Annotated in this window: 111 protein-coding genes and 4 pseudogenes (1 of these 115 cut by a window edge); 63 read left to right on the forward strand and 52 right to left on the reverse strand. The window is 69.4% G+C overall.

Annotation, left to right across the window (positions count from 1 at the left end):
* Window positions 1-5 precede the first annotated feature (5 nt).
* On the reverse strand, window positions 6-791 hold the full coding sequence (locus HC028_RS15210; RefSeq protein ID WP_168077838.1) for a putative protein N(5)-glutamine methyltransferase: 786 nt from the start codon (window positions 789-791) through the stop codon (window positions 6-8).
* 267 nt (window positions 792-1,058) lie between these two features.
* Here HC028_RS15210 and HC028_RS15215 point away from each other — a divergent pair, with 267 nt between their 5' ends.
* Window positions 1,059-2,249: a helix-turn-helix domain-containing protein gene (locus HC028_RS15215; protein ID WP_168077841.1), complete on the forward strand. Its 1,191-nt coding sequence runs from the start codon at window positions 1,059-1,061 to the stop codon at window positions 2,247-2,249.
* Between the two features lie 267 nt (window positions 2,250-2,516).
* Window positions 2,517-2,747, forward strand: a complete 231-nt coding sequence (locus tag HC028_RS15220) for a hypothetical protein (protein WP_168077843.1) — start codon at window positions 2,517-2,519, stop codon at window positions 2,745-2,747.
* A 153-nt stretch (window positions 2,748-2,900) separates the two neighbouring features.
* Here HC028_RS15220 and HC028_RS15225 read toward each other — a convergent pair whose 3' ends face one another.
* Together HC028_RS15225 and HC028_RS27610 are read right to left on the reverse strand one after the other, a co-directional pair.
* Window positions 2,901-3,251: a hypothetical protein gene (locus HC028_RS15225; RefSeq protein WP_168077845.1), complete on the reverse strand. Its 351-nt coding sequence runs from the start codon at window positions 3,249-3,251 to the stop codon at window positions 2,901-2,903.
* A gap of 10 nt (window positions 3,252-3,261) precedes the next feature.
* Window positions 3,262-4,419: a WXG100 family type VII secretion target gene (locus tag HC028_RS27610; protein WP_239075689.1), complete on the reverse strand. Its 1,158-nt coding sequence runs from the start codon at window positions 4,417-4,419 to the stop codon at window positions 3,262-3,264.
* A 190-nt stretch (window positions 4,420-4,609) separates the two neighbouring features.
* Between HC028_RS27610 and HC028_RS15235 the strand changes: the two genes are divergently transcribed.
* Window positions 4,610-5,302, forward strand: a complete 693-nt coding sequence (locus HC028_RS15235; protein ID WP_168077847.1) for a TetR/AcrR family transcriptional regulator — start codon at window positions 4,610-4,612, stop codon at window positions 5,300-5,302.
* Here the strand turns inward: HC028_RS15235 and HC028_RS15240 are convergent.
* Window positions 5,255-6,055 (reverse strand): alpha/beta hydrolase, encoded by an 801-nt coding sequence (locus HC028_RS15240; RefSeq protein ID WP_168077849.1) that lies wholly within the window; start codon window positions 6,053-6,055, stop codon window positions 5,255-5,257. The genes HC028_RS15235 and HC028_RS15240 overlap by 48 nt on opposite strands.
* A 61-nt stretch (window positions 6,056-6,116) precedes the next feature.
* Here HC028_RS15240 and HC028_RS15245 point away from each other — a divergent pair, with 61 nt between their 5' ends.
* The 10 genes from HC028_RS15245 (at window position 6,117) to HC028_RS15290 (ending at window position 17,647) form a co-directional block, all read left to right on the forward strand.
* On the forward strand, window positions 6,117-7,496 hold the full coding sequence (locus tag HC028_RS15245; RefSeq protein ID WP_239075688.1) for a flavin-containing monooxygenase: 1,380 nt from the start codon (window positions 6,117-6,119) through the stop codon (window positions 7,494-7,496).
* A 102-nt stretch (window positions 7,497-7,598) separates the two neighbouring features.
* On the forward strand, window positions 7,599-7,994 hold the full coding sequence (locus HC028_RS15250; RefSeq protein WP_168077853.1) for a tRNA-dihydrouridine synthase: 396 nt from the start codon (window positions 7,599-7,601) through the stop codon (window positions 7,992-7,994).
* Window positions 7,994-9,205: a glutathionylspermidine synthase family protein gene (locus HC028_RS15255; RefSeq protein WP_168077855.1), complete on the forward strand. Its 1,212-nt coding sequence runs from the start codon at window positions 7,994-7,996 to the stop codon at window positions 9,203-9,205. The genes HC028_RS15250 and HC028_RS15255 overlap by 1 nt, the downstream gene beginning before the upstream one ends.
* A gap of 189 nt (window positions 9,206-9,394) precedes the next feature.
* On the forward strand, window positions 9,395-9,814 hold the full coding sequence (locus tag HC028_RS15260) for a DUF350 domain-containing protein (RefSeq protein WP_168077857.1): 420 nt from the start codon (window positions 9,395-9,397) through the stop codon (window positions 9,812-9,814).
* Between the two features lie 509 nt (window positions 9,815-10,323).
* A complete protein-coding gene (locus HC028_RS15265; protein ID WP_168077859.1) occupies window positions 10,324-11,457 on the forward strand; it encodes an FAD-dependent oxidoreductase in 1,134 nt (377 codons plus the stop codon).
* 48 nt (window positions 11,458-11,505) lie between these two features.
* Entirely contained in the window at window positions 11,506-12,648 is a 1,143-nt protein-coding gene (torT, locus tag HC028_RS15270; protein WP_168077861.1) for a TMAO reductase system periplasmic protein TorT, read from the forward strand.
* Window positions 12,649-12,685: 37 nt separating this feature from the next.
* Complete coding sequence (locus HC028_RS15275; protein WP_168077863.1) at window positions 12,686-14,335, forward strand: amidohydrolase; 1,650 nt, start codon at window positions 12,686-12,688, stop codon at window positions 14,333-14,335.
* The gene (locus tag HC028_RS15280; RefSeq protein ID WP_168077866.1) at window positions 14,332-15,846 is read left to right on the forward strand and encodes a sugar ABC transporter ATP-binding protein; all 1,515 of its coding nucleotides are present in this window, start codon (window positions 14,332-14,334) and stop codon (window positions 15,844-15,846) included. Before HC028_RS15275 ends, HC028_RS15280 begins: the two co-directional genes overlap by 4 nt.
* Window positions 15,843-16,844, forward strand: a complete 1,002-nt coding sequence (locus HC028_RS15285; protein ID WP_168077869.1) for an ABC transporter permease — start codon at window positions 15,843-15,845, stop codon at window positions 16,842-16,844. Before HC028_RS15280 ends, HC028_RS15285 begins: the two co-directional genes overlap by 4 nt.
* Window positions 16,845-17,086: 242 nt before the next feature.
* Window positions 17,087-17,647, forward strand: a complete 561-nt coding sequence (locus tag HC028_RS15290) for a helix-turn-helix domain-containing protein (RefSeq protein ID WP_168077871.1) — start codon at window positions 17,087-17,089, stop codon at window positions 17,645-17,647.
* On the opposite strand, the gene HC028_RS28715 is transcribed toward HC028_RS15290, so the two are convergent.
* The 3 genes from HC028_RS28715 to HC028_RS15305 all read right to left on the reverse strand — a co-directional run bounded on the left by HC028_RS28715 (window position 17,595) and on the right by HC028_RS15305 (window position 19,539).
* Window positions 17,595-17,999 carry a CPBP family intramembrane glutamic endopeptidase gene (locus HC028_RS28715; protein ID WP_205861434.1) on the reverse strand — a complete coding sequence of 135 codons (405 nt, stop codon included), beginning with the start codon at window positions 17,997-17,999 and terminating at the stop codon, window positions 17,595-17,597. The genes HC028_RS15290 and HC028_RS28715 overlap by 53 nt on opposite strands.
* Before the next feature lie 86 nt (window positions 18,000-18,085).
* Window positions 18,086-18,220 carry a VOC family protein gene (locus HC028_RS28160; protein WP_275408278.1) on the reverse strand — a complete coding sequence of 45 codons (135 nt, stop codon included), beginning with the start codon at window positions 18,218-18,220 and terminating at the stop codon, window positions 18,086-18,088.
* A gap of 89 nt (window positions 18,221-18,309) precedes the next feature.
* Window positions 18,310-19,539 (reverse strand): DUF7933 domain-containing protein, encoded by a 1,230-nt coding sequence (locus tag HC028_RS15305; RefSeq protein ID WP_168077874.1) that lies wholly within the window; start codon window positions 19,537-19,539, stop codon window positions 18,310-18,312.
* A gap of 450 nt (window positions 19,540-19,989) precedes the next feature.
* Here HC028_RS15305 and HC028_RS15310 point away from each other — a divergent pair, with 450 nt between their 5' ends.
* From HC028_RS15310 to HC028_RS15340, 7 genes are all read left to right on the forward strand, one after another.
* Window positions 19,990-20,262 (forward strand): hypothetical protein, encoded by a 273-nt coding sequence (locus tag HC028_RS15310; RefSeq protein ID WP_168077877.1) that lies wholly within the window; start codon window positions 19,990-19,992, stop codon window positions 20,260-20,262.
* Window positions 20,263-20,332: 70 nt separating this feature from the next.
* A complete protein-coding gene (locus HC028_RS15315) occupies window positions 20,333-21,856 on the forward strand; it encodes an AMP-binding protein (protein WP_203981550.1) in 1,524 nt (507 codons plus the stop codon).
* Window positions 21,857-21,917: 61 nt separating this feature from the next.
* Complete coding sequence (locus HC028_RS15320) at window positions 21,918-22,862, forward strand: LysR family transcriptional regulator (RefSeq protein WP_239075690.1); 945 nt, start codon at window positions 21,918-21,920, stop codon at window positions 22,860-22,862.
* A 103-nt stretch (window positions 22,863-22,965) separates the two neighbouring features.
* Window positions 22,966-23,460: a formate dehydrogenase subunit gamma gene (locus HC028_RS15325; protein ID WP_168077881.1), complete on the forward strand. Its 495-nt coding sequence runs from the start codon at window positions 22,966-22,968 to the stop codon at window positions 23,458-23,460.
* Window positions 23,457-25,001, forward strand: coding sequence for a formate dehydrogenase beta subunit (locus HC028_RS15330; protein ID WP_168077883.1), 1,545 nt, complete (start codon window positions 23,457-23,459; stop codon window positions 24,999-25,001). The genes HC028_RS15325 and HC028_RS15330 overlap by 4 nt, the downstream gene beginning before the upstream one ends.
* Entirely contained in the window at window positions 24,998-27,802 is a 2,805-nt protein-coding gene (gene fdhF / locus HC028_RS15335) for a formate dehydrogenase subunit alpha (RefSeq protein WP_168077885.1), read from the forward strand. Before HC028_RS15330 ends, fdhF begins: the two co-directional genes overlap by 4 nt.
* Entirely contained in the window at window positions 27,802-28,023 is a 222-nt protein-coding gene (locus tag HC028_RS15340; protein ID WP_168077887.1) for a formate dehydrogenase subunit delta, read from the forward strand. The genes fdhF and HC028_RS15340 overlap by 1 nt, the downstream gene beginning before the upstream one ends.
* Here the strand turns inward: HC028_RS15340 and HC028_RS15345 are convergent.
* A complete protein-coding gene (locus HC028_RS15345; RefSeq protein WP_168077889.1) occupies window positions 28,001-28,633 on the reverse strand; it encodes a hypothetical protein in 633 nt (210 codons plus the stop codon). The two genes, HC028_RS15340 and HC028_RS15345, sit on opposite strands and share 23 nt — an antisense overlap.
* A 131-nt stretch (window positions 28,634-28,764) precedes the next feature.
* Complete coding sequence (locus tag HC028_RS15350; RefSeq protein ID WP_168077891.1) at window positions 28,765-29,217, reverse strand: hypothetical protein; 453 nt, start codon at window positions 29,215-29,217, stop codon at window positions 28,765-28,767.
* 332 nt (window positions 29,218-29,549) lie between these two features.
* Here HC028_RS15350 and HC028_RS15355 point away from each other — a divergent pair, with 332 nt between their 5' ends.
* The 3 genes from HC028_RS15355 to HC028_RS15365 all read left to right on the forward strand — a co-directional run bounded on the left by HC028_RS15355 (window position 29,550) and on the right by HC028_RS15365 (window position 31,681).
* Complete coding sequence (locus HC028_RS15355; RefSeq protein WP_168077893.1) at window positions 29,550-29,918, forward strand: response regulator transcription factor; 369 nt, start codon at window positions 29,550-29,552, stop codon at window positions 29,916-29,918.
* Between the two features lie 39 nt (window positions 29,919-29,957).
* Window positions 29,958-31,127 (forward strand): saccharopine dehydrogenase family protein, encoded by a 1,170-nt coding sequence (locus HC028_RS15360; protein ID WP_373314014.1) that lies wholly within the window; start codon window positions 29,958-29,960, stop codon window positions 31,125-31,127.
* 65 nt (window positions 31,128-31,192) lie between these two features.
* Window positions 31,193-31,681, forward strand: a complete 489-nt coding sequence (locus HC028_RS15365; protein WP_205861435.1) for a DoxX family protein — start codon at window positions 31,193-31,195, stop codon at window positions 31,679-31,681.
* Window positions 31,682-31,691: 10 nt separating this feature from the next.
* On the opposite strand, the gene HC028_RS15370 is transcribed toward HC028_RS15365, so the two are convergent.
* Window positions 31,692-32,453 (reverse strand): carbonic anhydrase, encoded by a 762-nt coding sequence (locus HC028_RS15370; RefSeq protein ID WP_168077897.1) that lies wholly within the window; start codon window positions 32,451-32,453, stop codon window positions 31,692-31,694.
* Between the two features lie 235 nt (window positions 32,454-32,688).
* Here HC028_RS15370 and HC028_RS15375 point away from each other — a divergent pair, with 235 nt between their 5' ends.
* Complete coding sequence (locus HC028_RS15375) at window positions 32,689-35,850, forward strand: M36 family metallopeptidase (protein WP_168077899.1); 3,162 nt, start codon at window positions 32,689-32,691, stop codon at window positions 35,848-35,850.
* 230 nt (window positions 35,851-36,080) lie between these two features.
* Window positions 36,081-36,872, forward strand: a complete 792-nt coding sequence (locus HC028_RS15380) for an IclR family transcriptional regulator (RefSeq protein ID WP_168077901.1) — start codon at window positions 36,081-36,083, stop codon at window positions 36,870-36,872.
* Here HC028_RS15380 and HC028_RS15385 read toward each other — a convergent pair.
* From HC028_RS15385 to HC028_RS15410, 6 genes are all read right to left on the reverse strand, one after another.
* Entirely contained in the window at window positions 36,853-37,542 is a 690-nt protein-coding gene (locus tag HC028_RS15385) for a class III extradiol ring-cleavage dioxygenase family protein (protein ID WP_168077903.1), read from the reverse strand. The two genes, HC028_RS15380 and HC028_RS15385, sit on opposite strands and share 20 nt — an antisense overlap.
* Before the next feature lie 23 nt (window positions 37,543-37,565).
* Window positions 37,566-38,378 (reverse strand): dihydropteroate synthase, encoded by an 813-nt coding sequence (folP, locus tag HC028_RS15390; protein ID WP_168078143.1) that lies wholly within the window; start codon window positions 38,376-38,378, stop codon window positions 37,566-37,568.
* A 71-nt stretch (window positions 38,379-38,449) separates the two neighbouring features.
* Window positions 38,450-39,391, reverse strand: a complete 942-nt coding sequence (locus tag HC028_RS15395; RefSeq protein WP_168077905.1) for a glucosyl-3-phosphoglycerate synthase — start codon at window positions 39,389-39,391, stop codon at window positions 38,450-38,452.
* A gap of 233 nt (window positions 39,392-39,624) precedes the next feature.
* Window positions 39,625-41,112 (reverse strand): NCS2 family permease, encoded by a 1,488-nt coding sequence (locus tag HC028_RS15400; protein WP_203981549.1) that lies wholly within the window; start codon window positions 41,110-41,112, stop codon window positions 39,625-39,627.
* Window positions 41,113-41,430: 318 nt separating this feature from the next.
* The gene (locus HC028_RS15405) at window positions 41,431-42,279 is read right to left on the reverse strand and encodes a M15 family metallopeptidase (protein ID WP_168077907.1); all 849 of its coding nucleotides are present in this window, start codon (window positions 42,277-42,279) and stop codon (window positions 41,431-41,433) included.
* A 179-nt stretch (window positions 42,280-42,458) separates the two neighbouring features.
* On the reverse strand, window positions 42,459-45,656 hold the full coding sequence (locus HC028_RS15410; RefSeq protein WP_168077909.1) for a PAS domain S-box protein: 3,198 nt from the start codon (window positions 45,654-45,656) through the stop codon (window positions 42,459-42,461).
* Between the two features lie 537 nt (window positions 45,657-46,193).
* Between HC028_RS15410 and HC028_RS15415 the strand changes: the two genes are divergently transcribed.
* The 6 genes from HC028_RS15415 (at window position 46,194) to HC028_RS15440 (ending at window position 55,307) form a co-directional block, all read left to right on the forward strand.
* Window positions 46,194-46,997: a WecB/TagA/CpsF family glycosyltransferase gene (locus HC028_RS15415; RefSeq protein ID WP_168078145.1), complete on the forward strand. Its 804-nt coding sequence runs from the start codon at window positions 46,194-46,196 to the stop codon at window positions 46,995-46,997.
* A gap of 52 nt (window positions 46,998-47,049) precedes the next feature.
* Window positions 47,050-48,936 carry an asparagine synthase (glutamine-hydrolyzing) gene (gene asnB, locus HC028_RS15420; protein WP_168077911.1) on the forward strand — a complete coding sequence of 629 codons (1,887 nt, stop codon included), beginning with the start codon at window positions 47,050-47,052 and terminating at the stop codon, window positions 48,934-48,936.
* A gap of 98 nt (window positions 48,937-49,034) precedes the next feature.
* Entirely contained in the window at window positions 49,035-50,177 is a 1,143-nt protein-coding gene (locus tag HC028_RS15425; RefSeq protein WP_168077913.1) for a sugar transferase, read from the forward strand.
* A 17-nt stretch (window positions 50,178-50,194) separates the two neighbouring features.
* Complete coding sequence (locus HC028_RS15430; protein WP_168077915.1) at window positions 50,195-50,503, forward strand: GNAT family N-acetyltransferase; 309 nt, start codon at window positions 50,195-50,197, stop codon at window positions 50,501-50,503.
* A 197-nt stretch (window positions 50,504-50,700) separates the two neighbouring features.
* Window positions 50,701-52,758 (forward strand): DNA gyrase/topoisomerase IV subunit B, encoded by a 2,058-nt coding sequence (locus HC028_RS15435; protein WP_168077917.1) that lies wholly within the window; start codon window positions 50,701-50,703, stop codon window positions 52,756-52,758.
* A 56-nt stretch (window positions 52,759-52,814) separates the two neighbouring features.
* Window positions 52,815-55,307, forward strand: coding sequence for a DNA gyrase/topoisomerase IV subunit A (locus HC028_RS15440; RefSeq protein ID WP_168077919.1), 2,493 nt, complete (start codon window positions 52,815-52,817; stop codon window positions 55,305-55,307).
* 107 nt (window positions 55,308-55,414) lie between these two features.
* Here HC028_RS15440 and fmdA read toward each other — a convergent pair whose 3' ends face one another.
* Together fmdA and HC028_RS15450 are read right to left on the reverse strand one after the other, a co-directional pair.
* A complete protein-coding gene (gene fmdA, locus HC028_RS15445; protein ID WP_168077921.1) occupies window positions 55,415-56,668 on the reverse strand; it encodes a formamidase in 1,254 nt (417 codons plus the stop codon).
* 22 nt (window positions 56,669-56,690) lie between these two features.
* Window positions 56,691-57,002 carry an FmdB family zinc ribbon protein gene (locus HC028_RS15450; protein WP_205861436.1) on the reverse strand — a complete coding sequence of 104 codons (312 nt, stop codon included), beginning with the start codon at window positions 57,000-57,002 and terminating at the stop codon, window positions 56,691-56,693.
* A 132-nt stretch (window positions 57,003-57,134) separates the two neighbouring features.
* Here HC028_RS15450 and HC028_RS15455 point away from each other — a divergent pair, with 132 nt between their 5' ends.
* The 5 genes from HC028_RS15455 to HC028_RS15475 all read left to right on the forward strand — a co-directional run bounded on the left by HC028_RS15455 (window position 57,135) and on the right by HC028_RS15475 (window position 61,183).
* Entirely contained in the window at window positions 57,135-57,545 is a 411-nt protein-coding gene (locus HC028_RS15455) for a hypothetical protein (protein ID WP_168077923.1), read from the forward strand.
* Window positions 57,546-57,600: 55 nt separating this feature from the next.
* Complete coding sequence (locus HC028_RS15460) at window positions 57,601-58,512, forward strand: TIGR03620 family F420-dependent LLM class oxidoreductase (RefSeq protein WP_168077925.1); 912 nt, start codon at window positions 57,601-57,603, stop codon at window positions 58,510-58,512.
* A gap of 419 nt (window positions 58,513-58,931) precedes the next feature.
* A complete protein-coding gene (locus HC028_RS15465; RefSeq protein ID WP_168077927.1) occupies window positions 58,932-59,444 on the forward strand; it encodes an STAS domain-containing protein in 513 nt (170 codons plus the stop codon).
* A gap of 133 nt (window positions 59,445-59,577) precedes the next feature.
* Window positions 59,578-60,300: a 4'-phosphopantetheinyl transferase family protein gene (locus HC028_RS15470; protein ID WP_168077929.1), complete on the forward strand. Its 723-nt coding sequence runs from the start codon at window positions 59,578-59,580 to the stop codon at window positions 60,298-60,300.
* A 130-nt stretch (window positions 60,301-60,430) separates the two neighbouring features.
* Entirely contained in the window at window positions 60,431-61,183 is a 753-nt protein-coding gene (locus HC028_RS15475; protein ID WP_168077931.1) for a hypothetical protein, read from the forward strand.
* Window positions 61,184-61,247: 64 nt separating this feature from the next.
* On the opposite strand, the gene HC028_RS15480 is transcribed toward HC028_RS15475, so the two are convergent.
* The 3 genes from HC028_RS15480 to HC028_RS15490 form a co-directional block, all read right to left on the reverse strand.
* On the reverse strand, window positions 61,248-61,517 hold the full coding sequence (locus HC028_RS15480) for a hypothetical protein (protein WP_168077933.1): 270 nt from the start codon (window positions 61,515-61,517) through the stop codon (window positions 61,248-61,250).
* A complete protein-coding gene (locus HC028_RS15485) occupies window positions 61,514-61,888 on the reverse strand; it encodes a phage holin family protein (protein ID WP_239075640.1) in 375 nt (124 codons plus the stop codon). The genes HC028_RS15480 and HC028_RS15485 overlap by 4 nt, the downstream gene beginning before the upstream one ends.
* 111 nt (window positions 61,889-61,999) lie before the next feature.
* On the reverse strand, window positions 62,000-62,470 hold the full coding sequence (locus HC028_RS15490; protein ID WP_168077935.1) for an STAS domain-containing protein: 471 nt from the start codon (window positions 62,468-62,470) through the stop codon (window positions 62,000-62,002).
* A 166-nt stretch (window positions 62,471-62,636) separates the two neighbouring features.
* Here HC028_RS15490 and HC028_RS15495 point away from each other — a divergent pair, with 166 nt between their 5' ends.
* Both HC028_RS15495 and HC028_RS15500 read left to right on the forward strand, forming a co-directional pair.
* Window positions 62,637-63,020 (forward strand): STAS domain-containing protein, encoded by a 384-nt coding sequence (locus HC028_RS15495; RefSeq protein ID WP_168077936.1) that lies wholly within the window; start codon window positions 62,637-62,639, stop codon window positions 63,018-63,020.
* Window positions 63,021-63,202: 182 nt separating this feature from the next.
* Window positions 63,203-63,532 (forward strand): anti-sigma factor antagonist, encoded by a 330-nt coding sequence (locus tag HC028_RS15500; protein WP_168077938.1) that lies wholly within the window; start codon window positions 63,203-63,205, stop codon window positions 63,530-63,532.
* A gap of 45 nt (window positions 63,533-63,577) precedes the next feature.
* On the opposite strand, the gene HC028_RS15505 is transcribed toward HC028_RS15500, so the two are convergent.
* Window positions 63,578-63,979, reverse strand: coding sequence for a DUF2267 domain-containing protein (locus HC028_RS15505; RefSeq protein WP_240940141.1), 402 nt, complete (start codon window positions 63,977-63,979; stop codon window positions 63,578-63,580).
* 341 nt (window positions 63,980-64,320) lie between these two features.
* On the opposite strand from HC028_RS15505, the gene HC028_RS15510 reads away from it, so the two are divergent.
* Window positions 64,321-64,458 carry a hypothetical protein gene (locus HC028_RS15510; protein WP_168077940.1) on the forward strand — a complete coding sequence of 46 codons (138 nt, stop codon included), beginning with the start codon at window positions 64,321-64,323 and terminating at the stop codon, window positions 64,456-64,458.
* A 92-nt stretch (window positions 64,459-64,550) separates the two neighbouring features.
* Window positions 64,551-65,417 (forward strand): AEC family transporter, encoded by an 867-nt coding sequence (locus tag HC028_RS15515; protein ID WP_168077942.1) that lies wholly within the window; start codon window positions 64,551-64,553, stop codon window positions 65,415-65,417.
* Here HC028_RS15515 and HC028_RS15520 read toward each other — a convergent pair whose 3' ends face one another.
* Window positions 65,418-66,194, reverse strand: a complete 777-nt coding sequence (locus HC028_RS15520; RefSeq protein WP_168077944.1) for a sulfite exporter TauE/SafE family protein — start codon at window positions 66,192-66,194, stop codon at window positions 65,418-65,420.
* 116 nt (window positions 66,195-66,310) lie between these two features.
* The gene (locus HC028_RS15525; protein WP_168078149.1) at window positions 66,311-67,834 is read right to left on the reverse strand and encodes an MFS transporter; all 1,524 of its coding nucleotides are present in this window, start codon (window positions 67,832-67,834) and stop codon (window positions 66,311-66,313) included.
* Window positions 67,835-68,328: 494 nt separating this feature from the next.
* On the opposite strand from HC028_RS15525, the gene HC028_RS15530 reads away from it, so the two are divergent.
* A complete protein-coding gene (locus HC028_RS15530; protein ID WP_168077946.1) occupies window positions 68,329-68,697 on the forward strand; it encodes a hypothetical protein in 369 nt (122 codons plus the stop codon).
* A gap of 70 nt (window positions 68,698-68,767) precedes the next feature.
* Here HC028_RS15530 and HC028_RS15535 read toward each other — a convergent pair whose 3' ends face one another.
* Complete coding sequence (locus tag HC028_RS15535; protein ID WP_168077948.1) at window positions 68,768-69,994, reverse strand: LCP family protein; 1,227 nt, start codon at window positions 69,992-69,994, stop codon at window positions 68,768-68,770.
* A gap of 285 nt (window positions 69,995-70,279) precedes the next feature.
* Window positions 70,280-70,786 (reverse strand): inorganic diphosphatase, encoded by a 507-nt coding sequence (locus HC028_RS15540; RefSeq protein ID WP_168078150.1) that lies wholly within the window; start codon window positions 70,784-70,786, stop codon window positions 70,280-70,282.
* Window positions 70,787-70,967: 181 nt separating this feature from the next.
* On the opposite strand from HC028_RS15540, the gene HC028_RS15545 reads away from it, so the two are divergent.
* The 3 genes from HC028_RS15545 (at window position 70,968) to HC028_RS15555 (ending at window position 72,850) form a co-directional block, all read left to right on the forward strand.
* Window positions 70,968-71,168 carry a hypothetical protein gene (locus HC028_RS15545; RefSeq protein WP_168077950.1) on the forward strand — a complete coding sequence of 67 codons (201 nt, stop codon included), beginning with the start codon at window positions 70,968-70,970 and terminating at the stop codon, window positions 71,166-71,168.
* A 122-nt stretch (window positions 71,169-71,290) separates the two neighbouring features.
* The gene (locus HC028_RS15550) at window positions 71,291-71,491 is read left to right on the forward strand and encodes a hypothetical protein (protein WP_168077952.1); all 201 of its coding nucleotides are present in this window, start codon (window positions 71,291-71,293) and stop codon (window positions 71,489-71,491) included.
* A 402-nt stretch (window positions 71,492-71,893) separates the two neighbouring features.
* Window positions 71,894-72,850 (forward strand): diacylglycerol/lipid kinase family protein, encoded by a 957-nt coding sequence (locus HC028_RS15555; protein ID WP_308442084.1) that lies wholly within the window; start codon window positions 71,894-71,896, stop codon window positions 72,848-72,850.
* Window positions 72,851-72,855: 5 nt separating this feature from the next.
* Here HC028_RS15555 and HC028_RS28490 read toward each other — a convergent pair whose 3' ends face one another.
* A complete protein-coding gene (locus tag HC028_RS28490) occupies window positions 72,856-73,704 on the reverse strand; it encodes a universal stress protein (protein WP_168077954.1) in 849 nt (282 codons plus the stop codon).
* A gap of 59 nt (window positions 73,705-73,763) precedes the next feature.
* Window positions 73,764-74,381: pseudogene (locus HC028_RS15565) on the reverse strand (phosphoribosyltransferase); the annotation flags it as partial.
* Between the two features lie 150 nt (window positions 74,382-74,531).
* On the opposite strand from HC028_RS15565, the gene HC028_RS15570 reads away from it, so the two are divergent.
* Window positions 74,532-75,053: a GNAT family N-acetyltransferase gene (locus HC028_RS15570; RefSeq protein WP_168077957.1), complete on the forward strand. Its 522-nt coding sequence runs from the start codon at window positions 74,532-74,534 to the stop codon at window positions 75,051-75,053.
* A gap of 28 nt (window positions 75,054-75,081) precedes the next feature.
* Here HC028_RS15570 and HC028_RS15575 read toward each other — a convergent pair whose 3' ends face one another.
* Together HC028_RS15575 and HC028_RS28495 are read right to left on the reverse strand one after the other, a co-directional pair.
* Window positions 75,082-76,128: a serine/threonine-protein kinase gene (locus HC028_RS15575; protein WP_168077959.1), complete on the reverse strand. Its 1,047-nt coding sequence runs from the start codon at window positions 76,126-76,128 to the stop codon at window positions 75,082-75,084.
* A 147-nt stretch (window positions 76,129-76,275) separates the two neighbouring features.
* Window positions 76,276-77,607 (reverse strand): cytochrome P450, encoded by a 1,332-nt coding sequence (locus HC028_RS28495; protein WP_168077961.1) that lies wholly within the window; start codon window positions 77,605-77,607, stop codon window positions 76,276-76,278.
* Window positions 77,608-77,719: 112 nt separating this feature from the next.
* On the opposite strand from HC028_RS28495, the gene hmpA reads away from it, so the two are divergent.
* A complete protein-coding gene (hmpA, locus tag HC028_RS15585) occupies window positions 77,720-78,943 on the forward strand; it encodes an NO-inducible flavohemoprotein (protein ID WP_203981493.1) in 1,224 nt (407 codons plus the stop codon).
* A gap of 82 nt (window positions 78,944-79,025) precedes the next feature.
* Here the strand turns inward: hmpA and HC028_RS15590 are convergent, their stop codons facing one another.
* Entirely contained in the window at window positions 79,026-79,175 is a 150-nt protein-coding gene (locus tag HC028_RS15590; protein WP_168077965.1) for a hypothetical protein, read from the reverse strand.
* A 154-nt stretch (window positions 79,176-79,329) separates the two neighbouring features.
* On the opposite strand from HC028_RS15590, the gene HC028_RS15595 reads away from it, so the two are divergent.
* Window positions 79,330-79,728: a ChaB family protein gene (locus HC028_RS15595; RefSeq protein WP_168077967.1), complete on the forward strand. Its 399-nt coding sequence runs from the start codon at window positions 79,330-79,332 to the stop codon at window positions 79,726-79,728.
* Window positions 79,729-79,944: 216 nt separating this feature from the next.
* Entirely contained in the window at window positions 79,945-81,321 is a 1,377-nt protein-coding gene (locus HC028_RS15600) for a M14 family zinc carboxypeptidase (RefSeq protein WP_168077969.1), read from the forward strand.
* Between the two features lie 72 nt (window positions 81,322-81,393).
* Here the strand turns inward: HC028_RS15600 and HC028_RS27085 are convergent, their stop codons facing one another.
* From HC028_RS27085 to HC028_RS15645, 9 genes are all read right to left on the reverse strand, one after another.
* Window positions 81,394-81,762, reverse strand: a complete 369-nt coding sequence (locus HC028_RS27085) for a hypothetical protein (RefSeq protein WP_203981494.1) — start codon at window positions 81,760-81,762, stop codon at window positions 81,394-81,396.
* Window positions 81,763-81,804: 42 nt separating this feature from the next.
* Entirely contained in the window at window positions 81,805-82,845 is a 1,041-nt protein-coding gene (locus HC028_RS15610; RefSeq protein WP_168078152.1) for an SDR family oxidoreductase, read from the reverse strand.
* A 90-nt stretch (window positions 82,846-82,935) separates the two neighbouring features.
* Window positions 82,936-84,171, reverse strand: coding sequence for a styrene monooxygenase/indole monooxygenase family protein (locus HC028_RS15615; protein ID WP_168077971.1), 1,236 nt, complete (start codon window positions 84,169-84,171; stop codon window positions 82,936-82,938).
* 25 nt (window positions 84,172-84,196) lie between these two features.
* Window positions 84,197-84,820 carry a GTP-binding protein gene (locus tag HC028_RS15620; RefSeq protein WP_203981497.1) on the reverse strand — a complete coding sequence of 208 codons (624 nt, stop codon included), beginning with the start codon at window positions 84,818-84,820 and terminating at the stop codon, window positions 84,197-84,199.
* Window positions 84,821-84,842: 22 nt separating this feature from the next.
* Entirely contained in the window at window positions 84,843-85,187 is a 345-nt protein-coding gene (locus HC028_RS15625; RefSeq protein WP_168077973.1) for a DUF742 domain-containing protein, read from the reverse strand.
* A gap of 27 nt (window positions 85,188-85,214) precedes the next feature.
* Entirely contained in the window at window positions 85,215-85,688 is a 474-nt protein-coding gene (locus tag HC028_RS15630) for a roadblock/LC7 domain-containing protein (protein WP_239075642.1), read from the reverse strand.
* Complete coding sequence (locus HC028_RS15635) at window positions 85,685-86,998, reverse strand: sensor histidine kinase (RefSeq protein WP_168077975.1); 1,314 nt, start codon at window positions 86,996-86,998, stop codon at window positions 85,685-85,687. Before HC028_RS15635 ends, HC028_RS15630 begins: the two co-directional genes overlap by 4 nt.
* A gap of 363 nt (window positions 86,999-87,361) precedes the next feature.
* Window positions 87,362-88,171, reverse strand: coding sequence for a methyltransferase domain-containing protein (locus HC028_RS15640; RefSeq protein ID WP_168077977.1), 810 nt, complete (start codon window positions 88,169-88,171; stop codon window positions 87,362-87,364).
* 138 nt (window positions 88,172-88,309) lie between these two features.
* The gene (locus HC028_RS15645; RefSeq protein ID WP_168077979.1) at window positions 88,310-88,969 is read right to left on the reverse strand and encodes a TetR/AcrR family transcriptional regulator; all 660 of its coding nucleotides are present in this window, start codon (window positions 88,967-88,969) and stop codon (window positions 88,310-88,312) included.
* A gap of 231 nt (window positions 88,970-89,200) precedes the next feature.
* Between HC028_RS15645 and HC028_RS15650 the strand changes: the two genes are divergently transcribed.
* Complete coding sequence (locus tag HC028_RS15650; protein WP_168077981.1) at window positions 89,201-90,514, forward strand: MFS transporter; 1,314 nt, start codon at window positions 89,201-89,203, stop codon at window positions 90,512-90,514.
* A gap of 281 nt (window positions 90,515-90,795) precedes the next feature.
* A pseudogene (locus HC028_RS28720) lies at window positions 90,796-90,963 on the forward strand (DUF6444 domain-containing protein); the annotation flags it as partial.
* Window positions 90,964-91,106: 143 nt separating this feature from the next.
* Here the strand turns inward: HC028_RS28720 and HC028_RS15655 are convergent.
* Window positions 91,107-91,292, reverse strand: coding sequence for a hypothetical protein (locus tag HC028_RS15655; RefSeq protein ID WP_168077983.1), 186 nt, complete (start codon window positions 91,290-91,292; stop codon window positions 91,107-91,109).
* A 131-nt stretch (window positions 91,293-91,423) separates the two neighbouring features.
* Between HC028_RS15655 and HC028_RS15660 the strand changes: the two are divergent.
* Window positions 91,424-92,072, forward strand: a pseudogene (locus HC028_RS15660) (IS66 family transposase); the annotation flags it as partial.
* 151 nt (window positions 92,073-92,223) lie between these two features.
* Here the strand turns inward: HC028_RS15660 and HC028_RS15665 are convergent.
* Together HC028_RS15665 and HC028_RS15670 are read right to left on the reverse strand one after the other, a co-directional pair.
* Entirely contained in the window at window positions 92,224-92,478 is a 255-nt protein-coding gene (locus HC028_RS15665) for a hypothetical protein (protein WP_168077987.1), read from the reverse strand.
* On the reverse strand, window positions 92,478-92,690 hold the full coding sequence (locus HC028_RS15670) for a TNT domain-containing protein (protein WP_239075643.1): 213 nt from the start codon (window positions 92,688-92,690) through the stop codon (window positions 92,478-92,480). The genes HC028_RS15665 and HC028_RS15670 overlap by 1 nt, the downstream gene beginning before the upstream one ends.
* Window positions 92,691-92,825: 135 nt before the next feature.
* Between HC028_RS15670 and HC028_RS27625 the strand changes: the two genes are divergently transcribed.
* Both HC028_RS27625 and HC028_RS27630 read left to right on the forward strand, forming a co-directional pair.
* Window positions 92,826-93,587, forward strand: a complete 762-nt coding sequence (locus HC028_RS27625) for a glycoside hydrolase family 3 protein (protein ID WP_168077991.1) — start codon at window positions 92,826-92,828, stop codon at window positions 93,585-93,587.
* Window positions 93,530-94,393: a glycoside hydrolase family 3 C-terminal domain-containing protein gene (locus HC028_RS27630; protein WP_168077836.1), complete on the forward strand. Its 864-nt coding sequence runs from the start codon at window positions 93,530-93,532 to the stop codon at window positions 94,391-94,393. Before HC028_RS27625 ends, HC028_RS27630 begins: the two co-directional genes overlap by 58 nt.
* Window positions 94,394-94,435: 42 nt before the next feature.
* Here HC028_RS27630 and HC028_RS15685 read toward each other — a convergent pair whose 3' ends face one another.
* The 4 genes from HC028_RS15685 to HC028_RS15700 form a co-directional block, all read right to left on the reverse strand.
* Window positions 94,436-95,557, reverse strand: coding sequence for a S8 family serine peptidase (locus HC028_RS15685; protein WP_168077993.1), 1,122 nt, complete (start codon window positions 95,555-95,557; stop codon window positions 94,436-94,438).
* Window positions 95,554-96,846, reverse strand: a complete 1,293-nt coding sequence (locus tag HC028_RS15690; protein ID WP_168077995.1) for a hypothetical protein — start codon at window positions 96,844-96,846, stop codon at window positions 95,554-95,556. The genes HC028_RS15685 and HC028_RS15690 overlap by 4 nt, the downstream gene beginning before the upstream one ends.
* A complete protein-coding gene (locus HC028_RS15695; protein ID WP_168077997.1) occupies window positions 96,843-97,283 on the reverse strand; it encodes a hypothetical protein in 441 nt (146 codons plus the stop codon). Before HC028_RS15695 ends, HC028_RS15690 begins: the two co-directional genes overlap by 4 nt.
* Window positions 97,284-97,438: 155 nt before the next feature.
* Window positions 97,439-98,746 carry a hypothetical protein gene (locus HC028_RS15700; protein WP_168077999.1) on the reverse strand — a complete coding sequence of 436 codons (1,308 nt, stop codon included), beginning with the start codon at window positions 98,744-98,746 and terminating at the stop codon, window positions 97,439-97,441.
* A 302-nt stretch (window positions 98,747-99,048) separates the two neighbouring features.
* Here HC028_RS15700 and HC028_RS27635 point away from each other — a divergent pair, with 302 nt between their 5' ends.
* Both HC028_RS27635 and HC028_RS15710 read left to right on the forward strand, forming a co-directional pair.
* Window positions 99,049-99,450: a GNAT family N-acetyltransferase gene (locus tag HC028_RS27635; RefSeq protein WP_239075644.1), complete on the forward strand. Its 402-nt coding sequence runs from the start codon at window positions 99,049-99,051 to the stop codon at window positions 99,448-99,450.
* A gap of 67 nt (window positions 99,451-99,517) precedes the next feature.
* Window positions 99,518-100,822 (forward strand): NAD(P)/FAD-dependent oxidoreductase, encoded by a 1,305-nt coding sequence (locus HC028_RS15710; RefSeq protein ID WP_168078003.1) that lies wholly within the window; start codon window positions 99,518-99,520, stop codon window positions 100,820-100,822.
* 12 nt (window positions 100,823-100,834) lie between these two features.
* Here HC028_RS15710 and HC028_RS15715 read toward each other — a convergent pair whose 3' ends face one another.
* A complete protein-coding gene (locus HC028_RS15715; protein ID WP_168078005.1) occupies window positions 100,835-101,461 on the reverse strand; it encodes a DnaJ C-terminal domain-containing protein in 627 nt (208 codons plus the stop codon).
* Window positions 101,462-101,703: 242 nt separating this feature from the next.
* Between HC028_RS15715 and HC028_RS15725 the strand changes: the two genes are divergently transcribed.
* From HC028_RS15725 to HC028_RS15750, 6 genes and pseudogenes are all read left to right on the forward strand, one after another.
* Entirely contained in the window at window positions 101,704-102,114 is a 411-nt protein-coding gene (locus HC028_RS15725) for a DUF6401 family natural product biosynthesis protein (protein ID WP_168078007.1), read from the forward strand.
* Between the two features lie 183 nt (window positions 102,115-102,297).
* Window positions 102,298-102,552 (forward strand): hypothetical protein, encoded by a 255-nt coding sequence (locus tag HC028_RS15730; protein ID WP_168078009.1) that lies wholly within the window; start codon window positions 102,298-102,300, stop codon window positions 102,550-102,552.
* A gap of 88 nt (window positions 102,553-102,640) precedes the next feature.
* Window positions 102,641-103,063, forward strand: coding sequence for a hypothetical protein (locus HC028_RS15735; RefSeq protein ID WP_168078011.1), 423 nt, complete (start codon window positions 102,641-102,643; stop codon window positions 103,061-103,063).
* Between the two features lie 254 nt (window positions 103,064-103,317).
* Window positions 103,318-105,411 carry a right-handed parallel beta-helix repeat-containing protein gene (locus HC028_RS15740; RefSeq protein ID WP_168078013.1) on the forward strand — a complete coding sequence of 698 codons (2,094 nt, stop codon included), beginning with the start codon at window positions 103,318-103,320 and terminating at the stop codon, window positions 105,409-105,411.
* 375 nt (window positions 105,412-105,786) lie between these two features.
* Window positions 105,787-106,905, forward strand: a pseudogene (locus tag HC028_RS15745) (polysaccharide pyruvyl transferase family protein); the annotation flags it as partial.
* Between the two features lie 316 nt (window positions 106,906-107,221).
* Window positions 107,222-108,079 (forward strand): sigma-70 family RNA polymerase sigma factor, encoded by an 858-nt coding sequence (locus HC028_RS15750; protein WP_168078017.1) that lies wholly within the window; start codon window positions 107,222-107,224, stop codon window positions 108,077-108,079.
* A gap of 67 nt (window positions 108,080-108,146) precedes the next feature.
* Here HC028_RS15750 and HC028_RS15755 read toward each other — a convergent pair whose 3' ends face one another.
* The 3 genes from HC028_RS15755 to HC028_RS15765 are packed head-to-tail and all read right to left on the reverse strand — an operon-like array spanning window position 108,147 to window position 111,906.
* Window positions 108,147-109,292 (reverse strand): glycerophosphodiester phosphodiesterase, encoded by a 1,146-nt coding sequence (locus HC028_RS15755; protein ID WP_308442056.1) that lies wholly within the window; start codon window positions 109,290-109,292, stop codon window positions 108,147-108,149.
* Window positions 109,204-109,884: a dienelactone hydrolase family protein gene (locus HC028_RS15760; protein WP_168078019.1), complete on the reverse strand. Its 681-nt coding sequence runs from the start codon at window positions 109,882-109,884 to the stop codon at window positions 109,204-109,206. The genes HC028_RS15755 and HC028_RS15760 overlap by 89 nt, the downstream gene beginning before the upstream one ends.
* A 15-nt stretch (window positions 109,885-109,899) precedes the next feature.
* Complete coding sequence (locus HC028_RS15765) at window positions 109,900-111,906, reverse strand: erythromycin esterase family protein (RefSeq protein WP_168078021.1); 2,007 nt, start codon at window positions 111,904-111,906, stop codon at window positions 109,900-109,902.
* A gap of 180 nt (window positions 111,907-112,086) precedes the next feature.
* Here HC028_RS15765 and HC028_RS15770 point away from each other — a divergent pair, with 180 nt between their 5' ends.
* Both HC028_RS15770 and HC028_RS15775 read left to right on the forward strand, forming a co-directional pair.
* Window positions 112,087-112,554: an SPW repeat protein gene (locus HC028_RS15770; protein ID WP_168078023.1), complete on the forward strand. Its 468-nt coding sequence runs from the start codon at window positions 112,087-112,089 to the stop codon at window positions 112,552-112,554.
* Window positions 112,555-112,757: 203 nt separating this feature from the next.
* Window positions 112,758-112,964: an RNA-binding S4 domain-containing protein gene (locus HC028_RS15775; protein ID WP_168078025.1), complete on the forward strand. Its 207-nt coding sequence runs from the start codon at window positions 112,758-112,760 to the stop codon at window positions 112,962-112,964.
* Between the two features lie 70 nt (window positions 112,965-113,034).
* On the opposite strand, the gene glnA is transcribed toward HC028_RS15775, so the two are convergent.
* Window positions 113,035-113,473 carry the end of a type I glutamate--ammonia ligase gene (gene glnA, locus HC028_RS15780; protein ID WP_168078027.1) on the reverse strand. The gene runs 986 nt beyond the window's last position, so only the last 439 of its 1,425 coding nucleotides appear in the window; the start codon falls outside the window, past its right edge; its stop codon occupies window positions 113,035-113,037.

Consider the following 113,473-nt stretch of genomic DNA (forward strand, 5'->3'; position numbering starts at 1 on the left):
GGCGATCAGCGGCGGCCGATGACGACCGTCGCGTCCAGGTCATCATCGCTGGCCACGGCCGGGCTCAGCCCGGCCGTGGCCAGCGCGTCGGCCGCGGCGTCCGCCTGGTCCGCGCCGATCTCCAGTAGCAGATGCCTGCCGGGGGCGAGCCAGTCGCGGGCGGCAGCGGCGACCCGGCGCAGGACGTCGAGTCCGTCGGGTCCACCGTCCAGCGCCACCAGCGGCTCGTGGATCCGCGCCTCCGGCGGTAGAAGATCAACAGCTTTCGTGGGCACGTACGGGACGTTGGCCACCAGCACGTCGACGCCGCCGCGCAGCCGGATCGGGAGCGGGGCGTACAGGTCGCCGGCGTAGACGCGGCCGCCGAACGTAGCGAGATTGCGCCGCGCACACCGTACGGCGGCCGGCTCGATGTCCACGGCGTACAGCGCGACGTCGTCGACGAGCGCCGCCACCGCCACACCGACGGCGCCCGAGCCGCAGCCCAGGTCCACAATGGTCGAACCCGGCCCGGCGAGCGCGGCGGCCCGGCGTACGAGCAGTTCGGTCCGGCGGCGCGGTACGAAAACCCCCGGTTCGACGATGACCCGCAGCCCGCAGAAGTCGGCCCAGCCTAGGACGTGCTCCAGTGGCAGCCCGGCCACGCGCCGCTCGACCATGGCCAGCAGCGCGGCCGGTGTCTTCGCGGAATCGATCAGCAGGTGCGCCTCGTCCTCGGCGAACACGCACCCGGCGGCGCGGAGTCTGCGGACGATCGCGGTCCGGCTCAACGCCGGCGTGGATGTCGACATGGATAACCCTTCGGGACGCCTCTGGGCGCTCCCGCGGTTACCGTGGCTCGACTCAGATCGAAGAAGTCGGCCGGCCGCACGGTGGGAGCACCGCGCCGTTCACGACGAGAATCGGTCCCACCTCCTTGGTAGCAGCGGCTGAGGGCAGCGACGTTACCCTACCGTCCCCATTGCTCAGCCGCAGTGCAGACAGGACGGCGTTTTCGCGGAGTACCGTCGATGTGACAGCAGATCGCCGTGCGGCCTCCCTGGGGGTGGTAGCGCCCGATGAATGACCAGACGGTGTCGATCGGTGACCGGCTGCGGAACCTGCGCACCGAGCGTGCCTTGACGCAGGAGGGCCTCGCGGAGCGGTCCAGTGTGAGTGTCGATCTGATCAAGAAGCTTGAACAGGGAAAGCGGGAATCGGCCCGGCTGACCACGCTCGCCGCGCTCGCCAACGCCCTTGACGTGCCGCTGTCGCACTTGATGGATAAGCGTCCGCGCCTTGACGACGGTGGTGACCGTCTGGTGCTCGGTCTGCGTGACGCTCTGCTGTCACCGACCCTGTTGCCCGGCATTGACCAGGACGACAGCGGGGATCCGACGCCGCTGAGGGACTTGGAAGCGGCAGTGCGACACGCGTGGGGTGCCTACTGGGCGGGCGAATTCAACGACCTCGCCCGTACGCTTCCACGTCTTGTCGCCGAAGCGAGGGTCACCGAGCGGAGCCTCGGCTCCCAGGCGGCTGGGCTACTTGCCCAGGCGTACCAGCTCACGGCGTGCCTGCTGGTGCACCTTGGTCGGGATGATCTGGCAGCGGTCGGAGCCGAGCGCGCGCTGGCGGTAGCGGGTCGTGGCGACGATGAATTGCAGTGGGCCACGCTCTACGGCACTTATGGCTGGGTGTTGCTTAGTCAGGCCCGCTACGAAGAAGCCGAGCGGCTCGCGATCCGCATCGCCGAGCGGATTGAGCCGCGATTCTCCAGCGCGTCGGAGAAGCACCTCACCGTCTGGGGTGGACTGGTGCTGTGGGCGATGGCGGCAGCGGTAGAGGGCGCGCGTGGAGACGCCGCGCTCGACTACATCTCGCTGGCGCGAATGGGCGCGGCTCGCATGGATCGCGACAGGCACGACTATGAGGTGAACTTCGGCCCGACCCAGGTGGCGATGCAGACAACCTACGCGTACTCGGTGCTCGGTGAACCGGATCGGGCGCTGACCGCAGCGCGGGACGTGCACCGTGAAGACCTCTACACCATTTCGTACGGCCGTCACCTGCTTGACGTCGCACAGGCGCACACGAACTCCAGACATGATGCACTGGCTGTCGATGTTCTGCACGAGGCCCAGGCTCTGGCGCCAGTGTGGTTTCGCCATCAGGTTCTGGCGCGCACGCTGGTAGCGGAGCTGCGGCAGCGACGCGCTCGCCTGTCCGCAGGGCTGCGCGACCTGGTCCAGTCGCTCGGTGCGGTGTAGGCAGGGGGACATCCTGTCCTCTTTCTGCTCCGTAGCGCGGTTTTCCAGGGACGCCGTGTCCCTGGTTGCCCGGTAACCGCCGCCCTACGTTCGGCCGAGTGGGTGCGGCGGTTGGATGTTCCTATGGCCTGGCCGCCGCGCCCCTCCCGAGTCGAACAGGGAGGCCAAGCGTTGGACCTGGCGGAAGTCGCACGTCCCGTGTCCGATGCTGTTCGACCTGGACGCTCGAGTCCGTACCCCACGTCACCGCAGCGCCGGGAGGTACTGATGTCGGTACACCAGCCGATGGCCCGGACCTGGATGTGCGCCGGCTGTTCGTCACCTTGGCCGTGCCCGACTCGCCGGCGACAGATGCTTGCCCAGTACGCCGACGCTCCGGTGTCGCTCGCGTTGCTGCTTGGTTCGGCGTTGGTGGAAGCGACGGCGGATCTGCGGGCCGTGCAGGCGGGGGACCTGTACGACCAGTTCGTCGGCTGGCTGCCAAGCATGTCTCAGTGACCGACGGCAGGCCCTGTACACGTCAGGCGCTCGCGTTGAAGTGCCAACCAGATCTTGATTAGGCACCAAATTTGGTGCCTAATCCTCCAAGACTTAAAAGGGTTGGCAGACCGCGTCGCCGGTTACCGCATCGACGTTGCCGCAAGGCAGCGCCTACTCGCCCAGCGGTGCATCATCCTCGTCCTCGATCCAGGGGTCGGGTGCGAGTAGATGTACATCGGGGACGGCCGCGTCGTGTTCCTCGTCTGTCGAGTCGAAGGTGAGCATGTCGACCCCTTCGGGAATCCCCACTCGGGAGAGATGGATGCCCCGCAAACAAGCGTCGCACCAAAGGATTGCGTAGCCGATCCTGCTTTGCGGGTCGCCGGTGTAGGAGATCTTCACCTTGCCATCGCCGCAGCTGGGGCAGTCGACGCTGACTTCGTCGGGAGCGGCATTCTGGATGCATCCAAACGCATCCATCCACGCCTTCCATACGCCTTGCTGCTCCGTCATGCGCGACATCGCCGACTCCTTACGGCTCCATGAGGTGCCTGTGCGCTTCCCACCACTGGTTTTCGTGCGCGTAAGCCCGCTTTTCCCAGTCGCGAAGCTCTTTCCTTGTGGTGGGAACGCGCAGTCCCTTACGGATGTCCTCAAGGTGGAAACGTTCGTGGGCGAGTGTACGCGCAAGTTGTTCTTCGTCCGCAAATGCGTCCCGCGTCAGAATTACCTTCCCGTCTGGGGTGGTGATGCCGTAAAACTCCTTACCCGGTCCTCCTCCGTAACGGGCTTTGTCAATAAGGATTTTCACTCCGTCGATGTTGATCCCGTACTTGACGGCCATGGCCCGCACGTTGTCCATGTTCATGAGGATCTTTTTGCCGTTGCGGACGATCCCGTCGCCTTCGCGAAGAAGTTGGAACTCCCTGCCACCGAGGAGCCGGCCGAGGATCTCCTTCAGCTTCTCGATCAGCTCACCGAGCCGGCGGACCTCCGGCATCAGCCGCCGCAGGCTCGCCAGCAACCCTTTGAGCCAGCGGGCGATCTTCGCGGCCCAGGAGGCGACCAGGGTGGCGACCTGCTCGACCACCAGCGGGGTGGCCAGGCCGAGGGAGAGGGCCTCCTCGGCGGCGTACACGATCAACCGCGACACACAGGTGGCGATCGCATCGCGTACGAGGATGCGCACGGCGGCGATCAGCGCCCCGGCGCCTTCGGTGATCGCCGCCATGGTCTCGGACGCCTTGGCCAGCCCGGTGACCGCGTCGCGCTGCTGCGCGGACCAGGCCCGGTAGGCCGCGCCAGCCCCGCCACCCCAGTCGGTGACATCCCACCGGACGGCCCGGTCGAGGTCGGCGGCGCGCTCATGCAGAGAGGCGGCGACGTTGCGCCAGGTCTGGGCGTGCCCGGCGATCTGCGCCGGGTCGCCGGCCAGCCAGTCAAGGGCCGCACTCAAAGGCTTGACGTGCTCGATGATCCAGGCGACGCCGTACTGCAGCAGCACCCCAACCGGGTCGGATACGAACGCGAGGGCGTCGAGGCCGGCGCCGACCACACCGAGGCTGCCGTCGATCCAGCTGCCGCTGCGCACACTCTGGGCGATCAGCTCGATGTCCTCGGCGATCCACACCCCGGACCAGGCGTGGGTCGGCCCGTCCAGGCGGCCGGCGACCAGCGGATTGACGGTCACAACGGGTTCCGGACGCGGCAGAAGGTGTCATCGACACGGTCCACGCGGCGAATGTACCGGCATCGATCAATCCGGTAAGTCTGGTTGCCGACAGTCAGCGTTTCTGCGGCAGATGTCCAGAGTCCACGGCGAGGTGCCGAGTGTCAGTGCCATGATTATGACCAGTGGTCACTGTCATGGAGGGGATGAGGTGCCGACAGCCACGTGGGAGCGGCTGCCTGAAGCGCGCCGTTCTGCCATCGTCCGTGCCGCGGAGGAGGAGTTCGCCGCGCACGGGTTCTCCGGCGGCAGCCTCAACGTCATCGCCCGTAGCGCCAACGTAGCCAAGGGCAGCCTGTTCCAGTACTTCCGCGACAAGGCGGACCTGTACGCCTACCTGTCGGAGCGAGCCAGCCTCCGCATCCGGGAGGACATGGAGGTGCGGATCCGGGACCTGGACTGGGCGCAGGGTTTCTTCCCCACCATGCGGGAGTTGATGGTCGTCTGGGAGGAGTACTTCCACACCCATCCGTTGGAACGCGCGATGACCGCGGCGGTGAACCTTGAGCCGGACGGCTCCGCGCGGCACGCGGTACGGCGCGTCGCGAACGAGCACTACCTGGCGGTGCTGCGCCCGATGCTGCTCGCCGCCAAGGAGCGGGGCGACCTTCGTCCGGACGCGGACGTCGAGGCGTTCCTGGCCATGCTGCTGCTGTTGCTGCCCCACCTCGCGCTCGCCGCGCACAACCCAGGGCTCGACCCGGTGCTCGGCCTGGACAGTGCCAGCCCGCAGGACCGGGTGAAGGCGATCGACCGGCTCATGGCGGTCTTCCAGTCCGCCTTCGGCGCGACGGCCCTAACCTCTAGCCGCGGGGAGCCAGTCGAGCGTGGTCTCCAGCGGTGAGAGCCAGTCGCGGTCCAGCATCAGGTCGTGCCCCATGCCGGGGAATTCGCGCAGGGTAGCGCCGTAGCGCTGGGCCGTCCGGCGTACGTCCGAGATCGGGACCAGCCGGTCGTTGGGGGTGGCGAGCACCAGGACGGGTGCGCGGCCACGCGGCGGGGCGGGTGGCCGGTGCAGCAGCAGTTGGTACTGCGCGAACGGTGACTCGGGGCCGCATCGGTGCGCCTGCTGCTGCGCCTCGCTCGGATCCAGGCCGGCGAACAGATACCTCGGCCGCAGCGGCAGCGAGCCGCCGAGAGTCATCCGTACGGCGTCGAGGGGGTGCTGCCGCGCTATGGAGGCCAGTGAACCGACGGCCGGATGGGCCGGCACCGGGGCGACCAGTACGCCGGCGTGCGCGGCGTACCGCGCCAGCGCCTGCTGCACCACCAGGCCGCCCATGGAGTGTCCGACCAGAACCGGCCGGCGTGGCAGGGAAGCGGCGGTGTGAATGACGTCCTTGACGTAGTGGGACAGCCGGGCGGTGCGCAGTGTCCCCGCGCTCCCGCCGTGACCGCGCAGCGACACGGCATAGCCCGCATATCCGCGCGTGGCGGACTCGCGCAGCCAGTGCTCCCAGCACCAGGCGCCGTGGCCGAGCCCGTGTACGAACAGCAGTGGCGGTTTGGTTGAGTCCGCCACCGCGGGCATCGCCGACAGCAGCTCCAGGCCGCGCGGACCGGTACACCTTTCGATGGGGGAAGGGTTGCTGCTCATGGTCGCGGACTCTACAGTGACCAGTGGTCATATGACCAGTGGTCACATTGGGGAGATGCCCGTGTCAAGCTCCGTCGCCGCCACCCACCGCCTGCCCTACGCCAAGCCGAACTCCGCGGTCTGCGTCATCGGAGCCGGCTCGTCCGGGATCGCAGCCGTCAAGGTCCTGCACGAGCGGGGCTTCGACGTAGACTGCTTCGAAGCGTCGGACCGGGTCGGCGGCAACTGGGTGTGGGGCAACCGCAACGGAATGTCCTCGTCCTACAAGTCGCTGCACATCAACACCTCGCGCAGCCGCATGGAGTTCAGCGACTTTCCCATGCCCGAGCACCTGCCGAACTTCGCGCGGCACGACCAGATCGCCGCGTACTTCAACGCCTACGTCGACCACTTCGGCTTCCGGGACCGGATCGCCTTCAACACGGGCGTCGAGCACGTCGCGCCGCGGGAGGGCGGCGGGTTCGATGTCCGCCTGAGTACGGGCGAGACCCGGCAGTACGACGCGGTGCTGGTCGCCAACGGCCACCACTGGGACCCGCGTATGCCCGAGCCGGGATTCCCGGGCGCGGACACGTTCACCGGCCAGCAGATGCACTCCCACGACTACAAGGAGGAGTCGCAACTGGTCGGTAAGAAGGTCGTCGTGCTCGGCATGGGCAACTCCGCCATGGACATCGCCGTCGACGCCAGCTATCACGCCGCTGAGACGTACCTGGCCCACCGCCGGGGCGTGCACATCATCCCCAAGTACGTCTTCGGCAGGCCATACGACGCGATCGCCGGTCACGAGCGGATCCCCGCCTGGCTTCGCTGGCGGCTGGCCCGGCCGCTGATGCGCGCCGCCACCGGGCCCATGTCCCGCTACGGGCTCCAGAACCCCGACCACAAGTTCGCCCAGGCGCACCCCACCATGTCCAGCCGCATCCTGGACCGCCTCGCGCACGGCGCGATCACGCCGAAGCCCAATATCGACCACTTCGACGGACCCGACGTGGTGTTCACCGACGGCACCCGGGTCGCCGCCGACCTGGTCGTGTACTGCACGGGGTACAAGATCTCGTTCCCGTTCTTCGACGCCGACTTCCTCGACCCGGGCCGGGACAACGAGGTACACCTCTACAAGCGCATGTTCCACCCAGGCGTCCCGGGTCTGTACTTCATCGGCCTCATCCAACCGCTGGGGGCGATCATGCCGATCGCGGAGCGGCAGTCCGAGCTCGCCGCCGACCACCTCGAAGGGCGTTACGCGCTCCCCAGCGACGTGGAGATGATCGCGGAGATCAATCGTCACCGCGCTGCGATCGCCAAGCGGTACGTCGCCAGCAAGCGCCACACCATCCAGGTGGACTTCGACGACTACATGCTCGCGCTCCGGAAAGAGGGTGCCGCGGGAGCCAGGCGCGCACGCGCCCACCGCTCGGGTACCAGGGTCGCGGGCTGACGGGAGTCTCCGACGGTCCGGCCGACACGGAGGCAGATCGGCGTTTGCGAGGTCAACTTATGATCCACATGCCGATAGCCCCTGTCAGGATGAAGGACCGAGATGCCACCGACCCGCCGGAAATCCGCTTCTGTCACGCTCGGCGTGACCTCGTTGCTCGCGGTTGCCCTGACGGGTGCGTGCGGCTCGCAACGTGCCGGCGGAGACGAGTATGGCGCGGTGTGCGTCGACCCGCAGACACAGCAGCGGATCGACGACGACTACTGCGACGACGACACCCACTACCACTCGGGCGGTGGCTGGTACTTCATCCGGTCCGGACGGTCCTACCCGGCGAAGGGGCAGAAGGTGTCGGGCGGCTCGTTCAGCCGGCCCGGCGGCGGGTCCACGGTGAAGTACGGTGGCGTGGCCGCGCAGGGTGGCCCGGTCGTCAAAGCTGACAGTGGCTCTGTGTCGCGCGGCGGCTTCGGTGGCAAGTCCGGCGGGAGCGGCTCCTGATGCGCCGGCACCCGTCCACCCCGCGGCCGGGCTGGCGGCAGACCGTCGAGTCCCAGGGGCTGGTCTTCCCGGTCACCGTCTGCGACGACGGTAGCGAGATCCCGTACTGGTACGAATCAGCGTATTACGAGTTGACGATGTCGCAGGTCGAGGAGCTTGAAGAGGTCACCGAGACCCTGCACGGCATGGCCGTCGAGGCGGCCCGGTTCCTCGCCACCGGCGCGATGGGCAATCTGGGCCTGCCGGCGCTCGCCCTCGACCTGGCGCGCGACTCGCTCGCCAAGAACCCGCCGTCGCTGTACGGCCGGTTCGACCTACGCTATGACGGCACCGGCCCGGCGAAGATGCTGGAGTACAACGCCGACACCCCGACCGGGCTGCTCGAGTCCGCCGTCGCCCAGTACTTCTGGGCCGACGACGTCTTCCCCGACCGGGACCAGTGGAACAGCCTGCACGACCGGCTCGTGATGGCCTGGCGTACCCAGTCGCTGAGGTTCCGGTCGAACACCGTCCACTTCGCGCACAGTGTCGCCGACGAGTCCGGCGAAGAGTGGATGACGGTCGCGTACCTGCGCGACACCGCCGACCAGGCCGGGCTGGACACCGTCGGGTTGACGGTGGAAGACATCGGCTACGACAAAGCCACCGGCCGCTTCGTCGACCTCGCCGAGACGCCGATCGACACGTGCTTCAAGCTGTACCCGTGGGAGGACATGCTGGCTGAGGAGTTCGGCGTCTACGTGATGACCGACCCGGACAGCGTCACCTGGCTCGAACCGCTATGGAAGGTGCTGCTGAGCAACAAGGCGCTGCTCGCGGCGATGTGGCACCTCTACCCTGACCACCCGAACCTGCTCCCGGCGTACCTGGTCGGCCCCGGCCCACTGACCGAGTGGGTGGCCAAGCCGTTGCACGGCCGGGAGGGCGCCAACATCAGGATCCATGCCGACGGAGTCAGGACGACCCAGCCGGGCGGGTACGGCGACGAGGGCTGGTGCTACCAGCAGTGGTGCCCGCTGCCTGACTTCGACGGCAACAAGGCCGTGCTCGGCTCGTGGATCGTGGACGGCAAGGCGGCGGGCGTGGGCATCAGGGAGTCCGACTCCTGGGTCACCGACTTCTACGCCCGGTTCGTGCCGCACGTCATCGACGCCCCACGCCCCGATGAGGCCACGATCCAGCGGTGGCTCGCTGAATCACGTCCCGGCTGATCGTCGACCACGACGAATTCGCCCACGCCGAACAGGTCCGGATGGAGAACAAAATGGACCAAATCCTGGCGAACCAGGCCCGCATTATCGCCGCCCTCGGCATCGACCCAGCCGACCCGTCCGACGCGGCCGACACCGGCCGTTGACCCGCTCGCTCGTCCGCCTCCCTGTAGAAAGGCCCCCGCTGCCATGCTCGCCAGCCTTGGGTACGCACTCGCCTACACCGTCGTCGGCATCGCCCTGCTCGCCGGCGGATTCTTCGCTCTGGATCTGCTGACCCCCGGCCGGCTCGGCAAGCACATCTACGAGAATCGCAGCGTCAACGCCGCAATCGTGCTCGCCTCCGGCTTCCTCGGCCTCGGCGCTGTCACGTTCACCGCAATCTGGACCAACGCCACCAGCGGCTTCGGTAGCGCCCTGGCCTGGACCGTCGTGTTCGGCGTGTTCGGCATCGCCCTGCAGGCTCTCGCGTTCGTCGTGCTGGACCTCATCACGCCGGGCAAGTTGGGCGAGATCGTCGTGCAGGTGCCGTTCCACCCGGCCAGCCTGGTCACCGCGGCATCCCAGCTCGCGGTCTCGGCGATCATCGTCGCCTCGATCACTCCCTGATCACCTGGCCGCGGTTCACCGGGTGTACGCGGATGGGCAGGGCATCCGTATTGGTCGGCGGAGCCGGTCGGGATCGCGGACGGCCACGGATGAGCGCGAGGCCAATGAATCCGGTACCGCCGGTCACACGTGCGCTCTGCTCACCATTACTGCCTGGCCCGGAGCTGTCGATGGCGGGCTGGTGGCGTTCTTGAACGTCTCACGTGACGAGAAGAAATAGCCAGCGATCGCTACTTTGTGCGCTGTGGGAATGCGCCCGGTGGGTGCGCTGATCGATTGTTGGATCGGCGGGGATCCGCGCGCTACCAATGCCGCGTCACTAAAGAAATCCTCTGAGTAGCCTCTTGTCCTACCTCACGTCCTGAAGTACGGTCCAAGCCACCTGAAGTTCTACTTCAGTTGGTCTTGCCAGAACGTGTTGATGATCACGATGCGCCCCGCGAGCGGGTAGCGCAAGAGGTTTCGCTCGGCGGGCATGCAGCGCGCCGGGACCCAGACGGGAGAGTGGTGTGGCCAAGCAACGACACGCCGAGATCGCCGGCGCCGGACTCGCCGGCCTGACCACGGCAACGGTACTGGCGCAGAACGGTTGGTCGGTCCGGGTGCATGAGAAGGGTGCCGAGCTCCGCGAGATCGGCGCGGGCATCTTCCTGTGGGAGAACGCTCTGCGTGCGCTCGAAGCGATCGGCGCCTATGACGCGGTGACCTCGCGGGCCGAGCGGGTCCAGAGCCCCGAGTTGCGGGACCACCGCAACCGGTTGCTTCAGCGGGAATGGCTTCGTCACGGAAGGCTCTTCACCGTCGCTCGCCGGCACCTGCACAAGTCCCTCGTGGACGCCGCGCTCGCCGCGGGAGTGGAGATCCGGACCAACTCACCGGTGGTGGGGGCGCACCCGGCCGGCAGCCTCGAGACCGCTGACGGCCAGACGTACACGGCGGACCTGGTCATCGGCGCCGACGGCGTGTACTCCAAGGTGCGGGACTCGCTGGGGCTCGCCAAGCGGGTCCGCGACCTCGGCGACGGCTGCGGCCGGCACCTCATCCCGCGTAACTCCGACGACCCGGTCGGCACGACGTACGAGGCGTGGCACGGTGGTCGACGGATCGGTGTGGTCCCGTGCTCGCCGGACGAGACGTACATCTTCCTCTGCTGCCCCGAGTCCGACGTGGACGGCACAGACCAGCAGCCGTTCAACCGGCAGACCTGGTTGGAGACGTTCCCCGACTTCCGCTCACAGCTGGAGCGAATTCCGGACAACGGCGAGGGCCGCTGGGCCTCGTTCTACGACGTCGAGAGCTGGGCCTGGCACAAAGGCAAGGTCGCGATCATCGGCGACGCCGCGCACGCCATGTCGCCGAACCTCGGCCAGGCGGCGTGTGTCGCGATGACCAACGCGGTCGCGCTGGGGCAGGCGCTGCGCGCCTACGACGTGGACAAGGCCCTGGACGTCTGGCAGGCGAGCGAGAGCCCGATGGTCGCGCGCGTGCAGCGCTACTCCCGGTTCTACGGCCGGGTCGGCACACGCTGGCCGCAGAACCTGCTGGACGTCCGCTCCGGGTTCATCTGGGCCCTGGGCAAGGCGGCACCCGTCCAGAAGCGCATCAATTTCGCTGCGGAGTACTTCCCGCAGATCTCCCGCTAAGAGCGCACCGAAGACCTCAGAAAGGCCGGAGAAGATATGGCAAGACGCATGAAGTTGGCGGGCGCCACCGGCGCTCTGTTATCCCTCGCCCTGCTGGGTGGCTGTGGCAGCAAGTCGCCCGCGGAGCCGAAGGCGGACGAGACCGCAGACTGGTCGATCCCCGCGACGTTCATCGACTGCGACGCCGCGGGCGTCGAGCGCGGCTGCATCGGCAAGGGTGAGGAGGGTACCTACAAGCCGCTCGCGGCCAGTGACATCACCAAGCCGTGGAAGATCTGCGCGACGGTCCCGCACCTGAAGGACGAGGTGTGGGTGGCCGTGAACTACGGCATGACCGCAGAAACCCGCCGCCTGGGTGTGGAGATGCAGTTCAACGATGCCGGTGGGTACACCGAGGTGACCAACCAGGTCAGCCAGATCGAGAACTGCGTCTCCAACGGCGCGAACGCCATCGTCATCGGCGCGGTCAGCCAGGACTCGCTCAATCCCGCGATCGAGGCCGCCGTCGCCAAGGGCGTCGTCGTGGTCGACGCCGGCAACGGCGTGACGTCGCCGAAGGTTCAGGGCCGGGCGGTCGTTGACTACTACGAGATGGGCAAGGCCGTCGGCGAGAACCTGGTAAAGCAGAACAAGGCGCTGCGGGTGGCGCTGCTGCCCGGCCCGGCCGGCGCAGGCTGGTCGGAGCGGTCGGCCAAGGGCTTCAAGGAGGCCGTCGCCGGTAGCCAGGTCCAACTGGTCGACACCAAGTACGGCGAGACCGGCAAGGAGGTCCAGCTCCGGCTCGTCGAGGACACCCTGGCCAGCCACAAGGACCTCGACGCGATCGTCGGCACCGCGGTGACCGTGGACGTGGCCCAGGCGGTCCTGAACGAGCGCAGCCTGACCGACAAGATCGGCCTGTACGGCACGTACCTCAACCCGACGACGCTGGACCTGATCAAGGCCGGCCGGGCGGTGTGCGCGCCCACCGAGCAGCCGGTGATGACGTTCCGGATCGCCGTGGACACCGCCGTCCGGCTGCTGGAGAAGAAGCCGCTCAAGGAGGGCTTCGAGCGCAACGCGCCGCGGCCGCTGATGGCGTGCGGGGAGAAGGCCGGTTCGGCCAACAACATCAAGAGCTTCGACGCGTCGACGAGCTTCGCGCCCAAGGGCTGGAAGCCGGTCACGACCGTCAAGGCCAAGAGCAACTGACGTAGTTCACGGCGTTCAAGGCGGAGGAAGAACCTGCATGGACACGATTGCGCTGGTCGGTCGGGTCATCACGGTGAGCGGATCGGCCGATGCGGCCGCGGTGCTCGTGCGGGACGGCAGGATCGAGGCCGTGGGCGGCGACGACGTCGTCGCCCACGCCCGGTCCGCCGGGATCCCGGTGCGGGACGTCGGGGACCGGGTGATCCTGCCCGGTTTCGTCGACCCCCATGTCCACTTCGAGCACTACGCGGTGGGTCGGGGCCGCGGCGTGGACTGCCGGGTCCCCGGCTGCCTGACCATCTCCGACGTGCTGGACAACCTGCGTGACGGACTGGGCAAGGCCGCCGACACCGGCTGGCTGATCGGGTACGGAAACCTGTTCTTCGACCAGAAGTTGGCCGAGCGGCGCTTGCCGACCCGGTACGAGCTGGACAAGGTCAGTGACCGGATCCCGATCGTCCTCCACTGTGGGGGACATACGTCGGTGCTCAACACCCGCGCGCTGGAACTGGCGGGGGTGGAGCGGTTCCTGGGCGGCGGCGCCGAGGGGCTGTGGGGAAGCCCGGTCGTCGCCGTGGACGCCAACGGCGCGCCGACCGGCGTCGTCAGCGAGATCGACGGCCATTTGCCGATCCCGCCGCTGTCCCCGGACGAGGTGCGCGCGCACATGGAGTCGGCGTACCGGGACCTGTTCACCCGGTACGGGGTGACCACCTTCGGTGAGATGGTCGGCTCGCTGGCCAGTGTGGACATTCTCGACGAGCTGATTTCATCGGGCCGTATCCCGGCCCGTGCCGTCCTGTACGGCATGGTGCCTTCGATCCTGCCGCTGGAGCAGGCCTGCGAATGGGCCGCCTCCTACCGCAGCGCCGCAGGACCGGATCGGCTGTCCGCCGCGGGCGTCAAGCTGTTCGCCGACGGCGGCTATTCGGCCCGCAACGCGGCCAGCCGCACGCCGTACGTCCGGGAGCACGCGCCGCGGGCCGGCTACGCCGGGCAGCTCAACATGACCCAGGCCGCCATCCTCGACGCGCTGCACGCCAGCCGCCGGCACGACGTCCAGCTCGCGGTGCACGCGAACGGCACCCGGGCCCAGGACGAGATCGTCGCCGCGCTGCTGTCGGTGGCCGACCCGCACGCGCACCGGAGCGTGCGCATCGAACACGCCGGAAACATCCTCGGGTCGCGGGCAGACCTCGTGCAGTGGCGCCGGGCCAACGTCACCCCGATCGTCCAGCCCGGCTTCCTGTACAACTTCGTGGGCGATTTCGTCCCGATGCTGCTCGGCGACGCCGGCACCAAGGGCCGCCTGCCGCTGCGCACCATGCTCGAGGACGGGATCGTGCCCGTCGCCAGCACGGATGTCGGGCTCGGGGCGGAGGAGGAGCAGTCCAACCCGCTGTTCTCCATCTGGGAATGCGCGGCGCGGCGCAGCTACTGGGGCCGCGTCATCGAGGAGGAGGAGAGCATCGGGTTCGCCCAGGCGCTCCGCCTGCACACCATCGAGGCCGCCCGCTCGCTCGGCATCGATGACAAGGTCGGCTCGATCGAACCCGGCAAGTACGCCGACCTCGTCGTGCTCGACCGCGACCCGCGGCGGGTGCCCCTGGACGAACTGCGGCAGATCGAGGTCGACTCGGTGTACCTGGCCGGCCGGGAGGTCCATCACCGGGACGGTTCGCGGTGACGGCGCTGTTGCGGGTCGAGTCGCTCACCAAGCAGTTCCCCGGCGTACTCGCCCTCGACAACGTGTCGCTCGACGTCGACGCCGGCGAAGTGCACGTCCTGCTGGGGGAGAACGGCGCCGGGAAGTCGACTCTGATCAAGATGCTGGCCGGGCTGTACCTCCCCTCCAGCGGACGGATCCTGCTGGGCGGCGAGGAGATGTCCTTCGCCGCGCCGCGGGACGCCCGAGCGGCCGGTATCAGTACAGTCTTTCAGGAGCTCAGCCTCGTCCCGACGCTCACCGTCGCCGAGAACCTGTTCCTCGGCCGGCTGCCGTCCGCGCGCGGCATCGTGGCCCGGCGGAGGTTGCGCGACATGGCGCGTGCGGCGCTCGACCGGATCGGCGCGGACATCCCGCTCGGTGCGAAGGTGTCGTCCCTGCCGCGGTCAGCGCAGCAACTCGTGGAGATCGCCAAGGGACTCCTCGGCGAGGCCCGGCTGCTGATCCTGGACGAGCCCACTGCGTCACTCGGCGACCGGGAGAGCGAGCGCCTGTTGGAGCTGGTGCGGACACTGTCCGGTCAGGGCCTCGGCATCATCTACATCACCCACCGGATGCGGGAGATTTCCCAGATCGGCCACCGGGTCACCGTGCTGCGCGACGGCCGCCTCATCGACACGGTTCCCGCGGACACGGGCGAGGACCGGCTGGTGGAGCTGATGACCGGGCGGGCGCTGGAGGACCTGTACCCGAGCCTGCCGCGTACGCCCGGTGCGGAGCTGCTGACCCTGCACGACGTGACGGGGCCGGAGCTGCACGGCATCTCGTTGAGCGTGCGTGCCGGAGAGATCGTCGGCGTCGCGGGGTTGCTGGGATCCGGCAAGTCGTCGGTGGGCCGGACCTGTTTCGGGCTGGACCCGCTGCACTCCGGCCGAATCGAGGTCCAGGGCAAGCCCCTGAAGCAGCTCGCTCCGGCAGCGGCGATCACGCGCGGGATCGTGTACTACCCGTCCGACCGTCGTCACCAGGGCCTGGCGCTGTGCCGGCCGTTGTTCGCCAACATCACCCTTGGCAGCCTTCGGCACGCCAAGGCCAGTACGTTCGGGCTGGTCAACCGGCGCAGGGAAAGGTCGGTGGCGACGTCGTACGTGGAGCGGCTGTCCATCCGGCCCGGCGACATCGGCCGCCGCACCGAGCTGTTCTCGGGTGGCAACCAGCAGAAGGCCGTACTGGCACGCGGGCTCATCCATGGCACCCAGGTGCACATCTTCGACGAACCCACGGTGGGGATCGACGTCAGTGCCAAGGCCGACGTGTACCGGGTCATGTCCGAGCTCGCGGCCGCAGGGAAGGCTGTCCTGCTGATCTCGTCCGACCTCCCTGAGGTACTCGGGATGTCCGACCGGGTCTACGTACTGCACGAAGGGCATGTCGTGTCCCACCTGACCGGAGACGAGATCACCGAGAGCGCCGTCCTGTCCACGTTTTTCGGCGAGGCAAGCACCACTACTCCAGGAGGTCCGTCCGCATGACGACCCTGACGAACAACGCTTCCGCGTCCACGCCAGCGCTGCCGGCCACCCCGCTGAGCCGCCGTATCACCGCAAAGGTGATCGAGCTCGGCCTGCTTCCGATTCTCCTGGTCGCGATGCTGGTCGTCTTCGCCACGGTGGAGCCGCGCTTCCTCTCCGCCCAGAACCTCACCAACGTCGGGCGGCAGTCGGTGTACCTGCTGCTCGTCACGCTCGGGCAGATGATCGTCCTGCTGTGCGCGCAGCTCGACCTCTCCGTGGGGTCGACGATCGCGCTGACGAGCGTGATCACCGCGCTGGCGCTCTCCGCCGAGGTGCCCCCGGTCCTCGCCGTCCTCGCCGGCCTCGGTGTCGGGCTCGTCGTCGGTCTGGTGAACGGCCTCGTGGTGGCGTTCTGGCACGTCCCGTCGTTCATGGTGACGCTCGGGACGACCTCGCTCGCCACGGGCGCCGCCCTGCTGCTCTCCAACGGCGCGCCGGTCACCGGGGTACCGCTGTCCTTCTCGGCCTTCCTCGGAACCGGCAGCCTGGGCGGCATCCCGGTTCCGGTGATCATCGCAGTGCTCGTGGCCCTCGCCGTCTACGGAATCCTGTACTGGACGAACTTCGGCCGGAACATCTTCGCGATCGGCGGCAACGAGCTGGCCGCGACGGTGGCCGGTATCCGGGTCAAGGCGGTGCTCGTGGCCGCGTTCGTGGTCTGCTCCGTGCTCACGTCGCTGGCGGGCGTCCTGCTGACCGCACGTGTGGCGTCCGGGGAAGCGACCCTCGGCGGGTCCTTCGTCCTGTTGTCAATCGCCGCGGCTGTTCTGGGTGGAACATCGCTTTTTGGCGGTGAAGGACGAATCGGCCTCGTCGTGCTCGGAGTGATCTTCATCGGGGTTCTCAACAACGGGATGAACCTGCTGCAGATCTCCAGCTACATTCAGCAGCTCGTGCTTGGCGCTGTCCTGATCTCCGCGGTGGCGCTCGATCGGCTGCGGGCCCGGATGGGATAACCATGAGGGGCCGTCCCTGGCCCACCGGGATCTGCCGAGCGATTGAATGCTGCGAGCGGCTGCCGGGCTAGGATCGCGATTGCCGGTAACCCGTGCCGCACCGCTCTACGGACCGCCCACCGCAGTGCGTGTCCACAAGGAGAACGCTCAACAAGATGGATCAGCCACAGCCGCCAAGACGTGGACGGAAACGGTCCGGCGATGCCAGGGCGGTTTCGGAAGACCGGGACGCGACCGGCGCCGTGAAGGATGAGGCAGACCGGGAGCTTGGAAACCGTATCCGCGAGATGCGGCGGGACAAGGGAATAACCCTGTCCGAGGCGGCGAAGGCCGCTGACGTCTCGGAAAGCTTCCTGTCGCAGGTGGAGCGCGGAATCGCCAACCCGTCGGTCGCCTCGCTGCGCCGGATCGCCGACGCGCTCAACGAGCCGGTGGCTTCGCTCTTCGTCGGCAAGGAGAGCGAGGGCATGCTGATCCGCGCGGGCGAACGGCGCCGGATGGCGCACCCGCGGGGCGCGTACGAGGACTTTTTACTGACCCCGCCCACCGCCCGCAAGCTGCAGATCATCCAGACGGTGATCGGCCCCGGTAGGGGATCGGGCGACGAACCATACGCTCACAATGCCGACGAGGAGTGCGTGATCGTGCTCAACGGTCGGCTCGACGTGACCGTCGGGGGTACGTCGCATCGCCTCGAGAGCGGCGACTCTCTGCTGATCGATCCGCGGCAGGAGCACAGTTTCCACAACTTCACGGAGGAGCCCACCGTCGTTCTGTGGGCCATGAGCCCATCCGTGTACTGATGGTTGAGGAGGGCGCCAGGAACGCTGTCAGAAAGCCCCCTGCGTTGACGGCCCAGTGCAGGGCGGCCGGCGCCAGCAGGCTGCCGCTGTGGCGCCGGACCCCACACAGGACCACGCCGGCCACCGCGGTTGCGACAACTGCCGCGGGCACGACTATCGCTCTCCGTGAGTCCGCCGCTGGATTCAGCCTGGGCAGTTCTCGGGACGGCAGCACGTGCCAGAGGCCGAACAGCGAGGAGGAAAGCGTGGTGGCGCAGAACCGGCCGTATCGGTTGCGCAGAAGTCCATAGAGGACGCTGCGAAAAGCGACCTCCTCGAGCAGCACCGTGCCAGCCGGAATGCGTACCAGCACATCGCGACGGACGCCGCCAGCGTGGGCGGCGGGGCGAACCCCACGGGCAGCCGCTGTCGCCGATGGCAGCGTCAAGGGCCGACCTCTCAGCCGCCGCTGCGGTACGGGCGCGTGATGATCTCCACGTTGTGCCCGTTCGGGTCCTCGAAGTACACGCCACGACCCCCGTCGTGATGGTTGATCCGCCCGGCGGACTGGTGGCCGGGGTCGAGCCTGTCCATCGACCGTGCCGATCAGCTTCCCCGGCCGGGCTGGCCCGGTCCGGTGGGTCCGGGTCCCGCCACGGGGGTAGGGGCATCGGCCGAGCCCGTCAGGCGACGAACTGGATTCGCCGCCTCCTTACCCACAGCAGTACCGCCCCCAGGACCAGCAGCGCGGTCCCGGTCGCGACTAGCGATGTCAGCGCGACACCGGTCACCGCCAGACCGGCGAACGTCACCGCCGAACAGCCGGGCGGGTCGAGCCCGATCAGGTTGGTGGCGTTGCCCGCGCACACCTGGTAGGTACCCGGAGTGGCGGCCACCTTGACCGTGACCGTGCAGGACGCCTGGCCGGCTGAGAGGTTGCCGTTGACCGTGATTGAGGTGCTGCCCGGCTGGGCGGTCAGCGTGCCGCCTGGGCAGGTGGTGGCTGCGTCGCTGGCGTCGGCCACCCGTAGTCCGGCGGGCAGGTGCTCGGCGAACGACCAGCCGGCCTTCGCGGCGAGGTCGGTGGTGTTGGTGACGGTCAGCGTCAGGGTGGCGGGCAGGTCATTCCCCTCGGCCGCCGGACTCAACGTCTGGTCGAGGCGCGGGGTGACGTCGAGGATGCGGACGTTGTCGAAGGCGCCGTCGTTGCCGAACCCGGACCCCTGCTCGTTGATCATCCTGATGCCGATTGAGGATCCGGTGAACAGGGTCGGGTTGTCGGCGGTGTACGTGCCGACACTCGTGACGCCGATGACGGTGCCGGGGTTGTCGCACGGGTCGATCGGCGAGGCCGACGTGGAGATGGCCGTCGCGCCATCGAGCAGGAAGAACCGCAGCAGCGGATGGAAGACGTGGCAGTTGACTGCCGCTGCATCGACGGAGAAGGTGATGAACCGGTTGGTCACCGCGAGCGGCACCGGCGACACAGACTCGAACTCGACCTTCCCAGCACCGGGATCATTCCACGTGTACGCACTGACCACGTGGTTGCTCGCGCCGTCTCCGCCGGCCCACTGACCCAGCGCGCCGGCTATCATGCGGACGTCGTTCCAGGACCCGACATCGCCGCAGCCACTGAACGGCGGATTCACGGGCGGCTGGAGCGGCGAGGCGATTACCCCGTTGCAGTAGCCCAGCCAGGCCGGGTCGGCGGTGTACCGCAGGTGCCCGGGCGCCGCCCCGGTGTACCCGTCCAGCATGACGGCCGCGCTGCCCTGGCCGTTTTCGAAGTCTTCCACGTAGAGCGGACGAGGCGTTCGCGGGGTGCCGGGGCTGTTGGGTGTGCCGGCTTGGGCGGGTACCGGACCTTGGGCGGCCAGCATGACAAGGCCGGCGGCCAGCGATGAGAGCACTCTGTGCACGATTTGTTAACGGCTGCCCGCGTACCGGGATACGAATTGTTCCCGAATTCCTTTTTCCTGGATGGCACTGCCGAGCCGCCCGGTACGTGAGGTCGACCTGCCGCTCTTCTGGCCGGTCGACTCCGCCGCAGCCTGGCCGCCACGATCACCCGATGGTGGTCCCTTGCGGGCGGGGCATAAGCCTTGGGTCGCGGTGGTGATCCGGTAAAGCGGCCAGCAGGTCAGGCGCCCCCGCTCCAGAACTACCGCCGCCGGTCGTCGCGCAGGTTCAGCGCGAGGCAGTCCAGCCAGGTCAGGTAGGTGCCCCTGCGGCTGCCGGTACCCGATGGCCTCCGCGGTCGGCACCGTCACCGTCGAGACCGGGATCGGCGCGGTCAGCGGCTACGGCGCCGCCGCCTATTACTCCTGGCAGGCCCCCATCCGAACCGGGCAGGGTGGCCCGTGACCGCGTGGACCCGATGGCGTATCGCCGTCCCGCTCGTCGCGCTGTCGGCGCTCTCGTTGGCTGCGGCGCTGGCCGGCGCCGTCGCGTGGTGGTCCATCAGCGGTGCTGCAAGTCGCGCCGTCACGGTCGCCATCTCCCTGATCCTCGCCGCGAACCTCGCCGTCAGCGTCTCCATCGGGATCGTGCGGATCCGCGAGACGCCCTGGTTGCGGATCGGGATCGTCGTCCTGGGTTTTCTGGTTTCCTGCGGCCTGTGTGCGCTCCGCTGACGGAATCGGGCATACGGACGGTGGCGGCGATCGTTGACCTCGGTCCGGAGCCGGTGACAGGCTACGTGGCGTGACGCAGCAGGTACCAGAGCAGCCGGCACCGCACTGGTCGATCCATCTACCAGCCGGCGTTGACCAGGCGAGTGTCGACCTGGGCGCCGGCGGCACGCTGCCGGGCGCCTGGGTCGCGCGCTGGGCCGCCGACCCGGGCCGGACCGTGCTGTCCACACCGGACGGTCCGGCGCTGTCCGCCGCCGAACTGGCCGACCGGACTGCCACCGCCGCGGCCCGGTACGCCGCCGCCGGCCTGGCGCCGGGGGACCGGGTGCTGATGTCGGCAGGCCCGAGCCTCGACCTGATCGTCGCGTACGTGGGGGCGCTCCGGTACGGGCTGACCGTGGTACCTGCCAACACCGCGTACACCGCCCGCGAACTGGCGGCCCTCGCCGCCGAGGCTACGCCGGCCCTCGCGGTGGTCGACGACGCCGCCCGCGCGCTCGGGCTTCCCCAGGTGACAGGCGCGGACCTCAAAGGCCTGCCGGCACCCGCCGCGGGGATAGCTCTCGACGGGGTGGCCCCGGACGACGTCGCGCTCATCGTGTACACGTCTGGCACCACCGGGGCGCCCAAGGGCGCGCCGCTGACCCACGCCAACCTGCTCGCCAGCGCCCACGCCGTGCGGCTGGCATGGCGCTGGGAGCCCGACGATCGGCTGGCCCTGTGCCTGCCGCTGTTCCACGTGCACGGCCTCGGCGTCGGCCTGCACGGCACGCTGACGGCCGGCGCGTCGGCGTTCGTCATGCCCGGCTTCGACCCGGCCGGCGTCGGTGCGGCGGTCCGGGATCACGGGGCGACGATGTTCTTTGGCGTCCCGACCATGTACCACCGGCTCGCCGCCTCGGAGCATCTGCGAGACCTGAGCAGCCTGCGGCTCGCGGTCAGCGGCTCCGCCCCGCTCCCGGCCGACCTGCACGAGTCGGTGGCGCAGGGGAGCGGCCAACGGGTCCTCGAACGGTACGGCATGACCGAGACCATCATGCTCGTCTCCAACCCGTACGACGGGGAGCGGAGGCCCGGGACCGTGGGCTTCCCGCTTCCGGGAGTCGACGTACGACTCGCACCGCGCGCGGGCGGGGCCGCCGAGATCGAGGTGACCGGCCCGAACGTCATCGCCGGGTACCGCAACCGGCCCGACGCCGACGCGCAGGCGTTCGCGCCCGATGGCTGGTTCCGCACCGGCGATCTCGGCACCCTGGACGACGACGGGTACCTGCGCATCAGCGGGCGGGCCAAGGAACTCATCATCACCGGTGGTTACAACGTGTACCCGCGGGAGGTCGAGGAGGTCCTACGGGCGCACCCGGGCGTCGGGGACGCGGCCGTCGTGGGGGCGCCGTCCGCCGAGTGGGGCGAGACGGTGGCCGCGTTCGTGGTGCCGGCCGACGCGGTCGACACGGGCGTCCTGGAGCGCGAACTGGCGCAGTGGTGCGCCGACCGGCTGGCCCCGTACAAGCGGCCCCGGCTGTGGCGCTGGATCGACACCGTGCCCCGCAACGCGCTGGGCAAGATAGTGCGCCACGAGCTCGTGCCATAAGGTCTCAGCCGCGTCGATCGGCTGCCGATCGTAGGGGTATGGCAAGGAGTCCACTGTGCTGATGCGTCAACTGGAGTACCTGGCGGCGCTGGCGCAGGAGCGCCACTTCGCCCGGGCAGCCGAGGCCTGCCAGGTGGCCCAGCCGTCGCTGTCAGCCGGAATCCGGAAGCTGGAGCGCGAGCTCAAGGTCACGATCGTGCGGCGGGGCCGCCGGTTCGAGGGCTTCACGCCGGAGGGCGAGCGGGTGGTGATGTGGGCCCGCCGCATCCTGGGGGAGCGCGACGCCCTGCGTCAGGACCTGTCGGCCATGCGGGGCGGGCTGTCCGGGGTGCTGCGGGTGGGTGCGATCCCGACCGCCCTGACCGCGGCGTCGCTGCTCACCACGCCGTTCTGCGACCAGCACCCCCTGGCGCGGGTCTCGCTCGAGTCGCTGTCGTCGCGCGACATCGTGCACCGGCTGGCCGAGTTCGACCTCGACGTGGGCATGACGTACGTGGACGGAGAGCCGCTCGGCGACGTGCACACTGTGCCGTTGTACCGGGAGCGCTATCTGCTGCTGACGCCGACCGACAGCGCGTTGGCCGACCGGGACCGGGTCGGGTGGGCCGAGGTCGCGGGTACGCCGCTGTGCCTGCTCGCGCCGTCCATGCAGAGCCGCCGGATCCTGGACCAGAACTTCGCCGACGCCGGCGTGACCGTCACCCCGTCCATTGAGACCGACACCGTCTCGGCCCTGTACGCCCATGTGGCGACGCACCGGTGGTCGAGCGTCGTCGCGCACGCCTGGCTGTACCTGTTCGGTGTGCCCGAGGGGATGCGGGTGGTACCGCTGGAGCGCCCGCGCCGGTCGTACCACGTCGGCCTGGTCCTGGCCGACCGCGACCCGGGATCGATCATCGCCCGAGCGCTCGTGGACGTGGCGCACCGGGTCGACGTGCGCGGCGCGCTGGACCGGCTGCTGCGCCGGCACCTGCAGGCCGCAGCCCCTCCTCAGCAGCAGCCCTGATAGTTCTCAGCTATCAGGTGATAGTGAACTAGCCCTTGACCTGCGAAGCTCCACCGCGCGATCGTGATCTATACCCCATGTCGCGCGAACGGAGGGGTGGTACATGGCACCACTGCCGCAGCCGCCGGTCGAACAGGCGGAGCAGTCGTTGGAGCAGCAGGTGCGGTCGATCGTGGCGACCCACCGCGGCGACCGCGGTGCCCTGCTGCCGATCCTGCACAGCATCCAGTCGGAGTTGGGTTACGTCGACCCGGCGGTGATCCCGATCCTGGCCGACGAGCTGAACCTCTCCCGGGCGGACGTGCACGGCGTCGTCACCTTCTACCACGACTTCCGCTCCACCCCGGCCGGCCGCACGACCGTGCGGATCTGCCGCGCCGAGGCGTGCCAGGCGATGGGGGCGAACGCCCTCGCGGGCCACGCGCAGGCGCGGCTGGGCGTCGCGTTCGGCGAGACGACCCCGGACGGTGCGGTGACCCTGGAGCAGACCTTCTGCTTCGGCAACTGCGCGCTCGCGCCGGCCGTCCAGGTCGGCGACCGGCTGTACGGCCGGGTCGACGCCGACCGCCTCGACGGCCTGCTGGAGGTCGACGCGTGAACAGCCCGGTCACGGTCTACGTCCCCCGCGACTCGGCGGCCCGGTCGGTGGGCGCGGACGACGTCGCCGCCCTGATCGAAGGCGCTGCTATCGCGGCGGAACGCCCGATCCGCCTCGTGCGCAACGGCTCGCGCGGCGCGCTCTGGCTCGAGCCCCTCGTGGAGGTGGAGACGCCCGCGGGTCGGATCGCCTACGGCCCGGTGAACCCCGAGGATGTCGACGGCCTGATCGCCGCCGGGATGCTCGACGGCGCACCGCACGACCTGCGGCTCGGGCGTACCGAGGACATTCCCTTTCTTCGCGACCAGACGCGGGTGACGTTCGCCCGGGTCGGCGTCACCGACCCGCTCTCGGCCGACGACTACCTCGCCCACGGCGGCCTGGCCGGCCTGCGGCGGGCCCTCGAACTGACGCGTGAGCAGGTCGTCGCCGAGGTCACCGAGTCCGGCCTGCGTGGGCGCGGCGGCGCCGGCTTCCCGACCGGCATCAAGTGGAACACCGTCCGCAACGCCACCGCGGACCTGAAGTTCGTCTGCTGCAACGCTGACGAGGGCGACAGCGGCACCTTCGCCGACCGCATGCTCATGGAGGGCGACCCGTTCACCCTCATCGAGGGCATGGCGATCGCCGCGTATGCGGTCGGCGCCAGCGAGGGCTACATCTACATCCGCTCGGAGTACCCCGACGCCGTCGCCACGGTCCGCCAGGCGATCGAGATCGCGTACGCGCACGGCTGGCTGGGGGAGCGGATCTTCGGCTCGGACCTGTCGTTCGACCTGTTCGTCCGGGTCGGCGCCGGCGCGTACATCTGCGGCGAAGAGACCTCCATGCTCGAAAGCCTGGAGGGCAAGCGCGGCATGGTCCGGGCCAAGCCGCCGATCCCGGCGCTGCAGGGCCTGTTCGGCAAGCCGACGGTCGTCAACAACGTGCTCAGCCTGGCGTCGGTACCGATGATCCTGGCCGACGGCGCGGCGGCCTTCGCCGCGCACGGCGTCGGGCGCTCCCGCGGCACGCAGGTCTTCCAGCTTGCCGGCAACATCGCCCGCGGCGGCATCGTCGAGACCGACTTCGGCATCACCCTCGGCGACCTGGTCGAGCGCTTCGGCGGCGGTACCCGTACCGGCCGGCCGGTACGGGCCGTCCAGGTCGGCGGGCCGCTCGGCGCGTACCTGCCGGTGTCCCAGCTGGATCTGCCGATGGACTACGAGGCGTTCGCCGCGGCGGGCGCGATGGTCGGCCACGGCGGTGTCGTCGTCTTCGACGACACCGTGGACATGGCGGCTCAGGCGCGTTTCGCCATGGAGTTCTGCGCCGCGGAGTCCTGCGGCAAGTGCACCCCCTGCCGGGTCGGCGCCGTGCGTGGCGTCGAGGTCATCGACCGGATCGTGGCGGGGCAGGACCGGTCGAAGAACCTCGTGGTCCTGAACGACCTGTGCGACCTCATGACCGAGGGGTCGCTGTGTGCGATGGGCGGGCTGACCCCGCTCCCGGTGCGCAGCGCGCTGCAGCATTTCCCCGATGACTTCGGAGGCGAACAATGAGCCTGCTCAAGGAGCCGGACCTCGGCACCCCGGCCCGCGTCGGCGAGGCGACCGTCGATGTCGAGATCGACGGTCAGCACGTACGGGTGCCGGAAGGCACCTCGGTCATGCGGGCGGCGGCGCTCGCCGGCATCGACATCCCGAAGCTGTGCGCCACCGACAGCCTGGAGCCGTTCGGCTCCTGCCGGCTGTGTCTGGTGGAGGTCGAGGGCGGCCGGGGCACCCCGGCGTCCTGCACCACGCCGGTCGCACCGGGCATGCGCGTACACACCCAGACGCCGAAGCTCGACAAGCTGCGTAAGGGTGTCATGGAGCTGTACATCTCCGACCACCCCCTGGAGTGCCTGACCTGCTCGGCCAATGGGGACTGCGAACTGCAGGACATGGCCGGAGTCGTGGGCCTGCGGGAGGTCCGGTACGGCTTTGAGGGCGAGAACCACTTCGACGCGCCCAAGGACACCTCCAACCCGTACTTCGACTTCGACGCGAGCAAGTGCATCGCCTGCTCGCGTTGTGTGCGGGCCTGCGGCGAGGTCCAGGGCACCTTCGCGCTGACGATCTCCGGCCGCGGGTTCGACTCGAAGGTCACCGCCGGCAACGGCGAGAGCTTCCTGGACTCCGAGTGCGTGTCCTGCGGCGCCTGTGTGCAGGCCTGCCCGACCGCCACGCTGCAGGAGCGCTCCGTCGTGGAGCTCGGCATGCCGAACCGCACGGTGCTCACCACCTGCGCGTACTGCGGCGTGGGCTGCTCGTTCAAGGCCGAGATGCGCGGCGACGAGGTTGTGCGGATGGTCCCGTACAAGGACGGCGGCGCCAACGAGGGCCACTCCTGCGTCAAGGGCCGGTTCGCGTTCGGCTACGCCAGCCACCCGGATCGGGTCATGAAGCCGATGATCCGGGAGCGGATCACCGACCCGTGGCGCGAGGTCTCCTGGGAAGAGGCGATCAGCTACACCGCCCAGCGGATGCGCGACATCCAGGACCGGCACGGCGTCGGCGCGGTCGGCGGCATCACCTCGTCGCGGTGCACGAACGAAGAGGTGTACGTCGTCCAGAAGATGGTGCGGGCGGCGTTCGGCAACAACAACGTCGACACCTGCGCCCGGGTCTGTCACTCCCCGACCGGGTACGGGCTCAAGCAGACGTACGGCACCTCGGCCGGTACCCAGGACTTCAAGTCCGTGGCCAAGGCCGACGTCATCGTGGTGATCGGGGCCAACCCCACCGACGGGCACCCGGTGTTCGGCTCCCGGATGAAGCGGCGGCTGCGCGAGGGCGCCAAGCTGATCGTCGTCGACCCGCGCCGCATCGACCTCGTACGCTCCCCGCACGTCGAGGCGACCCACCACCTCCAGCTGGCCCCCGGCACCAACGTCGCCGTCGTCAACGCGATGGCGCACGTCGTGGTGACCGAGGGCCTCGTCGACCGGGACTTCGTCGCGGAGCGCTGTGAGGGCTTCGCCGAGTGGGCGGCGTTCATCGCCCGCCCGGAGCACAGCCCGGAGGCGGTCGAGCAGATCACCGGCGTCCCGGCTGCCGAACTGCGGGCGGCCGCCCGGCTGTACGCAACCGCGCCCAACGCGGCCATCTACTACGGCCTCGGGGTGACCGAACACAGCCAGGGCTCGACGATGGTGATGGGCATGGCCAACCTCGCCATGGCATGCGGCAACATCGGGCGCGACGGCGTCGGCGTGAACCCGCTGCGCGGGCAGAACAACGTCCAGGGCTCCTGCGACATGGGCTCGTTCCCGCACGAGCTGCCGGGCTACCGGCACGTCTCCGACGACGCCGTCCGCACCGTCTTCGAGACGCTGTGGGGCCGCACCCTGCTGGCCGAGCCGGGCCTGCGGATCCCCAACATGTTCGACGCCGCGATCGAGGGCTCCTTCCGGGCGCTGTTCGTGCACGGCGAGGACATCGCCCAGTCCGACCCGAACACCAAGCACGTCACGGCCGCGCTGTCGGCCATGGAACTGGTGGTCGTGCAGGACCTGTTCCTCAACGAGACCTCCAAGTTCGCGCACGTGTTCCTGCCCGGAACGTCGTTCCTGGAGAAGGACGGCACGTTCACCAACGCCGAGCGCCGGATCAATCGGGTACGCCCGGTGATGGCGCCCAAGACGGGCAAGCACGAGTGGCAGATCGTCTGCGAGATCGCGCAGGCGATGGGGTACCCGATGCACTACGACGACTCCAGCCAGATCATGGACGAGATCGCCATCACCACCCCGACCTTCGCCGGTGTCTCGTTCCGCAAGCTCGACGAGGTCGGCAGCATCCAGTGGCCGTGCAACGACGCCGCGCCCGAGGGCACGCCGATCATGCACGTCGACGGGTTCGTCCGCGGTAAGGGCCGGTTCATCGAGACCACGTACGTACCGACCGAGGAGCGCAGCACGCGGCGCTTCCCGCTGATCCTCACCACCGGGCGCATCCTGTCCCAGTACAACGTCGGCGCGCAGACCCGGCGCACTCCGAATGTGGCCTGGCACCCGGAGGACCTGCTGGAGCTTCACCCACACGACGCGGAGGTGCGCGGCATCTCCGACGGCGACCTGGTGACCCTGGCCAGCCGGGTCGGTGAGACCAGCCTGCGGGCCCGCATCACCGACCGGATGCCGGTGGGGGTGGTCTACACGACCTTCCACCACCCCGTCACCGGCGCCAACGTGGTGACCACCGAGAACTCCGACTGGGCGACGAACTGCCCGGAGTACAAGGTGACCGCGGTACAGGTGGGGCTCAAGCAGGTCAGCGTGGCCACCAACGAACTGTCGACTTCGGCGCTGGCGGACTGATGGAGGCCCTTCCTTACGTGCGGCTGGCCAACGAGATCGCCGTTCAGTTCCGCCACTGGGAGCCCGGCGAGGCGGCCGCCGAGATCGCCGCGCACCTGCGCAGCTTCTGGGACCCGCGCATGCGTACCCAGCTCATCGCACACGTCGAGGCCGGCGGTGCCGGCCTCGACGTGTTGATCATCGACGTTGTCGCGCTGCTCAGGGAGCAGAAAGTCCACTGAGGATCGACGTGGCGGTGCGCTGGCGCGGAATGCGCACCGGCACCGGCTGAGACGGCTGCTCCGCCAGCTGCGCGGCGGTGAGCGCCTCGGTGGCCAGGCTGGTCTTCGCGGCGACGGCGATGTCGGCGTCCCGCCAGGCGAGGCGTTCCGCGGCGGACGCGTTGAGGTAGGCGCTCAGCAGGTGCTCACGGGTGGCGAGGAGCCGCCGCAGCTCCACCACTGACGGGTCCTGATCGCGGTCGCCGTCAGCGGGGGCGAACGCGGCGGCCGCGGCGGCGCGGTGGGCGGCGGCGTCGGCTTCTTCAAAGGCCCGCCAGGCGCTCTCCACCGCGGTGTGGGCGGCCTCCCAGGCGGCGCGGCGGCGCTGCGCGGTCATGGTGGCGTTGGCGGCTGCCGTGGTCAGTTCCTGCGCACAGCGGAGTTGGGCTTCATGCCGCTCGCGACGCAGCTTTGCCGCACCGGCCCGTACCCGGGCCCGTAGCATGCGCTCGCGCCAGGTGGGCGCGTACATCAGCGCGAACCCGAATACGGCCAGGCTGACGAGAACGACCCACACGCCGAGGGCGTTGCGGGCACCGATGAGCAGGCTTTGCTGGGCAGTTTCGAGCATGGCAACCTCACCGAAGTCGTGGTGTCCGAGGGAGGAGGGGGCGCCGCCGACGAGGGCGGGCGGATGCGAGAAGCAGCCGGCACAGCAACGCCAGCTACGCCCCCGAAGGGGGGGCGGTCGGCTGTGGCCGGCTAGGCCAGGTGACGTGGTGGGGCGCGCGGTCCGCGGGGCGTGACTGCCACGCCGGTCAGCGGTCGGGCGTCGGGGCGCGCCGTGGTCGACCACGACGATCCACCCACCGGTTGCCCGACGGGCGTGCCGAGCGGCGCGATGCCGGCTCGGCTGTGGCTGTCGGGCGGCGCGATGCCGGCTCGGCTGTGGCTGTCGGGCGCCGCCCCGGCGGCGGAGCCGTCCGGTGCCACCGAGTTGGTGGTGACCCCGAGGCCGGTGGCGACACCGCCGGAGATCGTAGTCGCGGTCGGGGCGGTGACCGACGCGACGGTCGCGGCGCGCAGCGGCTCGGCCGGCCCCGCGGTGGCGGTGTCAATTCCGCTGCCGACCGTCAGGGCCAGCAGGGTCAGCCCGGTGGTGAACGAAAACAGCCGTCGCGATCCCCACCACCGGCGGGGAAGCGAAACGGCCATGCAACCAAGATATCGAAGTAGGTGCGCCTGCGGCCGACCCGGTGGGGAGCGTTCCGCAATGTGGACACGAACCTGTCCACATTGCTGCGAGCGTCGCGGCGGCGGCGCATAGCCCGGCCGGCGTCCGACGGACGGACGATGGCCCGTCAGTGGTCTGGTTGAGGTGCCTTCGTCCGGATAGTTGCCGATTTCATGGAAGGTAAAATTGCAGGAAATGCACCAATGAAAGCTGGAGAAGGTACCGACCCGTACCTTCAGCGCCAGCCGGTACCGACCACGCCGTGGACCCGGATGGTCATGGGCCGAGCCGATCCAGACGAAAGTGGAATGTGATGGCGCGGATCCTCGTCGTTGATGACGACCCGGCGGTCCGGCAGCTTCTCGCCGATGTGTTGGGGATGAACGGGCACGAGGTCCGGACCGCCGCCGAAGGGCTCGCCGCGGTCGACGCGGTGAAAGACTTCTCGCCCAACTGCATCGTGCTCGACGTCATGATGCCGGGCATGGACGGCTACGGCGTGCTCAAGAACGTCCGCAGCCAGCACGGAGATCCGGTGCCCGTCATCATGCTCACCGCCGCCGCGGACCCGGACTCCGCGGCGCGGGCGTGGGCGGACGGTGTCGACTACTTCCTCGCGAAGCCGTTCAGCGCCGACCAACTGCTCGAACTCGTCGGCGGGATGTTCGGTAGCGTCCGCTGACGGATGCCGCCCCGCCAATGGCTTACTAACCTGGTACCCGTGACAGCTCCCCAACGGCGCGACTACGACATCGCCCTCTTCGGTGCGACGGGCTTCACCGGCGGGCTCACGGCCGAGTACCTGGCCGCCCATGCCCCGGCGGGTATGCGGTGGGCATTGGCTGGACGTAACCGCGAGAAACTGGCGGCGTTGCGCGACCGGCTCGGCGTCGACGTGGCGATCCTCGACGCCGACGTCACCGACGCGACATCGTTGCGCCGGCTGGCGGAAGTATCCCGGGTGGTCATCACCACGGTCGGCCCGTACATCCGGTACGGCGAGCCGCTCGTCGCGGCCTGCGCGGCGGCCGGCACCGACTATGTCGACCTGACCGGGGAGCCCGAGTTCGTCGACCGCATGTACCTGCGCCACCACGCCACGGCGGAGCGGACGGGTGCCCGGCTCGTGCACGCCTGCGGGTTCGACTCCATCCCGCACGACCTCGGAGCGCTGTTCACCGTCGAGCAATTCCCACCCGCCCGGCCGATCCGGCTGCGCGGGTACGTCAGCGCCGGTGGTGTCCTCTCCGGCGGGACGCTCGAGTCGGCGGTGACCGCGTTCGCGCGCTTCCGTCAGGCGGCCGCCGTACACCGCGAGCGGCGCCGCGCGCAGCCGCCGCGCCCCGGCGAGCGCCGGGTGCGGGCCGTGCAGGGGCGTCCCGGCTACGACCGTGGCGTGGACGCCTGGGTGCTCCCGCTGCCCACGATCGACCCCCAGATCGTGGCCCGTTCGGCGCAGATGCTCGAGGCGTACGGCCCCGACTTCGAGTACAGCCATTTCCTGACGTCGAAGAATCCGCTCGTGGCGGCGGGGCTGACCACTGTGGTGGCGGGTACGTTCGCCCTCGCCCAGCTGCCGCCCACCAGGAAGCTGCTGCTCCGGATGCGCCCGTCCGGCACCGGCCCGACACCTGTTCAGCGCGAGAAGGGGTGGTTCCGGGTGCGGTTCATCGGAGAGAGCGGCGACCGGCGGGTCGTCACCGAGGTCGCCGGGGGAGATCCGGGGTACGGGGAGACGGCGAAGATGCTGGCCGAGTCGGCGCTGTGCCTGGCGTACGATCCGCTGCCGCAGACGGCCGGGCAGGTGACCACCGCGGTGGCGATGGGCGACTCGCTGCGCGCTCGCCTGGAGCGGGCCGGCATTACCTTCCGCGTAATTTCACCCGGCTAGACCCTCCCGTTTGGTGCCCCTGCGGCCGGGTAGCCGGACTCGGCGATCACGAGGGAGGGGTAGTTATGGTGATTGCGTCCGTTGCCCGTGATCTGGCTATCCTGATCGCCCGGGTCGGTGTCGGCGTCGTGTTCGTCGCCCATGGCTGGCAGAAGTTTGCAACCTTCGGGGTCAGGGGCACGGCCGCGTCCTTCGACCAGCTCGGGGTGCCGCTGCCGACCGTGTCGGCCTGGTTCGCCACGCTCGTCGAACTGCTGGGCGGCGTCGCCCTGATCCTCGGGCTGGGCGTGCCGGTCGTCGGGCTCCTGGTGTTTGTGGACATGGTCGGCGCGTACTTGCTCGTCCACGCCCGGCACGGCATCTTCGTCCAGGAGCGGGGCGGCGAACTGGTGATCGCCCTCGGCGCCGCTGTCCTGCTGCTGGCCGTCGTCGGCGCCGGCCGGTTCAGCCTCGACCACCTGGTCTTCTCCCGCCGTCGCCGGGGCGACCGGAGCGCCGGCCCGGACGACCGGGTGACCGAGCCGAACCCGGACTCACCGCCAACCGTCCGCTGAGGACGCCTCGTCAGGCGATGACGTCGACGCGCCCGGTGTCGAGGTCGTACCGCCCGCCGACGACGAGCAGCGCCCCGGTGCGGACGCGCTCGGCGAGCAGGGTGTCGGCCTTCAACCGGGCGACGGTCAGGGTGACCTGCGCGCGTACCGTGTTCTCGACCAGGTCGCCGGGTTGACGGACGGCGACGTCGTACGCGGGGCGCAGGGCGTCGACGACCGCCTGGACACAACCCGGAGCCCGGCCCCCGTTCTCGGCGATGGCCTCGATGGCGACGGCGACGGCGCCGCAGCGCTCATGCCCGAGCACCATGATCAGGCCGGTGTTGAACTCCTCGGGCCCGAGCTCGATGCTGCCCAGGGTCACGGCGTCCACGCTCTGCCCGCCCGTACGGATGACGAAGAGATCACCGAGCCCGCGGTCGAAGACCAACTCGGGCGGCACCCGGGAGTCGATGCAGGAGAACACGACGGCGAACGGTGACTGGAGGGCCGCCACCGCCTCCCGCCGCATGATCGACTGGTGGGGGCGACGCAGGCGCCCGCTGGCCCAGCGCTTGTTGCCCGCGAGGAGAACGGCGAGCGCCTCGCGCGGGTTGGGCGGGAGAGGCTCGGTGGACGGGTCGGTGCCGGCGGCGGCGGGGGCCGGTGGGGCAAGGGCAGCCGCGGATGCGGGCGCGCCCAGGGCTGTGGCGAGGCCCGCGCCGCCCGCGACGCCGGCCAGCTGGATGAGATGGCGACGGGACAGATGACGGCGAGACAGCGGTCGAGTCATGGCAGGATCCTCACGCGCGAGACGCCGACTCGCGAGTCGATAGGGCCATTCTCCCATCATCGGCCCTCGTCGGTGCGCACCGGCCGATACGGGCTGCTTGACGGTCCTGTTACCGGAGCGGTCACCCGAGGTCATCCGTCACCCGGAGGACTGAGGCGGCCGCCGCCTTGTTACACACCGATCACCATCCGCGATGACTACTGCAACAGCTCCACCTACCCCCACAGGAGCATCAATGCAGATACGTAAGTACCTGGCGGTCGGGGCGGTCCTGTCCGCCGTGCTCGCGCTCGCTCCGGGGCAGGCCGGCGCGGTCGTCGAACCGGTCCCGGGCTCGGCCGGCGAGGCGGCAACCGACGTGCGCCGCACCGCGGCAGTCGTCCAGCCAACCCAGACCCAGCTCGACGCCGTCCGCGACCTGGTCCGGGCGGCCGGGGCCGGCGCCCGGGTGACCTGGGAATCCCGCTTCGGCACCCCGCGGACCATCCGGAAGGACGCCGGCTGGCTCACCGGCCCGCGCACGGGAGATCCGGTGACGGTGGCCCGGTCGTTCATCGACGACAATCGGGACGTCTTCGGACTCTCCGCGTCGGACGTCGCGGCGCTCACCGTCGTCCGCAACCACGAACTCGTCGGGACCGGCACCCGCGTCATCAACTTCGCACAGACCTACGCCGGGCTGCCCGCCGTCCGCGGCGGACACCTCGGGATCGCGGTCACCAGCGACGGCAGGATCCTCTCGTACGCCGGCGACTCCGCGCGGGGCGGCAAGCTCCTCGCCACCCACCAGCTCGCCGCTGGACAGGCGCTGGAGAAGGTCTCCGGCAAGCTTGCGCCGGCGGTGAGCTACACCGCCCAGGCTGCGGGGGAGCGGGCCGGCTTCCAGGTCTTCGCCAAGGGTCCGTTCGCCGGCGACTCGTACGTCCAGAAGGCCGCGTTCCCGGTGCGTGACGGCGCCCGTCCGGCGTACCGCGTGCTCTTCGTCAAGGGTCTCGACGAGGCGTGGGACACGGTGGTCGACGCCGAGACGGGCGAGACGCTCTACCAGGCCTCGCTCGTCGAGCACGAGGCCGAGGGCACCGTCTACGAGAATTACCCCGGCGCCCCCGCCGGCGGCACCCCGGTGATCAAGCCCTTCGGCCCGACCGCACAGTCCCCGTCGGGCTACGTCGACCCGACCGGGCTGGCCGGCCTCCCCGGCCCGACGACCCTGGGCAACAATGCCAACACGTACGCCAACTACTCGAACTTCCTGGTCCCCGCCGACCAGGGGCCGCGCCCGGTCAGCCCGACCGGCCAGTTCAACTACGCGTACGGCGCCAACTGGGCGCGTACCAAGGGCCAGACGACACCGCCGAGCTACGCGCTCGACCTCGACCCGGCGGCGACGAACCTGTTCTGGAACCACAACCGTATCCACGACGAGCTCTACTCGTACGGTTTCACCGAGACGGCGGGTAACTTCCAGGTCAACAATGGCAGCAACGGCGGCCAGGGCGGGGACCCGGTCCTCGGGCTCGTGCACGCCGGGGCGGTGAGCGGCGGCGCGCCGACGTACACCGGGCGCGACAACGCATACATGCTCACGCTCCCCGACGGCATCCCGCCGTGGAGCGGCATGTTCCTCTGGGAGCCGATCAACGACAGCTTCGAGGGCCCGTACTCCGACGGCAACTTCGACGCCTCAGTGATCGAGCACGAGTACGCGCACGGCCTGTCCAACCGGTACGTCAGCGGTGAAGACAACGCCCTCAACACCCACCAGTCCGGCTCGATGGGTGAGGGCTGGGGCGACTGGTATGCGCTGAACTACCTGTACCGCAACGGCCTGGCCAAGACCGCCGTGGTGGGCCAGCACGTCACCGGCAACGCCGAGCGCGGCATCCGCAACTGGGACTACGACGCCAACCCGACGACCTTCGGCGACGTCGGGTACGACCTGGGCGGCGCCGAGGTCCACTCCGACGGCGAGATCTGGACCGCGACGCTGTGGGACCTGCGCAAGGCGCTCGTCGCCCGCTTCGGCGAGGCGGCCGGCGGCGAGATGGCCGCCCGGATGATCACCGACGCCATGCCGCTGTCGCCGCCGGATCCGTCCTTCGTGGACATGCGTGACGCGATCCGCACCGCGCTGGACAACCGCTACCACAGCCGAATGGACTACGACACGGTCGTCGACCTCGTCTACGGCGCCTTCGCCAAGCGCGGCCTCGGCGTGCACGCCAGCACGAAGGGCGGCGAGGACACCGACCCGGTGCCGTCGTTCACCCACTCCAACCCCGCCCGCAACGGAACGCTGACCGGGACGGTCGTCAACGCCGCCACGGGTAAGGCGATCCCCGGAGCCCGGATCATGCTCGGGGTGTTCGAGGCACGCGTCTCGCCGCTCGCGAAATCGTCCGCGACCGGTGGGTTCTCCGCGTCGGTGACTGACGGCACCTACCCGGTCACTATCGCCGCGCCCGGCTTCGGCGCGCGGACGTTCCCCGGCGTGCAGGTGGCGGCCGGCAAGACGACGTCGCTGCGCTTCTCGCTCGCCCCGAACCTCGCGTCGACCACCAACGGCGCGACCGTCGTGTCAGCCAGCGCGGACGGCGCGGACAAGATGCTCGACGACACCGAGGCGAGCAGTTGGAAGGCGGCGCCGCGTACCGGGCAGGCGGTGGTCAAGCTGGCCGCCCCGGCGAACATCTCGTCGGTCCAGGTCAGCGCGTTCGCCTCGGCCCGGTTCGAGGGGCTGCGCGGGTTCACCCTGCAGACCTCCACCGACGGGGTCAACTGGAAGACGGCGCTGGTGAAGGCCGATGCCTTCGGGTACTCCACGCCCCGCCCGACCGCGCCCGACCTGCACTACAAGCAGTTCACCCCGGCCACTCCGGTGCAGGCACAGTACATCCGGTTCTGGACCGACAGCGCCCAGGGTGAGACGAAGACCGGCGTGCAGGTTGCCGAACTGCAGATCTTCGCGCAGAACGTGCACGGCGTCGAGCCGCTGCCGCCGTCGCCGCCGGACGCGCCGGTGACCGATGCCGGGACGATCCTCGCCGCGAACCCGTCGACCGGCGCGACCGACGACGCGACCGGGGTGACCGCCAACGCGTTCAAGGCGGCGTGCGGAGTGCCGCCCGCTCCGGTGCAGGGTGCGGATGCCTGGGTGACGAAGCTGCCGGACAGCTTCGGTGACGGCCTGCACAAGGTCGAGGTCCGCGGCGGCGGCACCGCCCCGTACGACATCGACGTGTACTTCTACGACGCGTCGTGCGCGTTGATCGGCAAGGCGGCGTCGTCGGCCGCCGACGAGTCCGGCAATCTGCCGAGCGGTACCCGGTACGTGCTCAGCCAGCTCTGGTTGGGCGCCGCGGTGCCGATCACGCTCACCGCTACCGACACCCAGTGATGGTTATCACGCCGTAACTGGTGGGGGCGGCTACCGGAGCTCCGGTAGCCGCCCCCACCAGTTTGTTTTCTGCCCTGCTGTCTGCTTTTCGAGACTACGGCAGCCGTGCGGCTGGGTATCTCCTGACTGGATGGAGGAGGAGCCCGCGGCGTTGTCGGCCTGGCGCTCGCGTACCGTACTCCCTCGCGTACGGCAAATTTGCATCGCGTGCATCAGACCGGGGGGTTTCTGTGGACGAGTCGCATGAACAGGGCAGTGCTGCGGCCGGTGTCCGCAGCGTGACGCGGGCACTGCAGATCCTGTCCCGGCTGACCGACGAGCGGACCGTGATCACGCTGCGGGAACTCCAGGACGAGACCGGGCTGGCGCGGACCACGCTCATCCGGCTGGTGGCCACCCTGGAGGACCACGGGCTGCTGTGGGCCGTGGGCGGCAACCGGTACGCCCCCGGCCCGGGCCTGCTGCGCTGGGCACGGCTCGCGAGTAGTTCCTGGGAGCTGCCGCTGGAGTCGCGGCGAGCCCTCCGCGCGCTGGTCGAGACGGCCCAGGAGTCCGCGAGCGTCTGGGTGCGGCAGGGGGTGCGTCGGGTCTGCGTGGCCCAGGAGGAGAGTCTCCACGCGTTGCGCACCGTGGTGCGGGTCGGTCACGACGGGCCGTTATGGGCCGGGCCGACCGCCCGCGTCCTCATCCGCGATCTACCCGACGACGACCTCGCGAAGATCGCGGCGGAGACGCCGGACGGCGCGGGGAGGCTGCCCCTGATGCGACAGTGGCAGGCGGAGGTGCGCGAGCAGGGCTACGCAGTGAGTCACGGGGAGCGCGAAGACGCGCTGTCGGTGATCGCGGTGCCCCTTGTCGACAAGGACGGCGCGGTGACGGCCGCGCTCACGCTGGCCGGACCCACGGGGCGGTTCGGTGACGAGCGGCTCGAGCGGTACCTGTCGGCGATCCGGGAGGCGGCCGAGGTGATCAGCGCCAGTGGGTTCATGCGCCTCGGCGCGTCTACTCCTTCGCCGCGTTGATAGCAGCTACCAGGTAACCCACGCCGAACGGAGCGTCGGCGTAGCGGACCTTCGTACTCACCTGGCGGTCGCCGAACGCGCCGGCGAGTATCTGGAGCGCGGGCCACCCCGTCGCCATCAGTTCACGGGCGAGGTCGCGGTCCAGCGCGTGGAGCGCGGCCAGATCGGCGTCGGAGATCGCGCGTTGGATCTCCGCGTCGAATGGAGTGGCGCGTTCGTCGAGGTACCCCGGCGCCTTCAGCGTGCGGCGCGCCGTTCCGTCGGCCATGACGAGCAGGCCGACCCGCGGCGCGGAGCGGCTGATCTCCGCCGCGAGGTCGAGGCACCCCGACAGCGGTTCGTCGTACCCCACCGATCGCAGCAGGCGTGGACCGGCGTAACCGTTCTCGTCGAGCAGCAGCGCGCCCAGGCCGACCGCGAGCGGGGCCGGGTGGGTGACGTCGGATCGGGCCAACCCGCCGTAGGCGGACAGGTTCGCTTTCGCGTCCTCCGGCCAGGTCTCGGTACGATCCGCGGCCCCGACCACCGCGATCAGGTCGGGGGCGCTCGCGACCAGCGTCGCCACCGCGGCCGAGCACGCTTCGCGCAACTGCGCGGCAGCGGGGTCCGACCCGGAGAGCTCGGCGGCGAGCAGCGGCGGGCTCGGGCACAGGACAGCAGAAACGATCATCGGTTCAGACTCCGTTGCTCCGGTCACGCCAGGCCGCGGACGGTGCGGGCCGGCGGGATCTCCCGACGGATGGCCGAGACCATCCTCAACGCCTGCCGGGTCTCCCGGACCTGGTGGACCCGGAACACCCGCGCGCCCAGCCAGGCGGAGACGGCGGTCGTGGCCAGCGTGCCCGCGAGGCGGTCGGTCAGCGGGGCGTCGAGCGTCTCCCCGACGAAATCCTTGTTGGACAGCGAGACGAGGACCGGCCAGTTCGTCGCCACCATCTCGTCGAGCCGACGCGTGATCTCCAGGGAGTGCCACGTGTTCTTGCCGAAGTCGTGGGCCGGGTCGATCAGGATGCGGGCCGGGTCGACGCCCACGTCGGCGGCGCGCCGCGCCAGGGCGAGCGTCCGGTCGAGCACATCGGCCATCACGTCGTCGTAGGCCACCCGGAAGGGGCGGGTTCGGGGCGGTACGCCACCGGCGTGGGCACAGATCAACGCGGCGTCGTACTCGGCGGCCACCTCGGCCAGTCGTTCGTCCCAGCCGCCCCAGGTGTCGTTGAGCAGGTCCGCGCCCACGGCGCAGACCTCGCGGGCGACCTCGTGCCGCCAGGTGTCCACGCTGATGACGATGTCGGGGTACGCCTCCCGGACGGCCGCCACGAACGGCACGGTCCGCCGGATCTCCTCGGCGACGTCGACCTCGCTACCCGGCGCGGCGGGGACACCGCCGATGTCGATGATGTCGGCGCCTTCCTCGACGACCGCGTGTACGCGCTCCATGGCGGCGTCCTCGTGCCACGTCGCGCCCCGGTCGTAGAAGGAGTCCGGCGTCCGGTTGACGATGGCCATGACGAGACGGCGGTGGACGTCGAACGACTGCCGGCCGAGCCGAAGGGGCCCCGCCTCGCGGGGTTCACCAGTCACGCGGACCTCCCCTGGACAGTCGCAGCCGGCGGGCGCTCGTGGGTGGGCACCGGCCGGATGTTCGCGCGTACCCAGTCCCCATCCTGCAGAAACTGCTGCAGTTCCGCTGATCCGACGGGGGAGGCCCGCCTGGCGTCCGCGACGACCAGCAACTCGGCCGCCGTCACCGCGAGATCCCGGTCGGTACGGTGCCGGTGGGCCCGCGCGCCGAGATGAACCTGCGCGATCGAGTCGAGGCCGTGCCGGGTAGCGGTGTCCACGAGCGTGGAAAGCTCGACGCCGTAGCCGACCGGGATGCTCAGCGACTCCATCAGTTCGCGCCGGATCGCCCATTCCCCGGCGAGCGGCTGGACGACCCCGGCCAGTTCGGGCCAGTACAGGCTCAGCAGCGGGCGCGCCACGAGTTCCGTCACCCGGCCGCCGTCCGGTGAGGTGGAGCCGTCGTTCTCGGTGCGGAGCCGGGTGTAGGCGGCCCGGACCAGGAGCGTGTCCGGGTCGGCCAGCAGCGGTCCGAGCAGGCCGGTGACGAAGTGCGGCCCCCAGTCCGTGAGGTCCGCGTCGACGAAGACCAGCAGGTCACCGCTGGTGACGAAGAGTGATTTCCAGAGCGCTTCACCCTTGCCCGGATAGGCGCCGTGCTCAGGGGTGATGTCGCTCGCCCGGTACACGGTGGCGCCGGCTCGCTCGGCGACGGCCGCCGTGGCGTCGCGTGAGTCCGAATCGATGACGACAAGCTCGTCGAGGAGGGGCGCGTCTTTCACGAAGGCCGTACGCAGCCCGGCGACAATGTCCGAAATCGTGTCCGCTTCATCACGGGCGGGAATGACGAGGCTGATGCGTGAATCCTGGCGGAACTTGTCTTCAAGCAATCGGTCCAGCGGCCAGTCCTTCCAGCTTGAACTGCGCTCGCGAAACCACGTCAATGCCCGTTCATGCACCTGTTTAGTCCTCGCAATTGTTCGACGGCATCACCGCCATCAGCCGCCACCGCCGACAACGCCCGACCTCAACTTTGCCATGATCGCTGAAGCGAGGGGCGGTGCGGCCGCCGGCTCCGTCCGGGGTGATCCCGCAGGACCGAGGATCACCTCAGCCCCGACAACCCTATCCAGATGCGGCTGCGCCGCTGTCGCCAGTGAGCGGCGACAGCGGCGCGGGGACGGGTGCACCGTCAGCTGATACCGGTGACGGCCTTCACCACGTTGATCCCGAAGTAGAGCAGGAACGCGGCCGACACCGCCCACATCAGCGGGTGGATCTGCCGGGCCTTGCCCTGCGCGGCCCGGATCACGACCCAGCTGACGAAGCCCGCGCCGATGCCGTCGGTGATCGAGTACGTGAACGGCATCATGACCATGGTCAGGAACGCCGGGATCGCGACCCCCAGATCCTTGAAGTCGATGTCGCGCACCTGGGCGATCATCATCGCGCCCACGATGACCAGCGCCGGGGCTGCCGCCTCGCTCGGCACCAGGGACACCAGCGGGGTCAGCAGCAGTGCGCCGAGGAACAGCACCCCGGTGACGACGCTGGCCAGACCGGTACGGGCGCCGTCCCCGATGCCGGAGGAGGACTCCACGTACGTCGTCGCCGACGACGCGTTGGTGATGCCGCCGCCGACCGCGGCGACACCGTCGACGAACAGCACCCGCCCCAGCCGGGGCATGTCGTTGCCGTCCTTCGTGGCCAGGCCGGCCTGCTTGGCCAGGCCGACGGTCGTGCCCATGACGTCGAAGAAGTCGGTGAGCACGAGCGTGAAGACCAGCAGCAGGGCGGTGACCACGCCGACGTTCGCGAACGCCGTGAACGAGATGTTGCCGACCAGGTGCAGGTCCGGCCCCTTGAACAGGGGGTCCGGCAACGCCGGCACGTTGAGGCGCCAGCCGTCGGGGTTGGGCTTGCCGTCGACGAATGCCGCCCCCGGCTTCGCGATCTTGTCGACGATCACCGCGAGGACCGTGGACACGACGATGCCGATCAGGATGCCACCCCGGACCTTGCGGGCGACCAGGATGCCGGTCAGCAGCAGACCGAAGACGAAGACGACCGTCGGCCAGCCGTGGAGGCTGGTGTCGCTGCCGAGCTGGACGGGCGGCCCGCTCGCGGCCCCGGTCCCACGGACGAACCCGGCGTCGACGAAGCCGATCAGCGCGATGAACAGGCCGATGCCGGCGGCGATCGCCGCCTTGAGCTCGGCCGGGATCGCCCGGAAGACGGCCGTCCGGAACCCGGTGAGCACCAGGACGGTGATGATCAGGCCCTCGATCACGACGAGGCCCATCGCCTCCGCCCAGGACATCTTCGATGCGACGCTGAACGCGACGATGGCGTTGAGGCCGAGCCCGGTGGCCAGGGCGAACGGCACCCGGCCGATGATGCCCATCATGATGGTGAGGACGGCGGCGAGCAGCGCGGTGACGCTGGCGACCGGGTGGATGCCGAGGAGTTCGCCGTTCTTGTCCGGCGCCGTGCCGATCATCAGCGGGTTGAGCACGACGATGTAGGACATCGTGGCGAACGTGGTCAGGCCACCGATGATCTCGCGCTTGACCGTCGAACCCCGCTGGGTGATCTCGAAGAAGCGGTCCAGCGCGCTCCGGCCCGAGGTGGACTCGGTGTTACCTGCAGGGGGTAGGGGATCTTGCGTAGTCACGCTCACGGCGTGGCTCCATTCCGGGTTGGCCCGCCGGTTGTGGCCGGACGGGCGGGTGGGAGGGAGGCAGCCGTCCCGAGGCGGTTAGCCCGGAGAACGTCGGAACGGCAACGCCGCACGGGGTCCCGTACGGCGTGTGCGGAGCCCCCGTGGTCCGGGCGACTCCGCAGGCACCACCTTAGCTGCGCCGAGTGCATGCTCCGCCTGCTCAGGCGGGGTGAGGCAGCGGTGATCTTACTAACTGTCCCCTCCGGGGACGTGCCGTGTCCCACGGCTGGACCCTCGGCGTTGGCCGGATGGAGGAGGCTGCGGTCCGTGACCCGCTCAGCTGACCGCGCCGCGAGCCACCGGGAAATCGAAGTACTTGCGCGGGTACGGCTCCTGGGTGAGCGAGTAGTGCCACCACTCGGAGGAGTAGTTCTTGAAGCCGGCGTCCTGCATCAGTTGTTTGAGCAGTAGCCGGTGCTCCATCGCCGGGCCGGTGATGCGGGGATCGAGCGTGTGGGCCAGCGAGTCGAAGCAGTCGAAGCCGGTACCCATGTCGGCGCTGTTGTCCGGGAAGCGCTGGTCAGCCGGTGCCGAGCAGGGCAGTAGCTGCTCGCCGTCGACGTACGGGCGTTGGGTGTGCGCCGGCAGGGCGACCAGGGTGAGGTCAATCGTACTGCCGCTGCTGTGCGTGGTCGGTCCGGCGATGTACCCCTGGTTGAACAGCTCTGACTTGTCCAGCTTCGGATAGAACTCCGCCTTCGTCTTCTGCTCGTCGAAGCGTCTCGACCAGCGCACGAAGTCGTCGACCGCCCGCTGCGGGCGGTAGCAGTCGTAGACCTTGACGCCGTATCCGTGGGCGCGGGCGGCGGTCTGCACTCGGTGCAGCGCCTCGGCCGCCTGGCGGGTGAGGATGCACAGCGGCTCGACGTAGCCGTCGATCGGCCGGCCGACGAAGTTGTGGTCGGTGGCGTAGCGGATGTCCTGCATGATCGTGGGGTCCACGTCCGACAGGGCGACGAACCCGGCCGGGGCGTGCTCGCCGGGGCCCGCACCGGCGGTGGCCGACGGGGGAGCGGCGGGGGTGGACGGGCTGGTGGCCGGCGCTGAGACGGTCGGGCTCGCGGTGCGCGTGGACCAGGTTGCCGCCGGCTTACTCGTCGGTCCGCCGCAGGCGGTCAACGACATCCAGGTCACGAGCGCGGCCCCGAGGAGGGTGGCGCGGCTTCGCCGAGAAGACCTCTCAGTACGGTGGGCGCGACTCCGGGGGCGCGGAAAGACCGACATGCAGCGTGTCTATCACCACACGTACGAATGACTGCCATGTCCTTGCTCACCCCGTTGCAGCGCGTCGATGGGCGGCCCACCTACCCGGCGAGCTGGGCGCCGAAGTGCTGCTTGGGCAGGTTCTTGACGATCTCCGCCAGCGTGGCCGGCGCGACCGCGGGGCTGAACAGGAAACCCTGCGCCGCCGTGCAGCCGAGTTCGCGCAGGACGGCGAGCTGCTCGGGCCTCTCCACGCCTTCGGCGACCGTCGTCAGGCCCATCGCCCCGGCTAGCCGAACCACGGACGACGTGATCGCCAGCGCGTCCGCGTCCTCGGTGATGTTCTCGATGAAGCTGCGGTCGATCTTGACGGTGCTGACCGGTAGCCGCTTGAGGTAGCCGAGCGAGCTGTAGCCGGTGCCGAAGTCGTCGATCGCCGAGTGCACACCGTGCTCCCGCAACCGCTCGAGCACCGCCCGCGCGTGGTCGAGGTTGTCCATCATCGTGCTCTCGGTCACCTCCAGCACCAGCTCGTCGGCCGACATCCGGCCGGCCTGCAGCGCGGACAGCACCGCGTCCTCCAGACCGGGATCGCTGAGATGAGCGGCGGAGATGTTCACCGCGACGTGCAGGCCACGGGGCATGGCGGTGCGCAGCACGGCGACGTCGCGGCTGACCCGGTCGAGCGCCCACCGGCCGAGCGCCGCCGCCAGCCCGGTGGCCTCGGCCACCGCGACGAACTTGGCCGGGGACACCGGCCCACGAGTGGGGTGGTGCCAGCGCGCGAGCGCCTCCACGCCGAGCAGGTCCCCCGTCCGTAGATTCATCAGCGGCTGGTAGTGCAGGACCAGTTCGTCACGGGCGAGGGCGTCGCGCAAATCATTGGTGAGCGCCAGGCGGTCGGCCGACTCCTCGGCGAGCGCGGCGTTGAAGACCTGTACCCGGTTGCGGCCGCGGGCCTTGGCGTCGTACATGGCCGCCTCGGCGAAGCGCACGAGATCGGGTGCCGAGTGCGGTGGGGAGACCGCGATCCCGATGGAGGCCCGGACGTGTACCCGTTGACCGTCCAGATCGAACGGCTCCGCCAACGCCGCCGCCATCTGCCCGGCAAGCTCCTGAGCGCGCGCCTCGTCGGTGTCCTCGCAGACGATGACGAACCCGTCGCCGCCGAACCGGGCGACGGTGTCCTCCGGCCGTACGGCCGCGACCAGCCGCTTCCCGACGCAGACGAGCAGTCGGTCGCCGGCTTCGTGGCCCCAGGTGTCGTTGATGAGCTTGAACTGGTCGAGGTCGACCATGATGACGGTGACCGGACTGCTGACCCGGGCGCCGCGGGAGATCGCGCGTTCGAGCCGGTCGTTCAGCAGCGCGCGGTTGGCCAGGCCGGTCAGTTCGTCGCGCAGCGCTCGTTGCTGCAGTTCGCGCTCGGCCCGGCGGACGCTGGTCACGTCGGCGATCATCGCGAGCGATCCGGACTGGCCGGTGTCGTCGCGCAGCGGGCTGGCGCTGAACCGCAGCACCCGTTCCCCGCCGTCCGGGTGCGGGTACGACAGTTCGTACTCCTCGGCGCCTCGCTCGGCGCGGCGACGGATCCGGTCGGCGATCCAGCTTTCGTTGGCGGCGCCCATGAGGTCCGGTACGGGCCGGCGGTAGACCTCCTCCAGCGGGATGCCGAGGATGTCGGCGAGCTTCTGGTTCGCGTACAGGGTGCGCCCGGCCGAGTCCGTCGTCCAGATGCCCTCCTGCGCCGTCTCCGCGATCGCCCGGTACCGCGCCTCCGACACCCGGAGCGCCTGCTCGGCCTCGACCCGGGAGGTGACGTCGCGGAGGTTGGAGATGACTCCCGCGATGTCCGGGTCGTCCAGGCAGTTCGTGAGGACGTCCTCCATCCACCGCCAGCCCCCGCGCGCGTCGAGCACCCGGAACTGGGTGGTGACGGACCGGCCGGCCGTGGTCGCGACCTCGTCGAACACCCGCTGAAACGCGGGCTGGTCCTCCGGGTGGATGAAGTCCCAGGCGAGGCGGCCGGTCATCGCCTCGGGGGTGTAGCCGAGCAGGGAGATGGCGGCGGGGGAGACGTAGGTCAGGTTCGCGTCGGCGTCCAGCACGAACGCCGCGTCGCTGGCGCGCAGCACCAGCGCCTTGAACAGCGCCTCCGTACGGGTGAGCGCCCGCTCGGCGTCGCGTAGGCTGCGCAGGTCGTGCAGGAAGGTCGCGACGCCGTACGGGGTGCCGTCGGCGTCCTTCAGCACGGCGGCGTGGCTCAGCACCGGGACAGCCGAGCCGTCCCGGGTGGCGAGGACCCGCTCCCAGGTGCCCGAGTCGGCTTCCCCGCGCAGCATCGACGCGATGTGCGAGTTACCCACCCCGGTGTCGTCCGGGTGGTGGAACCCGTGGAGCGCCACCCCCTCCATTTCGTCGCGTCGCCGGTCCAGCAAGCGGCACAGTGCGTCGTTGACGCTGATGAGATGCCCGGACATGGAGATCAGTGCCTGGGGTAGGCGTACCTGCTCGAACCGGGCCCGCTGGAGGCGCTCGCTCGCTTCAAGCTCCGCCTTCGCGTGGGTCTCCGCGGTGACGTCACGCGCCACGCTGCTCATTCCGACGATCGTCCCGCTCTCGTCGCGTACCGGCGACACGCGGAGCGCCACGTCGATCAGCGAACCGTCCTTGCGGCGGTTCTCGACGTGAAGAACCCCGAGAGACTCGCCGGCCACCACGGCGGCGATGGCGGCTGTCACCTGTGGGGCGGCTTCCGCCGGAGCGAGCAGGCGAACATGCTGCCCGATCAGCTCTGAGGGCTCGTACCCGATCATGCGCTTGACCGCGGGGTTGGCGGTACGGATGACGCCGTGCAGATCCGCCTCGATAATGGCCTCGTCGGAGTGATCCACGATGGCGGCGAGGTGGCGGGCCCGCTCTTCGGCGAGCCGGCGTTCAGTGACGTCGTAGGAGACACCGAGCACGGCGACCACCTCGCCGTTGTCGCCGACGAGCGGGGTCAACGCCACGTGAACCGTGAACACACGGCCGTCCTTGCCGCGCACCTCCGTGTCGCCGGAGTACGACTCGCTGGTGGACAGCTCCGTCCACCGGCCCACCGCGCGAAAGCGACCGGCAGTGGGAGTGACGAGGTCGGTCAGCGGGCGGCCGACGGCCTGCGCCGTCTCGTACCCGTACAGCTCCTCAGCCGCGGCGTTCCAGTACAACACCCGGCCGTCGAGGTCGGTGGCGACCACCGCGTGGCCGACGGCGGCGAGGGCACGCTCGTAGAACGAGGGCGGCAGAGACGTGTTCACTCGCTGTGCTCCGATCGTGCCCGGCCCGGCCAATGGGCCGCGCGGTCGTGCTGTTACGCCGATACGCCAGATCGGTCAGCGGATTGAAGACTTGAGGTATTCACACGCTGCGCGCCGGCAGGATTCGGGCATTCCAGGCGCGCTATGCGTGGCCGATGCTAAATCAGCGTTGGTTATGGCGCTTGCAGCCGTGCGCGTGGAGCCACGGTGAGCCGGATCACGTGGGCGCCCCGCGCGTGACGCCCACGAGACAGGAATCGTCGCCGATCCGTAATAAACGCGGGAGTTTGTTCGCCGGCGTTCGGGTACTGCGGCTCGGCCGGCTGCGGGGGCGGGCCGGTGTCTCGTGCCGGGCAACCTGAAAGGGCTGGCGTTGAATATCTCGTCGCAATCGGATGGTCCGGTCGGTGCGGGTGACAGCGGTCACGGCCGCGGTCGGCAGCCGTGCTGACCGCGGGCGGGCAGGCGGGCGTCCAAGCACGCTCACCGCACACCGGGCCGGTACCCCAGCAGCCGGAGTGCCCGCCGTCAGGCGCGATCGACGCCGGCAAGCGGAACGTCCTCGGCGTCCTCGTGGACGCTCTCGACTACGACGCGGCGACCGAGAAGGTGGTCGCGGCGGCGCGGCAGGGGCGCCCGTTCGCCTTGACGGCGTTGGCGGTGCACGGCGTGATGACCGGGGTAGCCGACCGGCCGCACAACTCCCGGCTGAACGCGTTCGACGTGGTGGCGCCGGACGGGCAGCCGGTGCGGTGGGCGCTGAACCTGTTGCACGGCACGAAGCTGCGGGACTGGGTCAGCGGGCCGGAGCTGGTCGTACGGGTCTTGAGCCGGATGGCCGACGAGGGGCTCCCGGTGTACCTGTACGGCTCGACCCCGGAGGTCCTCGGGCGCCTTTCGGCATCGCTGAGCCGGAGGTTCCCCGGGCTGCGGATCGCCGGCGCGGAGCCGTCGAAGTTTCGGCCGGCGCTCCCGGGAGAGGACAGGGCGATCGCCGAGCGGATCGCGCGGTCGCAGGCCAGGCTGGTGCTCGTCGGTCTCGGATGCCCCCGCCAGGAGATCTTCGTCCACGCCCTGCGCCCGCTGCTCGACCTGCCGTTGATGGCCGTGGGAGCGGCCTTCGACTACCACGCCGGCCGCATGCGCAGCGCGCCGCGATGGATGCAGCGGTCCGGCCTCGCCTGGGCGTGGCGGTTGATGCTGGAACCGAGGCGGCTGTGGCGCCGGTACCTGATTCTCAACCCCGAATACCTGGCTCGGCTCGCGGCGCAGAAGGTCGGGCTGTGGAAGCCCGCCGCGGCCGCGCCCACGGACCGACCCGCGCACGTGTTCACCGTCTGACGTACCCGTGTGGCGAAGGCGTGCCCCGCCGTATCGACCAAGCAGAGGCTCTATGTGCGGAATAACCGGGATAGTTGCTGGCAGCGATGGCCAGTCCGTGGAGACCGAGCGGCTCCGGATGATGTGCCGCAGCCTGCGCCACCGTGGACCCGACGACGAAGGCGTCTACGTCCGGGGCCGGGTGGGCCTGGCCATGCGCCGGCTGGCGGTCATCGACGTGGCGGGCGGCAGGCAGCCGGTGGCGAACGAGGCCGGCACCGTCCACGCGGTCTTCAACGGTGAGATCTACAACCACCAGAGTCTGCGCCGGGAGCTGGCGCGGCGCGGGCACCGGTTCGCGTCCGGTAGCGACTCGGAGGTCATCGCGCACCTGTACGAAGAGCACGGGGTGGACTTCGCCGATCGGCTGGAAGGCATGTTCGCCATCGCCCTCTGGGACGACGCCCGGCGGCGGCTCGTGCTCAGCAGGGACCGGGTCGGCATCAAGCCGCTCTACTACGCCCCGTACGGGCGCGGCCTGGTGTTCGGCTCGGAGATAAAGGCGATTCTGGCGGCCGGTGTCAAGACCACGCTCGACGTCCAGGCGTTGAGCTCCTACCTCTCGCTGATGTACATCCCGGGGCCGCGAAGCATCTATGCCGAGATCCGCAAGCTCGAGCCGGGCACGACGCTGGTCTGGCACGACGACACCTACGACATACGGCGGTACTGGGATCTGGCGGCCGTGGGGCAGCGCGACGACGTTTCCCCGGCGGAGGCCCGCCGGTTGGTGCGCGCGACGCTCCTCGACAGCGTCGAGCAGCAGTTGCAGGCGGATGTGCCGCTCGGGTTCTTCCTGAGTGCCGGGATGGATTCGAGCAGCGTGGTGGCTGCCGCGCGCAGGATCCACCCGGACGGGGTGCTGAAGACGTTCACCGTCGGATTCGCCGATCGGACGTACGACGAGAGAAGCCTGGCAGCGCTGGTGGCCCGGCGGCTTCGCACCGACCACGTCGAGTTGGTGGTCGAGCCGCGGGCCGAGGACGTCACGGACAGGATTCTCCCGAGCTTCGACGAGCCGTTCGCCGACCCGTCGGCGGTGCCGTCCTACTACCTGTGCGAGCTGGCACGAGCTCACGTCACCGTCGCGGTCAGCGGCGACGGCGGAGATGAACTGTTCGCCGGCTACCTCACGTACCAGGCCGACAAGCTCGCGCGCCACTACCGGCACCTGCCGCGGGACCTCGTGGCCCGGTTGCCCCCGGCGATGCTGCGTCGGCTGCCCGCCTCGGATGCGCGGATGAGCTTCGGCTTCAAGGCTCGGCGCTTCGTGGACAACGCGCTCGAAGATCCCGGCCGCAGTCACTACCTCTGGCGGGTGGTCTTCCGGGAGGCGCACAAGGCCGAACTCCTGGAGCCCGACATCGTCGCCGAGCTCACCGACTCCTATGAGACGCACGAGTCGCACTACCGGAACGGGATGTCGTTCGACCCGTTGACGCGCTTCCAATACACCGACTTCAACGTCTACCTCGCCGAGGACGTGCTCGCCAAGGTCGACCGGCTGAGCATGGCGCACTCACTCGAGGTACGGGTGCCGCTGCTGGCCACTTCCATGATCGAATTCGCCTTCTCGCTTCCGGGCGGGCTGAAGATGCCCGGCTACCGACCGAAGCAGCTCCTGCGGCAGGCGATGGTCGACATCCTGCCGGCGGAGATAACCAGGATGCGGAAGAAGGGTTTTAACGCGCCGCTGTCCCGGTGGTTGCGGCAGGTGTTCCGCCCGCTGGTGGGCGAGTACCTGAGCAGGGAGACGCTGCGGCGGCAGGGCTACTTCCGGTTCGACCGGGTCGACGAGATCGTCCGGAGCCATCTGAACGGCACCGCCGAGCACAGTCGGGAAATTTGGACCTTGTTGATGTTCAGCCTGTGGGCGGAGCAGGAGAAGGTCTACCGCTAGCCCCGCGAAGCTCACGCCCTGTCGAACACGACGCGCAAGGTCCGACGTGCACGTCCGCACAGCGTTCCATTTCTGCGGGGGTTCGGGAGGTACGAGCCGTGAACTATCTGTTGCTCCTGGGATCGTTCGCGCTGGCGTTGATGCTGGCGTGGAATCCTGGATCCTCCAACGGCTGGAAGCCCTCGGCGCGCGCCTGCCGGCGTGCGTTCCTGACGAGCGCGGCGCTGACGTCGTCGGTCTGGTGCTGGTTGTACGTCAACCACTGGGCGCCGCCGTACGGGGCTCTGCTGGCCGTTGTCGGAGGACTCGCCGGCGCGATGATCGCGGCCGCGCTCGACAACGGGCTCGTCGAGAACAACGCGGCGCCCTCGGTCGGTGTCCGGGAGAAGGTCCTGGCCCACCACGTGACCGGCGACCTGCACTATCCGCGCCAGCCGCGGTTCAAGCGGGCGTTCGACGTCGTCGGCGCGCTGGTCGCCCTCGTGGTGACGCTGCCGCTGTGGATCGTCATCGCGGTGCTCGTGTGGTTAGCGGAGCCCGGCCCGATCTTCTTCATCAAGAACTCCGTCGGCAGGGGCGGCATCACCTTCCGGCAGGTGAAGTTCCGGAGCATGAAGTACGGGGCCGAGCGTTCGACCGGTCCGGTGGCTTCGCCCGCCAACGATCCGCGGACGCTCACGGTCGGCAGGTTCCTGCGGCGCTGGCATCTCGACGAGCTACCCGAACTGATCAACGTCCTGCGCGGCACCATGAGCCTGGTCGGCCCCCGGCCGCTGCGTACCGTTCTCGTGCAGAAGCACCTGGAGGAGGTGCCGGGGTACGCCGAACGGCACACGGTGAAGCCGGGGATCGCCTGTACCGCGCAGATAGAGAAGTACCACATCGCGCCGGCGGAGCGGTTGGACAAGGACCGCGAGTACATCGCCAGCATGTCGGTCGCCCTTGACCTGAGACTGCTCGGGCGCGCCGTGCGGACGACCCTGCGCGGCGAGCGGCACCACGGCGAGCCCGCCGACGCCGTGCGTTGGCTGCCGCCGGGCCGGCCCAACCCGTCGAGGAGTCCGTCGACCGGGTCGCCGAGGTACCGCCGGGGATCCGTCCCGCCGGACCTGAAGGACCGGTCGACCCGACCGGGGACGCGTCCGCGGTCGGGTAGGGGGCGCAGCCCCGTGCCGTCCAACCCGGCGTCGCCCGCCTCGAACGAGCCCTCCAGCGCGCTCCGGATCAGGTACCGGGAGTAGGCCAATAGGATGGTCGGGTGTCCATCCATGTGGAAGACGCGCCCGAGCGGGAGCGGTTCGAGGTCCGTGACGGCGACGCCGATCAGGCCCTCGCGGGATTCATGACGTATCAGGTGACCGGCAACATCATCGTCTTCACCCACGTGGACGTTTCGCCCGGGTACGAGGGGAGGGGTGTGGATGACGCGCTGGCCCGCGCGGCGATGGACGACGCCGTCGCCCGGCGCCGCACCGTGGTCCCCATCAGCCCGTTCCTGGCGGAGTGGCTGACCGGCCATCGGGAGTACAACAAGATCGTCGCTCCCGGCACGAGAAAGATCAGATAGCGCACACCGGTGGCGGCGCGGGAATCTTGGTCGGTCCTCAGTCGTTGACACTACCGGCGACTTCTGCTCGGGGTCCCGCTTGTTGTCAGACCCGGCGGCTAGGCTCGCGGAGTCGCCTGCGCAATTGGCTGATCATCCGATACCAGGATCATCAGAAGCAGGCGCGCCCACCCGCCACGATCTGGGAGTACGACTCGTTGACTGCACAGCCCGAGGCTCTGTACGGGGCCGACGATCTCACGCACCTTGAGGGTCTGGACGCTGTCCGCAAGCGCCCCGGCATGTACATCGGGTCGACCGACAGCCGTGGTGTGGGCCATCTCCTCAACGAGATCCTGGACAACTCCACGGACGAGGGCGTCGCCGGCCACGCGACGCACATCGAGGTCACGCTGCACGCCGACGGTTCCGTGCAGGTGGACGACGACGGGCGCGGCATCCCGACCGACACCCACGCCAAGTCGGGCATGTCCGGCGTCGAGTTGGTGCTGACCCGCCTGCACGCCGGTGGAAAGTTCGGTGGCTCCGGCTACAAGACCTCCGGCGGTCTGCACGGCGTGGGCGCGTCGGCGGTGAACGCCCTGTCCCGCCGGTTCGACGTGACCGTCAAGCGGAGCGGCAAGGTCCACCAGATGTCGTTCCAGCACGGGGTTCCGGGCGTGTTCGACGGCGCCGGCCCGAGCGCGCGGTTCACCCGGCAGTCCGGGCTGCGGCTGACCGGCAAGATGAAGCGCGGCGAGTCGACCGGCACCTCCATCCGGTACTGGCACGACGCCCGCTACTTCGAGAGCGGGGCCGTCCTTGACGTGGAGACCGTCCGCACGAAGCTGCGGAACACGGCGTTCCTCGTCCCGGGCGTCAGCTACGTGCTGCGCGACGCCACCCAGGGCGCGATCAACACTGAGATCTTCAGCTACCCCAACGGCCTCACCGACATGGTGGAATTCCTCGCGCCCGCCAGTGAGAAGGCCGTCTCCGGCGCGCTGCTCATCACCGGGGAAGGCACCTACAAGGAGAACGCCGCCGACTCCAACGGCGTCATGCAGTCCAACGTCGAACGCCGCGCCGAGATCGAGGTCGCGTTCCGGTGGGGGACCGGCTACGAGCGGACCGTGGAGTGCTTCACGAACACGATCCGCAACGTGCACGGCGGCACCCACCGCAAGGGGTTCGAGCGCGCCGCCCTGCGCGCGCTGACCGATGCGATCAAGAACAGCCGGGGCCTGCTCAAGCCGAGGGAGGACCTGCCGGTCCTCGACGACGTGCTGGAGGGCATGACCGCGGTGATCCACGTGCGGATCCCGGAGCCACAGTTCACGTCGCAGACCAAGGACGAACTATCCACCGCCGCGGTCACCAAGGTGGTCCAGACGGTGGTCGAGCAGCACATCAAGGCGTGGGTGGACGACCGCAGGACCAGGGCCGAGGCCCGTACGGTCATGCAGAAGATCGTCGACGCTGCCCGCGTCCGGTTGACCCAGAAGCAGCAGAAGGACGCCGCCCGGCGCAAGACCGCCCTCGAGGGCGCGTCGATGCCGGCGAAGCTGGTCGACTGTCGGTCGACCGGCGTGGGCCGCAGTGAGCTGTTCATCGTCGAGGGCGACAGCGCGCTGGGCACCGCCCGGCTCGCGCGGTCCTCGGAGTACCAGGCGCTGCTGCCGATCCGGGGCAAGATCCTGAACGTGCAGAAGGCCAACCTCAAGCAGGTCTTCGACAACGCCGAATGCTCGGCGATCATCCAGGTGCTGGGCGCCGGGTCCGGGCGGACCTTCGACCTCGACGCCATGCGCTACGGCCGCATCCTGATCATGGCTGACGCCGACGTCGACGGCTCCCACATCCGGACGCTGCTGATCACGCTGTTCGCCAAGTACATGCGACCGGTGATCGAGTCCGGCCGGCTGTACGCGGCGGTGCCGCCCCTGCACAAGATCGTGACGAAGGGGCGGAGCCCGGAGACCATCTACACGTACACGCAGGCGGAGATGGCGAGCACGGTCGGTCGGCTGGAACAGGCCGGCAAGCAGGTCGTCACCCCGATTCCGCGGTTCAAGGGCCTCGGTGAGATGGACGCGGACGAGTTGTGGGACACCACGATGAACCCGGCCAGCCGAGCGGTCCGGCGGATCACGCTCGACGACGTCGAGGCGGCGGAGGAAGTCCTCGAACTGCTCATGGGCGAGAAGGTCGAGCCGCGCAGGAACTGGCTCATCGACTCGGCCAGCCGCGTCGACCAGGAGACGATCGACGCCTGATCGCCGAGCCCGCCACGACAGACTTTTAGCGATTCACAGAAGAGAGCACTGAAGCAATGGCACGCCGCAACGGCACGCAGTCGAAGGTCGACCTGTCCGCCTTCGATAAAGCGGGGGCGCGGGTTCTCGACAATCCGCTGACCGAAGAGGTCTCCTCCTCTTATCTGGAGTACGCCTACAGCGTCATCCACTCCCGGGCGCTGCCGGACGCGCGTGACGGACTCAAGCCGGTCCACCGGCGGATCCTGTTCTCGATGAGCGAGAACGGCTACCGCCCGGACCGCGGTCACGTGAAGTCGGCGCGCGTCGTCGGTGACGTGATGGGTAAGTACCACCCGCACGGCGACTCGGCGATCTACGACGCGATGGTCCGGCTCGCCCAGGACTTCTCGCTGAACGTGCCGCTGATCGACGGCCACGGCAACTTCGGCTCCCCGGACGACGGCCCGGCCGCCTCCCGGTACACCGAGGCCCGGATGTCGCCGGAGGCGATGCTACTCGTCGGCGAGCTCGGCGAGGACACCGTCGAGTTCCGGCCGAACTACGACGGCTCGCTGGAAGAGCCCTCGGTCCTGCCCGCGGCGTTCCCGAACCTTCTGGTCAACGGCACGTCCGGCATCGCCGTCGGCATGGCGACCAACATGATCCCGCACAACCTCGGCGAGGTCGTCGCGGCGGCTCGGTGGCTGATCCGGCACCCGAACGCGACGCTGGACAAGCTGATGGAGTTCGTGCCCGGTCCGGACCTGCCGACCGGTGGTCTGCTGCTGGGCCTGGACGAGGTGCGCAAGGCGTACGAGACGGGCCGCGGCGTGGTCCGGATGCGGGGCAAGGTCGAGATCGGGCCGCTCGAAGGCAGCCGGGGTCGCCAGGCGATCACCGTGACCCAGCTGCCGTACGGCGTCGGGGCCGAGAAGGTCATCGCCGCGATCACCAATGAGGTCACCAAGACCAAGCGCCTGCAGGGCATCGCCGACGTCAAGGACCTGACCGACCGGGAGAACGGCACCCGGCTGGTCGTCGAGTGCAAGGTCGGCGTCAACCCGCAGCCGCTGCTCGCGGACCTCTACCGGCTCACGCCACTGGAGCAGTCGTTCGGCATCAACAACCTGGTCCTGGTGGACGGGCAGCCGCAGACGCTCGGCCTCAAGGCTCTCCTCGAGGTGTTCCTCAACCACCGCTACGACGTGGTGACCCGGCGGACGACCTACCGGCGCCGCAAGCGGCAGGAGCGTCTACACCTGGTGGACGGCCTGCTGATCGCGCTGCTGGACATCGACAAGGTGGTCGCGCTGATCCGGGCCAGTGACAACGCGCAGGCGGCCCGGGACGGCCTGATGCGGCAGTTCACGCTCTCCGAGATCCAGGCTGCGTACATCCTCGACACGCCGCTGCGCCGGCTGACCAAGTTCGACCGGCTCGAGCTGGAGACCGAGCAGGAGAAGCTGCGCAACGAGATCGCCGAGCTGTCGCAGATCCTGGACGACGAGAACGTCCTCAAGAAGGTCGTCTCCGACGAGCTGGCAAAGGTCGCCAAGGACTTCGGCGACCCGCGGCGCACCACGCTCATCGACGGTGACCTCAAGGAGGTGCTCGCCGCGTCCGTGCCGGCCGGGCCTCTCGAAGTCGCCGACGACCCGTGCCAGGTGATCCTCTCCGCGACCGGCCTCGTGGCCCGCACGGCCGCCGAGTCCGAGGAGGTGACCGAGGGTCGCCGCCGCAGCGGACGGACCAGGCACGACACGATCCGGGCGGTCGTTGCCGCCACCGCCCGTGGCCAGGTGCTTCTGGTGACGAACCTGGGCCGGGCCTTCAAGACGGACGTGCTCCCGCTGCCGGTCCTGCCGGAACAGTCCGGGACGGTGTCGCTGCGCGGCGGTATGTCCGCCAGCGAACTGGTGCCGCTGCAGAAGGGGGAGAAGGTCATCGGGCTGGCCCCGCTGGGCGACCAAGCCGCCGGCTCGCCGGGCCTGGCCCTGGGCACCCGCCGCGGTGTGGTGAAGGTGTGCTCCCCGGACTGGCCGGTCCGCTCGGACGAGTTCGAGATCATCACGCTCAAGAACGGCGACGAGGTCGTCGGCGCGGCGTGGCTCACCGACGGTGTCGAGACGCTCGTCTTCGTCAGCTCGGACGCGTCGCTGCTGCGGTTCAACACCAAGGTCGTCCGCCCGCAGGGCCTCAAGACCGGCGGCGTGGCCGGCATCAACCTGGCCGCCGATGTGGAGGTCGTCTTCTTCGGCGCCGCCCGCACCGACGACAACGAGCACGGCGAGCCGATGGTCGTCACGTCCACCGGGGAGAGCGTGAAGGTGACCCCGCTCGCGCAGTACCCGGCCAAGGGGCGCGCGACCGGCGGCGTTCGCGCGCAGCGGTTCCTCAAGGGCGAATGCCGGTTGGAAGTTGCCTGGGTGGGCGCACGCCCGGTCGCGGCGACCAGCAAGGGAGAGCCGCTCGACCTGCCGGACGCGGACTCGCGCCGGGACGGCTCCGGCGTGGCTATGGGCATGGCCTGTCCGGGCATCGTCGGCCGCCTGATCGAACGCGGCTGACTGAACCCGGCCGGTCGGTAAAGGGACTGCATCGACATTCTCGTCGAAGTACCGTCGCTGGCTGTGACGATCTCACAGCCAGCGGCGCCCCTGTTCGGGTTGACGGCTTATTCAAATCCCGCCCTCGGCGCGCCCCTGCCCGGGTCGACCCTCGTCGTGCCGGCTGTGTTCGGCCGTACGTCGAAGTCGAAGATCTCGGTCGGGATGTAGATGGTCGCGCAGCAGTTGGGGATGTCCACCACGCCGGAGAACCGGCCCTCGATCGGCGCGGCTCCCAGGAGCAGATAGATCTGTTCGCCGGAGTAGCCGAACTTGGTCAGGTAGCTGATGGCGTGCAGGCAGGCGCGCTTGTACGCCACATCGGAGTCCAGGTAGCGCTGCTCGCCCTCCTTGGTCACCGAGATCCCGGAGAAGGCCAACCACTGGCAGTACCGCGGATCGGTGATGCCCGGCAGGAAGATGGTGTTCTCCGAGACGCCGTACTTGTTCATGCCGTCTTTGATCAGGTCCATGTGGAAGTCGATGTACCCGCCCATCTCGATGGCGCCGCAGAACGTGATCTCGCCATCGCCCTGGGAGAAGTGCAGGTCTCCCACGGAGAACTTCGCGCCGGGGACATAGACCGGATAGAAGGCCCGCGTTCCCTTCGTCAGGTTCTTGATGTCCTGGTTGCCGCCGTTCTCGCGCGGGGGCGCCGTGCGTGCCGCCTCCCTCGCGACCCGCTCGAAATCCTCCCCGGACAGCGTCCCGAGGATCGCGTCCCGGGGCTCGGGCGGCAGGGCCAGCGGCGGTACCCGGTGCGGGTCGGTGGCGATCAACGTCGCCTCCCGCTCGTTCCACCGCGCCAACAGGTCGTGTGACGGGGCGGTCCCCATCAGTCCGGAGTGGACCATTCCGGTGAACTTCACCCCGGGGATGTGCCGCGATGTCGCGGTCTGCCCCTTGAAGTCCCAGACCGCCTTGTACGCATCGGGGAACTCGTCGGTCAGGAACCCGCCACCGTTGCGCTTGTGGAAGATTCCCGTGTACCCCCAGCCCTGGCCGGCGAGGGGGCCGGAGTCCTCCTCCATCGGGCCGACGTCGAGGATGTCGACCATGAGCAGGTCGCCGGGTTGCGCGCCCTCCACGGCGAACGGCCCGCTCAGGCAGTGCACCCGGGTCAGCGGCGCATCCCGGATGTCCTCCGCCGAGTCGTCGTTGCGCATCCAGCCGTCGAACCACTCGCGGCAGTGCACGCGGAACGACTGGCCGGGGCGGACGGTGGCGACCGGCGGGATGTCCGGGTGCCACCTGTTGTGGCCGATCTTCTCCTGTTCGGTGAATCTCCTGGTTGGATCCAGTCGGAACAAGACTTCGGGCATCCTGGCACCCCTTCCACCGGGTTTACGGTCGGGGTAGGCGGGCGTGGGTCGGGTTGGCCGGTGACCGCCGTGCCCGCGGCCGCGCGGGAATCTCCGATACCACCTCGGGTGTGTCGGCGCTGCCCGCCGCCCGCTCGATCGCCGCGGCCAACGGGCGTGGCGTACGCGCGAGTAGTGGGGCGGAGAAGATCCTGACCGCTTCGTCTCCGCAGACGACACAGAGCACACGCGCGGCGGCAGTGCCGATCGGGAGGGTTACGTCGAACGCGCCATCCCGCGGACAGCGGTACTCGTACGTCGCCACCGCCGCCTCCTCACCCCGAATCCTGGCCACCGTGCTTTCCCGTGGCGGTACGGGTAAACCAGGCGCGGCGCCCGGGGCCGGTAGTCTGCGCCGGCTGTCGCGGTTTCACCGGGCGATGGCGGGTAGGCAGCACCACGCGAAGACGCCGACGAGGGGGTCGCCATGACCCAGCAGAACACCGGCGGGGGTGCGGGAGTGCGTACCGGCCCGGCCAGTTCGAAGACGCTCAAGTACGCGCGGGTGATCAACTCCCCGGACGAGTTGGAACGGGTGGAGGCCGGCGACAAATTGGTCACCACGAACCACGAGGTGATCCGGAAGTGGGCGGAGGAGCGCGGCGCCGTACCCGCGACCGTGGCCGGCACCGAACACCCGGAGACCGGCACCCTGGGGGCGCTCCGGTTCGACTTCCCGCCGCTCGGCGATGACGACCGGATCAGGCACGTGAGCTGGGACGAGTGGTTCGAGACGTTCGATCGCCGGCGGCTCAACTTCATCTTCCAGGAAACAACCAAGGACGGCCGGCAGAGCAACTTCTTCCGCCTGGAGAACCCCGAACGGGAAAGCGCCTGATCGCGCGTTACTACCGCCCCAGTCCGGGGCGTGCGCGAGCATAGGAGGCTACGCGATGGCCGCGTCTGAAACCGTGTCGAGGACCCGCGAGCGACTCGGACCGACCGGGGTCTGGCTGGCGCTGCTGACCCGCTTGCCCGCCGAGCAGCAGCGCGAGGGCGTACGCCGCATCGAGGTGCTCGGCTACGGGTCGGTCTGGGGCGGTGAGGTCGTCGGGAACAACGACATCTTCGTGCAGGAGGCCAGCTGGCTGTGCGGCTCGTCGACGATCACGGTCGGTACCGGCATCGCCAACATCTGGGCCCGCCACCCCGCCACCGCACAGGCCGCCACGGCGGCCATCGGCGACGCGTGGCCGCATCGGTTCGTACTCGGTCTCGGGGTCAGCCACTCCGCCATCGTCGAGCGCACCGGACAGGCCTACGAGCGGCCCCTCGAACGGATGCGCGAGTACCTCGACTGGATGGACCAGGCGCCGGTGAAACCGTTCCACCCGGTGCCGCGCGTACTGGCGGCGCTCCGCCCGCGCATGCTGGAACTGGCCCGGGACCGCGCGGACGGGGCCCACACCTACTTCGTACCCACCGCGCACACCGCGCGGGCCCGGGAGATCCTCGGCCCGGACCGCCTGCTGATCCCCGAGCAGGCCGTCGTGGTCGATGCCAACCCGGTCGCGGCCCGCATGGTCGCCCGCCGCCACACCGAGTTCTACCTGGACCTGCCGAACTACGTGAACAACCTCAGGCACCTGGGCTTCAGCGACGAAGACTTCCAGGACGCGGGCAGCGATCGTCTCGTCGACGCGATCGTGGCCTGGGGCGACAACGACGCCATCGCCGCCCGGGTCCGCGAACATCGCGACGCCGGCGCCGACCACGTACTGCTCCAGCCCTTGGCGCCGGATCTCGACGGGGCCATCAGTCAGCTCGAAGAGCTCGCGATCAGGGTGCTGCCGGCGCCCGCGTGAGCTCCGTCAGCCCTGAGCCGAGACCGGCTGGTCGACGGCCATCGGTGTGGTGGCGATGGCGCGACGGGCGGTTCAGGCGTACGCCGACCGCAGGCGCGACGGCGGAGGCGCAGGTGATGGCGGCGTAGATGACCAGCTGCAGCATGTCGCCCACGCCCGGCCAGGGGCGCCACGAGGTAGATCCCGGCCGCCAGTGCGATCCCGCCACTGGTGCGGATCGGGTGCCCCCCCGAAGAGCGGAACGGGCAGGGCAACGCAATCCCGATACACCGAAATGCCTCCCTTTGGTACCGGTTGCGTGGTCCGATCTTGTGGCTGATCGTCCCAATGGGTACCAACCAGTCCTTTTCGTTACGTCTACGGCAGCTGGCTGGATGGAGCTGTCTGGTAACCGAGTGGCTGGTAGGGGAGACGAAAGAGTGGATGTTCTTGTCACCGATCACCGACCGAGCGGCGCGACCGTCGTAACGCCCGTCGGCCAACTCGACATCGACACCGGGTCTCGGCTGCGCGCCACCTTCGACGAGCTACGCGCGCGGTCCGTCGTCCGCGTCGTCGTCGACCTCGGTGAGCTGACGTACTGCGACTCCAGCGGGCTGTCCGCGCTCGTGCTCGCGCGCAACTACTGCACCGACGCCGGCGGATACCTGCGCCTGGCCGTCCTCAGCCCGTTCGTCCTCACGCTGCTCACCGACCTCGGTATCGCGCGGACCGTGCCGATCTACCGCAGCGTCGGCGCGGCCTGTGTCGGCGACCTGGACGCGCTCATCGCGGTGGCGAGCCGGCAGAGCCCGTGGCTCGTGCCGAACCAGGCCCGGCGGCGCGCCAACTCCCGCGCGAACAGCGACCACGCCGGACGCGCCGTGTACGGCCGGCGGCCCGTAGCCCCGGCACGGAGTCTCCAGACGGCGGTCTGGACCAGGTCGGCCTGACGCCAGCCGGCGCCGACCCGCGACTTCGCCTCTGGTTTCGGTTCGCCGAGCCGATCGTGGTGGCGGCATTTCGGGCGACGGGCTAGGTGAGCAGGTGCCGAGAGCGCGGCGGGTGATTCACCACAGTGGATCAATGTCGTTGATATGGTCGGCGCGGGCGGGCGCCCGCGGTGGGGCGCCCCAGGTGGGAGCCGGCGTGATCGAGGAGATCCTGCCCGCCGACGTCAGGTCGGCCGAGGCGTTCGACGATCTCGCGTCCGCACCGCTGTTCGCCGAGGAGGAGGCTCTGGTGGAGCGCGCGGTGGGCAAGCGCCGCGCGGAGTTCGCCACCGTACGCGCGTGTGCCCGCCGGGCCCTCGGGGAGCTCGGGCTGCCGCCCGTCGCGGTGCTGCGAGGCGACCGTGGCGAGCCGCGGTGGCCGGACGGCATCGTGGGCAGCATGACCCACTGCACCGGGTACCGGGCGAGCGCGGTGGCCCGGGGCGAAAAGGTGGCGACGATCGGGATCGACGCCGAGCCCGCGCTGCCGCTGCCCGGCGGCGTGCTCGACATGGTCAGCCTGCCGCAGGAGCGGGCGCACCTGGCGCGGCTGGCCGACGACCGGCCGGCGGTGTGCTGGGACCGCCTGCTGTTCTGCGTGAAGGAAGCGGTCTACAAGGCGTGGTTTCCGCTGGCGACGCGGTGGCTGGGCTTCGAGGACGCCGCGATCGAGATCGACCCGGACGGTACGTTCAACGCCCGGCTCCACGTACCCGGGCCGGTCTCCGGGTTCACCGGGCGCTGGCTGGCGCGGGACGGGCTCGTCCTCGCGGCGATCGCGCCGCACGCGGACGGCTGGCCGGAGACGGCGGTGTGACAGGGACGGCGGTGTGAGCCGGCTCGGGGTCCGTCGCCGGGCGAGGCCCCTTGGTGACCGGTGCGGCCATCGGCGCGGTGACGGTCGACCCGGTCTTCGACCACCGTGAATGACTGCCTAGGCTGTGCCGATGCTCCGCGACACCGACGCCTATCAATTCAATGCAGAGGAATGCCTGGGAGATCTCGTGTGGCCGGCCCGGGACCGCCGAGAGCGGCCCCGCCGGGGCGTACGCGCGAGGATGTCGCGGCTCCGTCTGGTCGGGGTGGGATCGGTCGCGGCCACGGTGGCCGTGGCGGTCGGCGGTACCGCCTTCATCATCGTCCAGCCCACTGATGGGGCGGTGGTGACGGCTGTCGCCCGCGAACTGCTCATCGTCTCCCAGCCAGGTTCAGCCGATGGCACCGTCGGTTCGCCGTCACCGAGCCCCGGTGGGTCGAGCGCCAGACCCCGGCCGGTGACCGGCGTCAGCCAGGCCGCGATGGACCACGCCGTCACCATCATCGAGGTCGGCAGGCAGATGAACCTTCCCCGGCGCGCGTACGTCGTGGCGATCATGACGGCGTTACAGGAGACCGCCCTGCGCAACCTGGCGAACTCGACGGTGCCGGAGTCGCTGAACTACGCGCACCAGGGGGTGTACCAGAACTTCGACTCGGTCGGCCTGTTCCAGCAGCGCTCGAGCCAGGGCTGGGGAAGCGTCGCCGAGCTGATGGACCCGGCGACGGCCGCCCGACTGTTCTACCAGCGGTTGGTCAAAGTTCCCCGCTGGCAGGCGATGAGCCCGGGGGACGCCGCTCAGGCGGTGCAGCGCTCGGCCTTTCCCCGGGCGTACGACAAGCAGCGGGCGCGCGCGGAGCGGATCGTCGACGCCGTCCTGTAGCCGGCGGCCGGGGAAGGCCCAGGCCGTCCCCGGCCGCCCACACGTCACCTGATCGATCAGGTTGTCACCGAGCGAAACGGGCGGTGAGGCCGCGCCAGGCCCGGGTAGCTCGGCTCTTCGGCGTACGGTGGGCCTGTTGCCACTTCACCGCACCGAGGGCTACCGCGGCGGTCACCAGGCCGGCGCCGACCGACGTCCACCAGGCAGGGTGGCGGCGTACCGCTCCGGGGAGCTGGGGAGAGTCAGCCAGGGCGTCGCGGGTTTCGGCGACGTCGGTGGACAGATCGCCGACCAGGTTGTCGGTGCCGATTTTGGTGCTGTTCTTCGAACTCATCGTTGCCTCCTTCGTTTTGCCGCGTGGCTGACGGCGCGCAGGTCCGCCTTGACGCTGGCGACCGTCTGCTCGGGCACTATCGAGCCGACCCGGCGCAGCCGGGCCGCGCCGACCGCCGTCAGCGTCGCCGCCAGGGCGAACAGTGCGACGGTGACGATGAGCGCCGCCGCCCAGGCGGGTACGGCCAGGGCGAGCAGGACCGCCAGGGTCAGCAGCAGCACGCCGACGCTGTACCCGGTCACCACGCCGGCGCCGGCGAACAGTCCGACGGCGGCGGCGATGTGCCGCGCCCAGGCCGTCACTTGCGCGCGTGCCAGCCGCAGTTCGTCGCGTACCAGCCGGGACAGCTGCTCGAACGCCCTACGGACCAACTCTGACGTCGAGGCGGTGGCCCTTCTGGCTGTGCTATCAACGCCGCCGGGTCGGTCGGTCTCGATAGTTTGGTTCACCCTCCTTGCATGCCCATCCCCGGCGTCGGTCAATCACCGAAAAAATTCATGAATTGATGTCCCTGCCCCCGAACCTGCTCCTGTTCCAGTGAAAGCGCTCTTCGACACCTGTGCGGGTAGCTCAGGCCGACCCACCGCGGGATGCATGGTGGGTAGCAGATCGACGGCGTCGGCGCGGACGGCGCCGTCCACGCTGCCGAAGATCCGCAGCCGTGATGTCAGGCCGCTGGCCCGCAGGGCCTCGCGCAGCGCAGGACCGGGAGCCGCCAGCCGCAACTCGATCCCGGCGGCGACGGCCGCCCGGTCGCAGGCGTCGAGCATCGTCAACCCAGCAGAGTCGCACGCCTCCACCCCGGTCAGGTCCACGACCAGGACCGACCGCTCACCGGCGAGTAGCCATGCAACTTCGGGCTCGACCGTGAGTACCGTCGATGTGCAGAGCTTGCCGGTCAGGGCGAGGACGCGCGTGTCGTTTACCTCGTACGTCGTCCACGTCAACTCCATGCCGAGCCCTTACCCATCGACGCGAGACGTTGCACCGCGTCACTGATCGTTGACTCTTCGTCAGTGCGCGCTTCCCGTCGCCCCGCCTCGGCCTACGGATTCCGGCTGGGCATCGGACGTTCGGAGGTGCCGGCGGCCGAATTGGTGTGACTATGATGGCCGAATTATGGACACCGTCGCCGCTGCCCAAGGGAAGCCGACACTGCAGATCGGTGTCGAACCGGTCGGGCGCGCCGAGGTCACCGTGTCTGTGCATGGCGAGCTCGACTGCGCTACCGCCGACCAACTACGTTCCGCGATCACCGAGCTGCTCAACCGCGGTGGTCTCACCGCGATCGGCCTCGATCTTCGCGGCTTGACATTCATTGATTCTTCCGGAATCGGCACTCTCGTCGTCGCGCAGCGCATCTGCCAGCAGGTGGGGGTTCGCATGCGCTTGACGGCAGTCAATGCCTTCGCGGCACGCGTTCTCGGTGTCGTGGGCGTCGACGCCGCGCTCGGGCTTCCGGCAACCGCCGGTGCTCCGGCCGCGTTGGTCGGTGCTGACTAGCCGGACCGGGTCTATCCGCCGATACGTGGCCGGCGTGGCCGGCACGTAGCGGGTTGCAGGTTGCGCTGCGCGCGTCGCCCCTGAACCCCGTTTGGCGGGCATCGCAGGGGGTAACTGTCGATGGTCATGCAAAGGCGAACGTCGACAGCGACTACCACGGGGGAGAGATTTTGAGTCCTGGTGTGGGTAGCGCTCAGTTGAGCACACACCGGTTGGCGGACGGCACGGTCGTCGTCGACGTACGCGGCGACCTGGATGTGGCGTCGACCGCGACCCTGCGCGATGAGCTGACGGCCAAGGTTCTCGACATGAGGCCGCCGCGGGTGGTCGTCGATCTCGGGTTGGTCACCTTCTTGGACAGTTCGGCGCTGAACGCGCTGATCGGCGTGCAGCGCTACGCCCGGAAGGTCGGCGCCTCGCTGCGGGTGGTGAATCCAAGCCCATTCGTGGCGCGCCTGCTCAACACGCTCGGGGTCGCTGAAGCGCTGGGATACCGGCCGTCCGGGGACTAGCGCGACTCCTCGGCCGCGATCCCCTGGTGAAGGTGCGGGACCGCCTCACCGCCGCCGCATGGCGGGCCTGAGCAGTTCCTCGAACTCGTGCGGTAGCTGGGAGATGATGTCGTCGAACTCTTCGTTCATGACGGCGTCGTGCGTGCAATCCATGACCGCGACGATGCCTCGCTCGGCGACGTCCCGGTCGACATCGGCACGCTCGGTGACCCGACGGACGAACTCGTCGAGGGGGAAGTCCGGCGCCGGCTCCTGGAACTTGATCAGCCAGGCTCGGAACTGGTCGGGCAGGTGAGCGGGCAGATCATCCGCCTCGCCCGCGGTGAGCCGCTCCGCCAGGGTTCGCAGGGTCGCCTCGGTCAGGGAAGCGGCTTGATCCTCGGGAACGCCCGCACGCTCCGCGACCTTCTCGATGAACTTCAGCTCCGCCATTTCGACCGTCCCCATCGCAAGCTCGGGGGGTCGGCTACCCCGGTGTCCTGACCCCAAACCGCACCGTCGCGCCTGCGGCCGAGAATGGGGAGCATCAATCACCCAGGATCCTAGGAAGCTGTACGCGCGATGGTGTGCACCACCGCCACCCGGGGTCATGGTCTTCCTGCTCGCCTACACGCCGTGCATGGCGACGGTCGCCGCGCAGCGGGGCGAGATAGGCACGAGGGTGCGGCAACCCCACCAAAGGCGGGCCGGTCCAGGTCGCGATCACCATCCCCAGCCGCCGGGACAGCAGTTCTGCCTGAACGAACGACAGCGACCCCGCCTCCTGGCGTTCACAGTTGGCCGACTTCATGTCCGACCTCGGCACGGCGGCAGCGGTCAGCCGGGTCTGGATCTCGTACAACTTCATCGGCGACGACGGCGAGCTGTACTCCCATCAGATCGCCGAGTGGGCGGCCGAGACCGGGGAACTGGTCGGCACCAGGTAGCCCGAGCTGCTCAGGCCATCGGCCCTCCGTACCGTCTCATGAGGCGGCGCGGAGGGCCGGTGGTTCTTCGCGTGCTGGGGTAGGCGGGCAGAGTGGTCTATACCCTCCTGCTGCTCCCGCTCGGCGCGCTCATCGGGCTTGCGATCCGCGGACACGTCACCGACCGGACCTTCCGGCACGTCTTCCGGCGGGTGTTGGTGGCGCTGGCGGTCGTACGCGGCTGCCTGGCCGGCTGGATGTTCCAGGGCAGCCTGCAGATGATCGGCATCATCGCCGTGGTGGCCGGCTCGGAGATTCTGTGCGCCCGGGTGCTCGCGGCCGTCGGCCCGTCCGGACACCGCCCGGTCGCCGGCTTCGCCGGTCACAGCAACACCACGTACTGGAGCCTGCCGGTCGCGACCGTCGTCTTCGGCTCGGCGGGAGTCGCGTTCGTGACGGTGTACGAGATGCTCACCGCGCCCCGCGTGTCCCCCGCGATCCGGCGACTGCAACGGCACGCCCCGGTAGCCACCACCCTGGGCCAACGCTCGACCGACCTCAGCCCGGTCGTCGCCGCGCTGGTCGGGCTCGGGGTACGGGCCGTCACGGCGCCATCGTCGTGGGCCGCCACGGTGCTGCTGCCGCTCGCGGTGGCCGTTGGGGCGTTCGGCGCGATCACCTTCGGCCTCGCGGTACCGGCCGGGCGACCTGTCCGCCGCCACCTCGCGCGGGCGTCGGCCGTCGTGGTCACGCGGACCCTGCTACTGCCGGCCCCGCTGCTGGTACTCGCCCTGCTGGGGCTGTCCGTGCCGACGGTGGCGTGGGTCGTGGTCACCGGCCTCGCCCCGTTCAACACAGTGGTGCTGGCCCGCCTGTACGGCTACGACACCGCGTTCGGGATCACCGTCATCGGACTGTCCGTGGTTGCGACCGCGCTGACGGCGCTTGTCGTCGGGACCGGCGCGTTGTTTGTGGGTTGATCACGCCCACTGGTCGAGCGCGAGCTTGGCGACCATGGCGATGACCACAACGAGCAGCACCACCCGGACGAACCCCGACCCGCGCCGCAACGCGGTCGCCGCGCCGAGGCGGGCGCCGGCGATGTTGAAGACCGCCATCCCCAGCCCGGCCAGCCAGAGCACGTGCCCCTGCGCGGCGAACACGGCGAGCGCGCCGAGATTCGTGCCGGCGTTGATGACCTTTGCCATGGCCGAGCTGTGTACGAAGTCGTGACCGAGAATGCCGATGAAGGTGAAGATCAGGAAAGTTCCGGTCCCGGGGCCCAGGACACCGTCGTAGCAGGCGATGGCGACGCCGGCGAGCAGCAGTGCGGTCACCCGGCGTCGCAGTGGCAGCTCAACGCCGCCGAGATCGGGCTGGATCGTGCCGAACTGCGGCCGGAACACGACGAACAGCGCGACCGCGAGCAGCATCGCCATGATGATCGGCCGGAAGTACGGCGCCGGAACCGCCGACGCGCTCAACGCGCCCAGCCCGGAGCACACCACCGCGAGCAGCGTCGCGGGGCCGAGGGTGCGCCAGTCCAGCTTGGTACGCCGGCCGTACGTGACCGCGGCGGTCGCCGTACCCATGATCGAGGAGAGCTTGTTGGTGCCCAGCGCGGCGGCGACCGGTGCCTGGGGTGCGGCGAGCAGCAGCGCCGGCAGTTGCAGGAGCCCACCGCCGCCGGCTACCGCGTCGACCCAGCCCGCGGCGCCGGCGGCGGCGAACAGCAGCAACAGATGTTCCAGGCTCACGGACGCTCCCGGCGCTACGTACGGTGATGTGCGTAAAGCACCGTAACGGTTGGCGGCCTCCGCGCCCGTTTCAAGCGTGATCGTTTCAGGTGTGATCGTTTCCGGTGGCGCTCGTCTCAGGCCGCGCCCGCGTCCGGGCGGCCGCGCCGGGACGGACGCGCGGCGGCGGCGCCCGGGCCACGCCGGCCGGAGTAGCTGGCCGGCACCGGCAGATGTCGCCGCGCCGGCCCGCCGACCCGTCGCCGGGCGCGCCGGGCTGGTCGGCTCGTCATCGAGCGGGGTATCAAGGCGTAGATCGCCATCGTGGCGGTGGTGGGCAGCACGGTGACGGCTGGCTCAGGGGCCGTAGCCTCGGCAGCCGCGCCGGCAGCGCCGGCATTGTCTGCGCCGGCAGTGTCGGTAGCGGCAGCGTCAGCAGCGGCGGCCGGGGCCGAGGCGGGCTCCGCCGCCGTCAGCCGGGCCAGCAGCACAGCGGCGGCCGCGCAGGCGAGCAGGCAAACGGTACCGGCGGACATCAGGGCGGTACGCGCGCCGAGGACCTCCGACAGCCAGCCGAGCAGCGGGGCGCCTACCATTCCGGAAAGCGATGCGACGATCGTCATCGCCGAGACGACCCGGCCGCGCATGTCCTCGCGGGTGTCGAGCTGTACGCGTGCCGCCACAGCCGTGTCGATCACAATTGCGGCTGATGCGATCGGCAGGATCACGACGGCGAACGCGGCGAGGCCCGGCGTCAGGCCGGAGAAGAGTTGGAGCGTACTGCCCAGCATCGCGGCGGCGAGCAGCAGGCGATGGGTCAGCTCGGACCGGTGCGCGGCGACCAGCGCGCCGACGGCCGTGCCGACGGCGAACACGGTCGACAGCAGCCCGTATCCGGCGGCGCCGGCGTGCAGCGGCCCGTCGCTCATCGCGGCCATGGTGACCTGGTAGTTACGGCCCAGGCAGCCGAGGACCAGCGACAGCGCGAGCGTGACCAGCACGACCGGCTGGCGTAGCAGGTAGGCGAACCCGGCCCGGATCCCGCGCTCGGCGGCCGGGGCGTCGGTGGCGCTGGCCAGCGGGTGCCACTCACGCGGGCGCATCAGCAGCAGCGCGGCGACGACGGCCAGGAAGCTCACCGCGTTGCCGGCGAACAGCGCCCCCGCGCCGGCGGTGGCCACCAGGACCCCGCCCAGGCTCATGCCCACGATCCGGCCGGTCGAGTTGATCAGCGAGCCGAACGCGAGCGCGTTGCCCAGCGCCTTGGGCCCGACCACCATCGACCCGAACCGGCCCAGCGCCGGGCCGTCGATGGCCGAGACCACCCCGGACAGCAGCGAGATCAGGTACACCGGCCAGAGTGCGTGCGAGCCGGCGAAGGCGACCAGCGCCAGCCCGGCGGCGAGGGCCGCGTGCACGAACTGGCTCGCCACCAGCAGCGGCCGCGGCCGGATCCGGTCGGCCAGCGCCCCGGCGTACGGGCCCAAAAGGAGCACCGGCAGCGACTGCAGCAGGACCCCGAGGCCCATCTTCGCCGCCGACCCGGTCGTCTGCAGCAGGTACCAGTTGACGCCCAACACCTGCATCCAGGTACCGGTGATGGAGATCAGATCGGCCGTGGCCCACAGCCGGTAGTTGTACTGGCGCAGCGCTCCGAACATCGGTCGCACGCGTAAGCCCCCAAAGATGTCGCGGATGTACCGCGTCTTTAGATCGGAGGGCAGATGAACCGGGCGAGAGGTAGAAACTGGACGCACCCTGGTTCGCACCTGTTCGGCAACCGGTGCGGTCCGTTGTGTCCAGCGTTATCGGGGCACACCAAGGGCCCTCGACGGGGTAGACCCTGTCGAGGGCCCTCAGCGCGTGTCGTCGTTCAGGGGCGCAACGGTGCGACGGCGCCACGGTTCAACGGTGCCACGGCGCCGGTTGTAAGGGCCGATGTGCGTACGACCTGATGTGCTCACCCGGTGCGAAAATCAGCTGCTGACGTCACTTCGCTGGGCTGGTGCCGGGGCTCTCGGTACCCTGCGGGCTGCCGGTGGCTCCGGGGCCTTCATTAGCGCCGGGGCTGCCTTCGCCGTGGTGCCTGTACCCGTGATGGTGGTGCTCCCAGCAGCAGCAACAACACTCCTCCTCCGGGCTTGCCGGCGGAGCGGTGCCGGGCGCTGTCGGGGTCGCTCCGGGTGTCGCCGGCGGCGTTCCTGGCGCCGTCGGTGTCGCTCCGGGAGCACTTGGCGCGACTCCGGGCGCACCCGGTGCCCCACCGGTAGCCGTCGGGCTGGGCGCTGTGGTCCGGCTCGGCGTGGTACCGGCGCCGCCGGGTGCCGTGGGGGAGAGGGTTGGACTCGGTACGGTCGTCGGGCTGGTCGTGGTCGTTGGGCTGGTCGTGGTCGTTGGGCTGGGCGCGACGTCCGCCAGTGCCACGCCCACGCCACCGCCGAGCGCTATGGTGGTGGCCGCCACGGTAGCCATCACGACGCGCTTGATCGGCTTCATGCCGAACCTCCTGCGTATTCAGCTGTGATCCGGTGGCCGGACCACCGGCATCCCACGCTTCCCAGGCTGCTCGCAGGTCCCTGTGTAAACGCTGAGGATCAAGCGCCGCCGGGCGTACTGATGACCCAGTCCGGGTGGGCGGCGATGAACGCGTCGAGCGTGTCGTCGCGGAGCGCGGTCAACATCTGGCGGCTGGTATCGGTGAGGATCTCGAACTCCTGGCCGTCGATGGTCTGCGCGCTGTACTGGCCGGCGTTGCTCCTGATCATCGTGATGGCGTTCGGGGCGATGCCCCGGAGGGTGAAGGTCCAGTCGGCAAGGGATACGCCGTTGCCATCGAAGGTCACCGCGTTGCCCAGGGCCCGCATCATCCGGTCGGCGCCCAGTGGGTCGGTGAGTACGCCGGTGCTGGCGATCCTCTTGACCAGGGCCGCGATGAGCTGCTGCTGGTGGCGTTGGCGGCCGTAGTCGCCGTCGGGTATGAGTTCCCGTTGACGCACGTAGTCGAGGGCCTGCCAGCCGGCGAAATGCTGGCAGCCGACGTGGTAGACCTGCGGGCGGACCCCGGGGATCGGTACCGGCTGGTTGTCCGGCGGTGACTGCCGGTACGGGATGGTCGTCCCGCCGTTCGCGTCCTGGCCGATGTGCACGGAGGTCGTCTCCTCGTCGACGCACAGCTCGACTCCGCCAACCGTGTCGACGACCCGGCGAAGGCCGTCGAAGTTGACGATCGCCCCGGCGTTGAAGCTGACTCCGGCGAGCTGCTTGATGGTCAGGGCGAGAAGCTCGAACCCGTCAGCGCGATTGCCGGCCTCGCTGAATCCGAACCCGAAAGCGAAGGAGGCATTGATCTTGTCGGTGCCGCCGGAGTAGCCGGTCTTGGGGAACGCCGGGATTTCGACCCGGCTGTCGCGCGGGATGGAGACCAGAAAGGCGCGGTCGCGGCTGGCCGGGATGTGCGCGATGATGATCGAATCCGCGCGGGCGCCGCCGCCCGGGTCGTCGCTGCGTTCGTCGATACCGGCCAGCAGGATGTTGATCGGGCCCTGGATACGGCCTTGCATCGGCCCACTGCTCACCAGCAGCGAGGCCGCCGCCCCGCCCAGCAGGTGCGCCTGACGCACGCCGCCGGTGTAGCGGGCGAGCAGAAACTTACCGCCGGCCAGTGCGACCCCGCTGGCAAGCATCAGGAGGATGCCGATCGTGACGAGCGCCTGCGCCCACCGCGGATCGTGTACCGGCCGCCTGATCTGGCGCGCACCGTCGCCCTTGCCGGACGCAGTCGCCGTACCAGCCTCGGGGCTGCGTCCGAACATCCTTGGCATACCCAGTTCCTCCGCACCTCACGGCCGTCGTCAGTTCTCGACACTCATCGATGGCGCCCGCTGGTCTGGTCGCACCGTGTCGCGGGGATGCGGGCGGAGACGAGCCGTCCCGGTACAGATGAGCCAGGGCGCGGGTGGCTCATGCCCATGCCCACACCGTTCGAACCTGTGACCCGTCACCGGTGCATCCGGTCTCACCACCGCTGTCTCGACTGCCTACCGGCGGCAACCGGGGACGCGATGACTCGCCCGCGATGACCAGTACTGCGATGACCAGGGCTGCGATTACCAGGGGGAGGCCCCGCCCGCGCGCACAGCGCGGCAGCGTTCCCAGGACCGCTCAATCTCCGCCTCTGCCTCGGCGCGCCCGGTCCAGCGCGCGTCCTCGACGCTCGTGCCCGGCTCAAGGTCCTTGTAGACCTCGAAGAAGTGCTGGATCTCGAGGCGGTCGAAGGCCGGCAGATCGTCGATGTCCTGCAGATGCGCCTCGCGCGGGTCGTGGGCCGGTACGCACAGCACCTTGTGGTCGCTGCCCTTTTCGTCGCGCATACAGAACATGCCGATGGCGCGGCAGCGGATCAGGCAGCCGGGGAACGTCGGCTCGCGTACCAACGCCAGCGCGTCAAGCGGGTCACCACCGTCGACGAGAGTGCCCTCGACGAAGCCATAATCGGCCGGGTACTGCGTCGCGGTGAAGAGCGTGCGGTCCAGTCGGAGCCGGCCGGTGGTCCGATCCATCTCGTACTTGTTCCGCTGTCCCTTGGGAATTTCGACGGTCACGTCGAATTCCATCGTCGGCTCCCGCTCGTCCGTGGTGACGAGGGGCTTGGCCGGATCGCGCGGGCCGGGTACTGGTGGATGGCTCATGGCTTCGTCTCGGGGCGCGGCGTCTCGGGGCGCGGCTTCGTGCCGGGCACTTCCTACAACGGTAGACCCGTAGGCCCGCGCACATCCTGGGAGGGGAAAGGCCGGGATGTCCCTGCCGCAGCCACGCCATGATCTGTGCGAACACCGGGTCGAACGGGGTGGTCCGAGTGTCCGTGCGTCGTTCCCGCACGCGGTGGTCAGTGATCGGCGCCTGCTGAAGATCGGCCAGGGCCGCCTGTTCGCCGCTCCGGCGCCCGCCGAGCGCGTCGAGGCGTACCTGACCGATCACCGCTCCCCGTCGCTGTAGCGCCTGCCGACGGCCGTTAGTCGTAACCCGACGGGGTGGGCCGCACACGGTCCTCGGCGCGTCGGCGCAGCGGGCGCCGTACGGGCTCCTAGGGTCTACTCCGGCAAGGAGCGGAGGTAGTCATGGGGGAGTCGAGGCGGCCGACCGAGGTGGCTTGGGTGTTCCGGCCGAGCCTGTCGCACCAGCAAACGCAGAGACTGCGGGGGCTGTCCGGCAAGCCGGTCTACGGGGTGGGCCCGCTCGGCGACGATGGTCGGGTCGAGGTTGTCTTGCAGGACGGCACCCGCGTGCGGGCGACGCCCGCCGAGGTGGTCGCTGAGTAGGTTCCGACGGGGCACCCTGTGTGTCGTCTGTACGGGTCACCGGTAAGGAGGGGCCCTTCCGCGCGTCTTCGTGCGGGGAAGGGCCCTCTTCACGTGGCCGCGGCGCCGCCCACCCGTTCGGGTCGTCGCAACCGCGACAACCTCACCGCCATGATCTACCTCTGCCCCGGCGGCAGCACCGTCACCCTCCCGGTAGAAGGGCCGCCGAATTCATCCCACCCACCTACACCGACCCCGAACAAAAATCCCAACGCAACCGGATGCCACCGACGCCAGTGATGCGGTCGAGAGTCATTAATCACCTGCCACCTCACACGGGCATGGATTGGATTCATCGCCGTGCGGGTATCCGGTGACCGTCCGAGGCGGACAGTTGGAGTGCACGTTGGGCAGGTGATTTCGGTGAGTGTGACGCTGGAAGGTGCCACTCAGGCGGACACGACTCGGGAGGGCAAGACTCGAGTAGGCACTGTCGCCGTCGTCGCACACCGGAAGAAGACGCTCGGTGGCGGCCTCGACGAACTGCGCAAGCTCGTCACCGACGAAGGCGTCGAGGACCTTGTCTGGTACGAGGTCAAGAAGAGCAAGAAGGCGCCGAAGAAGGCCCGCAAGGCGCTCAAGGCCGGTGCCGAGATGGTGTTCGTCTGGGGCGGCGACGGCATGGTCCAGCACTGCGTCGACGCGCTGGCTGGCTCGAACGCTGTACTCGCGATCGTGCCCGCCGGCACGGCGAACATGCTCGCCAGCAACCTGGGAATCCCACCGGACCTCCGCGCCGCGGTGCGCATCGGGTTCCGCGGCCGACGCCGCAGGCTCGACCTGGGAAGGATCAATGGCGAGCACTTCGCGGTCATGGCCGGCGCCGGCTTCGACGGTGAGCTGATCAACGATGCCAAGCGGAGCTTGAAGGACAGAGCGGGGCGGCTCGCATACGTGTGGACCGCGCTCAAGCACGTGCGCGACGACACCGCGCGCGTCAAGATCTGGATCGATGGCAGCAAGTGGTTCGACGGCAAGGCCAGCTGCGTGCTGCTCGGCAACGTGGGCACGATCACCGGCGGCATCAAGGCCTTCGACGACGCCCGGCTCGACGACGGCTGGCTCGAGGTCGGCGTGGCCAGGGCGAAAGGGGTCCTGCAGTGGGGCCGCGCGCTGGGGCGGATGACGCTTGGCCGCTCCGACCGCTCGCCGTTTGTGCGGATCACCCGGGCGAAGGCGGTCGACGTGAAGATCGGCAAGCCCCTGACGTACGAGCTCGACGGCGGCGCGCGAGGCAAGACGACGCGGTTGAAGGCGCGGATCGCCCCGGCGGCCATCACGGTCTGTGTACCGGAGGAAAGCGTGCCGGACGGGCAGTAGGGCGTTCAGTCGGGCGTCGGCCAACTGCAGCGCGCAGGCATGATCGCGAGCGGGCAGTGGGTACGCCCGAGCAGTGCCCCTGTCACCGGGCCGAGCAGCATCCCGCTCAGGTCGGGGTGGCTACGGGCGCTGACCACTATCAGCGCAGCATCCGCGCTGAGCCCGAGCAGAGCCTGGGCGACGTTCGGGTGGTGCATGGCCTCCCGGCTCACCACCACGTCGGGGTAACTGGAGTCCCAGCCGGCGAGCCACTCAGCCATGAGCCGGTCCGCGTCCTCAGCGGCCGCTTCCACGTCATAGGCGAATGGGTCCACCGTGCTCAGGGCGCCATCCGGGGGCTCCGCCCAGACATGTACCACGCGTAGCATGACGCCACGTACCAGCGCTTCGGCGAAGGCGTACTCAATGACTGCCGGCCCGTCCGCTTCGTCCTCCGCGCCGAGCAGCACCGGCCCGACCATTCCGGCCGATCCCGCTGAGTCGATGATGACCGGGCACTCGGCATGCGCGGCGACCTGGGCACTGACCGGATCGGCGAACTGCCGCGTGAACGAGGTCGAGGGGGACGCGGGTGGCGTGGTGAAGCCATGACCGGCGGCCACCACAAGAAGGTGGGCGGCGCGGGAACGCTCGACGAGTGCATCGACGAGGTCACCGGAGACGGTTTCACCCTCGATCGGGAGGACCGGATGGCTGTTGCGGATTTCGCGTACTGCCGGCGCGGGGTCGGCCGAAAGGAGACACAGCGGTCGCTCGTGTAGCACGGCCTCCGCCGCCGCCAGTCGGGCCGCAGCGCGGCCGGCGGTTGAAGTGTCTATGCCGGCGACGACCGGCCGGGCGGTTGAGGTGGCCACCGCTGACCTCCTTCGCGTCGATCGCCAACGCTGCGATCCTGACCTTGGCCGGCGCGGCCGAGCAGTGTCACCACGTCCGCGTCACTGGTCGCGCTGAAGTCTTCGTAGAACTGCCCGACCGCTTGGAACAGGTCAGGCTGCTGTACGCACACGACCTCGTCGGCGACATCCGACATAGCCGTGACCGCGGCGGGCGGCGCGACCGGCACGGCCAGGACGACCCGGTCTGCGCCCTGCGCCCGCGCAACCTGGCACGCCACCCGCGCCGTCGCCCCGGTGGCGATGCCGTCGTCGACGATGACGGCCGTCTTGCCTCGCAGGTCGATGCGGGGGCGATCACCGCGCAGGCGCTCGACCCGCTGCGTCAGTTCGGCGCGCGCGTCATTCGCCGCAGCGGCGAGTTCGTGTTGGTCGACGCGGGCGGCGCGGATCACCGCCGGGTTGACGATCATGGTGCCGTCCTCGCCGACCGCGCCCATCGCGAGTTCGGGCTGCCACGGTACGCCGACCTTGCGTACGACGATCACGTCGAGTGGCGCGTCCAGTGCTCGCGCGACCTCGAACGCAACCGGCACGCCACCTCGGGGTAGACCTAGGACGACGACATCCTCCGCGCGAAGATGCGCCAGTTCAGGTGCCAGTCGTTGCCCCGCGTCGACGCGGTCGTAGAAAATCACGTCGGCCCTTCCGATCAACTCGCTGTTCCCGCCGGCCCGCCCCTTCCGGCCGGCACAGCCGAAAGTCCCATAAACCGTTCATCAAGGATTGCTCGGCGCGCTTCGCGGACTGACAGCGGCCCCGGCGAGGGGGTACGCCATGATGTGCCGATGCGGATTGACCTCTTGGACGCCGATCTTCTGGACTCCGGGCCGGTGGCATCGGCCGAGAGCGGGCTCGCGGACGTGCTGGTCGACTGTGTCTCCGGCGGCGCAAGCGTCGGGTTCCTCGCCGGCCTGACCCAGGACGAGGCGCGGGCGTGGTGGCGCGGCGCGCTGCAGGACCCGAACAGTCTGACGTGGGTGGCCCGCGACGAGAGCGGACGGATCATCGGTACCGTGCGGCTGCTACTCGCGACCCAGCCGAACGGCGCGCACCGGGCCGAGGTCGCGAAGTTGCTGGTACACCGCGACAGCCGAGGTCGTGGCTGCGCATGGGCACTGTTGTCCACCCTCGAAGAGACCGCCCGCAAACTCGGGCGCACCGTCCTGGTGCTCGACACCCAGACCGGCAGCCCCGCGGAGCGCCGGTACGAGCGAATGGGGTGGCAGCGGGTGGGTGTGATCGAGGACTACGCCGCGACCCCAGATGGACGGCTGGAGCCCACGACCCTGATGAGCAAGCGCCTCTGATCGAGTCGGTACCTCTGCGTAGCCCGGCTCAGCCGCGAGGCTCGCCGCTCCTGCGGGGAGAGGCTTCGGTCGGGCTGGAGGCCCAAGCGTTGGAGTCTCGAGAAGGGGCCCCGGAAGCGCGCTGCGATGACGCGCGGTGCTTGCCGACATGCTCAGCGCCGGTGCGGCCTGTCGCGCGACGGGGAGAGGCCGGGGAGGGCGATGGCGTCGGCGCGGGTACACCGAACGGCGGCACGTAGACGCGGGCGTCGACCGCCTCCGCCAGGACGAGGGCGGCGAGCGGACTCGTGGGACGCTCTTCCGGGTCGGCGCTGAGGCAGCGGGTACACAGCTCGGCCGCCTCAGCCGCGAGGCCGTCGATCACCGGCAACGCGTCGGGCTGGCGGTAGTGCTGCGCGAGCACCAGTTGCGTCGGGGTCTCGGCCGGCCACGGCAGGCGGCCCGTCAGGCACTGGTACAGCAGCACCCCGACGGCGTACATGTCAGTGGCTGGCGTCGCGGCGTCGCAGCCGAGGCGTTCCGGGGCGAGGTAGGCAGGTGTCCCCAGCACGAAGCCGTCCGGTTGCTGATCGTGTTGGCCGGCCGCCGTCGCGATGCCGAAGTCGAGCACCTTCACCCCGGACGGCGTCAGCATGATGTTGGCCGGTTTGACATCGCGGTGGACGATGCCCTGACCGTGCGCGGCTGCGAGCGCCGCGCTCACCTCGGCGCAGATGCGCACCGCGATATCCCAGTGCATGGGGCCGGCGGCGAGGTGATCGGCCAGGGTGGCACCGTGGACGAGTTCCATCACGATGTACGGCGCCTGCCGGCCCTGCGGAAGCGGGGCCATTCCGAAGTCGTACACGCTCGCGACGTTCGGATGCGCGAGTTGGGCGGCGGAGCGGGCCTCGGTACGCGCCCGCTCACCGCAGTCCTGATCAGCCGAGCAGTCTTGCGCGGCGGTCTGCCTCGGAGCGAGGAGTTTCACCGCGACGGGCCGGGCGAGTACCTGGTCGTACCCTCGCCAGACCTCCGACATGCCGCCCACACCGATGCACTGTTCGAGCTGGTACCGCCCGTCCAGTATCCGCACCCGCCGCTCCTTGCCTGTCGCCGTGCCCCCGCCGTGTACCCCAACGAGTAGCCGGACAAACAGCGCCGCACAGCAGCGGCACGTTCAGTACCGGCGGGTTCAGCGCAGCGCAGGCAGGCTCAGGACACGAAAACGCGGCAGCGCGGGTCACGCGCTTCGTCGCCGGGCACCGGCGTCGGCCCCGGCCGGCACCAGGATGCGGCGCACGTTCGTCATGATGAAGCCGCTGGGTGGCCGGGTGGGGATCCGGTTCAGGGGCACCCGCAGGTCCTGCCGTGGAATGTCGTAACGCAGGCGGGCCAGGTACCGCTCAGCGGTCTTGAGCAGTTCCGTGGTCACTCCTTCCCCCGCGCAGCGGTGACTGGTGTACGGCTCGCCGTCACCGTGCGGTACCCAGGCGAGGTTGTCAGGTTCGCGGCCGATGAACCGTTCCGGGTCGAAGCGTTCCGGATCGGCCCAGCTGCCCGCGTCACGGTCGGTGCCGAAGACGTCGAGCATGACCACCCGGCCGCGGGGGAATCGGCGCCCCTGCCAGGTGAACTCCCTGCGGACCTTGGCACCGAGGGCGGGTGCGAACGGATAGTACCGGCGCACCTCGTGGGCGAACGCTTCCAGTACCGCCTCGTCGCCGGTGGCCAGCCGGGGGCGCCACTCCGGATGGGTGTGCATCGCGAGCGCGGCGAAGGTGACGAAGTAGGCGACGGCGACGGTCGGGCGTACGACGTTGAGCAGTTCGGTAGCGGCGAGCCGTTCGCCCATCGGCCGACCGTCGAGGCCGCGGTGGCGGGCGATGACCTCCAGCGGGCTGCCGACCGGCGGGTGCAGCCGCCCGGCGCGTACGTCGGCTATGAGCCGGCGAGCCCACCGGTCCGCCCGCCGGCGCGCCATACGGGCCCGCAAGTGGCGGAGCCCCAGGCTGCCGAATCCGTCGACGATGGTCGCGAGGTCCCGTGCGCGGCGCCCTTCGTCGGTCCGCTCCACCGGGATACCCGCCCAGGTGAACGCCGCAGACCCGAGGACCTGGACGGCCTCGTCGAACAGCACCACCCGGTCGGCGGCCTCCCACCGGTCGGACGCGGCGTCCCACCGCCTGGCGGTAGCGGCGGCCAGGGCCGCGACGGACTCCTCGGTCACCATCGACATGAACATCGCCTTGCGGTGGCGGTGCTCCTCGCCTTCGAGGAAGTGCACCGCTCCTGCGCCGAAGAGCGTGGTACGGATGGGCCACGGCACGAACCGGGACTGCACGATCCGGTCCGCGTCGTAAAACAGGCTCGTCGCGTCGCGACCAGCCATGACGACGCTGCGGCGGGCCAGCAGGCGCGTCTCGAACGCGCGAGCGCGCCAGCGGTGGTACCGCTTGATCGTGAAGGTGTAACCCTCCAGGAAGAACAGGAGGGAACGGTCGAGAAGTGCCCGCGTCGGGATCGCGTCACGTCGGATTCTGGGTGGCCCCTCCACCTTGATCTGTGTCGTCACGGGCTCGCGGCTACCCCGTGCCATGGCGCTCAAACGGGAGTATCCGTGCATAGCGTGCGCCGAATCGGGTAGCGGCCCCGCTGTGCCAGGTGTAGCCGCGACAGGTACGGCATTGAGCCCCGCGACGATCCGTACCGTCAAAGCGACCGCACCGATCCTGCGGGAGCGCGGCTTGGAGATCACCCGCCGGCTGTACGAGATCCTCTTCCAGAACGAGGAGATCAAGAGCCTGTTCAACCAGGCCCATCACAGCCAGGAGGGCAGCCAGCCGCGGGCGCTCGCCGGAGCCGTGCACGCCTTCGCCGACAACATCGACCGCCTCGACGAGTACGTGCCGATGATCGAACGGATCACCCAGAAACACGTCGGCCTCAACATCCGGCCGGAGCACTACCCGTACGTCGGCCGGGCTCTGATCGGTGCGCTGATCGACGTCCTCGGCGAGGCGGCCACCGAGGACGTGATCGCCGCATGGACCCAGGCGTACGACTTCCTCGCGTACACCCTGATGAGCCGCGAGCACGAGCTGTACGAGGTCCGTGCCCTCGCACCCGGGGGCTGGGTCGGCTGGCGCGACTTCGCCGTCGAACGGATCGTGTCCGAGAGCGAGACAGTCAAGTCCTTCTACTTGCGACCGGCCGACTCCGGGCCGTTGATGGCGTTCCAGCCCGGGCAGTACCTGACCGTCCGGTTCGACATCCCCGGTCACGGGCCGGTCACCCGCAACTACAGCATCTCGAGCGCGCCCCAGCGGGACCACTACCGCATCTCCGTCAAGCGGGAGGACCCTCCGGAAGAGGCGCCGTACGCCCCGCCCGGTCTGGCCTCCCACTACCTGCACGGTGAAGTGAGTGTGGGCAGGGTCGTACGGGTCAGCCCGCCGGCCGGCGACTTCTATCTGGACGAGGCGTCCCACCGACCCGTCGCGCTGCTCAGCGGCGGGGTTGGGCTCACTCCCGTACTGTCCATGCTGGAGTATCTCGTCGAACACGACGCGCCGCGGGAAATCTGGTTCGTACATGCCACGAGGTGCGGCCGCGAGCACGCCATGAAGCGCCACGTCCGCGACCTCGCCGCCGCGTACACGGCGGTTCACTCGGTCGTTTTCTACACCAACCCGATGCCTGAAGACGTCCTCGGTCGCGACTACGACCTGCCCGGACGGATCACGATGGAGTGGCTCAAGGGCGAACTCGCGGTTGTCGATCTCGACTTCTACTTCTGTGGACCGGAGGGGTTCATGCGCATGCTCGCCATCGGACTGCGTGCCCTGGACGTACCGGACGAGCGCATCCACTTCGAGTTCTTCGGCCCCGCCGAGGCCCTGTACGCGTGATCGCGCCGGCTCCTAGTGTGCGTTCCTAGCGTGGGCAACACCGTGGAGCCGGGCATGCCCGGCTCCACGGTTCCTGGTGTCCTCAGTGGTTGCCGTCGGAGCGGTTCCAGTCGCGTACCGCGTCGCGGATCCGGTCGAACACCGCTACCGGGGACCGGCCAGCAGGTTCGCGGTGGCCGATTCGCCCGCGCCGGGGTGGGGGCGCGACGTCCCGTTGCCGAACGTCCGTCACGTCTGTCGCCTCCGTTGATTCCGGTCGTTCCGTGACTTTGTTCGTGTCAATAGCTGTATTTCCCCGCGCCCGTGCGCCCTAACGGGCTGGCGCCGTTTGCCTGACGCGGCTTCGGGTACCAATGATTTCGATCTTCTGGAATCGGAGGTGTTTGATGCCCGCGCGTAAGGAAATGCCCAGCACGCTGAAGCGCTCGTCGAAGAAGGCCCAGGAAACATGGGCCAAGACCCACGATGCCGCTGTCAAGGAGTACGGCGAGGGGGAGCGTAGCCACCGCACCGCGTACGCGTCACTCAAGCACTCGTTCGAGAAGGTGGGTGACCACTGGGAGCCCAAGGCGCACAAGGGACCGAGCGACTCGCAGGCGGCCAAGAAGCGTCCCGCTTCGGGGGGTAAGACCGCGGAGGGCGTCGACGTGAACGCGACGAAGACGCACCTCATGGAGGTGGCCCGCAAGCTGGACATCCGCGGCAGGTCCACCATGGCCAAGGACGAACTGGTGGATGCGATCAAGAAGGCCAACCGTGGTGCGACGCGCAAGGCGTGTTCATAGCGGCCCGCAGCTGGTTCTTCATGATTCTTCGTGAACGGGGGCGCGTGACCGGACCCTTTGCTCACCCTCACATCCCGACGCGAAGGTAGCTCGCGGCTTTACACCTTTGCTGGTACGTGCTGTCCTCAGGGAACCGTCTAATTGGTAACCGTCGATCAAATAATGGTCGACGACGTCAATTCCCCGGGGACGGTCATCGCGTACCGGAGGTGCTTGATGCGTCGGCGTCACTTCCTGGCAACCCTGGTGGCGGCTGGTGCGGCCGTCACCCTTGTCGCGGGGCCGCAAGTGTCCAAAGCCACCGCGGAATCGAACCAGCTCTACATCTACCGGGTTTCGGCCGCCACGGATTCGGCGGCACAGCGTCTGGTCAACGAGGGCTTCGACGTACTCGAAAACCGCAGTGGCACAAGCCTGTTCGTACTCGGTGACGACGCCACCGCCACCAAGCTGAAGGCGGCCGGCTTCGCTCCCGCGATTGCCGAAAGGCTCAAGCCCACGGGTTGGCAGCCGCCGTCCACCCGCCTGGTGCCCGACGCCGCCACGCCGGCCGCCGCGCCGGCCGCGGCGCCCATCGACGAGACCTATTACGGCGGATACCACACCGTCCGCGCCCAGTACGCCCACCTCGACAAGGTCGCCGCCGACCGTCCGAACCTCGCCACGGTCGTGGACTACGGCGACTCGTACCTCAAGACCCGCGACCCGGCGACCGGCTACGACCTGAAGGCGCTCTGCCTGACCCGCAAGCAGAGCGGCGACTGCGCGCTGACCCCCAGCGCGCGCAAGCCCAGATTCCTGCTGATGACCCAGATCCATGCCCGGGAGATCGTCACCGGCGACATCTCGTGGCGGTTCATCGACCATCTCGCGAACGGCTACGGCGCGAACGCACAGGTGACCGCGCTGCTGGACAGCACTGAGGTGTGGGTGGTGCCGATCGTCAACCCCGACGGTGTCGACCTCGTCCAGCAAGGCGGCAACCGGCCGTACCTGCAACGCAAGAACCTCAACGGGATCGGCTGCGCCAACCCGCCCACCAGCACCAGCCAGCCCGGCGTGGACCTCAACCGCAACACCAGCACCCGCTGGGGTACCTCCGGCGTCAGCAGCAGCCAGTGCTCCCAGACCTACCCCGGCGCCGGACCGGACAGCGAACCGGAGACCAGAGCGATCGAGCGGCTCTTCCGCCAGCTGTACGCCGACCAGCGCGGCCCCAACGACAGCGACGCCGCGCCGGCCACCACCCGCGGCGCGATGATCAGTATCCACTCGTACGCCGGCATGAATCTGTTCCCGTGGGGCTGGAGCACCAAGCACTCCGCCAACGATGCGGCGCTGCGGGTGATGGCCGCGCAGATGAGCCAGTACAACGGGTACCGGTACGGGCAGCCCGGCGAGATCCTCTACAACGCCTCCGGCACCAGCGACGACTGGTCCTACGGCGAGCTCGGCATCGCGAGCTTCACCATCGAGGTCGCGAGCTGCGGCAGCTTCACCCCGGCGTACTCGTGCACCAGCACCGACTTCGCCAAGAACCTACCGGCGCTCATGTACGTCGCAGGCAAGGCGAAAGCGCCTTACCAACCGTAACCGCCGCCCCTGGCTGGCGCCGCGAGGGGGGCGCGGCGCCGGCCAGGGGCGCGGCGCCGGCCAGGTGAAGGTTCAGCGTGGCCCTTTCCCCGGCTGCTGTGTCCATACCGGCTGGGGTGCCTCGTCGGGTTCGTCTCTCCCGTCGGGATCGGGTAGCTCCTTCGGCTTCGGTGCCACGTCCGGGTCCTTCCAGTCCGGGTGCCCCTCGAACCCGGAGCCGCCGCTGCTGCTCCCCGACGAGCCGCCACCCAGACCGGATCCGTCGTCCTCGGTGATGATGTCGGACGTTGCCAGGGCCTCCGCCAGGGCGGTGTTGGGTGCGGGTTCGACCTCCATGTCGGCCGTCGTCGCCGGGGTGACCTTGGGCTCCTCGGGTATTCCGTGCCGCCGGCGCTCCCGCTCCTGGTTCTCCTCCGCCCGGGGGTCCCTCTCCTGGGTCACCACAAAATCCTGTCTTCGTTGCCGCCATGTGAACCAGGTCAGCTACCCCGTCCCCACGCGAGCAAACCCGCTCCGGGCCCGGGCCCTCGCACGGCTCTTGTGGGCGCGGCGGCCGGCGAAGAGTTGGCGGGCGATCGCGCCGGTGGCGACGAGCGCCCCCGCCGTCGCCGCCGCGGCCCCCCGCACGGCGGTAAGGCGCCGGCCGTGCCACCCGCCGTCGACGGCCTCGGTGCCCGGCCACGGATGGAACAGGTTGCCGTCGTGCTCGGGCGCGGGTTCGCGGGCGAAGTTCGTACGGTCGATGTAGTGGGCGAGCAGGCGCTCTACCAGGCCGGGGGTGAGCGTGGCTGGCACCCGCAAGACCCGGCCGGCGCCGCCGACGATCATTTCCGGGCGCGGCGCCCGGACCAGGTTCACGATGGTGTCCGCGACCAGCTCCGGCGGGTACACCGGCGGCATCGGTACGATCTTGCGCCCGGAGTAGTTGCCGGCGTGGCGCCAGAACGGTGTGTCGATCGCGGCAGGCAGGACGGTGCAGACATGTACGTCGCGGGCGCCGTCGAGGCGTAGCTCCTGGCGCAGGGTGGCGCTCAGGGCGCGGTTCGCGGCCTTCGACATGACGTACGCGTGGTTGTACGGCGTCGGGGCGAACGCGGTGACCGACGAGATGTTGACCAGCACCCCGGACCCCTGCCGCCGCATCTGCTCCAGCGCGGCCCGGCTGCCGTAGACGTACCCCATGACGTTGACGTCGACGATCCGCCGGACGTCGGCGAGCGGCACGACCAGAAACGGGCCGAAGGCGCCCACCACGGCGGCGTTGACCCACACGTCGATGCGGCCGAACGCGTCGACGGCTCGGTCTCTGACCTCCCGTACGGCGGCCTCGGAGCTGACGTCCGCGGGTACCGACAGCGCCTGTGCGCCCCGGTCGGCGCACTCCTTCTCGGCGGCGCGCAGCGGATTTTTGGCCCGGGCGGTGAGTACGAGGTTCGCGCCGGCGTCGGCGAAGGCCAGCGCGGTGGCGCGACCGATCCCACTGGAGGCGCCGGTGATGACCACGGTGGCATCCCCGACCTGCATCACGATCAGCTACCCGGACACCTCGCAGGTAATCCGCGCCGGGGGCAGCGGTCGCTGCCCCCGGCGCACACGCAGCTCAAGCCATCGGCGTCAGGCCAACGATGCCAGGTAGGCGGCGGCCTTGTCGGGGTACATGAACCAGTGCTGGAAGTCGTTCGGGTCGGAGAAGCCGTTGCCGAAGCGGCGGGCGATGGTCGGGTTGGCCGAGGCGGCGCCCAGAATCTGCTGCACGTGCTCGGGAAGCGGCAGCAGCATGGCGTTGGTCCAGTCGGTCACCGCGCGGCCGGTACCCTCCCAGAACAGCTCGAACGTCTGCTCCATCCACGCCCGGTCGAACGGCTGGTCGCCGTGCGCCAGGATGGACTTGAGGTACGACGCCGCGCACTTGGCAGCGGTGTTGCTGCCCTGGCCGGTGATCGGGTCGTTGGCGACCACGACGTCGGCCAGGCCCAGGACGAGGCCACCGGACGGAAGCTCGGCGACCGGGCGGCGCACGGTCGGCGTGTACCGGCCCGACAGCGTAGCCCGCCCGTCGGTCAGCTCCACGTTGAGGCACCGCTCGTAGATCCACGGCGTGTACTGGCGCGCCAGCTCGAGGGTGATCTTCAGCTGTTCAGTCGGGTCCAGGCGGTCGGCGAACCGGTCGAGGGGGCCGCCCGGGATCGTCTCCCAGAAGAGGATGTCGCACGGCCCGCTCAGCGTGTAGCTGGGCATCACGAACAGCTCGCCGAGGCCGGGCACGGCGTTGAAGCTGACGTGCGGCACCGGGTACAGCGGGTCGGGCGTCATGCCGTGCACGTACGAGACGGCGAGGCCGCGCTGCGGCGCGGTGTACACCGACCGCGACGGGTCCCGGTCGAACGCGCTGACCAGGTCTCCCTTGCCGGCGGCGACGATGGTGAGGTCGTAGCGGCCCAGCGCGGCCAGTCCGTCCAGGTCGGAGGTGGTCACCCCCTGGTAGTGGATCGTGCCGCCGCGCTGCTCGAACAGTTCCAGCCAGGCGGCCATCTTGACCCGCTGGTCGGTGCTCTGCGCGTACGCGTCGAGGTCGCACGGGATGCGCAGGGCCCGCTCACCGGGCGGAGCCGACAGCGAAACCTGCAGCCCCTCGACCTTCGGGGAGTCGTTCTCCCACAGGTTCAGCCCGTACGCCCGCTCGGTCTGCAGCGCGTTGTCGAACATCATCTGGGTGCTCGTCACCCAGCCGCGGCGGATCTCATCGGGGGTGCGCGCCGACATGACGGTCACGTCGTACCCCTCGGCGAGCAGGCTCAGCGCGAGTTGTAACCCGGACTGACCGGCGCCGACGATAAGAATTCTCCGCATTGGTACCTCCTGGGGGTGGTTCTTACTAACGGGCGGTGAGGACGCCCGGGGGCGAGCCGCCCGTCGTTGAGCCGGCTGCGCGCTTCATCGTGTGTTCCACGACCGTCATCAGCGCCCGCGCGACCGAGGACGAGTCGCGCGCATCGCACGTGATCAGCGGAACGTTGGGGGACAGTGCGAGCGCTTCGCGTACCTCTTCGAGGTCGTGCGTCAGCACCCCGTCGAACAGGTTGAGGGCGACCACGAACGGCAGGTCGCTGTCCTGCTCGAAGTAGTTCACGGCGGCGAACGACGATTCGAGGTGGCGGGTGTCGGCGAGGACGAGCGCGCCGACCGCGCCCCGGCAGAGGTCGTCCCACATCTGCCAGAACCGTGCCTGACCCGGCGTGCCGAACAGGTACAACACCAGATCGGAGCCGATCGTCAAGCGACCGAAGTCCATCGCGACGGTGGTCGTCGTTTTGTCGATGCCCGGGTCCAGCCGGTCCACCGGCTCGCTGGCCGCTGTCATCCACGCCTCGGTGTTGATCGGCGCGATCTCCGAGATGGACCCGACGCAGGTCGTCTTGCCGACCCCGAAACCGCCAGCGATGACGATCTTCGCCGAGGTCAACATGCTGCCGGTCGACATGCTGTTACCGGTCGACATGCTGTTGGTCGACATCGCGCTGTCAGGCGAGCTGGCGGAGGCCATCACGGAGTCGCTCCAGAAGGCGGAAATCGAACGGGGAACTGTAGGCATCGGCGTGGATCACCAGCCGGTCAGTGGCGGCGAGGTCGTCCACGACCACCCGGGTCACGCCGAGCGACATGCCGGAGCACGCCGAGAGCTCGGCGACGGACTTGGTTTCACGCGCGTTCTCGTACAGCGTGCGCGCCTCGGGGAGCAGGCCCGCCGCGAAGAACGCGTCGTAGTACGGCACCGACACCAGCGTGTGGATCAGCAGATGTTGGCGTGTGCGGGTGCGCCCCCCGGTCAGAACGTAGGGGCGCACCTTCCAGTGCGTGGAGGCCACGTGTTCGCTCCCTTTGCTCTGCCGTGCTCAGCGGGGTAGCTGGCTGGCGGTCATCCGGTGCAGATCGGTGCGCACCTGCGGGGTCAGTACGTGCCCGACGGCGCTGACGAACTGCGTCATGTGGTAAGCGACGACCCGTAGGTCGCACCCGATCGCCGCGGCGACCGCCAGGCCCGCCGACTCGCCCACCCGCATGAACAGCAGGTGCCCGCGGGGCAGCCGAATCGTCATGTACTCCGAGGGGCCCAGGTCGAGCAGGGCGGCGCTGCGGTCGGCCATGCTGAGTAGCCCAGCGGTGAGCGCCGCCAACTGGTCACCCAGGTCGCGCGGCACCATGCGGGAGGCGGCGAGCTGCAGGCCGTCCAGTGAGACGATCAGCGCGTGGGTGACGCCGGGCACCTCGTCGGCGAACTGCCGGATGAGCCACGCGCAGTCCTGCGGGCTCCGGGCGGGCGGTTGTGCGGGCGGTTGTGCGGGCGCCCCGTTGTTGTGAGGCATCATCGCTGGTTTCCTTCAGAGTCGTCGTTGCTGGGCGACCCGATGCCGGGCGACCACTGCGCGTCGCTGATGCCGGCTGCGAAGTCCGCCGTCTCATCCGGCCACATGAGACGGTCGGCTGCGCTCTCCGGAGAGGTGCGCTGTTGCGGTGCGGCAGACTGGTGTGGCGTGTCTTGGTACGGCGCGTCATGGTGTGGTGCACCGGAGCCGTTCGTCGAGGCGCTGTGCACTGCGGGAGCGCCGGTTGCCGAGGACGCATCGCGCAGGCTCTCGCGCACCCGCCGGGGCAGACCGTTGCTGCTGCTCGACTCCCGCCGCGAGGGGCGGCCACCGTCGGCGCCCGGTTCCCCGTTGATGAGCATGAGATGTGCCCCCGGTACCTGCGCGCTCCCTTGGTAGGTGCTCGTCGGGTCGGTAGTCCGGTGGGGTGGCCACTGGGGCGGCCGCGCCGACCGGGTCGGCGCGGCGAGTGGTGCGGGACCGGCCCCCATCCGGTTGCGCGGCGCGACCTCGCAGAGCAGCGCATCAGGGATCAGTACGTGCGTGGTCGTGCCGCCCGACTGCCGGTTCGTGAGGTGCACCCGCATCTGATTGGCGACGGCCAGGCGGGAAACGACGACCAGACCGAGATGCGAGGCGGGGTTACCGTCGAGCGCTGGCGGTACTGCGCCGGCCAGCATGGCGTTGAGAGCTGGTAGGTGGTCGGGTTTGATGCCGACGCCGGCATCCTCGATGCGCATCAGCACGTTGCCGGTTTCGGTGATGTACGCCGACACGATCACCGGCGACGTCGGTGGGGAGAAGCGGGTCGAGTTGTCCAACAGCTCGGTCAGGACCCGGATGACGTCGTCCGCAGCGAACTCGACGACCGAGAGGTTCACGATCTGTCCGATCTGGACCCGCGGGTAGTACTCGATCGCGGAGCTCGCTGCCCGGATGACGTCCAGCAGGGATGTGACCTGCCGGTCGGCGTCGTCGACCTTGCGGCCGAGCAGCACCTGCAGGTTCTCCGCCTGCCGGCGGATGCGCGTGTTGGCGTGGTCGATCCGGTACAGCTTCTCCAGCTTGTCGGCGTCCTGCTCGTCCGCCTCGGCGTCTTCGAGGTAGATGCCCATCTGGTACGCGGAGGCGAGGATCCGCAGCGCGAACTGTTCGCAGATCGCGGGCCAGATGGCCTGGGTCGGGTCCTCGCGCACCGGTGGGGATGGCTGTGCTGCCGGCTCCGCTTCGATGACGCGGCGTGGGGGTGTGTCATCGATGGTCGGGTCCAGCCGCCGGGCCATCCGCTGACGCCACGTTAGTCGACGCCTCATCGCGGGACCTCGCGGGAAATAACGGGTTGTTTCATAATCTTCCGGACCTGCGCCCGATCACGTGGTCTGACACGATCCAGCAGTCAACCATTACCCGCCGACGATGGCAATGTCGCTCTGTCGATGTTCCGACTGTTTTCCCAGCTCATCACGAATGAGCGGTTCGGCGGTGCGGTGTGTGCTTTCCCATAACCTGCGACGCGCCGCATCGCATCGACTACGGTTAGCGCTTTTGCTATACAGATTCGTTCGGGGTTCGCCTCAATGGACGGCGACGGACCCGCTGAAGGTCCAAAAGGGCCCGACGTGGAAACACGTCGGGCCCTGCCTGTCCGATATGGAGTTTGAATATCGGTCCTTCGGTCAGGACCGGCAGAGGATCTCGCCGTGCAGGAGGGACATCCAGCCGTCCGCAGCGGCCGTCCATGCCCGCCAGCCTTCGGAGATCCGGCGCAGGTCGTCTTCGGTGGCCGCTCCCGAGTCGAGGGCGTGCCGCGCCATGTCGGACTGCAGGATCCGGTCCGCCCACAGCCCGCCCCACCAGGCCCGGTCCTCCGGGGTGGCGAAGCACCAGGTCGAGGACGTTGCGGTGACGTCGTTGAGCCCGGCCGCGTGCGCCCATGCCAGTATCCGCCGGCCGGCGTCAGGCTCTCCGCCGTTGGCTCGGCTCACCCGCTGGTACAGGTCCATCCACTCGTCCAATTCCGGGAGGGCCGGGTACCAGGCGAACGCCGAGTAGTCGCTGTCGCGCGCGGCGACGATCCCGCCGGGCTTGCATACCCGTCGCATCTCGCGCAGGGCCTCCACCGGGTCGGCGACGTGCTGCAGGACCTGGTGGGCGTGGACCACGTCGAAGGTGTCGTCCGGGAAGTCGAGGGCATGGATGTCGGAGGCCACGAACTCGATGTTCGACTGCTGTCGCTCTGCGGCCTCGGCCCGCGCGAGTGCCAGCGCGTCCTCGGTGACCTCGACTGCGGTCGCGGTCCCTGGCGCGACCCGCGCCGCCAGGTCGGCCGTGATGGTGCCGGGGCCGCAGCCGACGTCGAGCACTGACATGCCGGCTCGCAGGTGCGGCAGGAGGTACGCCGCCGAGTTCTCGACGGTGCGCCACCGGTGGGAGCGCAGAACGGACTCGTGGTGCCCGTGCGTGTATACGACTTCCTTTGTGGACATCGTGCTCTCCGTCCGTGCTTCGTGATGATCGAACGGTAGCAGCCGGTCCTGTTATTTGAGATATACGTCCTAATATATGGAATGCCGATGGCATTTTCGCAGGTCGTAGCGGTGCCGGTGGCGCTCTCGGTGGCGCCGCTACTCTGTTTCGCCCATTTCTCGAATTAACTGGAGGAAGGCCGTGAACAGGCGGGCCATGTCAATCTCATCGGGGCGTAGCAGCCACTGCAGTTGCAGCCCCTCGATGACGGCGATGAGGAGAACTGATGCCTGCTCCGCCGTCACTCCGCCCGGCAGTCGACCTGGGAGTTCGGTGCGCAGCGCCGCCTCGGCGCCCCGGCGGAGGTCGGCGTACCGCTCGACGAAGAAGGAGCGGGCCGGATGGTCGTCGGTCAGGCTTTCCGTGGCAAGCACGGTGAGTGATCGGATGACGCTTGGCCGTGTGGAGTTGTACGCGACGAGCTCCGCAAGCTGGTCCAAGGGGCGGGCATAGGAGGGCACGGCGTTCGTGGACTTGGCGAGCGGACGCCTGATGTCCAGCTCGTCGGAGAGTTGGAGCACCTCGACGAGTAGCGCCTCCTTGTTCGGGAAGTAGTGCAGCAGCCCCTGCTGGGTCAGGCCGGCCCGGTCGGCGACGGCGGCCAGCGACGTGCCCCGGTATCCACGCTCGGCGAACAGGTCGAACGCGACTCGGAGGATCTCGTCGCGGCGATTGCGTGACCGGCCGACCCGGCGTTGGTCTACTCGGCGTCGTTCTGCTTCAGCCTGATCCGCGCGGGATGGGTCCGGCTGCGTCATCGCGACTCCCTAGCGGATCTTGACCGGTGATCTGAGTGGCCAATCTTGATCGGCCGTTGCTGGAAGCCTAGTTGGGGATCTAGATAACGAAAAGGTAACGTTACCTACCTACTACTCGGTAGGCGGCGCGCGCTCGCGCTGTTCCCCGGGCCGCACCCCTCGAAGTCGGCAAGCGCCGAACGTGGCTGACCCCACGCTGAGGGCCGGCGCTGGTCGACAAGGAGGTCGGCTGTGTCACAAAGGTCCACGACGGCTGCGGAGACCGTTCCCCCCGCACCGCGCACGCCCGCGCATGACGCGGGCATCCCCCTCACTCCCGCAGGCCGCCAGACCGCTCCCGCGCGCATGCCGCTCGGTCTGGTAGGCCGGTTCACGCTGGCCAGCTTCGCCACCTGGCTCGCGCTGCTCACCCCCGTGGTGGTCACCCTGGCGCTGCGCGTCCAGGAGATCGACCCGGCCAACAAGGAGCGCAACCTCGGGTTGATCCTCGGCGTCGGCGCGTTCCTGGCCACGGTCGCCAACCCCCTGATCGGCCGTTTGTCCGACCGGACCATGTCCCGGTACGGCCGGCGCCGGCCCTGGATGATCGGCGGGGCGCTCGGTGGCTTCGTCGGCCTGGCGATCATCGCGACCGTGCCGTCGATCCCGGCGATCATGATCGGTTGGGCCATCGCCCAGCTGGCATTCAACGCCCTGCTGGCCGCGCTGACCGCGACCATCCCGGATCAGTTCTCCGTTGCGCACCGCGGCCGGGTCTCCGGCCTGTTCGGGCTCACCATCCAGGGCTCGCTCATGCTCGGCGCGTTCGTCGCCTCGGCCTTCGTCGGCCGGCCGGCACTCCAGTTCCTGATCCCGGCCGCCATCGCGATCCTGGCGGTCGGCCTGTTCTGCTTCCGCCTGCCGGACCGCCAGCTCACCCGTCGCCCGGCGCCGTTCTCGGTCCGCGAGTTCTTCGGCAGCTTCTGGGTCAACCCCAAGAAGCACCCCAACTTCGGGTGGGCCTGGATGACCCGGTTCCTGGCCCTGTTCGGCACCGCCATCCCGCAGGCCTACCTGGTGTACTTCCTGCCAGACCGGCTCGGGACCAGCCCTCACCAGGTAGCCGGGCAGGCCGCCACGCTGATCATGATCTCTTCGGTGTGCACCGTGGCCATAGCCGGCCCCGGCGGCTGGCTCTCCGACCGGATGGGACGCCGTAAGCCGTTCGTCATCGGTGCCGCGGTACTGATCGGCATCGGGCTGTTCCTGATCGCCACGGCGCCGACGTTCGCCGCGCTGGTGGTCGCGGAGGTCGTCTTCGGCCTCGGCAACGGCCTGTTCCTCGCGGTCGACCTGGCACTGATCACCCAGGTCCTGCCCGACCCCGACACGGTCGGGAAGGACCTCGGCGTCATCAACATCGCTAACGCGCTGCCGCAGTCGCTCGCGCCCGCGATCGCCCCTGCCGTTCTGTTGATGGGCGGCTATACGCTGCTGTTTACGATCGCGGCGGTCAGTCTCATCCTCGCTGCCATCCTGGTCACCCGGATCAAGGGAGTCCGATAGCGCGGCGAGCGCCCTCTCGATGTCCAGGAGCAGGCCGTCGAGAGGGCGCTCGCCGCGCTCGACCTGGAGACGAAGGTCAGCCTGCTGTCCGGGCAGGACACCTGGTCGTTGCCGGCAGTGCCGTCGATCGGGCTCGCGTCGATCGTGATGTCCGACGGGCCGGTCGTAGCTGTTCACCTGGGGTCATGCGTTGCGCCCGGTGGTTGATCTCGTAGGGCTGCGAGGATGGGGGTATGCCGCGCGAGCCCCAGCCGCAGCCGTCGTACGAAGACTTGCTGGGCATGTTTGCGGATCTTCAGGCCGAGGTCGAGCGGCTGCGGGTGGAGAACGGTGCGCTGCGGGCCGAGAACGCGGAGCTGAAGCGGCGTCTGGGTCAGGATTCGTCGAACTCGTCGCGTCCGCCGTCGTCGGACGGGCCGTTCGCCGCGCCGCGAGCGAAGACCTCGGCGATGCGCGGCAGGTCGGGGCGTCGGCCGGGCAAACAGCCCGGCGATCCAGGGGTCACCCGCCGGCAGGTCGCCGACCCTGACGAGGTAGTGGTCTGCGCCCCGGACCGCTGCCGCTGCGGTGCGTCCCTTGCGGATACGGAGCCTTACGGGGTGAAGAGGCGGCAGGTGGTCGATGTGGTGGTGCCTCCGCCACCACGGGTGACCGAGTACCAGGTGGTGGCCAAGCGCTGCCCGGCCTGCGCCACCGTCACCACCGGGACCGCGCAGGTCTGGGCGTCGGGGCGGGTGCAGTGGGGGCCGGGCGTACACGCTCGGGTAGTGCTGGCCACGATCGGCCATCACCTGCCCTACGGCCGGGCCGGCGAGCTACTGTGCCAGCTGGCTGGGGTGGACGCCTCGACCGGGTTCCTGGTCGCCGCCCGCCGCCCGCCGCCGCGCCGCGGCGCTGCTGGAGCCGTTCATGGCCCGGGTACGGGCGCTGCTGCGCCGAGCCGGGCTGCTGCACACCGACGAGACCCCCGCCCGCGTCGACGGGGACTGGACGTACCTGCACGTGGCCTGCACCGAGACGCTGACCGCGCTGCACACCGGCGGCCGCAGCCAGGCCGACATCAGCGCCGGCGGCGTCCTGGACGGCTACACCGGGGTGCTGGTCCGCGCCGGCTACGCCGGCTACGCACACCTGGTCGATGCCGCCCACGCCTGGTGCGGGGCGCACCTGCTGCGCGACCTCAAGGCCATCTACGACACCGACCCGACCACCCAGCAGGGCGCGCAGGCGATGGCGACCACGCTGACCCTGGCCCTGCACGACACCAAGACCGCCCGCGCCGCCGGCGCCACCGGGCTGGCCGAACAGAGGTTGGCGTTCCTGCACGCCGCCTACGCCGGCGCGATCGCCCAGATCCGCGCCGACAACCAGACCGGAACAACCCCGTTGCAGCAGCGGGCGCTGAGCCTGGCCGACCGGTTCGACCGGCACAAGGACATGATCCTGCGGTTCGTGCACGACCTGGCCGTGCCGTTCACCAACAACCAGGCCGAACGCGACATCCGCGGGGCGAAGGTCAAACAGCGCAGCGGCGGCTGCTGGCGCACCCTGGACGGCCTCGCCGACTTCGCCGTCATCTGGTCCTACCTGTCCACCGCCGCCAAACACGGCTTGGACCCCCTCGGCGTACTCGTCCAGCTGTTCACCACCGGCCCATGGCTACCATCGATACCCCAGGCAGGGTCGGCCTGACCCGCAGCGGTACCGCATCACCGTCCGTCTCGTTGGACCCGCGACCGGACCATGTCGTCGCGCAGCAGCCTGTTAAGCAGCTCCTGGCACGCTGCTGCCTCGTCGGCGAAGACACGCTCCTCGTTACGGTTCCCACGCTCGCTGTAGTACACGTGCCAGCGCCCCACCTCGGGTATCAGGCAATAGGTCTCGTTGCTGTCCGACCCGATGCTGTACGCGTCCGCGGGCACGCCCATGGAGCGCAGCAACGCCGGCAGTTCCGACGTGTTCATCAGCTCACCCGCCTCAGGTAGCCGGCATCGAGCAGCTCCCGCACCGACACTGGAAGGTAGTACTGGGTTCCCATGCCATCCTCGCCGAACCACGGCTCCGCAGGCCCATGCTGGACAACGAGCCGGTTCGTCACCTCATAGACGGTGTACGGCTTGTCCGTGGTGCCTGGAGCCAACGCTCGGCCGCCGATCGGCGTCCCGTTGGGAGACACGAACCGCCCACCCTCATACCCAAACCGGTCAACGAGCGTCCCAGGCTCCAGGACCGTAACCCCAGGATCGCCGTGTACCCGTTGTTCGGAGGCCAAACAGTTCCCTCACCAGATGAATAGCTACGGCCGGTCGGGGTGCGAGGTACCGCCTGGACCGCCGGCAACCCGTCGATCGCGCTTCCGAGCCCGACCGCGCTCGCCGCGACCTGGGACACCACGCTTGCCCGCACCGCCGGGCAGCTGCTCGGCCAGGAGGCCAGACGCAAGGGCGTACACCTGCTGCTGGCGCCGACCGTCACCATGCAGCGCAGCCCGCTTGGCGGCCGGCACTTCGAGACGTACTCCGAAGACCCGCTGCTGACCGCGGAGATCGGCGCCGCGTACGTGACCGGCGTGCAGGACCAGGGCGTCGGCGCCACGGTCAAGCACTTCGTCGCGAACGATTCGGAGACCGAGCGGTTCACCGTCGACGCGCGCGTCGACGAGCGGGCACTGCGTGAGGTCTACCTCGCGCCGTTCGAGACGAACGTGAAGCGGGCCGGCGCGTGGGCCGTGATGGCGGCCTACAACAGCGTCAACAGCACCACGATGACCGAGAACGGGCCGCTGCAGAACGGCGTGCTCAAGGGGGAGTGGGGCTTCGACGGCGTCATCGTCTCGGACTGGTTCGCCGCCCGGTCGACCGTAGCGGCGGTCCTCGGCGGCCTGGATGTCGCGATGCCAGGCATGAACAGCCCGTCACCCTCGCCCCGGAGCAGCGGGTATCGGTCGGTCTGGCCGCCGGTCGCCCGGTCGAGGTCTCGCTGGTCAAGCGGCTCTCGCCGCTGGACGACCCGTCGATGTTCCTGGCCTTCACGCTTGGGCATGCCCAGCCTGGTCCCACAGCCGACGAGCTGATCGAGCAGGCGGTCGAGGCCGCAGCATCGGCGGACGTAGCGGTCGTCGTGGTTGCCACGACGCTGGAGGTCGAGTCGGAGGGCTTCGACCGGGACAGCCTGGCACTGCCCGCGCGGCAGGACGAGCTGGTCGCCCGCGTCGCCGCCGCGAACCCCCGTACCGTGGTCGTCGTCAACACCGGCTCTCCCGTACTGATGCCGTGGGCTTCTGACGTGGCCGCCATCCTTCTCACCTGGTTCCCCGGGCAGGAGGCCGGCGCGGCGCTCGCCGACGTGCTACTCGGTGCCGCCGAACCGGGCTGTCGGCTGCCCACGACCTGGCCGCGCCGGGCCGAGGACTGCCCGGTGCTGTCGACGACCCCGGTTGACGGCGTCCTCCGGTACGACGAGGGCATCTTCATCGGGTACCGGGCGTGGCAGCGGGCCGGTGTGGAGCCGCTGTTCCCGTCCGGGCACGGGCTGGGCTACACCACGTGGGAGTACGAGTCGGTCGTCGTCGAACCTGAGGCTGACAGTCTCGGTGCTGCGGTGGTCACCGTGCGGAACACGGGGGAGCGTGCCGGGCGTGAGATCGTGCAGGTGTATGTGGCGCCGGAGTCGCCGGATCCTTCGCGGCCCGCGCGCTGGCTTGCCGGCTTCGCGGTCGCTTCAGCCTCCCCTGGGGAGGCGGTGGCCGTCCGGATTCCGCTGCCGCAGCGGACCGTACAGATCTGGGACGGCGGCTGGCGGACGGTTCCCGGTGGGTACATCGTCGAGGCCGCGCACAGCATCGCCGACCGCCGGGTCGCGACCACCATCGAGGTGTAGTTCCGAGCGTGGGCCGGCGGTGTTGACGCGGCCGGCCCACGATCAGTTGTTGTTCCGTCTGACGACGATCGTGATGGCGGTGGCGGTTCCCGCGACCACCAGCAGGCCGGCGACGATGAGCGCGATGACCAGCGGGGTCCGGTTGGGCCTGCTCGGCTGCGCGACCACCGGCGGCGTCGCGACTGGAGCGACACCGGTCGCGCTGCTCGGCGCGGCGCTCGGCGTCAGCGGCGGTACGTCCGCCGTCAGCGCCGCCACCGGGTTGACGATGCCGAAGCCGTATTCGTTGTCCCGGCCGGGTGCGCCCTTGTCGGTCGCGGTGGCGGTGAGCCGGTGGATGACCTCGGGGGCGGTCAGGTTCGGGTACTTGGCGCGTACCAGCGTAGCCACGCCAGCGACGATCGCGGTGGCATTACTGCTGCCGCTGCCTTTGGAGTACTTGTTGTTCGGCGCTGTCGTGACAACGTCAGCTGCGGGAGCGGCGAGGCTGACCTCGGGGCCGGTAACGGAGACGTCGGAGTGGTTGCCTTGCTGGTCTACCCCGACGGCAGCGATGACACCTGGATACGCTGCGGGATAGATGACTTTGGTGTCGCGCGGGCGATTGCCGGCTGCAGCTACGACGACTACGTCGGCGGCTTGGGCCTGCTCCACCGCCCTCCGCATCCTTACATCGTCCGCCGTCTTACCGACGGCAATGCATATCACCTTTACACCGTGCTGCGCAGCCCAGATGATTCCTTGGTTTTCCTCGTCACCGAAAGACGGTGCGATGGCCTGGATCCGGACGGGAACGATTTGTGCTTTCGGGGCGATTCCCAGTGCGCCGGCGGCGTTTCCGTGGCCGTGTCCAGCTATAAGGCCCGCCATGCCGGTGCCATGGCCGTTGGCGTCTACGCGGCCGTCGCCACCGCCAGGCGTGGCGAAATCAGCGCCGGGTGAGACAACGCCGGTGAGGTCTGGGTGTGCTGCGTCTATACCGGAATCGATAACCGCCACGGTGACGCCCGAGCCTTCGTTGCCGAGACGCTGCGCCTCGGCAACGTTCAAAAATCCCAGTTGCCATTGCGCGTCGCGAACGTTATCCGCGTAGGCGGGGGTGCTGGGCAGCAGTACACCGACCGTCGCGGCGAGTGCGAGGACGGCGCGACGACGAACGGTCACCGGTCGATACCGATAACGCCCGGTCCGGCCTCATGTGATGTCGGTGCCGCTTGTGGCGTGAGCACTCCCGGTACGCCCTCCTCGGTCGCCCACGGATTGTCTGGGTCGAAGTGCTGGTCGGATTCGTCGTGTCGACGACTAGCGCCGCGCTGACCTGCCACCCCGGCGGGCTGCCTACCCGATGTGGCCACCGCTCCGGCCGGGTGTTCGCCGATCACTCCGCCTACGGGGTTAACTCTGCGCATGGGCGTTGCTGCGGGGTGTGATGCAGCCGGCTCGCCGCCGATCACGCCACCCGGTGCCAGCGCAGCGCGCCCGTGAAGGCCAGTCGGTTCGCCACCAACGCCGATCGCACCGCGTCCGGGGGCTCCTTGCCGAGGAGCGGATCCGGTCGACGCTCGGCTAATCGGCGCTTCACCAGGAAGTAGCCCCGGTCGCGGGCTGATCAGACCAGTGGGCGGCAACGCGGGGCCGGAAAGCGGCGGCGTAGGAGTGATCGGCGGGGGTGTCGCACCTGGTGCAGGTGCGGTCGGTGCGGCAACGCCGCCAGTGAGTACAGAGCCCGGCGGGGTAGGCGTAGGGGCGACGGGTGCGGACGGCGCGGGTGGCGGCACGGCGACCGGAGCCGGGATGAACGGAGTCTGTGCCCAGCTACCACCGCTGTAGGCAGAAGTTCCGCCACTGGAGGTTGAGCTGTCCGGCTGGAACTCTGTGGAATCTGTCTTCTGGACTCCCGGGTCGTACACCTCCGGCGGCGTGAGCTTCGCGCTGCTCTGGAACACGGCGACGTCGGCCTCGGACATCTGCCGCGCGGCCTGCACCTTCAACTGCTCTTTCCAGTTGTCGGGGGTATCCGCAAACGGCTGCCAGCCAAAGATGCTCAGCGAGGTGTCTTCCTCGTGCTGGTACTTCTGCCACTGCTCGTGCAGCTTGCCGATCTCGGCCTTCGCCCTGATCAGCGCACCGTTGATACCGGAGAGCCCGTCGTAGGTGGAAACGGCGGCATCGCCCGTGGCCTTCATCGATGCCAACATGTTGTCGACATAGTTCAGGAACGCCGCAGCGGCCGGGCTGCTCGCGGCCGACCACTTCGCGGCCAGCTCGTCCCGGCAGCGCTGCAGCTCAGCCATGTGGGTGGTCAGCAGTTCGTAGGTCATCCGCCAGGCCGCGATGTGCTCGCTCGTCTTCAGTGGGTCCTCGTTCTGCAGCATCTTCCACAGCGTCGGTACGTCGTAGGCCGCCCAGTTGGTGCACCAGCCGCCGTACTGTCCGTCGTTGGAGGTGGTCACTCGGCCCGCACCGCCCCTCGGGGACTCGGCTGCGGCTGCGCCGCCGTCTGCGCGTTGAGGATCGCCTGTCCGAGAATCCGTTCGACGTCCTGAGCGCTGGCGTGTGCCAGGGCGTCGGAGTCGGCGTATTTGGCTGCCGCCTCCTTGATGGCGGCGACGAGAACCTTCGACGCGTTGATGTACGCGGTCATCGCCTCGGTAGCACTGGTCAGGCAGTCGTGGTACTTCAGCTTGGCGGCGTGTACCTCGCCGCTGGGGTTGTCCGGGCCGAACGGCACGCCGCCGGAATAGGTGCTGAACAGCCGGGTGGTGTGCGGCCGGAAGTTGCCCTCGACCTCGTCCTCGATCGCACCGGCGAAGCTGTGCAAACCGTCGATGTCGACATTGATCGCCTTGTAGTCGCGCAACCATGCCGGCGAATCGTCATCAGGACGCATGCCTGCCGCACCTCCCCGTGTACGCCATCAGACCTGATCCATGCGTCAGGGTACCGAATTACCCACGGCTACGGTGGTGCCCAGCGTACGCAACAACGACAGTGGTCCGCGGCGAACGTTCGCCGCGGACCACTGTCATGCGATTACATCCGGTGTCAGTCGCTCGCCTTGTCGTCGCCGGTGACCACGACCGCCCGGCGGCGCGTCGCCACCAGGTAGAGCCCGGCACCCGCGGCGAGCAGGGCGAGCCCCACACCACCGGCGAGTCCGGCCTGCGATCCGGTGATGGGCAAGGTGACACCGCTACCGCCACCCGTTCCGCCGGTCGCCGGGTTTCCTCCGCCGGTCCCCGGGTTCGCCGCCTCGGCAACCGCGGTGATGACAACGGCAGCCTTGTCATTGTCGGGGTTCGTGTCCGCGGGGCGGGGGATTTCCGGGTTGGCGTAGGGGTCGTCGAACGACACCGTGCCGGACGCGTTGGAAACCGCCTGTGTGAGCTTCAGTTCGAAGGAGGCACTGACGGTCTCGCCGGCGGCGAGGCGGTCAATCGTCCAGCAGCGGTAGAACGTGCCGCCGGCGGCGCCGCGTTCGACGCGCTGCTGGGACCCTTCCTCGATCACGGATTCGCAGTTGTTCGGCGCCTTGACGACCTGCACGCCCTGCGGCACGACGAACTGGAAGCGGGCCCCGGGCTCGCTTCCTGCGCGGTACCAGTCGAGCGATGCGGGGCCGTTGTTCTTCTCGCCGATGGTGATCTTTACGACGTCGCCAACCTTGCCGCTCGCCTTCGCGCCGATCGCCTCGAGGTCGTAGGAGTTGGCCACCTCGTAGAGGCCGTCGGTGAAGCTGTCGGCCTGGGCGGTCGCCCGAGCCTTCGCGACACGCTGCTGCTCAACGGCCTTGAGCTTGAAGCGCTTCTTGCCGTTCGAGCTCTTGGCTGACATGGCGCCCGCGCCGTCATTGGCCGTCACCGAGAAGTTGACGACCTTGGGGCCGTACGCGTCGGCTTCGAAGTGGACCTCGTACCCGTCGATCCCGGCCTCGGTCCCGTCGTCGGTGATGAACCGCCACTCCGTGTCGGGCGCCAACTGCTCGTTGAACTGGCACGTCGCGACTGTCAGGTGCGATGTCGACGTGGTGTAGGTGCATCCCACGTACTCAGCGGGCTGCAGGTCCGGGTCGAACGTGAACGTCAACGTGGCACCGTTCACGGTGCTGGTCCCTGTGTTCGTGAACGACATCGGGACGTAGCGGGTCTCGTCCGCCAGCACGGAGCCGAGGTCCCCCGTCGGCTCGAGCGCGACCAGGTGGACTCCGTCCGTCGCGGTGATGCCCGGCTTCTGGGCGGCGACGGTTGGAGTATCGGCCGCGTTGGCGCCCGCTGCCGGCAGCGCGGCCATGGCCAGCGCGACCGCGCCGACAACGCCGAGGCGCGTGGCCCAAGAATGAGAGGTGCGCAACACAGCAAAATCCTAAAGATCTAGAGGTGGGGGTCGGCCGGAGCATAACCGCGGAGCTGCGTTGCAGGTACCTCTGTCAATATGCCGTTCTTGCCCGTATTCGATACCTCTTTGGAGATCTACTTCGGTTTTGTGGTAGCTGAATTCGATACACCTGTATGCCCGAATTGTTCATAGGGGAAAGTAGTAGAGCGGAGTTCTCCGTGCACCCATCGTCATATCGCGGTCCTGAATGGAGCATTGGAAGCACGACTGTCCAATCGGACGATGCGCTGTCAGTCCTTCGTCTCTACTTCACCGAAATAGTGGGGCGTTACCTCAATCGCCCCGCCAGCAGCGGCGAGGTCAACGACGCGATGGGTTCGGACCCCAACCACGATCTCGTACCGCCGAACGGGCTGTTCCTGCTCGCGCGGGTGGCCGGCCGTCCCGTGGGCTGCGTCGGCCTGCGGCTTCTTGTGCCGGACATCGCCGAGATCAAGCGCATGTACGTCCGGCCGGAGGTGCGCGGGCTCGGTCTCGGCGCCGACCTGCTCGCCGCCGCGGAGGACGCTGCCCACGCCTTGGGCGCGACCCGTACGCGTCTGGACACCCGCCACGATCTTGTCGAGGCCCGGCGCCTGTACGCCAGCCACGGCTACGTCGAGATCCCGCCCTACTCCGACAACCCGTACGCCGATCACTGGTTCGAAAAGAGGCTCGCCTGAGGCGTCGGGTTTGTCGCCGACAGGCCGGGGTAGCGCGCGGTGGGACGGCCGGTGGAGGGGGTATGCCTTGGCCAGGCCCAGGATTCTCATCGTCGGCGCCGGATTCGCTGGGTACCACGCCGCCCGTACCCTGTCGCGCATCGCGCGCGGCAGAGCCGACATCATGGTCATCAACCCGACCGACTACTTCCTGTACGTGCCGCTGCTGCCTGAGGTCGCCGTCGGCCTGCTCGAACCGCGCCGGGTGACGGTGTCGGTGCCGGACACACTGCCCGACGTACGCCTGATCCTCGGCGAGGTCGAGGACATCGATCTGGCGGGCCGGCAAGTGAAGTGGGTGAACCCCGAGGGCGGGTACGCGCAGTTGGGCTACCACCGGCTCGTCCTGGCTGCGGGCAGCGTCAACAAACTGTTGCCGATCCCCGGGGTGCCCGAACACGCCCACGGCTTCCGGGATCTGCCGGAGGCGCTGTACCTGCGAGATCACGTCACCCGCCAGATCGAGATGGCCGACACCACCAGCGATCCGGAGGAGGCCGAGGCGCGGAGCACCTTCGTCGTGGTCGGCGCCGGCTACACCGGTACGGAGGTTGCCGCACAGGGTGTCCTGTACACCGAAGATCTGTACGGGCGCCACCCCGAACTGTGGGACCGGCGGCCGCGGTGGCTGTTGCTGGACATCGCGTCGCGGGTACTGCCCGAGCTGGACGAGCGCCTGTCCAGCGCGGCCGACAGCGTGCTGCGCGAGCGCGGGGTCGACGTCCGCATGGGAGTCTCGGTGCAGGAGGCGACCCACGAGGGGGTACGGCTCACCGACGGCAGCTTCGTCGCCACCCGCTCGCTCATCTGGTGTGTCGGAGTACGCCCGGATCCGCTGGTCGAATCGCTCGGCCTGCCGACGATCCGAGGTCGGCTCGTGGTCAACGAGTACCTCAACGTGCCGGGGCACCCAGACGTGTACGCCTGCGGCGACGCCGCCGCCGTACCAGATCCGGCCCAGCCCGGTGACATCACGCCGATGACGGCTCAGCACGCCCAACGCCAGGGCAAGCTGGTAGCGCGCAACATCGCCGCGTCGTACGGTCAGGGCTTCCGTCGGTCGTACCGGCACCGTGAGCTCGGGTTCGTCGTTGACCTCGGTGGCCGGGACGCGGTGGCGAACCCGCTCCACGTGCCGCTGTCCGGGCTGCCGGCGAAGACGGTGACCCGCGGATACCACTTGCTGGCACTGCCGGGAAACCGTACGCGTACCGCCACAGACTGGTTGCTCAACGCTCTGCTGCCCCGGCAGACCGTACAGCTCGGGCTGGTCCGGGCGCCCGCGCTGCCGCTGGAGACGACTCCGCCGCAGCGAGTGGCCGCGCGCACCTGATCGATCGGGGCGTCAGTCGTTGTCCGGCAGCGCCCGCGGGTCGAACCTGGATCGCCGGGACAGCTGGGCGAACAGGTCGCGCTCGGCCGTGGTCAGGTGCTGGGGCACCACGACCTCGATCTCGGCGTACAGGTCGCCCGGCGCTCCCCGCGGGTTTGGCAGGCCGTGTCCGGGCAGCCGGATCCGGTGCCCGCTCGACGACCTGGCGGGCACCTCGATCCGGACCCTGCCGTCCGGGGCGTCGACCCATGCGGTGGCGCCCAGAGCCGCTTCCCACGGCGCGACCGGGAGGCCGACGGTCACGTCCCGCCCGTCGACCCGGTAGCGGGCATCCGGCGCAAGGCGCACCACCAGGTACAGATCAGTGGCCGGGCGGCGCGGTCCGGGCAGGCCGCAGCCGGCCAGGCGCAGGCGCTGCCCGTCGGTCACTCCGGGCGGGATGGTTATGTCGTAGCCGCGGGTACCCATCGGGGTGTCGACGAAGATCCGGCACCGGCCCCCGGTGTACGCCTCACCGAGGGTGACTTCGAACTCCGCCTCGATGTCCGGAGTCGGCTCGCGGATCCCTTCGAAGCCGCGTCGGTGACCGGCGCCGAACAAGTCGTTGAGCGCCTCGTAGAAGTCCCAGATCGGGGCCATCGGGTGCACCTACCCACCCAGGCGCGTGATTTCGGCGGGTAGCTCGGCCAACTCCCGCTCCAACTCGATGCTGCGCCGGATGCCGGCTCGACACCGACCACCTGGCGGCCAGCTACGACGCCGGGGTTCTGACGCTGCGAATCCCCGTTGCCGAGCAGGCGAAGCCCAGGTGACCACCGGACGGTGCGGGTGCGGTGGACTAGGGGAGCGACTGGGTTGCGGACCTAATTTCGCCTGCCGCGGTGGCCGTACGTCAGGGCATGGAAACGCTGTTCGCCACCGCCGCGCCGGCCGTGGCCGAGCCCGGACTGGCGAAGTCGCTGGCGAAGTCGCTGGCGAAGTCGCGCCGATTCCTCGACTACCTGATGGCGCGCGTCGGGGTCGACGGGCTCGTCGCCGCGCTGCGATACCCGGAACTGACGGCGCTCGTGCACCTTCACGCGGCCGAGGTGCGCGACAGCGTCGCGCTGGACGCGATCACCGTCGAGCCGGTGGCGCTGGCCGACTACGCGGCCGAGATACTCGCCGACGCGATGCGTCAAGGGCGTCTCCTGCCGGTCGACCCGGGCGCGGTGGAGTGGCGCGAGGCCGAGTGGTATCTGCTGCGCCTCGTCGCGGTGTGCGCGGTCGCCGAGGAGTCCGGCTGCTTCTGATATTGCACGACATGACGTCGTCCCCCTGGCCCACCCCAACCCTGCCCCCCGTAGGTCCGTGCTCGGTGCCCCGGCCAGCGTTCGTGCCGGTACCGGTCGACTTAGAAGCCACCTCCGTCCAATGTGACAGCCCGTCCGCACCGATCGGCGCGACTGGCCAGAACGCCGCGGTGAACCAGGGGGATGGCCCTTCTCGCGGCGTTGTCGACCGACGCCGTCTCCGCTCCGACCACCCCGGACACCCGCCGTCCACGTGAATGGCTCGTTGTCTGGGCCGGTGACCAGAACGTCTCCGACACCTCCAGCGGCACCATCCCGGACGCCCCGCTGCGAGTCCTCGTGGGACCGCCCGCCCAGCCCGCGGGGGATGCCGTGCCAGGGCGGGACTTCCTGGCGATGATCGACGCGAACCGAAACCCGCCGACCTACGGAAAGTGATCAACACCGCGACCGTCGGCCCGCCGATCGCTACCGCCTCGTGCCGGTCACCGCACGGCACCGGCTCACCGTCGCACCGGGACCCCGGGTGGACGGTCCCGCGATCGTCGTCTCGGGTCGGGCCGCCGCTGACGGCTCGCTGCGCGGCATCGCCAGCGGCGAGGTCCCTGTGCGCGGCACCTACCTGGCCCCGTGGCTGACTAGCGCCAACCTGCTCGGCTACCGAGCCGGCGCCGTCGTCGCGCTCCGGTACGACCCACGCGAGCCCCAGCCGCTCAGGTATGCGAGCGCCCTGCGCAGCCGGTTCGCCGGTGAGACCGCGACGGCGGCCGGATACGAGGCGTGGCGCGCGGCGACCGGCCGGACCGACGCCGGGCGTACCCATCTCTATGCCCTGGTGCGGATGATCTCGGTCCTGCCTGCGGAGACCGGACACGAGCACCGAGTGCGGGGCGGATGGCTTCCCGGCAGTGCGATCACGAGGGTCACGCCGCCGGCCCTGGATGACTGAATCGTAGGCACCGGCGTCTCGATTCGCGACCGGCGTTTGGTCGGCTGAATCGAGGGAAGCGCACAATAGATGATCTGTTGAAGATTCGAACCCGGAACGTGTAATGGCGGGCGTCGGCGGCTCTTGGAAGCCGGTCGAGATGATGCCCCGTGGCAGTACGTCTGGCTGCCGGAAGCCGTTCTCTCGGCAGAATCCTCCGCGTGTCGCAGTTCCCGGCTGTCGCCCACTACGAGGCTTCCGGATAGGAGATCGAAATGCGGCTGCTTGAGCACCTGCCGACCGTCGTGGTGACCGGACAATATCTACACCCGGATGGCCGGCCCTGCCGCGGAAGCATCCTAATCGAGCCGGACCCAACCCAGCTCACCAGCGCCGATCAGGGCCTCGTCATCCTCGGCACGGTGGAGTCGCAGCTCGACGACTCCGGCCGCTTCGCCGTTGAACTGCTCGCCACGGACGCCGCCGGCATCAGCCCGTCCGACTGGCGCTACCGGGTGACCGAGCGGTGGCTGGATGCTCCCGAGCGCACCTACTACCTGGACCTGCCCGCCGCCGAGGCGGATGTCAACCTGACGGCGGCATGCCCGGCGGAGGACGGTGAGCGTCCCGGCATGCGTGCCCGCGGCGACGGCGGCCGGCCGCGGAGGTTGGGCCGGTGCAGCTCGCAGGCGAGCGAGCGCAGGCAGCCGGCGCGGACGGCACCTGTGGCGCCGGACATCGAGGCCGATGACCCCCTGATCTACCACGCCCGAGAGCACGGACTTGTCGGGGACGGACGTACCAACGACCAGCCGGCGCTGCAGGCGCTGGTCGACAAGCTCGGTGACGCCAGCGCCGCCGACGGTCGGGGACGCCGCATCTACTGCCCGCCCGGCGTGTACTCGATCCGCGACAACGCCACCGTGTGGCGGAGCAAGGTCTCCCTCGTCGGAGCCGGCCCCAGCGAGACCCGGTTCGTGCTGTCGAATCCGGGACACCCGACATGCCCGACGCCGCTGGCCTTCTTCACCGAGAAGGAGCACGGCGCCAGCCGGGAGAACCACCTCGCCGACTGCACCTTCGCGCGGTTCGAGATCGACGGCTCCGGCGTCCAGCACGCCGAGTACGACGTGCTGGGAAAGGGGTTGGGCCTGCAGTACGTGCTCCGGGGGCACTTCCGTGACCTTTACATCCACGACACCGCCGCCACCGGCTTCGGCTGTGACTTCCTCCAGGACACCACGATTCAGGATGTCCTGGTCGTTCGCTGCGGACGGTTGAACAACGTGCTGCAGATCGGCGGCGCCGGCATCGGGATCGGGGTCGGTGGGTGGGGGGCGACCGAACGCCTCACGATCGCCAACTGCACCGCCGTCGACAACGGCACCAACGGGATCTTCCTGGAACTGCAGGACCACACCTGGACCCCGCCCCGCGGCATCCGGATCATCGGCTGCCATGCCGAGGGTAACCGGTTCGGCATCTCGGACTGGGGCGCCGAGGGGCTGATCGTCTCCGCCTGCACCATGATCGCCAACCACGAGGCCGGGTACGACCTCTCGGCGATGGGCACCTCGTCCGTCGCCGGGCGCGGCGGCATCGTGGTCGGCTGCGTCATGGATGGCAACGTCCGGGACGGGATGGGCATCGGCAACACCCCCGGCCCGTACACCTTCCGCGGTAACCGGATCAGCCGTAACGGCCGTTACGGGTACTGGGGGCATAACCTCGCCGGCGGCCATCAGGACGAAGCCAACGACATCGCACTCGACGGCAACGAGATCTGGAACAACGCCCTCTGCGGCGTCCGTCTCGACGCGGACCTCACCGACCTGGCCCTGGTCGCCAACCGGATTCGCAACAACGGCAAGCGGGCCGAACCTGATATGTTCGGCGGCGGGCGCAGCGTCTCCTACACCGCCACATCACTGGTCGACACCGATGCCGACTGGCGATCTGACGGCCATCTCGGCAAGTGGGTGACGGTTGGAAATCGGCATGCGATCGTCGTCGCGAACACCGCCACCGAGCTGGTCTTCGCGCCCCTGCGCCCCGGCGCGACGACGGCGTGGGTCGGCGGCACGCCCCCTGATGGAACTCCCTACAGCCTGCCCAACCCTCCGGCCGTCCGGGCCGGCATCTCGATCGGCGCCAACCTCGTGAACCCCACCATCCGTGACAACCGGATCTGGGACAACCAGCGGCGAAAGACCCAGACCCACGGGCTGTGGATCACTGAGAGCGGTGTGTGCGAATCGGGGTGGGTCGAGGACAACAACCTGGAGGGCAACGCGGTGGAGTCCGTCCGCTTCGACGGCAAACCCTGTGCTTACTGGGACCACAATCACGGTCTGGAGTGCCTGCCCTGACGCTGGGGCCGCGGCGGTTCCTGACGTTTGCCAGAATTTGCGCGACCTGTGGTTGGGGAGTTTCCCTGACCAAGGGGCGGGTAGTTGCCGCTGGACCGGCTCTGAGCTACTAGCGACCGGGTGTCACGGCGGCTCGGAGCCACGGCGACCTTGAGGTGGGTGATGCCGGGCCTTTGACGATGGTGCTCCAATCTGCCGTTCTCGACCTTCTTCCCGTATGCCGCTTCGGCGGTAGGGTGCCCGGGCGAAAAATCTCGCCGGAGGGCGCCCGCCGTATATCGCTCGCGGCACCGAGCACGGTCGGATCGGCACGCCGCGGCAGTCGGGCGGGTGGGAATCGTCGCGGAGTAGCGCCTGAGGCCAAGGGGTCCCGTGATGGCAGATGAACGCGACCTCGCTGTCGGGGTACTCGGCTCGTACGGTGGGCAGAACCTCGGCGATGAGGCGATCCTGACAAGCCTGTTGGACGACCTTCGTCGTCGCCGGCCCGATGCGCGGATTCTGGTGTTCTCGCGCGATCCCGACTACACCAGGGCAGCTTTCCCCGAGGTCGAGACGATCGGCTGGGTCGGGGTCAACCGCGAGCGCATCTCCGAGGTGTTACGCCAACTCGACCTGCTGGTCCTCGGCGGCGGTGGGATTCTGTACGACACCGAGGCGCGCCGCTACCTGCGGATGGTCGCGGTCGCACACGATTGTCAGGTGCCGGTGTTCGCGTATGCGTTGGGCGCGGGTCCGCTGACCGAGGACCTCGACTGCGAGTTGACGCGGAAGATCATCCGACAGTGCGTCGAGGTCACGGTCCGCGACGAGGAGTCGAAGTTGGCCCTGGAGGAGGCCGGCGTCGACTGCCCGGTGACCGTCACCGCCGATCCGGCGCTGCTGCTCCAGTCGGAGGAGTTCGACAGCAACGCCCTGCACATGGAGTGGGTACCGAAGGGGCGGCGGCTGGTCGGCATGAGCGTCCGGGAACCGGGTCGGGCGGCGCAGCACCTCGACGTCGACGCGTACCACGAACTGCTGGCCCATGTCGGCGACTTCCTCGTGCACCGGCTCGACTCGCACGTGCTGTTCGTGCCTATGGAGCGCCAGGACATCGGGCACGCGCACGCCGTCCTGTCGTACATGACCACCGTCGACCAGTGCCGGGTGCTGCACGGCGTGTACCGGCCCCGCCAGATCCTGGGCCTGATGCGCTACATCGACCTCGCGGTGGGCATGCGCCTGCACTTCCTGATTTTTGCCGCGATGGCCGGGGTGCCGGTGCTCCCGCTGCCGTACGCCGGCAAGGTCTGCAACTTCGCACAGCAGATCGGCGCCCCGGCGCTGCGCGGGGTCGTCCGCGAGGCGTGCGGCCCGCTGATGGCCGAGGTCGACCGGTTGTGGGATGAGCGCCCGCTGCGCGCCGGCGCCACAGCGGCCCGGTTGGCGGCGCTGCGCGAGCGCGCCGCCGAGACTGGCGAACGCCTCGGCCGGCAGCTCGACCGGATCAGGCCGGCGCCGGTGCCGGTGCCGGTGCCGGCGCCCGAGGCCCCCGGCCTCAGCGAGGATGGGGCGCCGACCCTTGCCTCGGATCGGGTCATGCCGGATCTTTCCGTGTACCCGATGGTGCAGGGGCTGGGTGGTTGACCCCGCCGGAGCGGGAATCCATCGGGGCCGCGCGCTGCGCGGGGTGAATCCTTGCATGAGGCGTTCGCGCAGATAGCAACCACTTGGCAACTTTGCGTAACCAAAAGCAACACCGGGCGTAGTCGAAGGTTCCTCTTGTCTGCCGGTGTGCCGCCACGGCCACCGCTCCGAGGGGATACCGATGACCACTCTTGTCGCCACCGCGCCGCACTCTGTCGAGGATCTGGTTCGTAGCCACCTCCCGCTGGTCGGCCACCTCGTGCGCGAGATGCTCGGCCGCCTGCCCGCTCACGTCAGCCGCGAAGACCTCGTCTCCGCCGGCATGGCGGCACTGGCCACCGCGGCCAAGGCCTACGACCCCGAACGCGGCACCCCGTTCGGCAGCTTCGCCACCGCCCGCATCCGCGGCGCCCTGCTCGACGAACTGCGCGGCCTGGACTGGGCCAGCCGCTCGGTACGCTCCCGCGCCCGCCGCATCGACACCGCCGCCCAGGAACTCACCGCCACCCTCGGACGCACCCCCACCACCGCCGAACTCGCCGAATCCCTCGGCGTCGGCGTCGGCGAAATCCAAGCCACCGACGACGACGTCCAGCGCGCGGCCGTGCTGAGCCTGCAGGGCTTCGCCGCCGGCACCGCCGAGGACATGGTCGCCGAACGCGCGGCTGGGCCGGAAGAGCTCATCCTGCACCGTGAGCGCATCGGCTACCTCCACCACGCCATCCAGGCGCTGCCCGAGCGGCTGCGCCTGGTTGTCGAGGGGTACTTCTTCGACGAGCGCCCCATGACCGAGATCGCCGCCGGGCTCAGCGTCACCGAGTCCCGCGTCTCCCAGCTGCGCGCCGAAGCACTGGCGCTGCTGCGCGACGGGCTCAACACCTACCTCGACCCCGAGCTCGTGCCCGAGGTCGACCGCGCCGGCGGCTGCGTGGCCCGCCGCCGCGAGGCCTACTACTCGGCCATCGCCGCCCGCAGCAACCTGCGCAGCCGACTGGAGCTGACCACCCAGCTCGGCATGCCCGCCGGGTACACCGCCTGACAAGAGACCTTGCTCCGAGGGGGAGCGGCCGGGGCGCATACGCGCCCCGGCCGCTGTATCTCCGGGTTCAGGAGCCCAGGTGCAGATTCCGCGCCAGCACGCCGATGTCGGGCTGGTCGGTGAACACACCGTCGACCCCGGCGCGCAGGAAGGCGAGCTGTTCGTCGATGGCCTTGCCGTACGCCGTCGGGTCGGCACCGACCCACATGTTGGTGGGCAGGAACATGTTCTCTGCGCGCAGGGTGTACGGGTGTACGACCAGCCCGGCCGTGTGCGCGTTGGCCACCAGCGACGACGGCTTGCCGAGGCTTCCGTCGGCATTGCGCGGAATCACCTGGCTCTTCTCGGGGCCGATTCCGGCGACGAACGCGGACAGCTCACGGAGTCCGGCCGGGGTGAGGTAGTCGGCGTAGCTGCGCGGGTCGCCGCACGGGTTGCCGGATCCGGTGAGGAACACCTTGCGGGTACGCAGCCCGTACTTGTCGTGCAGCAGCCGGAGGTTGGCCGCCTCGAACGACTGGACGAAGGCCGGTGCGCCGGGCTTGTCCAGCCCGTACCGGCGAAGCAGTCGCACCAGCAGGTCTTCCAGGGGGAGCCCCTGCGCGCGGAAGTACGTGGGGTGCTTGGTCTCCGGGTAGACGCCGATCTCGCGCCCAAGCTCCTTGGACAGCCTGACGCGCAGATCAAGGACCTCCTGGAAGGTGGGCACCTGGAACAGTCCGTTGTAGATGGTGTTCCGCTGGCGTACCTGTGGCAGCCGCTCCACCGCGCGGAGCGTCTTCAGTTCGGCCAGGGTGAAGTCCTCGACGAACCAGCCCAGGACCGGCGTGCCGGCAAGCGTCTTGGTGGTCCTGCGGCTCGCAAACTCCGGGCGGTCGGCCACGTCGGTGGTGCCGCCGATCTCCGGCTCGTGCCGGACGACGAGTACCCCGTCCTTCGTGCTGACGAGGTCCGGCTCGATGAAGTCGGCGCCCATCCGGGCGGCCAGCTCATACGAGGCGAGGGTGTGTTCGGGGCGGTACCCGGAGGCCCCGCGGTGGCCGATGACCAGCGGGCGGGTGTTCGACCGGTCGCAGGCGTATAAATCGATACGATTAGGTAGCGATCGTGCGAACTCTATGTCGTCAACGACGCTCGGCGCGCTTGACCGGAACCGGGTGGAGGTGCTGCACGAACCAGTCCCGGGCCAGCCGAGCCACCTCTTCGAGCGCACCCGGCTCCTCGAAGAGATGCGTCGCGCCCGGGACGATGTCCAACCGCGTCTCCCCGGGGATCTCTTCCATGGCCCTGCGGTTGAGCTCGATGACGGTCCGATCCCGCTCGCCGACGATGAGCAGCACCGGCTGGTTGACCAGGCGGAGGTATTCGCCCGCGAGGTCCGGCCGGCCGCCGCGGGACACGACCGCCTGGACGACCGTCGGGCGGGCGGCCGCCGCGACGAGCGCCGCGGCCGCACCGGTACTCGCGCCGAAAAGCCCGATGCCCAGGCCCGAGGTGCGCTCGTTCTCGGTCAACCAGTCACACATGCCCGCCAGCCGGGGCGCGAGCAGTCCGATGTCGAACCGCAGTTCGGCGGTCAGCGCGTCGACCCGCTCCTCCTCGTCAGTCAGCAGGTCGGCCAGTGCCGTGGCCAGGCCCGCGGCCTGAAGCTGGCTGGCGACGTACCGGTTACGTGGGCTGTGACGGCTGCTGCCGCTGCCGTGTGCGAACAGCACCAGTCCCCGCGGCCGCTCCGGCACCTCGATGTCGGCGTCCAGCACCACCCCGGCGACGGGAATCTGTGCGCTCTGATAGTCGACGTCCACAGCGAATCTCCGTGGTCACACGGTGAACGGATAGGTCTCGGGCACCTCGCCGCGCTCCCAGACGACCGTGCGCTCCAGGGGCTCGACCGCCCGCGTCTCGTCGATGTGGATCAGCGCGTCGAACTGTTCGCCCGCCCGGGCCCGGAAGTAATGGCTCTGCCGCTCGGTGTCCGGCCGGTAGATCACGCCGATCGCGCGCTCCAGCCGAGCCGAGCGCAGCGTCTCGGCGGCCCGGGGCGCGCGGCCGACCGGGACCAGGAACTCCTTCTCGCCCGCGTCGTGGAACAGCTCCTCGACGCTGTCGGACAGCGCCGGGCGTACCCACTTGCGCTCGGCCGCGTCGCCCCAGTCGTCGGCGGCCGTCACGGTGCCCGTGTAGGTGGTGAAGCCGATCAGGCGGCAGTCATCGCCGTGCCGCTCGCGTACGAGCTGGCCGACGTTCAACTCGCCCTGGCTGCCCATCTCGGTGGCCCGTGCATCACCGAGGTGGGAGTTGTGGGCCCAGACGACCACCTTCGCCGGTTGGCCCTGCTGGCGGCTGAGGTGCTCGACGAGCGCGTCGAGGGTGTCGGTCATGTGCTCGTCCCGCAGGTTCCAGGTGGAGACCCGGCCGGCGAACATCTGCTGGTAGTACTCTGCCGCCGCCGCCACGACCCGGGCGTTCTGCTGCGCGTAGAAGAACTCCTCGTTGGCGACGAAGCCGTCGCGCTGCGCGTACTCCATGGCGTGTCGCTGGAGGTCGATGAGCTGCTCGATGATCTGCCGCTCGCACGTCTCGCCGGCGCCGAACGCGGCCGCGAAGCCGTACGCCTGGCCGTCGTCGCCGCTCACGTGGTCGAAGCAGGAGTAGCGCTCGCGCGCCCGCGCCGCCGCGGCCGGGTCGACGCCTTCGAGGTACGTGATGACCTCATTGATCGAGCGGTGGAGGCTGTAGAGGTCGAGGCCGTAGAAGCCGCACTTGGCCAGTTCGCCGCGTGCCCGGTCGTTGTGCTCGCGCAGCCAGCCGACGAAGTCGAGCACCACCGTGTTGCGCCACATCCAGGTCGGGAACCGCTCGAAGCCGCGCAGCGCCTCCTCGGCGTCCGCGTCCTCGCTGCGGCCCCGGACGTACCGGTTGACCCGGTAGGCGTCGGGCCAGTCCGCCTCGACGGCGACCGCCCGGAACCCCTTCTCCTGGATCAGCCGCCGGGTCATCGCGGCCCGGGCCGCGTAGAACTCATGGGTACCGTGGGAGGCCTCGCCGATCAGCACGTAGTGCGCGTCGCCGACCAGGTCGAACAGCGCCTCGTCGGTCGGCACACCCTCCTCGACCGGCAGCGCCTCGGCGCGGACGACCGACACCTCCGTCGGGCCCTGCGCCCCGATGGCCGGGTGGGCCTGGGCGCCGGCGCGGAGGAGGTTGCGCACCTCTTCGTCGGAGGTCTGGTCGAAGGCCCAGTACGACGCGCCCACGGCGAAGAACGGCGAGGGCGTGGTCGCGCACACCATCTCGTTGACGATCGTTCCCATCTCACGGCAGGTGGACGCGGGCGCCGCCGGTACCGCGGCCACGATCTTGGCCGGCCGGTACTGGCGAAGCGCCTGGATCGCCGCGCGCATGCTCGCGCCCGTCGCGAGGCCGTCGTCGACGAGGATGACAATCTTGCCGGTGACATCCGGCGGCGGACGCCCCTCCCGGTACGCGTTCTCCCGGCGGAGCAGTTCGCGCCCCTCCTGCTCGGCGACGTGCTGGATGGTCTCCGGCGTGATGCCCAGGCCGCGCACGACGTCATCGTTGAGCACGATCACCCCGCCGCTGGCGATCGCGCCCATCGCGAGCTCCTCGCGCCCGGGGGCGCCGAGCTTGCGGACTCCGAAGACGTCGAGCGGGGCACCGAGGGACATCGCCACCTCGAACGCCACCGGCACACCACCCCGCGGCAGCCCCAGCACCAGTACGTCAGGCTGGTCACGATAGTGATCGAGGAGCCCGGCCAGCACCCGCCCGGCATCTCTCCGGTCCCGGAACACACGGTCCGACATGTCGGTCCTCCCGCTGGCATACGCGTGGCCACGATCGGCCGCTACCGGTCCGCGCTACCCGGCCCCGCGTGGACAAACCACTTGGAACGGCTGGAATGACCAATCTCCCGCGTCGAGAAGGTTAGTTGCTCTTTAGTCGGGCAAGCCGACACACGAGACTCCCGGAAGGAGGTTGTCGCCATGGTACGACCAACGGTGTCGATCGACGATCATCCGGAAATCGCCGAACTGCGTGATCGCTTCGACCGGCTCGCGGAGACTCCTACCGCAAAGTCAATCGACGGGCTCGGGCTGCTGTCCGGCCTCTGGCTCGCCCTCTCCCCGTGGGCGGTGGGGTTCCGGCCGATCGCCCCCAGCCTGACCCTCAACAACCTGCTCTGCGGCATAACCGTGGCGGTGCTTGCCCTGGCGTTCGCCGCCGCATGGGGTCGTACCCACGGCCTCTCCTGGGTCGTGCCGGTCATCGGCGCGTGGACCATCGTGTCCCCGTGGCTGGTCCAGGCCGTCCACGGCGGTCGGGTCGACGGCGGCATGATCGCGAACAACGTGATCACCGGCCTCGTCATCCTCGCGCTGGGCCTGGCGGCCACCACGATGGCGCGTACGCGCCGGGGGGCAGGGGGACCGGGAGGGCCGGGACGTCGCTGACGTGCCCGATCCGGCACGGGTGGCCTGAGACGACAGCTCAACTCGAAAGAGCCCGACGCCGAAGACTCGACTCCGAAGGCCTAGACGTCAACGGGCTGAGCCGGTGTAGGGCCGACCGCGTTACGGCCCCTACGCCGCTCCGGCCCGACCAGCTCATCGTGCCGATCTGCCATGTGCTCCGGCCCGGCTGGGATGATGTGCTGATGCGAGAGGTGGTTATCCGGGAAGACATGATCCGGCTGGGCCAGTTCCTGAAGCTCGCCGGCATCATCGACACGGGCGGGGAGACCAAGGAGCGCATCGCCGCCGGCGAGGTCGAGGTCAACGGCGAGGTCGACACCAGGCGCGGCCGGCAGTTGCACCGCGGCGACGTCATCACCGTGGACGGCGAGGACATCCGCGTGGCCTGACCGCGGACGCCCGGGCCGGGTTGCTGGCAGCGCCGGGCCCGGGCGGAGATCGCGGGTCAGACGTCCGGGTTCAGACGTCGTAGTACAGCGCGAACTCGTGTGGCGTCGGACGGAGCCGAACCGGGTCGATCTCGTTGTCACGCTTCCACGTGATCCAGGTTTCGATCAGATCCGGGGTGAACACGCCACCGTCGAGCAGGTACTCGTGGTCGGCCTGGAGCGCGTCGAGGACCTCGGGCAGCGAGCCCGGAGTCTGCTTGACGCTCGCAAACTCGTCCGGCGGCAGGTCGTACAGGTCCTTGTCGATCGGCTCCGGCGGCTCGGTCTTGCTCTTGACGCCGTCCAGCCCGGCCATCAGCATGGCCGAGAACGCCAGGTACGGGTTGGCCGACGGGTCCGGCACCCGGAACTCCACCCGCTTGGCCTTCGGGTTGGTCCCCGTCACCGGGATCCGGACGCACGCCGAGCGGTTGCGCTGCGAGTACACCAGGTTGACCGGCGCCTCGAAG

Source organism: Planosporangium flavigriseum (assembly GCF_011947225.1).
Classification (GTDB): domain Bacteria; phylum Actinomycetota; class Actinomycetes; order Mycobacteriales; family Micromonosporaceae; genus Planosporangium; species Planosporangium flavigriseum.

Coding starts and splice junctions, on each gene's coding strand:
- HC028_RS15210 (WP_168077838.1), bottom strand. CDS start 791: ATGTCGACATCCACGCCGGCGTTGAGCCGGACCGCGATCGTCCGCAGA.
- HC028_RS15215 (WP_168077841.1), top strand. CDS start 1,059: ATGAATGACCAGACGGTGTCGATCGGTGACCGGCTGCGGAACCTGCGC.
- HC028_RS15220 (WP_168077843.1), top strand. CDS start 2,517: ATGTCGGTACACCAGCCGATGGCCCGGACCTGGATGTGCGCCGGCTGT.
- HC028_RS15225 (WP_168077845.1), bottom strand. CDS start 3,251: ATGTCGCGCATGACGGAGCAGCAAGGCGTATGGAAGGCGTGGATGGAT.
- HC028_RS15240 (WP_168077849.1), bottom strand. CDS start 6,055: ATGAGCAGCAACCCTTCCCCCATCGAAAGGTGTACCGGTCCGCGCGGC.
- HC028_RS15250 (WP_168077853.1), top strand. CDS start 7,599: ATGCCACCGACCCGCCGGAAATCCGCTTCTGTCACGCTCGGCGTGACC.
- HC028_RS15255 (WP_168077855.1), top strand. CDS start 7,994: ATGCGCCGGCACCCGTCCACCCCGCGGCCGGGCTGGCGGCAGACCGTC.
- HC028_RS15260 (WP_168077857.1), top strand. CDS start 9,395: ATGCTCGCCAGCCTTGGGTACGCACTCGCCTACACCGTCGTCGGCATC.
- torT (WP_168077861.1), top strand. CDS start 11,506: ATGAAGTTGGCGGGCGCCACCGGCGCTCTGTTATCCCTCGCCCTGCTG.
- HC028_RS15275 (WP_168077863.1), top strand. CDS start 12,686: ATGGACACGATTGCGCTGGTCGGTCGGGTCATCACGGTGAGCGGATCG.
- HC028_RS15285 (WP_168077869.1), top strand. CDS start 15,843: ATGACGACCCTGACGAACAACGCTTCCGCGTCCACGCCAGCGCTGCCG.
- HC028_RS28160 (WP_275408278.1), bottom strand. CDS start 18,220: ATGGACAGGCTCGACCCCGGCCACCAGTCCGCCGGGCGGATCAACCAT.
- HC028_RS15320 (WP_239075690.1), top strand. CDS start 21,918: ATGCGTCAACTGGAGTACCTGGCGGCGCTGGCGCAGGAGCGCCACTTC.
- HC028_RS15325 (WP_168077881.1), top strand. CDS start 22,966: ATGGCACCACTGCCGCAGCCGCCGGTCGAACAGGCGGAGCAGTCGTTG.
- fdhF (WP_168077885.1), top strand. CDS start 24,998: ATGAGCCTGCTCAAGGAGCCGGACCTCGGCACCCCGGCCCGCGTCGGC.
- HC028_RS15340 (WP_168077887.1), top strand. CDS start 27,802: ATGGAGGCCCTTCCTTACGTGCGGCTGGCCAACGAGATCGCCGTTCAG.
- HC028_RS15345 (WP_168077889.1), bottom strand. CDS start 28,633: ATGCTCGAAACTGCCCAGCAAAGCCTGCTCATCGGTGCCCGCAACGCC.
- HC028_RS15350 (WP_168077891.1), bottom strand. CDS start 29,217: ATGGCCGTTTCGCTTCCCCGCCGGTGGTGGGGATCGCGACGGCTGTTT.
- HC028_RS15355 (WP_168077893.1), top strand. CDS start 29,550: ATGGCGCGGATCCTCGTCGTTGATGACGACCCGGCGGTCCGGCAGCTT.
- HC028_RS15365 (WP_205861435.1), top strand. CDS start 31,193: ATGGTGATTGCGTCCGTTGCCCGTGATCTGGCTATCCTGATCGCCCGG.
- HC028_RS15370 (WP_168077897.1), bottom strand. CDS start 32,453: ATGACTCGACCGCTGTCTCGCCGTCATCTGTCCCGTCGCCATCTCATC.
- HC028_RS15375 (WP_168077899.1), top strand. CDS start 32,689: ATGCAGATACGTAAGTACCTGGCGGTCGGGGCGGTCCTGTCCGCCGTG.
- HC028_RS15385 (WP_168077903.1), bottom strand. CDS start 37,542: ATGATCGTTTCTGCTGTCCTGTGCCCGAGCCCGCCGCTGCTCGCCGCC.
- folP (WP_168078143.1), bottom strand. CDS start 38,378: ATGGCCATCGTCAACCGGACGCCGGACTCCTTCTACGACCGGGGCGCG.
- HC028_RS15405 (WP_168077907.1), bottom strand. CDS start 42,279: ATGTCGTTGACCGCCTGCGGCGGACCGACGAGTAAGCCGGCGGCAACC.
- asnB (WP_168077911.1), top strand. CDS start 47,050: ATGTGCGGAATAACCGGGATAGTTGCTGGCAGCGATGGCCAGTCCGTG.
- HC028_RS15440 (WP_168077919.1), top strand. CDS start 52,815: ATGGCACGCCGCAACGGCACGCAGTCGAAGGTCGACCTGTCCGCCTTC.
- fmdA (WP_168077921.1), bottom strand. CDS start 56,668: ATGCCCGAAGTCTTGTTCCGACTGGATCCAACCAGGAGATTCACCGAA.
- HC028_RS15455 (WP_168077923.1), top strand. CDS start 57,135: ATGACCCAGCAGAACACCGGCGGGGGTGCGGGAGTGCGTACCGGCCCG.
- HC028_RS15460 (WP_168077925.1), top strand. CDS start 57,601: ATGGCCGCGTCTGAAACCGTGTCGAGGACCCGCGAGCGACTCGGACCG.
- HC028_RS15470 (WP_168077929.1), top strand. CDS start 59,578: ATGTCGTTGATATGGTCGGCGCGGGCGGGCGCCCGCGGTGGGGCGCCC.
- HC028_RS15475 (WP_168077931.1), top strand. CDS start 60,431: ATGCTCCGCGACACCGACGCCTATCAATTCAATGCAGAGGAATGCCTG.
- HC028_RS15480 (WP_168077933.1), bottom strand. CDS start 61,517: ATGAGTTCGAAGAACAGCACCAAAATCGGCACCGACAACCTGGTCGGC.
- HC028_RS15490 (WP_168077935.1), bottom strand. CDS start 62,470: ATGGAGTTGACGTGGACGACGTACGAGGTAAACGACACGCGCGTCCTC.
- HC028_RS15495 (WP_168077936.1), top strand. CDS start 62,637: ATGGACACCGTCGCCGCTGCCCAAGGGAAGCCGACACTGCAGATCGGT.
- HC028_RS15505 (WP_240940141.1), bottom strand. CDS start 63,979: ATGGGGACGGTCGAAATGGCGGAGCTGAAGTTCATCGAGAAGGTCGCG.
- HC028_RS15510 (WP_168077940.1), top strand. CDS start 64,321: ATGTCCGACCTCGGCACGGCGGCAGCGGTCAGCCGGGTCTGGATCTCG.
- HC028_RS15525 (WP_168078149.1), bottom strand. CDS start 67,834: ATGTTCGGAGCGCTGCGCCAGTACAACTACCGGCTGTGGGCCACGGCC.
- HC028_RS15535 (WP_168077948.1), bottom strand. CDS start 69,994: ATGCCAAGGATGTTCGGACGCAGCCCCGAGGCTGGTACGGCGACTGCG.
- HC028_RS15540 (WP_168078150.1), bottom strand. CDS start 70,786: ATGGAATTCGACGTGACCGTCGAAATTCCCAAGGGACAGCGGAACAAG.
- HC028_RS15545 (WP_168077950.1), top strand. CDS start 70,968: ATGTCCCTGCCGCAGCCACGCCATGATCTGTGCGAACACCGGGTCGAA.
- HC028_RS15550 (WP_168077952.1), top strand. CDS start 71,291: ATGGGGGAGTCGAGGCGGCCGACCGAGGTGGCTTGGGTGTTCCGGCCG.
- HC028_RS15570 (WP_168077957.1), top strand. CDS start 74,532: ATGCGGATTGACCTCTTGGACGCCGATCTTCTGGACTCCGGGCCGGTG.
- HC028_RS15595 (WP_168077967.1), top strand. CDS start 79,330: ATGCCCGCGCGTAAGGAAATGCCCAGCACGCTGAAGCGCTCGTCGAAG.
- HC028_RS15600 (WP_168077969.1), top strand. CDS start 79,945: ATGCGTCGGCGTCACTTCCTGGCAACCCTGGTGGCGGCTGGTGCGGCC.
- HC028_RS15610 (WP_168078152.1), bottom strand. CDS start 82,845: ATGCAGGTCGGGGATGCCACCGTGGTCATCACCGGCGCCTCCAGTGGG.
- HC028_RS15615 (WP_168077971.1), bottom strand. CDS start 84,171: ATGCGGAGAATTCTTATCGTCGGCGCCGGTCAGTCCGGGTTACAACTC.
- HC028_RS15620 (WP_203981497.1), bottom strand. CDS start 84,820: ATGTCGACCGGTAACAGCATGTCGACCGGCAGCATGTTGACCTCGGCG.
- HC028_RS15630 (WP_239075642.1), bottom strand. CDS start 85,688: ATGATGCCTCACAACAACGGGGCGCCCGCACAACCGCCCGCACAACCG.
- HC028_RS15635 (WP_168077975.1), bottom strand. CDS start 86,998: ATGAGGCGTCGACTAACGTGGCGTCAGCGGATGGCCCGGCGGCTGGAC.
- HC028_RS15640 (WP_168077977.1), bottom strand. CDS start 88,171: ATGTCCACAAAGGAAGTCGTATACACGCACGGGCACCACGAGTCCGTT.
- HC028_RS15645 (WP_168077979.1), bottom strand. CDS start 88,969: ATGACGCAGCCGGACCCATCCCGCGCGGATCAGGCTGAAGCAGAACGA.
- HC028_RS15665 (WP_168077987.1), bottom strand. CDS start 92,478: ATGAACACGTCGGAACTGCCGGCGTTGCTGCGCTCCATGGGCGTGCCC.
- HC028_RS27630 (WP_168077836.1), top strand. CDS start 93,530: ATGTTCCTGGCCTTCACGCTTGGGCATGCCCAGCCTGGTCCCACAGCC.
- HC028_RS15695 (WP_168077997.1), bottom strand. CDS start 97,283: ATGCGTCCTGATGACGATTCGCCGGCATGGTTGCGCGACTACAAGGCG.
- HC028_RS15715 (WP_168078005.1), bottom strand. CDS start 101,461: ATGGCCCCGATCTGGGACTTCTACGAGGCGCTCAACGACTTGTTCGGC.
- HC028_RS15730 (WP_168078009.1), top strand. CDS start 102,298: ATGGCCCTTCTCGCGGCGTTGTCGACCGACGCCGTCTCCGCTCCGACC.
- HC028_RS15740 (WP_168078013.1), top strand. CDS start 103,318: ATGCGGCTGCTTGAGCACCTGCCGACCGTCGTGGTGACCGGACAATAT.
- HC028_RS15750 (WP_168078017.1), top strand. CDS start 107,222: ATGACCACTCTTGTCGCCACCGCGCCGCACTCTGTCGAGGATCTGGTT.
- HC028_RS15765 (WP_168078021.1), bottom strand. CDS start 111,906: ATGTCGGACCGTGTGTTCCGGGACCGGAGAGATGCCGGGCGGGTGCTG.
- HC028_RS15770 (WP_168078023.1), top strand. CDS start 112,087: ATGGTACGACCAACGGTGTCGATCGACGATCATCCGGAAATCGCCGAA.
- HC028_RS15775 (WP_168078025.1), top strand. CDS start 112,758: ATGCGAGAGGTGGTTATCCGGGAAGACATGATCCGGCTGGGCCAGTTC.